111 protein-coding genes, 1 tRNA gene and 1 other annotated feature are annotated in these 114010 nt (G+C 41.3%); of the genes, 32 read left to right on the top strand and 80 right to left on the bottom strand.

The window, feature by feature from the left end:
- Positions 1–463 precede the first annotated feature (463 nt).
- The gene (locus PSI06_RS05075; protein WP_273603015.1) at positions 464–1147 is read left to right on the top strand and encodes a hypothetical protein; all 684 of its coding nucleotides are present in this window, start codon (positions 464–466) and stop codon (positions 1145–1147) included.
- Between the two features lie 79 nt (positions 1148–1226).
- On the top strand, positions 1227–1463 hold the full coding sequence (locus PSI06_RS05070) for a hypothetical protein (protein WP_273603016.1): 237 nt from the start codon (positions 1227–1229) through the stop codon (positions 1461–1463).
- Between the two features lie 308 nt (positions 1464–1771).
- On the opposite strand, the gene PSI06_RS05065 is transcribed toward PSI06_RS05070, so the two are convergent.
- The 8 genes from PSI06_RS05065 to PSI06_RS05030 form a co-directional block, all read right to left on the bottom strand.
- Positions 1772–2143: a hypothetical protein gene (locus PSI06_RS05065; RefSeq protein ID WP_273603017.1), complete on the bottom strand. Its 372-nt coding sequence runs from the start codon at positions 2141–2143 to the stop codon at positions 1772–1774.
- Positions 2144–2212: 69 nt separating this feature from the next.
- Positions 2213–2812 carry a YagK/YfjJ domain-containing protein gene (locus tag PSI06_RS05060; protein WP_273603018.1) on the bottom strand — a complete coding sequence of 200 codons (600 nt, stop codon included), beginning with the start codon at positions 2810–2812 and terminating at the stop codon, positions 2213–2215.
- Between the two features lie 312 nt (positions 2813–3124).
- Entirely contained in the window at positions 3125–3544 is a 420-nt protein-coding gene (locus PSI06_RS05055; protein WP_273603019.1) for a hypothetical protein, read from the bottom strand.
- A gap of 61 nt (positions 3545–3605) precedes the next feature.
- Complete coding sequence (locus PSI06_RS05050; RefSeq protein ID WP_273603020.1) at positions 3606–4010, bottom strand: hypothetical protein; 405 nt, start codon at positions 4008–4010, stop codon at positions 3606–3608.
- A complete protein-coding gene (locus tag PSI06_RS05045) occupies positions 4010–4210 on the bottom strand; it encodes a helix-turn-helix transcriptional regulator (protein WP_138563035.1) in 201 nt (66 codons plus the stop codon). Before PSI06_RS05045 ends, PSI06_RS05050 begins: the two co-directional genes overlap by 1 nt.
- Before the next feature lie 139 nt (positions 4211–4349).
- Complete coding sequence (locus tag PSI06_RS05040; protein ID WP_273603021.1) at positions 4350–5186, bottom strand: hypothetical protein; 837 nt, start codon at positions 5184–5186, stop codon at positions 4350–4352.
- 10 nt (positions 5187–5196) lie between these two features.
- Positions 5197–6435, bottom strand: a complete 1239-nt coding sequence (locus PSI06_RS05035) for an integrase domain-containing protein (protein ID WP_273603022.1) — start codon at positions 6433–6435, stop codon at positions 5197–5199.
- A gap of 488 nt (positions 6436–6923) precedes the next feature.
- On the bottom strand, positions 6924–7613 hold the full coding sequence (locus PSI06_RS05030; RefSeq protein ID WP_273604989.1) for a hypothetical protein: 690 nt from the start codon (positions 7611–7613) through the stop codon (positions 6924–6926).
- A 155-nt stretch (positions 7614–7768) separates the two neighbouring features.
- Here PSI06_RS05030 and PSI06_RS21650 point away from each other — a divergent pair, with 155 nt between their 5' ends.
- The 5 genes from PSI06_RS21650 (at position 7769) to PSI06_RS05010 (ending at position 13039) form a co-directional block, all read left to right on the top strand.
- Positions 7769–7960, top strand: coding sequence for a helix-turn-helix transcriptional regulator (locus PSI06_RS21650; protein WP_369128025.1), 192 nt, complete (start codon positions 7769–7771; stop codon positions 7958–7960).
- A gap of 161 nt (positions 7961–8121) precedes the next feature.
- The gene (locus tag PSI06_RS05025; protein WP_273603024.1) at positions 8122–8403 is read left to right on the top strand and encodes a hypothetical protein; all 282 of its coding nucleotides are present in this window, start codon (positions 8122–8124) and stop codon (positions 8401–8403) included.
- Complete coding sequence (locus tag PSI06_RS05020; protein WP_273603025.1) at positions 8403–10163, top strand: type IV secretion system DNA-binding domain-containing protein; 1761 nt, start codon at positions 8403–8405, stop codon at positions 10161–10163. Before PSI06_RS05025 ends, PSI06_RS05020 begins: the two co-directional genes overlap by 1 nt.
- On the top strand, positions 10160–12712 hold the full coding sequence (gene mobF / locus PSI06_RS05015) for a MobF family relaxase (RefSeq protein WP_273603026.1): 2553 nt from the start codon (positions 10160–10162) through the stop codon (positions 12710–12712). Before PSI06_RS05020 ends, mobF begins: the two co-directional genes overlap by 4 nt.
- Before the next feature lie 162 nt (positions 12713–12874).
- Positions 12875–13039 carry a DUF4879 domain-containing protein gene (locus PSI06_RS05010; protein WP_273603027.1) on the top strand — a complete coding sequence of 55 codons (165 nt, stop codon included), beginning with the start codon at positions 12875–12877 and terminating at the stop codon, positions 13037–13039.
- 43 nt (positions 13040–13082) lie between these two features.
- Here the strand turns inward: PSI06_RS05010 and PSI06_RS05005 are convergent, their stop codons facing one another.
- The 15 genes from PSI06_RS05005 to rppH form a co-directional block, all read right to left on the bottom strand.
- The gene (locus PSI06_RS05005) at positions 13083–13520 is read right to left on the bottom strand and encodes a hypothetical protein (protein WP_013463093.1); all 438 of its coding nucleotides are present in this window, start codon (positions 13518–13520) and stop codon (positions 13083–13085) included.
- Between the two features lie 534 nt (positions 13521–14054).
- A protein-coding gene (locus PSI06_RS05000; protein ID WP_223230517.1) for an IS3 family transposase occupies positions 14055–15274 on the bottom strand; the annotation gives its coding sequence in 2 pieces (ribosomal slippage) (positions 14055–14986 and positions 14986–15274; 1221 coding nt in all).
- Positions 14880–14996 (bottom strand) — a sequence feature (AL1L pseudoknot). It overlaps the preceding gene by 117 nt.
- The gene (locus PSI06_RS04995; RefSeq protein ID WP_273603028.1) at positions 15237–15968 is read right to left on the bottom strand and encodes a hypothetical protein; all 732 of its coding nucleotides are present in this window, start codon (positions 15966–15968) and stop codon (positions 15237–15239) included. Before PSI06_RS04995 ends, PSI06_RS05000 begins: the two co-directional genes overlap by 38 nt.
- A 235-nt stretch (positions 15969–16203) precedes the next feature.
- Positions 16204–16280 (bottom strand) — tRNA-Arg (locus tag PSI06_RS04990).
- A 210-nt stretch (positions 16281–16490) separates the two neighbouring features.
- The gene (locus PSI06_RS04985) at positions 16491–17168 is read right to left on the bottom strand and encodes a FlgO family outer membrane protein (protein WP_273603029.1); all 678 of its coding nucleotides are present in this window, start codon (positions 17166–17168) and stop codon (positions 16491–16493) included.
- 8 nt (positions 17169–17176) lie between these two features.
- On the bottom strand, positions 17177–17869 hold the full coding sequence (locus PSI06_RS04980) for a FlgO family outer membrane protein (RefSeq protein WP_004586248.1): 693 nt from the start codon (positions 17867–17869) through the stop codon (positions 17177–17179).
- Positions 17870–17882: 13 nt separating this feature from the next.
- Complete coding sequence (locus tag PSI06_RS04975; RefSeq protein WP_273603030.1) at positions 17883–18476, bottom strand: FlgO family outer membrane protein; 594 nt, start codon at positions 18474–18476, stop codon at positions 17883–17885.
- Positions 18477–18635: 159 nt separating this feature from the next.
- Positions 18636–19214, bottom strand: a complete 579-nt coding sequence (locus tag PSI06_RS04970) for an SPOR domain-containing protein (protein WP_273603031.1) — start codon at positions 19212–19214, stop codon at positions 18636–18638.
- Positions 19215–19425: 211 nt separating this feature from the next.
- Positions 19426–20124: an SPOR domain-containing protein gene (locus PSI06_RS04965; RefSeq protein ID WP_273603032.1), complete on the bottom strand. Its 699-nt coding sequence runs from the start codon at positions 20122–20124 to the stop codon at positions 19426–19428.
- Positions 20125–20504: 380 nt separating this feature from the next.
- Positions 20505–21383, bottom strand: coding sequence for a UTP--glucose-1-phosphate uridylyltransferase GalU (gene galU, locus PSI06_RS04960; protein ID WP_004586244.1), 879 nt, complete (start codon positions 21381–21383; stop codon positions 20505–20507).
- Positions 21384–21402: 19 nt separating this feature from the next.
- On the bottom strand, positions 21403–22254 hold the full coding sequence (locus tag PSI06_RS04955; RefSeq protein WP_273603033.1) for a thymidylate synthase: 852 nt from the start codon (positions 22252–22254) through the stop codon (positions 21403–21405).
- Positions 22255–22266: 12 nt separating this feature from the next.
- On the bottom strand, positions 22267–23070 hold the full coding sequence (gene lgt / locus PSI06_RS04950) for a prolipoprotein diacylglyceryl transferase (RefSeq protein ID WP_004586242.1): 804 nt from the start codon (positions 23068–23070) through the stop codon (positions 22267–22269).
- 10 nt (positions 23071–23080) lie between these two features.
- Positions 23081–23890: a sulfite exporter TauE/SafE family protein gene (locus PSI06_RS04945; RefSeq protein WP_273603034.1), complete on the bottom strand. Its 810-nt coding sequence runs from the start codon at positions 23888–23890 to the stop codon at positions 23081–23083.
- A gap of 72 nt (positions 23891–23962) precedes the next feature.
- Positions 23963–26227 carry a phosphoenolpyruvate--protein phosphotransferase gene (ptsP, locus tag PSI06_RS04940; RefSeq protein WP_004586240.1) on the bottom strand — a complete coding sequence of 755 codons (2265 nt, stop codon included), beginning with the start codon at positions 26225–26227 and terminating at the stop codon, positions 23963–23965.
- A gap of 29 nt (positions 26228–26256) precedes the next feature.
- Positions 26257–26775: an RNA pyrophosphohydrolase gene (gene rppH / locus PSI06_RS04935; RefSeq protein WP_004586239.1), complete on the bottom strand. Its 519-nt coding sequence runs from the start codon at positions 26773–26775 to the stop codon at positions 26257–26259.
- Between the two features lie 577 nt (positions 26776–27352).
- Here rppH and mutH point away from each other — a divergent pair.
- Positions 27353–28024 carry a DNA mismatch repair endonuclease MutH gene (mutH, locus tag PSI06_RS04930; protein ID WP_273603035.1) on the top strand — a complete coding sequence of 224 codons (672 nt, stop codon included), beginning with the start codon at positions 27353–27355 and terminating at the stop codon, positions 28022–28024.
- A 291-nt stretch (positions 28025–28315) separates the two neighbouring features.
- On the opposite strand, the gene eno is transcribed toward mutH, so the two are convergent.
- From eno to rlmD, 5 genes are all read right to left on the bottom strand, one after another.
- Positions 28316–29614, bottom strand: a complete 1299-nt coding sequence (eno, locus tag PSI06_RS04925) for a phosphopyruvate hydratase (protein WP_029771921.1) — start codon at positions 29612–29614, stop codon at positions 28316–28318.
- 113 nt (positions 29615–29727) lie between these two features.
- Positions 29728–31362 (bottom strand): CTP synthase, encoded by a 1635-nt coding sequence (locus PSI06_RS04920; protein ID WP_004586236.1) that lies wholly within the window; start codon positions 31360–31362, stop codon positions 29728–29730.
- 177 nt (positions 31363–31539) lie between these two features.
- The gene (mazG, locus tag PSI06_RS04915; RefSeq protein ID WP_273603068.1) at positions 31540–32337 is read right to left on the bottom strand and encodes a nucleoside triphosphate pyrophosphohydrolase; all 798 of its coding nucleotides are present in this window, start codon (positions 32335–32337) and stop codon (positions 31540–31542) included.
- 1 nt (position 32338) lies between these two features.
- Positions 32339–34495 carry a GTP diphosphokinase gene (gene relA / locus PSI06_RS04910; RefSeq protein WP_273603036.1) on the bottom strand — a complete coding sequence of 719 codons (2157 nt, stop codon included), beginning with the start codon at positions 34493–34495 and terminating at the stop codon, positions 32339–32341.
- An 8-nt stretch (positions 34496–34503) separates the two neighbouring features.
- Complete coding sequence (gene rlmD, locus PSI06_RS04905; RefSeq protein ID WP_273603037.1) at positions 34504–35829, bottom strand: 23S rRNA (uracil(1939)-C(5))-methyltransferase RlmD; 1326 nt, start codon at positions 35827–35829, stop codon at positions 34504–34506.
- 111 nt (positions 35830–35940) lie between these two features.
- Here rlmD and barA point away from each other — a divergent pair, with 111 nt between their 5' ends.
- Positions 35941–38715, top strand: coding sequence for a two-component sensor histidine kinase BarA (barA, locus tag PSI06_RS04900; protein WP_273603038.1), 2775 nt, complete (start codon positions 35941–35943; stop codon positions 38713–38715).
- A gap of 103 nt (positions 38716–38818) precedes the next feature.
- Here the strand turns inward: barA and pdxJ are convergent, their stop codons facing one another.
- From pdxJ to rpoE, 10 genes are all read right to left on the bottom strand, one after another.
- Positions 38819–39550, bottom strand: a complete 732-nt coding sequence (gene pdxJ / locus PSI06_RS04895) for a pyridoxine 5'-phosphate synthase (protein ID WP_064385222.1) — start codon at positions 39548–39550, stop codon at positions 38819–38821.
- Positions 39551–39571: 21 nt separating this feature from the next.
- Complete coding sequence (gene recO / locus PSI06_RS04890) at positions 39572–40264, bottom strand: DNA repair protein RecO (RefSeq protein ID WP_273604988.1); 693 nt, start codon at positions 40262–40264, stop codon at positions 39572–39574.
- 20 nt (positions 40265–40284) lie between these two features.
- On the bottom strand, positions 40285–41217 hold the full coding sequence (era, locus tag PSI06_RS04885; RefSeq protein WP_004586229.1) for a GTPase Era: 933 nt from the start codon (positions 41215–41217) through the stop codon (positions 40285–40287).
- Positions 41207–41884, bottom strand: coding sequence for a ribonuclease III (gene rnc, locus PSI06_RS04880; protein WP_004586228.1), 678 nt, complete (start codon positions 41882–41884; stop codon positions 41207–41209). Before rnc ends, era begins: the two co-directional genes overlap by 11 nt.
- 2 nt (positions 41885–41886) lie before the next feature.
- Positions 41887–42822, bottom strand: a complete 936-nt coding sequence (lepB, locus tag PSI06_RS04875; RefSeq protein WP_004586227.1) for a signal peptidase I — start codon at positions 42820–42822, stop codon at positions 41887–41889.
- Between the two features lie 16 nt (positions 42823–42838).
- Entirely contained in the window at positions 42839–44626 is a 1788-nt protein-coding gene (gene lepA, locus PSI06_RS04870; protein ID WP_029771928.1) for a translation elongation factor 4, read from the bottom strand.
- A 188-nt stretch (positions 44627–44814) separates the two neighbouring features.
- Positions 44815–45264 carry a SoxR reducing system RseC family protein gene (locus tag PSI06_RS04865; RefSeq protein WP_273603039.1) on the bottom strand — a complete coding sequence of 150 codons (450 nt, stop codon included), beginning with the start codon at positions 45262–45264 and terminating at the stop codon, positions 44815–44817.
- Between the two features lie 19 nt (positions 45265–45283).
- A complete protein-coding gene (locus PSI06_RS04860; RefSeq protein ID WP_273603040.1) occupies positions 45284–46234 on the bottom strand; it encodes a MucB/RseB C-terminal domain-containing protein in 951 nt (316 codons plus the stop codon).
- A 4-nt stretch (positions 46235–46238) separates the two neighbouring features.
- On the bottom strand, positions 46239–46865 hold the full coding sequence (locus PSI06_RS04855) for a sigma-E factor negative regulatory protein (RefSeq protein ID WP_024033083.1): 627 nt from the start codon (positions 46863–46865) through the stop codon (positions 46239–46241).
- 1 nt (position 46866) lies between these two features.
- Positions 46867–47448 (bottom strand): RNA polymerase sigma factor RpoE, encoded by a 582-nt coding sequence (rpoE, locus tag PSI06_RS04850; protein ID WP_004586222.1) that lies wholly within the window; start codon positions 47446–47448, stop codon positions 46867–46869.
- Positions 47449–47693: 245 nt separating this feature from the next.
- Here rpoE and nadB point away from each other — a divergent pair, with 245 nt between their 5' ends.
- Positions 47694–49304 carry an L-aspartate oxidase gene (gene nadB / locus PSI06_RS04845; RefSeq protein WP_273603041.1) on the top strand — a complete coding sequence of 537 codons (1611 nt, stop codon included), beginning with the start codon at positions 47694–47696 and terminating at the stop codon, positions 49302–49304.
- Here the strand turns inward: nadB and PSI06_RS04840 are convergent.
- Positions 49279–49698, bottom strand: coding sequence for a hypothetical protein (locus PSI06_RS04840; protein ID WP_128581551.1), 420 nt, complete (start codon positions 49696–49698; stop codon positions 49279–49281). The two genes, nadB and PSI06_RS04840, sit on opposite strands and share 26 nt — an antisense overlap.
- A complete protein-coding gene (locus PSI06_RS04835; protein WP_004586219.1) occupies positions 49691–49942 on the bottom strand; it encodes an FAD assembly factor SdhE in 252 nt (83 codons plus the stop codon). The genes PSI06_RS04840 and PSI06_RS04835 overlap by 8 nt, the downstream gene beginning before the upstream one ends.
- Positions 49943–50104: 162 nt before the next feature.
- On the opposite strand from PSI06_RS04835, the gene ygfZ reads away from it, so the two are divergent.
- Positions 50105–51016: a CAF17-like 4Fe-4S cluster assembly/insertion protein YgfZ gene (gene ygfZ, locus PSI06_RS04830; protein ID WP_273603042.1), complete on the top strand. Its 912-nt coding sequence runs from the start codon at positions 50105–50107 to the stop codon at positions 51014–51016.
- Positions 51017–51028: 12 nt separating this feature from the next.
- Positions 51029–51514, top strand: a complete 486-nt coding sequence (locus PSI06_RS04825) for an FKBP-type peptidyl-prolyl cis-trans isomerase (protein ID WP_004586217.1) — start codon at positions 51029–51031, stop codon at positions 51512–51514.
- 41 nt (positions 51515–51555) lie between these two features.
- On the opposite strand, the gene PSI06_RS04820 is transcribed toward PSI06_RS04825, so the two are convergent.
- The 3 genes from PSI06_RS04820 to PSI06_RS04810 all read right to left on the bottom strand — a co-directional run bounded on the left by PSI06_RS04820 (position 51556) and on the right by PSI06_RS04810 (position 53236).
- The gene (locus PSI06_RS04820) at positions 51556–52044 is read right to left on the bottom strand and encodes a hypothetical protein (protein WP_273603043.1); all 489 of its coding nucleotides are present in this window, start codon (positions 52042–52044) and stop codon (positions 51556–51558) included.
- Positions 52045–52060: 16 nt separating this feature from the next.
- Positions 52061–52840, bottom strand: a complete 780-nt coding sequence (locus PSI06_RS04815) for a DUF481 domain-containing protein (protein ID WP_276537847.1) — start codon at positions 52838–52840, stop codon at positions 52061–52063.
- A 66-nt stretch (positions 52841–52906) separates the two neighbouring features.
- Entirely contained in the window at positions 52907–53236 is a 330-nt protein-coding gene (locus PSI06_RS04810) for an HI1450 family dsDNA-mimic protein (RefSeq protein ID WP_004586214.1), read from the bottom strand.
- Positions 53237–53485: 249 nt separating this feature from the next.
- Here PSI06_RS04810 and PSI06_RS04805 point away from each other — a divergent pair, with 249 nt between their 5' ends.
- The 4 genes from PSI06_RS04805 (at position 53486) to PSI06_RS04790 (ending at position 56286) form a co-directional block, all read left to right on the top strand.
- Entirely contained in the window at positions 53486–54277 is a 792-nt protein-coding gene (locus PSI06_RS04805; protein WP_004586212.1) for a crotonase/enoyl-CoA hydratase family protein, read from the top strand.
- Between the two features lie 72 nt (positions 54278–54349).
- On the top strand, positions 54350–54703 hold the full coding sequence (locus PSI06_RS04800) for a CidA/LrgA family protein (RefSeq protein ID WP_004586211.1): 354 nt from the start codon (positions 54350–54352) through the stop codon (positions 54701–54703).
- Positions 54696–55415, top strand: a complete 720-nt coding sequence (locus PSI06_RS04795; RefSeq protein WP_004586210.1) for an LrgB family protein — start codon at positions 54696–54698, stop codon at positions 55413–55415. The genes PSI06_RS04800 and PSI06_RS04795 overlap by 8 nt, the downstream gene beginning before the upstream one ends.
- 37 nt (positions 55416–55452) lie before the next feature.
- Positions 55453–56286 carry a mechanosensitive ion channel family protein gene (locus PSI06_RS04790; RefSeq protein WP_004586209.1) on the top strand — a complete coding sequence of 278 codons (834 nt, stop codon included), beginning with the start codon at positions 55453–55455 and terminating at the stop codon, positions 56284–56286.
- A gap of 42 nt (positions 56287–56328) precedes the next feature.
- Here PSI06_RS04790 and PSI06_RS04785 read toward each other — a convergent pair whose 3' ends face one another.
- From PSI06_RS04785 to PSI06_RS04770, 4 genes are all read right to left on the bottom strand, one after another.
- Positions 56329–57681, bottom strand: a complete 1353-nt coding sequence (locus PSI06_RS04785) for a magnesium transporter (RefSeq protein WP_024033089.1) — start codon at positions 57679–57681, stop codon at positions 56329–56331.
- 268 nt (positions 57682–57949) lie between these two features.
- Positions 57950–58699 carry a serine/threonine protein kinase gene (locus PSI06_RS04780; RefSeq protein WP_273603044.1) on the bottom strand — a complete coding sequence of 250 codons (750 nt, stop codon included), beginning with the start codon at positions 58697–58699 and terminating at the stop codon, positions 57950–57952.
- A gap of 146 nt (positions 58700–58845) precedes the next feature.
- Positions 58846–59307 (bottom strand): MarR family winged helix-turn-helix transcriptional regulator, encoded by a 462-nt coding sequence (locus PSI06_RS04775; protein ID WP_024033092.1) that lies wholly within the window; start codon positions 59305–59307, stop codon positions 58846–58848.
- Between the two features lie 327 nt (positions 59308–59634).
- Entirely contained in the window at positions 59635–61302 is a 1668-nt protein-coding gene (locus PSI06_RS04770) for a methyl-accepting chemotaxis protein (protein ID WP_273603045.1), read from the bottom strand.
- 379 nt (positions 61303–61681) lie between these two features.
- On the opposite strand from PSI06_RS04770, the gene PSI06_RS04765 reads away from it, so the two are divergent.
- Positions 61682–61984: a hypothetical protein gene (locus PSI06_RS04765; protein ID WP_273603046.1), complete on the top strand. Its 303-nt coding sequence runs from the start codon at positions 61682–61684 to the stop codon at positions 61982–61984.
- A gap of 129 nt (positions 61985–62113) precedes the next feature.
- On the opposite strand, the gene PSI06_RS04760 is transcribed toward PSI06_RS04765, so the two are convergent.
- The 3 genes from PSI06_RS04760 to PSI06_RS04750 form a co-directional block, all read right to left on the bottom strand.
- Positions 62114–63115 (bottom strand): D-Ala-D-Ala carboxypeptidase family metallohydrolase, encoded by a 1002-nt coding sequence (locus PSI06_RS04760; RefSeq protein ID WP_273603047.1) that lies wholly within the window; start codon positions 63113–63115, stop codon positions 62114–62116.
- A 15-nt stretch (positions 63116–63130) separates the two neighbouring features.
- Positions 63131–64399 (bottom strand): L,D-transpeptidase family protein, encoded by a 1269-nt coding sequence (locus tag PSI06_RS04755; protein WP_273603048.1) that lies wholly within the window; start codon positions 64397–64399, stop codon positions 63131–63133.
- Between the two features lie 260 nt (positions 64400–64659).
- Entirely contained in the window at positions 64660–65637 is a 978-nt protein-coding gene (locus PSI06_RS04750) for a DNA topoisomerase IB (RefSeq protein ID WP_273603049.1), read from the bottom strand.
- Between the two features lie 344 nt (positions 65638–65981).
- Here PSI06_RS04750 and PSI06_RS04745 point away from each other — a divergent pair, with 344 nt between their 5' ends.
- Entirely contained in the window at positions 65982–67868 is a 1887-nt protein-coding gene (locus PSI06_RS04745) for a hypothetical protein (protein WP_273603050.1), read from the top strand.
- A 297-nt stretch (positions 67869–68165) separates the two neighbouring features.
- Positions 68166–68996, top strand: a complete 831-nt coding sequence (gene purU / locus PSI06_RS04740; RefSeq protein WP_024033106.1) for a formyltetrahydrofolate deformylase — start codon at positions 68166–68168, stop codon at positions 68994–68996.
- A gap of 309 nt (positions 68997–69305) precedes the next feature.
- On the opposite strand, the gene PSI06_RS04735 is transcribed toward purU, so the two are convergent.
- From PSI06_RS04735 to acs, 3 genes are all read right to left on the bottom strand, one after another.
- Positions 69306–70901 (bottom strand): AbgT family transporter, encoded by a 1596-nt coding sequence (locus PSI06_RS04735; RefSeq protein ID WP_273603051.1) that lies wholly within the window; start codon positions 70899–70901, stop codon positions 69306–69308.
- A gap of 275 nt (positions 70902–71176) precedes the next feature.
- Positions 71177–71827, bottom strand: a complete 651-nt coding sequence (locus PSI06_RS04730) for a response regulator transcription factor (RefSeq protein WP_004586197.1) — start codon at positions 71825–71827, stop codon at positions 71177–71179.
- Positions 71828–71931: 104 nt separating this feature from the next.
- Complete coding sequence (gene acs / locus PSI06_RS04725) at positions 71932–73872, bottom strand: acetate--CoA ligase (RefSeq protein WP_273603052.1); 1941 nt, start codon at positions 73870–73872, stop codon at positions 71932–71934.
- Between the two features lie 418 nt (positions 73873–74290).
- Here acs and PSI06_RS04720 point away from each other — a divergent pair, with 418 nt between their 5' ends.
- Positions 74291–75460, top strand: a complete 1170-nt coding sequence (locus PSI06_RS04720; protein WP_004586195.1) for a DcaP family trimeric outer membrane transporter — start codon at positions 74291–74293, stop codon at positions 75458–75460.
- Positions 75461–75866: 406 nt separating this feature from the next.
- A complete protein-coding gene (locus PSI06_RS04715) occupies positions 75867–77993 on the top strand; it encodes a TonB-dependent siderophore receptor (protein ID WP_004586194.1) in 2127 nt (708 codons plus the stop codon).
- Between the two features lie 336 nt (positions 77994–78329).
- On the opposite strand, the gene recA is transcribed toward PSI06_RS04715, so the two are convergent.
- Complete coding sequence (gene recA / locus PSI06_RS04710; RefSeq protein ID WP_004586193.1) at positions 78330–79373, bottom strand: recombinase RecA; 1044 nt, start codon at positions 79371–79373, stop codon at positions 78330–78332.
- A 65-nt stretch (positions 79374–79438) separates the two neighbouring features.
- Positions 79439–79930 carry a CinA family protein gene (locus tag PSI06_RS04705; RefSeq protein ID WP_004586192.1) on the bottom strand — a complete coding sequence of 164 codons (492 nt, stop codon included), beginning with the start codon at positions 79928–79930 and terminating at the stop codon, positions 79439–79441.
- Between the two features lie 21 nt (positions 79931–79951).
- Here PSI06_RS04705 and mutS point away from each other — a divergent pair, with 21 nt between their 5' ends.
- Positions 79952–82537, top strand: coding sequence for a DNA mismatch repair protein MutS (mutS, locus tag PSI06_RS04700; protein ID WP_004586191.1), 2586 nt, complete (start codon positions 79952–79954; stop codon positions 82535–82537).
- 134 nt (positions 82538–82671) lie between these two features.
- Here mutS and rpoS read toward each other — a convergent pair whose 3' ends face one another.
- The 11 genes from rpoS to PSI06_RS04645 all read right to left on the bottom strand — a co-directional run bounded on the left by rpoS (position 82672) and on the right by PSI06_RS04645 (position 90239).
- Complete coding sequence (gene rpoS / locus PSI06_RS04695) at positions 82672–83643, bottom strand: RNA polymerase sigma factor RpoS (RefSeq protein ID WP_273603053.1); 972 nt, start codon at positions 83641–83643, stop codon at positions 82672–82674.
- A 35-nt stretch (positions 83644–83678) separates the two neighbouring features.
- The gene (locus tag PSI06_RS04690; RefSeq protein WP_273603054.1) at positions 83679–84503 is read right to left on the bottom strand and encodes a peptidoglycan DD-metalloendopeptidase family protein; all 825 of its coding nucleotides are present in this window, start codon (positions 84501–84503) and stop codon (positions 83679–83681) included.
- Positions 84504–84544: 41 nt separating this feature from the next.
- The gene (locus tag PSI06_RS04685; RefSeq protein WP_004586188.1) at positions 84545–85123 is read right to left on the bottom strand and encodes a YqaA family protein; all 579 of its coding nucleotides are present in this window, start codon (positions 85121–85123) and stop codon (positions 84545–84547) included.
- Positions 85124–85132: 9 nt separating this feature from the next.
- On the bottom strand, positions 85133–85771 hold the full coding sequence (locus PSI06_RS04680; RefSeq protein WP_004586187.1) for a protein-L-isoaspartate(D-aspartate) O-methyltransferase: 639 nt from the start codon (positions 85769–85771) through the stop codon (positions 85133–85135).
- The gene (gene surE / locus PSI06_RS04675) at positions 85761–86525 is read right to left on the bottom strand and encodes a 5'/3'-nucleotidase SurE (RefSeq protein WP_004586186.1); all 765 of its coding nucleotides are present in this window, start codon (positions 86523–86525) and stop codon (positions 85761–85763) included. The genes PSI06_RS04680 and surE overlap by 11 nt, the downstream gene beginning before the upstream one ends.
- On the bottom strand, positions 86506–87555 hold the full coding sequence (gene truD / locus PSI06_RS04670) for a tRNA pseudouridine(13) synthase TruD (RefSeq protein ID WP_004586185.1): 1050 nt from the start codon (positions 87553–87555) through the stop codon (positions 86506–86508). Before truD ends, surE begins: the two co-directional genes overlap by 20 nt.
- On the bottom strand, positions 87552–88049 hold the full coding sequence (gene ispF / locus PSI06_RS04665; protein ID WP_004586184.1) for a 2-C-methyl-D-erythritol 2,4-cyclodiphosphate synthase: 498 nt from the start codon (positions 88047–88049) through the stop codon (positions 87552–87554). Before ispF ends, truD begins: the two co-directional genes overlap by 4 nt.
- Positions 88046–88747, bottom strand: a complete 702-nt coding sequence (gene ispD / locus PSI06_RS04660) for a 2-C-methyl-D-erythritol 4-phosphate cytidylyltransferase (protein WP_273604987.1) — start codon at positions 88745–88747, stop codon at positions 88046–88048. Before ispD ends, ispF begins: the two co-directional genes overlap by 4 nt.
- On the bottom strand, positions 88737–89024 hold the full coding sequence (gene ftsB / locus PSI06_RS04655) for a cell division protein FtsB (RefSeq protein ID WP_004586182.1): 288 nt from the start codon (positions 89022–89024) through the stop codon (positions 88737–88739). Before ftsB ends, ispD begins: the two co-directional genes overlap by 11 nt.
- A 30-nt stretch (positions 89025–89054) precedes the next feature.
- On the bottom strand, positions 89055–89684 hold the full coding sequence (locus tag PSI06_RS04650) for a hypothetical protein (protein WP_273603056.1): 630 nt from the start codon (positions 89682–89684) through the stop codon (positions 89055–89057).
- Between the two features lie 75 nt (positions 89685–89759).
- Positions 89760–90239: a DUF2947 domain-containing protein gene (locus PSI06_RS04645; RefSeq protein ID WP_273603057.1), complete on the bottom strand. Its 480-nt coding sequence runs from the start codon at positions 90237–90239 to the stop codon at positions 89760–89762.
- 60 nt (positions 90240–90299) lie between these two features.
- On the opposite strand from PSI06_RS04645, the gene PSI06_RS04640 reads away from it, so the two are divergent.
- The 3 genes from PSI06_RS04640 to PSI06_RS04630 are packed head-to-tail and all read left to right on the top strand — an operon-like array spanning position 90300 to position 92629.
- On the top strand, positions 90300–90539 hold the full coding sequence (locus tag PSI06_RS04640; protein ID WP_273603058.1) for a DUF1653 domain-containing protein: 240 nt from the start codon (positions 90300–90302) through the stop codon (positions 90537–90539).
- A gap of 52 nt (positions 90540–90591) precedes the next feature.
- On the top strand, positions 90592–91440 hold the full coding sequence (locus PSI06_RS04635; protein ID WP_004586178.1) for an AAA family ATPase: 849 nt from the start codon (positions 90592–90594) through the stop codon (positions 91438–91440).
- A gap of 1 nt (position 91441) precedes the next feature.
- A complete protein-coding gene (locus PSI06_RS04630) occupies positions 91442–92629 on the top strand; it encodes a vWA domain-containing protein (RefSeq protein WP_273603059.1) in 1188 nt (395 codons plus the stop codon).
- Between the two features lie 692 nt (positions 92630–93321).
- Here the strand turns inward: PSI06_RS04630 and PSI06_RS04625 are convergent.
- From PSI06_RS04625 to tkt, 7 genes are all read right to left on the bottom strand, one after another.
- Positions 93322–93636, bottom strand: coding sequence for a helix-turn-helix domain-containing protein (locus PSI06_RS04625; RefSeq protein WP_004586175.1), 315 nt, complete (start codon positions 93634–93636; stop codon positions 93322–93324).
- On the bottom strand, positions 93623–93955 hold the full coding sequence (locus PSI06_RS04620; RefSeq protein ID WP_273603060.1) for a type II toxin-antitoxin system RelE/ParE family toxin: 333 nt from the start codon (positions 93953–93955) through the stop codon (positions 93623–93625). The genes PSI06_RS04625 and PSI06_RS04620 overlap by 14 nt, the downstream gene beginning before the upstream one ends.
- A gap of 78 nt (positions 93956–94033) precedes the next feature.
- Positions 94034–94489, bottom strand: coding sequence for a GNAT family N-acetyltransferase (locus PSI06_RS04615; RefSeq protein WP_273603061.1), 456 nt, complete (start codon positions 94487–94489; stop codon positions 94034–94036).
- Positions 94490–94560: 71 nt separating this feature from the next.
- On the bottom strand, positions 94561–95796 hold the full coding sequence (locus PSI06_RS04610) for an NRAMP family divalent metal transporter (RefSeq protein WP_273603062.1): 1236 nt from the start codon (positions 95794–95796) through the stop codon (positions 94561–94563).
- Between the two features lie 142 nt (positions 95797–95938).
- Complete coding sequence (hpf, locus tag PSI06_RS04605; protein WP_024033129.1) at positions 95939–96295, bottom strand: ribosome hibernation-promoting factor, HPF/YfiA family; 357 nt, start codon at positions 96293–96295, stop codon at positions 95939–95941.
- Positions 96296–96473: 178 nt separating this feature from the next.
- Positions 96474–96788 (bottom strand): pyrimidine/purine nucleoside phosphorylase, encoded by a 315-nt coding sequence (gene ppnP / locus PSI06_RS04600; RefSeq protein WP_004586170.1) that lies wholly within the window; start codon positions 96786–96788, stop codon positions 96474–96476.
- A gap of 256 nt (positions 96789–97044) precedes the next feature.
- Positions 97045–99036: a transketolase gene (tkt, locus tag PSI06_RS04595; RefSeq protein ID WP_004586169.1), complete on the bottom strand. Its 1992-nt coding sequence runs from the start codon at positions 99034–99036 to the stop codon at positions 97045–97047.
- Between the two features lie 304 nt (positions 99037–99340).
- On the opposite strand from tkt, the gene metK reads away from it, so the two are divergent.
- The 5 genes from metK to serA all read left to right on the top strand — a co-directional run bounded on the left by metK (position 99341) and on the right by serA (position 103890).
- Positions 99341–100492, top strand: coding sequence for a methionine adenosyltransferase (gene metK, locus PSI06_RS04590; protein ID WP_004586168.1), 1152 nt, complete (start codon positions 99341–99343; stop codon positions 100490–100492).
- Positions 100493–100801: 309 nt separating this feature from the next.
- A complete protein-coding gene (locus PSI06_RS04585; protein ID WP_004586167.1) occupies positions 100802–101344 on the top strand; it encodes a hypothetical protein in 543 nt (180 codons plus the stop codon).
- 19 nt (positions 101345–101363) lie between these two features.
- Positions 101364–101960 carry a 5-formyltetrahydrofolate cyclo-ligase gene (locus PSI06_RS04580; RefSeq protein ID WP_004586166.1) on the top strand — a complete coding sequence of 199 codons (597 nt, stop codon included), beginning with the start codon at positions 101364–101366 and terminating at the stop codon, positions 101958–101960.
- A gap of 37 nt (positions 101961–101997) precedes the next feature.
- Positions 101998–102651 carry a ribose-5-phosphate isomerase RpiA gene (gene rpiA / locus PSI06_RS04575; protein ID WP_273603063.1) on the top strand — a complete coding sequence of 218 codons (654 nt, stop codon included), beginning with the start codon at positions 101998–102000 and terminating at the stop codon, positions 102649–102651.
- Positions 102652–102660: 9 nt separating this feature from the next.
- Positions 102661–103890 carry a phosphoglycerate dehydrogenase gene (gene serA / locus PSI06_RS04570; protein ID WP_004586164.1) on the top strand — a complete coding sequence of 410 codons (1230 nt, stop codon included), beginning with the start codon at positions 102661–102663 and terminating at the stop codon, positions 103888–103890.
- Positions 103891–104008: 118 nt separating this feature from the next.
- Here serA and PSI06_RS04565 read toward each other — a convergent pair whose 3' ends face one another.
- The 3 genes from PSI06_RS04565 to radA form a co-directional block, all read right to left on the bottom strand.
- Entirely contained in the window at positions 104009–104860 is an 852-nt protein-coding gene (locus tag PSI06_RS04565) for a tetratricopeptide repeat protein (protein WP_121637871.1), read from the bottom strand.
- Positions 104861–105051: 191 nt separating this feature from the next.
- Entirely contained in the window at positions 105052–105984 is a 933-nt protein-coding gene (locus PSI06_RS04560; protein ID WP_273603064.1) for a hypothetical protein, read from the bottom strand.
- 75 nt (positions 105985–106059) lie between these two features.
- Positions 106060–107445, bottom strand: a complete 1386-nt coding sequence (radA, locus tag PSI06_RS04555; RefSeq protein WP_004586161.1) for a DNA repair protein RadA — start codon at positions 107443–107445, stop codon at positions 106060–106062.
- Between the two features lie 359 nt (positions 107446–107804).
- On the opposite strand from radA, the gene PSI06_RS04550 reads away from it, so the two are divergent.
- Complete coding sequence (locus tag PSI06_RS04550) at positions 107805–110282, top strand: PilZ domain-containing protein (RefSeq protein ID WP_273603065.1); 2478 nt, start codon at positions 107805–107807, stop codon at positions 110280–110282.
- A 190-nt stretch (positions 110283–110472) separates the two neighbouring features.
- Here PSI06_RS04550 and serB read toward each other — a convergent pair whose 3' ends face one another.
- Complete coding sequence (gene serB, locus PSI06_RS04545; protein WP_096739181.1) at positions 110473–111489, bottom strand: phosphoserine phosphatase SerB; 1017 nt, start codon at positions 111487–111489, stop codon at positions 110473–110475.
- A 151-nt stretch (positions 111490–111640) separates the two neighbouring features.
- Here serB and PSI06_RS04540 point away from each other — a divergent pair, with 151 nt between their 5' ends.
- Complete coding sequence (locus tag PSI06_RS04540) at positions 111641–112261, top strand: AhpA/YtjB family protein (protein ID WP_004586158.1); 621 nt, start codon at positions 111641–111643, stop codon at positions 112259–112261.
- Here the strand turns inward: PSI06_RS04540 and PSI06_RS04535 are convergent.
- The 3 genes from PSI06_RS04535 to PSI06_RS04525 all read right to left on the bottom strand — a co-directional run.
- Positions 112228–112995 carry a TatD family hydrolase gene (locus tag PSI06_RS04535; RefSeq protein ID WP_273603066.1) on the bottom strand — a complete coding sequence of 256 codons (768 nt, stop codon included), beginning with the start codon at positions 112993–112995 and terminating at the stop codon, positions 112228–112230. The genes PSI06_RS04540 and PSI06_RS04535 overlap by 34 nt on opposite strands.
- Before the next feature lie 12 nt (positions 112996–113007).
- On the bottom strand, positions 113008–113646 hold the full coding sequence (gene pdxH / locus PSI06_RS04530) for a pyridoxamine 5'-phosphate oxidase (protein ID WP_273603067.1): 639 nt from the start codon (positions 113644–113646) through the stop codon (positions 113008–113010).
- A 186-nt stretch (positions 113647–113832) separates the two neighbouring features.
- A partial coding sequence (locus PSI06_RS04525) for an IS3 family transposase (RefSeq protein WP_273603069.1) occupies positions 113833–114010 on the bottom strand: 178 nt, incomplete at its 5' end.

Below are 114010 nucleotides of genomic sequence, written 5' to 3'. Positions count from 1 at the left end.
GTAGCGTTGCCATAGCAGTTTCGCTCGCGCGGAGAAAATTGCGATACTGAGAAAAAATCGATCGCAACCATCTTAAATGGTTTCAAACTAAGAACATACCCAAGACAATTTATTAAAAATTAGTTTTCACACAGTCTGGGCACTACCCAGCCACTCGACAGCATAAAATATTGATAATAATTGGTAAGGTATTTTACTGTGTCGGATGGCGCTTCGCTTATCCGACCTACGCAGGCACAAAAGAGTTACTAATATTGCATTAGGTTTTGATTTAATTGGTAGCCCCTGCAAACACCAAATCAAACCAGCAAGCATATGAAAATTAACAACTTAATAAAAACAAAAGGCTGCCGATGTAACTACCAGTGTAACTAAAACTTTTTGTCACCACTTTGCTAATATTATTTACACCTCACATTAGAAGTGGAATTATTGAGCCACCAATAAAAAAGGACAATTATTCATGGAACGAATTAAATTAATATTTAAGATAGCCGCCTACTCATCATTTCTAATACTGGTCATTTGGTACTCATCAGGCAGCATCCTAAAAAGTTATGACCTGGCACAAAACGGGAAAGTAACCACAGCTAGAGTAATAGCATATCAATACAGTGAATCAAGCGGACGCAAAGGCCGTACTAATAGGCACTATGACCACCTCATAGCTTTTAGTGGACACAAAGGGCTAATAGACTTCGGTGAAGAAGTAAAGGTTGGCACCCAGCTATACATCGTTTATAGCGAAACCAACCCCACAAACTTTGTAGCTGGCAAAAGCAAGCTTTCTGTATTCGAATATCTTAAACAAGAGCATGGTGTAGTTGGGTTAATTGTCGGAGCGTTTATAGTCGCGTTCTTACCTTTGGAGATATTTGCTTTAACTAAGCAATTCCTATACCCACCGTATAAAGCTAAGCCTACACAGGCCGAAATCAAGCTAGAACAAATTGAAATTAATAATTCTCGCGAAAGACTGAAAAAACCGTTAAAAAGATCATTATCAATTGGCCTAGCCTCATTTGTTTTATTCATCATTATAGGAGACCAAGAAAGTGAGTATATTGACCTTGCAATCAAATCACTCCCTTTCTCTGTCGCAATATTTGTAATCGCATACACAGCGATGTATAAGCCAAAGAAGTGATGATGCTATCAAATTGCATAATATCCATACATCAGTAAACTACCTCTTAAATATCACTCAATATTATCGAGGCTGACTTATGAGCTATTCAATTATGCAAGCGGGGCAAAGCACTAAGAACAAAGCGACAGGAACATTAAAAACCCTTTCAGATTTAGAGCAAAACCGTGAAATGACAAATAATAATTTAGAGCAGCAGCAGAAAAGCGCTCAACTTAGTGGCGCTGGTTCAGGTGCCATGATTGGCACTCAAATAATGCCAGGCTGGGGAACAGCTATTGGGGCAGCAGTTGGCTTTGTTGCTGGCTCACTTTAAAGCTGCGCATTAAATCGTAAATTGACGTAGTTATCACCCAGCTTAAACAACAAATAGCCTAGGGGATCATGTGGTTAATAATTTATGAGTGCGCACTTAAGCTCTACTCATTACCAAAAGAGCAAATCGTTTATTTACACCCTCATTTGTTCCGAATTAAATAACTACCAAATAAAAAACAACCACTTAAAATTTTAATTGTTCCGCCATTTGTTCCGCACTGTTCCGCTTTAAATTAGTTAAAAGCAACAAAAAACGCCCTTAAATTAATTAAGGGCGCCAAAGTATTATTGCATGCTCAGCTTTTCCTACTCTCTGTACTTTATGGCTATACCCGTTGCTTTAACTTTCTGTTGAGATGGGCCTGTAACAAAACCAACAGCACCCGCCTCACTTATGCCACTTAACACAATCGCGTCAGCTCCTTGCAAGCAAGCGCACTTTTGTAATTCTCTTATAGCATCCGGTGTATTATCAGATATTATTCCGCCTCCAGGTGCCGATGCCATACAAATACCTAGCTCTTGGTATTGCTTACCTCTTGGTGGGGCCCTAAATATTGTTACACCGCAATCTTCATTCTTAGCTGTATAATTTTGACTCTCGCCTGTTTTTATAAACTCATGACCCGCACAAGCTGAAAGAGCCAAACTAAGCAACACAACACTTAATTTTTTCATTTTATTAATTCCATTTAATTGTAGTAACAGCTAAATATAGCTTAATTATTCTTAACGTAGCAAAGCATTTCAAAACTCATTAGCCCTTGGCTTTATCCTACTAGCACCGTAATTTTTAGCCTGAGTAGCTTTGTAGCCCTTCCCACGCGCTTTAGCTAAATAAGATATACGGTAAATAGCCTCTTGCTGTGACTCCAAGCAATCGCGCTTCATGATGTAATAACAATTTTTTGGTACATAAGCCGAACCGTTAAGCTCGCCCCATATCTGTAAAACCTTCTTGGTTATGCTGTTTGGATAGTTAACTTTTGACGCATCTAGCATAAGCGCATAGTGGTAATGCTGACGTTTTGCCCTCTCAAGCTCTCTACACCATACAAAACCAATGCGACTAACCCCATACTGAGCCTTAACCCATTTAAACAGCCTACGGTTAAATACAGTGATGATTTTGTTATCTGGCGTGTACGACTCCATACGCAAATCAAAACGAATTAACATTACACGGCTATGGCTACTCAACATGGCCTCAATTTGGTCTAGCATAGCTCGCATAGGCTTGACCATTAACCCGCTTTTTCCAGCGTTTACCCACCAGCCTTTTTCACCGTGGACAAAAATGTGTTCATACCCTTTATCATTGTTATTTATGGTTAGTTGGTTAGTCATTCATGAGCCGTAGATATTATTAAATACCCAGTTAATTGTTAGTAGCTACTATCCATAGCTATAACGCCTCTACTGGGGCGCATCTTCAAAAATAGCCTTTTTTCGAGGGTAAAAAACCGACTTTGAGTGTTCATATTGTTTCACCAACAAAAAGCCATAAACGACAAAGTACACAGCGATAGTGTTCGCTTACATAAAAATACTGGTACATAGGTTTTTTAGGCTATTTTCTTAGGTGGGTTTCCCTTGGCCACGATCACTACCAAGGGATAATTCAAAGTTGATTTAATATGCTGGTGGCGCATATTTCTATTAAGCGGCCTGTTCATCAGAACGAGTAGACATTTTGCCTAATTCTTTTATGGCATCTTCAAGCAAGCCTTCCGCCAGCCAAATTACATTACTCAGATGATCTCCAAGCAACCCACCAAACCCTTCGCTATTTCGCAAAGCGTCCAGCACTGTTTTAGCCTGAATTAATAGCTGCTCAAACTTCAATTGCTCTCTTGGGATTTCACCAAAATACATGTCAACACTATCCGACAATACTTCGCCTATGCGATCACTAACCGTCCAAAGTAAGTTTGACAATGTGACTTCTGTCATTGATTTATAACCATCATTAGCAATAATAAACACTGTTAGGCTATGTACCTGACTTACTACTCTGTCAAGATAGTCAAAGTTATCCGCCGAAATGCTCGCATCCTGTTTCATATTGTTTGTAGTCATTATCCTGTTCCTTATTAATTAAATTTTTAATAGCCAGTAGTGGCAATACTTTAGTAATTACTTATGGCAAACGATTAAAAGGCGCGAGCAACTCCGCCTCTTGCTCCTTGCTTAATACTGCTGCTTTTCGCCTTATTAGGCTCGCGTTAATCTCTTTCAAAATTGCCGCTGCTATTTTTGGTGATGAAAAGCTATATCTAAGGTGAGTACCTATACCGTCTGGGTTCTCATCATTAACTCGCGTTAACTCAAAACCATGCAAGCGCTCTAGTTGGGTAAAATAGTTTCTACCACTGGATAGGCCAACGTTACGCAAAATATCGTTTTCTGTAGCGCCTGAGGGGTGCTGTAGAATATAAATAAATGCTCGCTCTTTCTTTGACTGCGCCTTCGGCTTTTTTGGGCTATTATCATTAGCTGCTAAATTGGTTTGGGTGGCGGCTTTTTTGCCGTTGCCCCCTTTCATTAGGCCGCCTCCTCGTCATGCTCCACACAAGGTAGGCTCTCCATCCAAGCCTTAATCTCGCTTTCCAGCCAACCCACCGAACGAGCGCCTAAGTCGCGTCTAGCAGGAAATAGCCCCAACTTTTCTTTACGCCAAATTGTAGGGCGGCTCATACCAGTAATTTTTACTACTTCGCGTTGCTTTAAAATTCTATCAATCATTTTATTTCACCTTGTAAATTGCTGTAACAAATAAGCAAGGCAAATGTTAGGGCTTATGATTTCATATTGCGCAGTAGCTAACTTAGTTACTCACAGAGTTAAGCTTAGCTGCGCGATAATTAAACCTATTCAACTGAATTTATTGATAATCTTTTATCTTTTTTTTCGGATCGTCACTTAGTGCTTTATTTACATAATCAAGTATTGTGCGTTCCACTACAGGTAATTTAGTGTCACCGTCTCCATCCAACTTCGTCCAGAATTGTCCTGCGTGATTGACAATCGCCCCTTTTAACCTCTCACCCACAACCTTCCCTGTGCTTTTTTTCACACACTCCCCTCTGTTATTAGCCAAAATCCACAAAGCAACTTCAAGCACCTCTATTCTTTTCAAAGCGTGATTTAGCTTGCTGCCTAGTCGCTCTCCACTTTCTGAAACTGAAAGTTGTTGAGGCTTAGAAGCTTGCGCCAAAACTGCTACTTGATCAGCCTTAATTAATAAGTCATCAACTTGAGGGTGTATAGGGTAAGTATGATGTACTTCAATTCCTTTATATTCTGCTGGCTCTTGATCCTTTAACTTCCAAACTTGCCCTTCCATATCTTCCACCAACCCAATACTAAAGCTCTCATAGAACTGGTGATGATCGTAGGGGTCAATAACATTACTACTCGCTTCAACATCATTATCTTTGAACTCTACACCTAAATGTAAAAGCAATAATTCATGGAAATACTCGTCACACTCCTCTCTATTTAACTTAAAGAAACCCTCTAATTTTTCTATACTTTCAGGGCTTTTCTGTTGATTTTCGCGCACTCCATAACGACTATGTCGACCAAATAATTCAGTATAAAAATCAATTTTCCCTCTGTTATAATGCTGAAATAAACGCTTTATTTTATTGCTATAGCTCATATCAGCTTTATCAAAAAGCACCTCTAACGCTTCATCTACACTAATAAATTCATCCATTAGCTAATCCTTAAACTACTTTTAAATGCTGATTACCAGTGACCGAGTAATCACCCTTACTAGCCGCTTCAATATGAGCAGACCACCAGCACATCATTTTACGTCTGCGCTCTAAATAGTCGGTTCGGTTGTAAGCTGCGCGTACTTGGTTTTTATCTACATGCGCTAGTGCTGCCTCAATTAAATCAGAGTCAAAACCTTGTGCGTTTAAAGTGGTACTAGCTAGTGCGCGTAAGCCGTGGGCTGTCTGCTTGCCTTGTAAGCCCATACGCCTGAGCGCTGCGCCTAATGTTTCTCGGCTTAGGTGGGTACGTGGGTTGTTATCAGAAGGGAATATAAAATCACGGTGACCGCTAATAGGTTTTAAATACTCTAATAGGGCTAATACCTGCGGAGTTAAAGGGATTGCTTGCGGTTTGCGCTTTTTCATACGCTCAGCAGGTATATTCCACACTCGATTATCAAAATCAATTTCATTCCACATTGCCCCCGCTGCCTCTGACGGCCTAGCCATTGTATGTAACTGCCACTCAAATAAGCATTTAGTAATAAGCTTTAAACGAGCATCGTTAACGGTTGCTAAAAGCATTGGCAGCTGTTCAGGGGCTACCGTAGGCATATTAGTATGCTTAACAGTATCAAACGCTTTAGCGATACTGTGAAGATGATTGATCGGCATACGCCCAGTATTAACCGCATAATCCATCACTTCATTAATACGCTGGCATAAGCGGCCTAGCATATCGAGCTTATTCGCTGCCTCTAAAGGGCGCAGCGTTTCAATGGTTAACTGTGCGGATAATTTACTTATCGGCACTTTACCAAGCGCGGGATAAACATGTATTTCAAATCCTCGTAAAATATTAAATGAGTGCCGCTCACTTACTTTTACTGTTTTTAGCTTTAGCCATTCAGTTGCTACTGCTTCAAAGGTATTCTTTGCCTCAGTTGCTTTAGTGCTTTGAATTTCTTCCCTGTACTCTTTAGGATCAATATCATCAGCAAGTAACGCCCTTGCCTCGTCACGTTTTTTTCTAGCCGCTGCTAATGGTACCGCAGGGTAAACACCAAAACTTATTTGCGCTCGCTTTTTGATGTGCGGACGGTAGTAATTAAACAGCCACGTTTTAGAGCCATTCTTTTTTATACGCAAGCCTAACCCGCCACCATCCGACAACAGGTATTCACTTGCTTTTGGTTTCGCATTTTTTATCTGCGTATCATTCAAAGGGGTTGTTAATCTAGGCACGTTTTCACTCCACTATCGAACAGGTAGCCAACCCTTAAAATGGGATACTAAAATCACGATCCGCATTCTTCCTTTAATTTTCATCCGCTTAACTGAATTACAGCGGTTTTAGTTACATCAAAATCGGCAAAACGATTCGGTGTAACTATGAGTGTAACTAAAAATATGAAATGTAGCGATACCAAATTTTACGACTTGAAACGTGGAGGGCTTGTTTACAGTGGGGTATATAACGATTTTAAATTTATTGCTGCGATATTTTTATGTATGAAACGTGTAATTGGTAGCCCCTGCAGGAATCGAACCTGCAACTGCCCCTTAGGAGAGGGAATTTGAGCTATTGAAAAATAAGTAAAAACTAACCTAGAGCCTTTATATAGTGGAATTAAGGGACACCGACTATAACCGTGAATAACTACACGTAACTCTAATACTGTCTCAAATTTGTCTCATATTCAATATATAAAACAAATTTAAATACATAAAAATTACTCTTTTGTAACGAGGAACTGTTCTTGAAAGTCTTCTACTGATTTAAGGTTTTTAGGTAACTTATTTAGTTCGTTCAAAGTAGTTTTTAAACTAAAAACTGTATCTAGTCTTGCGGTTTGTACAGCAACTTTTATCGATTCGCAAATATCAATATCAAAATTCCATGAGTGTGCTGGAATCTCATATTTTCTCTCAAAATAAGAAAGACAATCTATCACGTAGTCTTTCATAGCATCTTCAATACCCAACATTCTAGATTCAATATGACCAAATGCAAAAGCAATAGGAATAATATCCTCACCTATCTGTGGCAGTAACCGAGAATCAAATAGCTTTTTCCCTCTACCAAGTACCCAAGCAATTCTATCTTTATAACACTCGAACACTTCAGCGGTTTCTGTTATGACTGGTAAGCCTCTTTCTGCATAAAAAGCATCTAGTTCTGTAGTTAAAATATTAAGAGCATCATTTAGCCTAAGTTCTTCCATGACAGAAAAAATTTTCATTGGACCGTCTACAAACTCTTGCTCTGTCACACCTAGTTTTGACTCTGCAATGCTTAAATATGTATCAGGAACAGTGTCACCATTCTTATACCTATTCCATTGAGTCGAAGTATTTGAGTCTTTTCCTGAAAAAAACTCTGCAAGCTGCTTTATATTATTTTTACCTGAAACAATAAACACACTATGAAACCAATATCTGGTCCTCAATAAGTTAAGTCCTGTTTTTTTGTACTTTGGCATTGTTGAATCGTTTCCTTTCAATTTAGTTCATTTATTTTTCTGCACATCAATCTGAAAATGCACATATCGAAATTTAACATAAACAGATTATTAAAATGAAAATTAAATTACTCAAAACTACTGAGCTTGCTCAAATCTTAAGGACTAGCCCCGGATACATTCGTAATCAAATTCACTTAGGAAAAGAAGGCAAAACAATCCCACCAAGTATACAGCTTGGTCGAAGAAGAATGTGGCTTGAATCTGATCTTTTAATTTGGCTTAAATCAAAAAATTCAAATGTATGAGCACAAACCCCACTCACCTTTGATGGTCGCGCTGGCGCGACGTCATCACTCGCAAACTTCCGTTTCTAGTATTGCCGGGATGATTTCGCTCTGTGCACCGCTGCCACATTACGCAAAGCCTGAACCCATTAACTTTATTCACGCAATCGGAGATTTCCCCTATGAATAAAATTTTAAATAAGGCCGTCACGGCCCGATTCTCAGGTGAAGATTACCTTCGCCTTCAAACCGAAGCGGAGCGCCGTGGTTGCACGGTGGCCGACGTCATTCGAAGCTCATGGTCACATTATCAGGAGCAACAACAATTGCAACAGCTTTTACTCAAACTCGAGCAGCGCCAGCGCAAAGTTCAGTTTGAAATGCTGTGCACGACCTTGGACTTGGCCGATGAGGATCGCAAACAAGCCCTAAGCCAATTACACGAGAAGGGAGTGAAATTCTAATGAACAATCATCCCACCTCGTATCTTCGTCAGAATTGGGCAAGCATCCTGTCCGTTGGCATCACTATCTGGCTCATCACATTTGTTGGTCTGCTGATCTGGTCGTGGTCATGGCTCACGCCATGGTCAGCGTTAAACGTGCATCTGGGCTATTGGCTGGATAGCGTATCAGGATTGGTCTTTGATTACTCTTTACGCCCTTGGCTTGGCTACTGGAGCGCGTTAGCCCAAAAGAGCTGGCAGTTGGCATTTGTCCTGCACCTTGTCGTGCCAGCACTGATTGCAAGCATACTCGCGTTTTTCAGTGCACGGCACTTTTATGTGACAGGCGGACAAGACGGTTACCGTCATATCTCTGGTGCGCGTTTGCACCAAGGCCGAACGGCGCTAAATCATGCTAAGCACATGGCCAAACATGAAGCCAAGCAAGGTAATGAGGCCAAGGGCTTAAAGCTGCATCCACAAGTGCAAATCAGCAAAGCCCGTGAGCCGGGCAATATACTCGTAGTAGGTAATCAAGGTACAGGTAAGACAGTGTTCATTGCGCCATTGATTGACCAAGTTATCGACCGGGGAGAACGCGCCTTTATTTATGACGAGAAGCGCGAGTTCACCGCCTTGTTTTATAAGCAGGAGTCCTCTGTGCTGCTGGCTCCGTGGGATGCTCGCGGCACCGCATGGGATATTCAATCGGATGTTCACAATGCGACACAGGCGCATCTCATTGCCGAGCGGCTAATTCCTGAATCCCATGAGCCACTGTGGTCAAACGGGGCACGGATGCTGTTTACCGGCATGATTGAGATACTGAACCACACCCAAAGGCGCTGGGGCTGGTCAGAACTTGCCGACATACTGAGCTGCGACGAACCAACACTTCAAAGCCAGTTAAGCCAATACTACCCGCGAGCCGCTCGCTTTATCGTCGAAGGCAGCAAGACGACCCAATCATTCTTTGCGCAGCTGGTTGGCTCTCTGGGCTGGATTTATACCCTCGCTGACGCATGGCCAAAAGCGTATGAAGATGGCTTTTGTGTGCGTGATTGGGTGAGTGACCCAGAGACGAAAAAGCCCATCATTATCGTACAAGCTGACAAAAGATATAAAGATATCGGTGCACCGCTGGCCAATACGGTCATTGCTTTGATGACCAGTCATATACTGGCGCAGACTAATAGCGCTGACAGGGAGTTATGGTTATTCATTGATGAGTTGGGCAACCTGCCCAAGAACCCGGCACTAGCTGAGTGGATGAGTCTTGGCCGCTCAAAAGGCTGTCGTATTTGCGGTGGCACACAGTCGATATCCCAGCTCAAGCACATCTACGGTGAGCAGGAAGCCAACACGCTTTTGAACATGTTTACCCTTTTTGCCTCCATGCGGGTCGGAGCGGCTGGTGAAACTGCAAGCTATACCGCCAAAGTGTTTGGGGAGCGAGTGGTGGAGCGTCCCACCTCAAGCGCCGGTCAAAGCGATGGCATCACACAAAACTGGCACAGAGAAACTCTGCCGCTAGTCAGTGCATCGAATCTTGTGCAGCTTCCGCAACCGAATAAAAACGGCGTGGTCGGTTACCTCTTGATACCGGGCTACATGGCCGTGTACCGCCTTCGCTGGCCTTTTAGCAAGCTAAGCCCTGTCAGTGATGAACATTGCCCGGCACAGTGGCTGACGGCAAAGCCTGCTCCCGTTAACTCTAACGAGCCAACAGACAAACCCAGCCGCCGTGAGCAGCTAAAAAAACGGAGGCAAGCTGAATGAATTCGTTAAACGCCATTAACAGCATTGCGTATTATGAGGAACTGGCCAAGGAAGATTATTACCAAGGTGGCGGTGAGCCACCGGGTAAGTGGATAGGTTTAGGCGCACGAACAATGGGCCTGACCAACCAGTTAAACACCACCTCTTACCGGCGAGTTTTTAACGGTTTCAGCCCGGAAGGTGAACCACTTTGTGAAAATGCTGGGGACAATCACCGGGCTGGCTGGGACTTAACCTTCTCTGCACCCAAGAGCGTATCCATGCTGTGGGCACGCGCCGATGAAGTAACCCGAAAAGCTATCCAACAGGCCCAGCAAAAAGCAGTGGAAGAAGCGTTTACTTTTATTGAGCAGCACGCCAGTTTTACCCGCAGAGGTAAAGGCGGGCATATTCAGGAGCGCGTGATAGGATTGATTGGGGCAACCTTTGAGCACTCAACATCAAGAGCACAAGATCCCCAACTCCATACCCACTGTCTCATTGCCAATCTTGCGCCACGCGCAGATGGCAAATGGGGCACACTGGAATCAAAACACTTTTTCTTTTGGCAAATGGCCTCTGGGGCGATTTATCGCAGTGCCTTGGCTAACGGCTTGCGTGAACTTAGCTTTGAAGTCGAAGCCGTGGACGATCACAAGCACTTTGAGGTCAAAGGCGTTGACCAAGGTATCTGCCAGTTTTTCTCAAAGCGAGCCGAAGCCATTCGCGCACAGATGGAGGCCATGGGCGTTCACAAAGCAGCATCCAAAGTTGGCGATACCATCACCCTTAACTCCCGCGATTATAAGAAAGCGGTGGACAGACCAAAGCTGTTCGCGGCATGGCAAGCGGACATGGACAGACTCGGCTTTATGCAAACCGATATAGATAAGATACGTAAGCCAAATCTCACACATTTCCCAGAGCCATTACCACTGCAACATATCTTGGATAAATTGATTGAATCCCAAGCGGTGTTCCGCTTGCAGGATATCTATGCGGCGGTAGGCGGCGAAGCTCAGTTTAATCATGTAAGCCGTTTGGAAATTGAAGATACCGTTCGGGAGTTGCTCGCTGATAATAGTATGGTGAACATCGGTAAAGATCTCAGCAACAATCAGATTTACACCACCAAGGGCATGCTCGCCATTGAGCAGGACTTGCTTAACCATGCCGATAGTATGCACGCAAGCAAGCATTACCAGTTGGATGACAGCATCATCCAACAAGCAATTGACCAACAAGGACAGCAGCAAGGCTTTGCACTATCTGATGAGCAAATCGAAGCCGTGTTTTCGGTCTGTCAGTCGAGTCTTGATATCATCCAAGGTCGTGCCGGGGCCGGTAAATCTACCTCGATGCAGGCCATGCGTTTGGCGTATGAGTCACAAGGCTTTACCGTCAGAGGGGCTACCGTGGCACGACAAGCCGCCCAGCAGCTTGAGAAAGATACGGGGATTAAAAGCACGACGTTAGCGAGTTTGCTCAATGAATTAGGTAAAGGCAACAGTCAAGCCAAATTTAAAAATACGGTGATTTTGCAGGACGAAGCCGGACAGCTTACCACGCCTGACTTACTGAAATTGATGCGAGCCGCACACACAGCCAAAGCTAAGCTGGTATTGGTAGGCGAGCAGCAGCAAATGGATGCGATAACCCATGGCGGCTGCTTACGCTATTTAAGTCAGCGCCAAGGCTGTGCGCGAATTAATACCATTCGTAGACAGCGCGAAGCTTGGGCACGAAAGGCCGTCAATGACCTGCGCAGTGGTAATGCCAAAGCCGTATTGGACAGCTTTCAGGGTAAAGGTTTGCTGCATATCGAGGATGACAGCCAAACGGCCCGTGAGCAGCTGGTGAAACAATGGCAAGCTTACACCGAGGCCTATCCCGACAAGTCAACCATGATAATGGCGCAGCGCTGGAAAGAAGTAAAACCGCTTAATGACTTGGTACGCAAAGTCTATCAGGAGCGAGGAAAACTCGGCATAGAAAACTTCCAAACCGAGTGTGTGGTTTCCAATCAAAGCCTGTATTTTGCGTTTTCAAAAGGTGAGCGGGTTCGATTCACCAAAAACGATTACCAAAGGGATTTTACCAATGGCGAACAAGGTACGATTACCCAAATACTGCAACAAGGGGAGGATATCCGTTTTACCGTTAAACTCGACTCGGGCCGTACAGTCAGCTTTTATAGGTCGGATTATTCAGATGAACAAGGCAGACTGCAATTGGCGCAAGCCTATGCATGTACGGTTTACAGCAGCCAAGGCGCGACCATCGACGGCGATACCTTTGTGTTGTACACAACGGCAATGGACAGAGCCGCATCCTATGTGGCCGGAAGCCGCCACAAGGATAAGTGCCACTGGTTCGTCAATGGCCAAGAGCTGGATGCGCGAAGTGGACAAGCCGATATCGGCAAGACTCCTGACATAGGCACCCGAATTAAAACCTTAGTAGATTGTATGAAGACCAATAAACACAAGTATATGGCTTCTGAATATATACTAGAAAAAGAAATTGACCTACAGCTAGAAAGTCTAAATGAGAACGAATTGATAGTATAAAATGTAGTAATTCATATCTTATGAAAAATACACTTTAACTACATCTTACAGACAGCTATCAGCTTGAAAAAGACGGGAGCTTTGGCTTGTTTCTGGACAGAAACGTGTCAGGGACTTTTCTAAATTAGCAACGCACAGATAGCAATACGTACGCCTGTTTGTGTGACTGGTAGTAATTACACATGGCCTTGTACCGCTGGGCAAACTGTCGTGGGTTTCCTCAATGAATACAATGTCGATGGTCATCAAAACGGATTATTCAAATACCAAAATACTTCGACTAATTCGCCATGGAATACTATGTCAGTCCAGATCAGTATTCTTTGATTTATTAATGATGTAGGCCAGACATTCTGGCCTTTTTATATTTCTAAATACGAATGTTAACACCAGTACTTTTGTCTTGCATGATAGACATAGCTGATTCTAACATCTTCAAAGTAGTCTCGTCATTGCGTGACAGTGCGCCTTGGATGCCATCACGCGTTTTTTGAATGAAGTTATATCGTGTTTCATCACTGTGTGCACCTGCCAGTTCGCCTCCATTTACGGGTATTTTCATAGTCATAGCCATGAAAGGCCTGCCGTCATCGAGAGACATTTCTCCATTGCGGATTTGAGTGTTGGCCCAGTCCCGCATTTCTTGCCGGGTCATACTAGTGAAATCCGCCTGTTTTGTGCTGCTGTCAGTCTTATCATTGTCTGTTTGTGCTGCTGTTAATGCAGCCGAAAATGACGTTGAGGCCTCTGTTGAAGGCTTGGTACGCTGGTTCCCATTAAAATAATGTACGTTTGCATCAACTCGCATAGGTTCTTTTCCTTAGTATGATCGTATGAGTGATATTAACTGCAAAACCTGCGCCATAATTATACACTTATAGTCTTTTGAAAACGCCTTTAAAAAGTTTATTTAAATTAAGTTGTTGAAGGTAATTCATCGTAAAGTGAAAAGCTTAATACAGAGGTGTTGGACGGCAAAGGCTTTCCGGTAACTGGAATATTTACTAATAGGCTTGGCTCATAGGCCTTAAATTATTCAGGATAAAGCCTAATAAAAGAAGGTTTTGAAATAAGCAATATTAAAGTGAAATATTGGGATCGAGATTGATACAAAGATGAGGGATATAGAAATCAATATCCATTTCAATTTTTTGATTTCTTTTAAGTGATTTGCATTTTTAAGCGATTCATTTAGCCGCTGAATATTTAGTTCAACTTCGTGTACAGTCTCCTGAGAGACGAGCGCTAAATCTTTAATACTATCAACAGAGCTTTTTAAGTTTTTCTCTGTTGCTAGTATATGTGAATCGCCCCGAGTTCATCGGAGACCAGTTTGTTTAAGTCAGGCCACTTTACCTGACTCGTTTAAATTATCATAGTAGTCTGTTTCATATTGAGCTGGTGAAATATACCCAATTGAAGATAATAAGCGTTGATTATTAAACCAATTGACCCACTCTAACGTTGCGTATTCAACAGCATCAACATTCTTCCACGGGCCATTTCTGCGAATAATCTCTGTTTTAAATAATCCATTTATTGTTTCAGCCAATGCATTGTCATAAGAGTCACCCACACTGCCTACAGACGCTTGAATTCCAGCTTCAGCAAGTCGCTCAGTGTATCGTATAGACAAATATTGGCTGCCTCTGTCGCTGTGGTGAATTAACCCTTCGGGGTTGCCACGATGCCAAATAGCTTGCTCTAACGCATCAAGAATAAGCTCTGTGTGCATTGTCGTTGATACACGCCAACCTACAATGTATCGTGAAAAAACATCTATCACGAAAGCGACATAAACAAACCCACTCCATGTGGCAACATAGGTGATGTCAGCTACCCAAAGTTGATTTGGCTGCTCAGCAGTAAATTGACGATTAACTAAATCAAGTGGCTTATCTTGTTGCTCGTCAGGTATCGTTGTCTTATGTGCTTTACCCCGACGAACACCTTGAATTCCCATAACTCGCATCAATCGTTCGACTGTACAGCGGGCGACTTGATGGTCGTCAAGCTGTAGCTGCTTCCATATTTTTCTTGCACCATAAACTGACATATTATCCTCCCACACTTCGCGAATGAGTATTATCAGCTCAGCATCACGCTTTTTGCGGTTAGACAGTCGCTCAGGCTCTCTTTGTATCTGTTTATGAGAATAATACGTTGATGGTGCAATCGGCAATTCCTTGCAAATTGACTCGACACCGTAATGCTCTCTGCAAGCATCAATAAAATCCACTATTACTTCTGTTTGCGGTCGAGCTCCGCTTGGGCGAAAAAAGCGGCAGCTTGCCTCAGGATATCATTCGTTCGCTTGAGCTCTTTATTCTCGCGCTCTAAGACGGCAAGGCGTTCTTCAGTTGATTGCGTATTAGAAGAGGGTTTAGACGGTTGAGCTTGAGATTTCTTGACCCATGCTCTAAGTGTTTCTGGGGTACATCCCAGTTTATCTGAAATCGATACTAGCGCAGCCCAAAGAGAAGGGTATTCATGCTGTTGTGTGGTAACAAGCCTAATTGCACGTTCACGAAATTCTGATGTATAGCGATTTGATTTTTTCATAGTTCCAGTTTCTCAAGTTATTGAGTCTCTGGCAAACACGGGGCGATTCAGATTCTTTAAAGTTGATATTTTGCCAACATAAGCGCTGGATTTCACCACGCCGTGCTGCCGTCTCAATTGCTATACGAATTATTGGTTCAATGACGCCATCGTATTCCTTTGCGGTTTTTAATAATATTTCCTCTTCATCACACATTAACCTGCGATTTCTAGATTTACCCTTAGGTGGAAGTTTCACCGCATTTACAGGATTACCAAATGGTAAATGTACGTCCCATTCTGTAATAGCATGCTTAATTACCCTTCCCAAAAGTGAAATATTTTTCCTGACGGTGTCCCCTTTGACGTAATCAAGCCGTTTATCCCTATACTCTCTAATAAGAGCTGGGGTTAAAGCATTTAAAGCTAAATGACCAAAGTAATCATCTAATAACTTTATATTGCTTTTATGTGAAGAAAACGACTTCATTTTAGGAACTTCTTCAATGAGGTAACGGGTTAAAAACTCTTTAACTAACCTAGTCTCAGCGTCAGATTTAGAAACAAACAAGCCTTTATCAATTTCAAGTTCGATTTCACTTGCCCACTGTTGTGCAGCAGCTTTAGTCTTGAATGTCTTTGATAGTGGTGCATAACCTTTTTTCCGTATTCTTGCTTGCCACTGCTTGTCTTTTCTTTTAACGAAAGTAGCCATATTTATACCTCCCGAGCTTGAGGTAAAAAATATACAAAGTAAACGCATTCATTTTTTTCTCCCGATTAATTTAATATGGGAGAGTTTGACTTTTAATTTTGGAAGGTTCGATGAACTGTTTTTGGTAAAAGCAGTACAACTATTAAAAAGATAACTTGTTTGGAGCATTTTATAACCTCAATTTTAATTAAAAATAAGGTGTCCCAAAAATGTCCCACGTATATAGTGGTGGAGGTGGCCCGCCCCAGAGGATTCGAACCTCTGACCTCAGCCTTAGGAGGGCCGCGCTCTATCCAGCTGAGCTAGGGGCGGATGTTTTGAGGTTAGCTTTTACTAACCTTAAATTTGCGTTTTATAATAAGTTACACAAAATCAAGTATTCAATTTTTCACATTACCTTTTCCTTAGGAGGGGGCCGTTATATCCATTTAACTAAGAGGCCGCACCGAGCTTACAGCTTACAGCTTACAGCTTACAAAAATTATAACGGCATCTTGTTTTTCATATCAAGCTAAAATTAACTTAATTGCTTGATAAATATATATCTTCTTTGTTTAACACGTACAGCGGTATGAGTTTACGGCTGCTTGCTACAATATGCTTGCTGTGAACATTTATAACGCGGGTGTTTACTGCTACGCCATTTGGGCGGTAAATTAACGTACCTGCTAATACATAGTTAGCCATGCTGCTTTCGCTTAGCTTTTCTATATCGCGAGATAACACGAAGTCGCCTCTGTTTGATACATCAATGTTGTCCATGGTTTTAAAATCTACCACGCCGTAGCCAAATTTTTGCAGCTGATGAATAAACGTCTCTGCTAATTGATTACCCAACTGATTACTTTTATTAAGCGATGCGTCTAAATCTACAATGGTGGTAACCGCTATGTTGATGCTGTTGTTATCGGACGCTTCGGCTTCAAGCGTATCGACTAAATCCAGCGCCATTTGCTCTACATAGTTTGCCAGCGTTTTGTGGTGTTTAAGCGGTGTAAACTGCCTTGCTGTGTCGTACTCACTTTGCTGCTGCACAGATTGGTTGGCATATACTGGCGTGGGTTGGCTACTTTGCGTTACCACGGTGTAATCTGAGCGCGTGTTTATGCTTTCGTTATGCTCATTATTTTGCGTTATTGAACAGCCAGTTAATGCTAACGTTGCCGTTAGCCCCGCTATAGCAGATAGTTTGTAAATCATGGTCAACCTCACTCGCTGGCTTGTTTAAGCATAATTCCGTCGGTGCGATAGCTACTGTTTAGCGCATCAACCACTGATTGAGGGATAAACCCTTGCGCACTGCCCACTACCGCTTTACTTTTAATGCCCACTATTCGTGCATTTACCAGTACGCCACCTTGGTGGCTCACAAGTGTTCCTGCTAATACGTAATTAAAGTTTTGATCTTGGTTTAGCTCTAGGTAATCGCGACTAAATACAAAGTCGCCTGCGGGTGTTACTCGCATATAATCGGTGGTTTTAAAATCGATAACCGGTACTCCAAAACTATGCAGTTCGTGCATAAAGCTTTCGGCTATTTGGTTACCTAACAGGCTTCCATCGCTGTAGTCATCATCTAAAAATACAAAGCTAGAAACGGCAAGTGGCGTTTTGTCGTTTACGTATTGCAGGTTTTCGACCATGTCTTGCATTATACCGCGCACATAATGGTTTATATTTTTGCGTTTTGCAGGGGCACTTTTGGTGTAGTTACTTTGCTTGTTTAAATTAGACTGAAATAACGCTTCATTTGGTGCAGGTGCTTTTACCGCACGTTGCTCTGAAACAAGCTGGGCTGCATTATCTTGCTCAACCTGCTCCGGCTCTGAATGTAGCGAATTTAACATTTGCGAACAGCCAAAGCCTAATGGCAAACATAGGGTAATTAATAGGTTTCTCATGGTGTGCTCCTGATTAATATTCGCTGCGGTACAAAGAGCCGTCACGCTGCTGAATTTTTTCGTTTCCCCACATTACATTTATAGGGATCTCTGTGCTGCCTGCCGACAGTACTTGCTTGTTTTCAATATTAACGAGTCGTGCATTAACTATGTAAGCATGCTGTTGGCGCGTTACAGTGCCGGTGATGACTAAGTCAATATTTTGGCGATTGCGTAATTTACTTAAGTCGCGGCTTAATATGCTGTCTGCGTTTTGCGCTAATATAAGGTTATTGCCAAGGCGGTACTCAACGGTATGATAGCCAAGCTGGGTAAATTGCGTTAATAAGCTTTCTTGAATTTGTAAGCTCAAACCCGAGGCCTGCCCTGCTACTAGCTTAGTATCTAAAGCATCGGCATAAAAAAAACTACTCACACCAATGCGCGCATTGGCATTTAAAGCGCTATTTACATGGTTAAGCTGCGAGGTTAGATTTGCTACATACTCGTTAACAGTATAGGGTGCCATTGCTGCTTTTGGCGCGTCAGTAGGCACACTCGGCTCTGGGGGCGGAACCAAATTGCAAGCAGTTAAATTTAACAATACTAAAGGCAGTAAAAGGCGCATAGTTGCCGTCCTCTTTAAAACATACCGAGGATAAAGCAATTATTATGCCTAATTAACCTAAACTCTGGATAATAAACCTATCTCTAGCCAGAGATAATAAATTTAAGTATCAAGATAGTTCAATATGCTAGTAAGGCTCTTAACCAGAGTTCAGGTTAATTAACTTTGAGGCGTTTTGACGTAGTAGGTTACAAAGCAAGTATTATTGTTTATTAATAACTTACATGCATCGTTTGCTGCTTCTTTTGTTTTAAACGCACCAAGCTTTAATCTATAAAAGATGTGCTGGTCAATCAGTACTTGCTCGGTATTTACTTCAAGCTTATTTGAGGCCGATTGAAATTGCTTTATAGCCGCTTCAAGTACCGCTTTATTTTTATATGCACCCACTTGCACAGCAAACAGCGCATTTGTATTTACAACAGCTAAGTGGTTAGTTTGCTGTGGTTTTGGCTGCGCGTTAAGTTGTTTTAATTTATCTACTGTGCGCTGTAATTCACTTTCTAGCTTTAACAGTCTTTCTAGTTGAGGCTTGGTTTGTTGCCACTGCTGCGCTGACTCTTTGAGTACGGCTAAATCATCTTTTTTAATGAGCACCGCCTGCTTTTGGGCCGTTGCTAGTGCGTGAGCACTGTTTGCTAATGCAAAGCCTAAAACTAATGTGGCTAAAAAATCCTTGTAGTGCAGCATAAGTATGTTGTTAATATGGGTAAGAGTGGGCGCTATTTTAACAGCCAATCAACGCTTAGCAAGTCACGCGTGCTAGGATCTATTGCGCTTTTATACCAATTAGCTTAATTAAGTAATCTATTTTGAGGATAGTAAAACGTATTGATAGCTAGGCAAAAAAATTCGCTATTTAGTTGTTCTAAACGAGATTTATTAACGCAGAACGCAACACGATTAGCCCCGTAAAATAATTATTTATTATTGCGGGTTAGTATCACTATTAAAGTTTAATTGGCCTATCGGTGTAGTTACTTACAATGCAGTCGAGCTTATACATTTTAAATACTTCACAGTCGGCTTTGGCATTTTTAAGGTTTTTATAGGAGCCAAGCTTTAAGCGATAAAAGGTTTTATCATTTATTTTTGCGGTTTCTACGTTGGTTAATATTTTATCTCTAAATAGTGGCGCTGCTTTGGTATTTAGTTCTTGCCAGGCTTTGGCTACATCCTGCTTAGAATCAACCGAGGCAACTTGTAATGCAAATACATGTTTAGGGGTATTAAGCTTTATAGTTTGCTTTTGGTTATTCTTAGCAGCTTTGTAAGTTTGCTGACGACGTGGCTTGTTACTGGCTGTACGCGAAGGCGTGCGAGTGTAACGGCTGCTGTAGGCAGGGCTTGCATTAGATTGTGCAATAGCTTTAGAGTTTATTATATCTATGTGATTAACCAGGTAAGTAATTTCTTTTTCAAGCTTTAAAATACGCTCTATACCGGCGCGTGCTTGCTGCCATTGCATTGCGGCATCTTTTAATTGCGCAAGCTCTAGTGCAGTTATCAATACGTAATCGGGCGTGGTGTTAGGTATTTCATTATCAACAGCAGGTTTAACGGTAGGCGTAATAGAGCACGCCGTGCCAAACGTAAGCGTAAAAAGGCATACAAAAAAGTGTTTATAGTATTTTTTTAATTTAAGCATGTACCCGTTATCCTGAAAGCAGTGCCTGTGCACTTACATTTCAGTTAAACATTCTCACAAGAAAGCGTTTAACTTAGCAATTTAAAAAATGAGCGATTTTTGCTCCCGCACGCTAATTTACCTGCATAGATAAAATTAACATGACCCTTCCGTGAGTTTGGCTTTTAATACAACCTTGATGCCAATTAACATAAAATTTACAATATAAATTACGTTATGTTGCTATATAACGCAAGTCAAATTCAGAACATAATTAAGCGTAGACCATCTTTATTACTGGCGGCGTTAAAATTAAGTAAAGCCTTACCTATTTTGGTATTAATAATTTAGCACTAAAAAAGGCGCCTAAACAGGCGCCTTGGTTGGTAATTTAATAAAAACTAAATTAACGATTTAATAAATGTTTTTAAATCATCTGCAAACTCGTCGCGGCGCAGAGCAAACTCTATCGTTGCTTTTAAGTAGCCTATTTTGCTACCGCAATCGTGGCTGCGGCCTTTCATTGCGTACGCGTCTACTTTTTCTTGCTGCATTAGCATGGCAATTGCATCTGTAAGTTGAATTTCGTTGCCAGCCCCTTGCGGCGTTTTAGCAAGAAGTGGCCAAATGTTTTCGCTCAATACATAACGCCCTACTACAGATAGGTTTGAAGGTGCTTCATCTACTGGCGGTTTTTCTACCATGTTTATAATTGGCGAGCTTTCACCTTGGTGAAGCTCTACGTCACCTAAATCAACAACACCAAATTTGTCTACTTCGTCCATTGGTACTGGCTCAACCATAATTTGGCTGTGCTTAGTTTCTTCAAAACGGGCGATCATCTCTGCTAGGTTGTCTTTTTTAAGGTCGCTCTCTACGTCATCAACAATTACATCTGGCAAAATAACCACAAAAGGTTCGTTGCCAATAATTGGCGCTGCACAGTTAATTGCATGACCTAAGCCTTTGGCTTCGCCTTGGCGTACGTGAATAATGGTCACATCTTTAGGGCAAATTGCCTGTACTTCGGCAAGTAATTGCCGCTTTACGCGTTTTTCAAGCGTGGCTTCTAGCTCAAAGCTGGTATCAAAATGGTTTTCGATAGAGTTTTTACTTGAGTGCGTTACAAGTACAATCTCTTTAACGCCTGCTGCTACCGCTTCATTTACTACATATTGAATAAGCGGGCGGTCTACCACTGGGAGCATCTCTTTAGGGATAGCTTTTGTGGCAGGTAACATACGCGTTCCAAGGCCTGCTACTGGGATCACTGCTTTCATCTTGTTCTCCTTAATCTTATTATACTGAAAACGGATATTGGATTGGTTCGTGGCATTGATAGCCTACTACTTCAAAATCGTCTCGTGTTACCCATGTTTCTATATCTTCTAGTGATTTTATGTTTGGGTTAATATTTAATTGCGGTGAGTCAAACGGCTCACGTGTTAGCTGTACATCGCGCATTAACGGTAACTGGTTTTCGTAAATATGCGCATTAGCAATTTTATGATACGCCTTACCTGCTTTATGGCCGGTAATTTGCGCTACCAATGCCAGTAATACAAAACACTGAATTTGATTAAAATTAAGGCCCAGCGGCACATCGCAACTGCGCTGATACGATGTTAAATACAGCGTGTCGCCAAGCAGCGAAAACGTATGCGTGTGCATACATGGGCGCAAGCAACCAAGCTCAAACTCACCAGGATTATAAAAGGTAATTATTTCACCTCTGTCATCAATCCCGTTTTTTAAGTTATTTATTACTTTAGCAAGCTGATCGAGCGTTGAGCCATCTGGGCGCTGCCAATTACGCCCTTGCACGCCATAAACGCGGCCCATGTCGTCCTCGCCTTTGCGGTTAGGGTTATTTAGCCATGCGTTATTATCGTTTGCGTTTGCATCCCAAGTTTTACAGCCTATATCGCGAAATTGCGCTGCGCTATCGTACCCTCGTAAATAACCTAAAAGCTCTGCTATAGCGGCTTTGTAGTAACTTTTACGAGTGGTGATCATAGGAAATTTATTATTACCTACATCGTATTCTAAGTCGGCATTAATAACGGTTAAGCAGCGCGTGCCTGTGCGTTTGTTTTCTACCCATACACCTTCGTCAACGATGCGCTCACATAATTTTAAATATTGTTTCATGATCTGTTCTTACTATGCCTTTGCTGCGGTTACAGGTTGCGGTTTTTTGTACGCCCAAATTAATAGCCCTAGGCCACCAATTATCATAGGTAACGAGAGTATTTGACCCATTGAGATAAAATCGGCAAATAGGCCAAGCTGCGCATCTGGTTGGCGGAAGTATTCAATACAAAATCTAAATACGCCGTATCCTAATAAAAACACACCGGCTACACTGCCTGCAGGGCGAGGCTTTTTAATAAACCATAATAAAATTAAAAACAGGACTAGCCCTTCAAAAAAGGCTTCGTATAACTGCGATGGGTGACGCGCAAGCGGCCCACCCGTTGGAAATACCATTGCCCATGGCACATCGCTTACACGGCCCCATAACTCGCCATTTATAAAGTTACCAATACGCCCTGCTAATAAGCCAACCGGAACCAGCGGCACCACAAAATCTCCCACTGCAAATAGTGATTTTTTGCGGGTTTTTGCAAATAGTATAATAGCGGTAATAACCCCTAATGTTCCGCCGTGGAACGACATACCGCCTTGGTCAATTCTAAATAAATATAATGGATTTTCTAAAAAGTAACTAAACTGATAAAACAATACATAGCCAATTCTGCCGCCTAAAATAACCCCTAGCATGCCGTAAAAAAGCAAGTCGCTAACTTGCTCTTTAGTCCAACCAGAGTTTGGTTTTTCGGCTTGACGATTAGCAAACCACATCGCAAACGCAAAACCAATTAAATACATTAAACCGTACCAACGTACGCTTAGCGGTCCAACAGAAAAAATTATTGGATCGATTTGAGGAAACTCAAGTGCCATAAATAAACCTTTAGCTAAAAACCATTTTAAGTGCGATGAGCACAAGCAACACCGCGAAAATTTTCTTTATTATATTAACAGGTAAATAATGAGTTGCTTTAGCCCCTAAGGGCGCCACAAACCACGATGTTATTACAATACCAAATAATGCAGGTAAGTATACAAACCCTGCGAACCCATGGGCTAAATCGGTTACCTGCCAGCCTGCGCTTATATAACCAATAGAGCCAAATAGCGCGATAACAATGCCGCTCGCTGATGCACAGCCTATCGCTTTTTTCATATCAACTGAAAAGTAATTAAGCATAGGGGCAATAAGTGCGCCGCCACCAATACCTATTAAACCAGAAAGCGCGCCCATAAGGGCAGAAATGCTCCCTAAAATAATCCCTTTTGGTAGCGGTTTTTCTTTAAGCGATTTACTACGTGATGCCAACACCATTCTGCCTGCAATAAATACAACACTTATTGCAAACACGCTGCGTAATGCTTGTTCGGGTATTAAACTTGCGGCAAAGCCACTTATTAACGCGCCTAAGCCTACACCCGACATAACCCACGGTGCAATTTGCCACGGCACATTATCATTTTTATGATGAGCCAAGACTGAAGAAGTAGAAGTGAATAAAATAGAGGCAAGCGATGTTGCAATAGAAATAACTAATACGTGATCAGGTGAAGTAACGTCAAACATCAGTAATAAGCCACTTAAAACAGGCACAATAATTAAACCGCCGCCTATCCCTAATAGCCCAGCTAAAAAGCCAACTACACAGCCAAGTAGCGCACAACTGGCCACGAGTAAAGCTAAGTCATACATAGTGTTCTCAAATACCTTTTCGTGCGCCTATATTAAAGGATTATAAAGTTAATAGCATCTTTAAGCGCTGCATTATTTGGCGGTATAAAACAGATCGCCTAATTGGTGTTCAATCATAAAATTGCGCGTTAAGCGCAGTACCTGTTTAGCGTTCGATTGCACTAAGCACTCTGCGAGTAATTGCTGCATATCGTTAATATTTAAGCGCCTTAAAATCCACTTCACTTTAGTTAACGACGACATGTTCATACTTAAATGCCTATAGCCCATGGCAATGAGTAAAATAGCGCCCTCTGGCTCGCCGCCTAGCTCGCCACATAAACTAAAGGGTAAACGGTGTTTATTACATTCATTCGCTACTTTATTTAATACCCTTAACACACCGGGGTGATATGGGTTAAATAGCTGAGCCACGCGCGCATTTGCTCTATCGACAGCAAGTAAGTATTGCGTTAAATCGTTACTGCCTACTGAGCAAAAATCTACTTTTTTAGCCCACTCGTCGAGCATAAATATACTTGAGGGTACTTCAAGCATAATGCCCACTTCTGGGCGCTCCAAGTTTTGCTCTGGGTGTTTTTCTGCCAGTTCAAAATAAGCTTGTTCAAATAACGCGAGCGCTTCGTCTACCTCTTCTGTGCCGCTGATCATAGGCAGCATTATTTTTAAATTACCTAAGCCCATGTTTGCTTTTAACATAGCTTTGAGCTGATCTAAAAATAGCTCTGGATGGTCAAGGCTTATGCGTATGCCGCGCCACCCTAAAAAGGGATTTTCTTCGGTGATATTAAAGTAATCTAAAACTTTATCGCCACCAATATCTAGGGTTCGCATAACCACTGGCGCTGGGTGGTAACTTTTTAGCACCTCCCTATACCAGTTTTCTTGCTCAGCTTGCGATGGAAATTGCCCCTTTTGCATAAACCATGCTTCGGTACGATAAAGCCCTACCCCATCGCAAATATGCGCACTGCTTTGCTCGGTATTAAGCTCAAGCCCTGCATTTAGCATTAAATTTATTTGCTCACCATCTAAGGTAACCGACTGTGCACTTTGTTCTGCTAAAAAGCGATTATTGAGTAGTTTATCTTGGTGCTTTAACTGTGCGTATTCATCGAGTAACACTTGCGAAGGAGAAATATATAAACGCCCAGCAAAGGCATCTAAAATCATTGGTTTAGCATCAAATTGCAATAAAGGTAAATCTTCAATCCCCCAAATAGCCGGTATTCCCATCGCTCGGGTTAATATAGAGGCATGGCTATTGGCTGAGCCATTCACACTCACTACACCGGCTAAATGCCCGTTGGGTACTTCAGCCAGCATGGCGGGCGTTAAGGTATTCGCAATTAATATGGTATTGGGTGGGTAATCTTTTACTGCGTGCTCTGTGTTTACAAGGTGGTGTAATACCCTTAAACCAATGTCTTTTACATCAACTGCGCGCTCTTTAATGTAGGGGTCTTGCATGGCATTAAACTGCGAAATAAGCCGCTCAATAACAATTTTTAAGGCGCTTTTTGCACACCAGCCCTCTTGTAACTGTACCTCAACGTTGTGGCCTAAACTTTTCGCATCAAGTAATTGTTGGTATACATCAAATACCGCGAGTGCTTCACGCGGGATTGAGTCACTCAAGGTCATAGACAGGGTATTAAATTCTTTGCGGGTGGCAGCAACGGCTTGTGTAAACAAACGGCGCTGCTCGGCGCTATCGGGATCTTTTTTTAGCTCTATAGATTTAAAATCAAGCTTGGGCAGTACCACAAAGGCTTGGCCAATCCCAATACCTGGGGCACTCGACACCCCTTTGAGCACTGAGGTTTGGTGTGATGATTCGTCTTGGCGTAAAAGCTCTTTTATTTCGGCATGCGCAAGTTGCGAGGCTAGCTGCGCTGAAAGGGTAATTAAAAACGACTCTTCGTCTTGGCTAAAAACCCGCGCCATTTTTTGTTGTACAACAATAACGCCCAATACCTTTTTTTGATGCACCACAGGCACAGACAAAAAGGCATTGTAACCTTCTTCGTTTACTTCGGGGGAGAGCTTAAAACGCGGATGGGATTTTGCAAAAGCTATATTAATGGGCTCTTCACGCTGGGCTACTAAACCTACAAGCCCTTCGGTAAAGCCAATTCTAAACTTACCTACGGCGTCGGGGTTAAGGCCTTCGGTTGCCATAAGTACAAAGTTATCTTGGCTGTAGTCGGCAAAATAAATAGAGCAGCACTGGGTTTTCATGGCCTCTTTAACCATTTTCACAAAGCACACTAAGGCACTGTCTAAATTCGCTTGTTGCGAAACAGACTCAGCAATAGTTCTAAGTGTTGCCAGCATTACCTGCTCCTTATTTTATAATTATGCTACTACCTTTTGTGTCGCCACTGTTCTTTATGATGTTCTCTTTTATTAAAAGGCATTGCAAACGGTGCAAACTCTTTCATCACCCGTCTGTATACATCGCGCTTAAACGATACCACTTGCCTTACTGGGTACCAATAACTCACCCAGCGCCAATCATCAAACTCGGGATGATGTGTTTTAAGCAAGTTTACATCTTCATCTTTGCAACGCAGTTTTAATAAAAACCATTTTTGTTTTTGCCCAATACACACCGGACTAGAGTCGCGGCGAATTAATCGCTTGGGTAATTTATAGCGTAACCAATGTTTTGAGCTTGCAACTATTTCTACATCTTCTGGTCGCAAACCTACTTCTTCGTGTAATTCACGGTACATGGTTTGTTCGGGTGTTTCTCCGTCATCAACACCGCCTTGGGGAAATTGCCAAGAATGTTGACCGTAACGTCTAGCCCAAAAAACCTGCCCCTGATTATTGCAAATTACAATTCCGACATTGGCACGAAAACCTTCGGCATCAATCACCTTAGTGCCTCATTTGTAAGTCGATTTTTAATGATTGTTCCACATTAGCTGCAATTCGGCAAACACTATTATCCCCAAAGTCATCACGCCCTAATCGCACGTTTACTATTTACACTGTGCATAACGACTTAACGTTAAATGAGCACTGAGTAATTACAAGGATAAAATAACCCTTAATTCACGCAACTTTTAGCAAAAAAAGCTAAGCTATGCCTTGATTATTATGTTTAGTGCTATTTACTCACAGCTTGTGTATAACTTTTAATAAACAAGGCTATTTTGCAAACAAGTCCACAATAGCAGATCTAAAAACTCGCTTTCTCCACAGATTCTGTGGATAAACATGTTTATATAGTTGTATTTATCCCATATAGAATTTGCTAACTTAATTAAAGCTGAATGAGTTAATTGAAAATATTAAAGCTAGTCAGTCACTTACAGTTAAACTGTGACTTTTTGGGGTGTGCAAAATTACGCCAAACACAGTGCGTATAAAAAACAACCAAAAGCAAAGATATCCACCTTACGGGGGTTTTGCTATCATGGCACTGTTAATTATTCAAGGTAAATGAGTAGCATGCGACCAACAAAACCCCATTCAATTAATGACTTAATGCAACGCGTAAACGCTATTGCTGGTTTAACATTAGGGCAATTAGCCTCTCAATACAGCTTTAAAACCCCTGACGACCTATTACGCGAAAAAGGCTGGACCGGGCAACTTATTGAATACGTGTTAGGCGCTACTGCAGGCTCAAAACCCCTCCCCGACTTTGAAGATTTAGGCGTTGAATTAAAAACACTGCCTATTTCGTATAAAGGAAAACCCTTAGAAACCACTTTTGTGTCGGTTACCCCCCTTATAAACGTAACCGGCATGACGTGGCATACAAGCGCTGTGCGTAAAAAACTCAATCATGTTTTATGGCTGCCTATATTGAGTGAGCGCGATATTACGCCTTTTGATAGAACCATAGGCAGTGGTTTTTTATGGCAGCCTACGCCTGAGCAAGATGCGTTGCTACAACGAGACTGGGAAGAACAAATGGAGTTAATAGCGCTTGGGCGAGTTGATGAAATATCGGGCCATTTAGGTGATGCCATTCAAATTAGGCCTAAAGCCGCTAATAGCAAAGTGGTTACCGATGCTATTGGCCCAAATGGGCAAACAATAAAAACCTTACCGCGTGGTTTTTATTTAAAAACCAGTTTTACAGGGGCTATTTTAAAGCAGCAGTTTCAGCTCTGAGCTGTGCAGAAAATATTATGAGTTAAGCAAATCCTGTTTCGCACTACTTGCGCGAGTCAGCGAGCTTAACGCCTACAAGATATTTCGCCTTTTTTAATAAAACAATTTGAGGTTTAAATAAAGAGTTTTCGCTTTTCTTGTACCCTCTTTTCGCACTGCGTGCGCGCGTCAGCAAGCTTAACGCCTACAAAGCATTCTCATCTCTTTAATAAATTATCAGGCATAAAAAACCCCCGCATTAGCGAGGATTTTATTATCTAAAATTAAATTAAGATTCTATATAGAATAGAATTACTGACCTTTAACTTCTTTAAGACCGTTGTAAGGTGCTTTAGAACCTAGCGCTTCTTCAATACGAAGAAGTTGGTTGTACTTAGCAACACGGTCAGAACGGCTCAATGAACCTGTTTTAATTTGGCCTGCAGCAGTACCTACCGCTAAATCAGCAATAGTTGCATCTTCTGTTTCGCCAGAACGGTGCGAAATAACAACTGTAAAGCCTGCATCTTTAGCCATTTTGATTGCTGCTAACGTTTCAGTTAGTGAACCAATTTGGTTAAATTTAATTAGGATTGAGTTAGCAATACCGTTATCAATACCGCGTTTTAAAATCTTTGTGTTAGTTACGAATAAATCATCGCCTACTAATTGGATTTTATCGCCCATTAATTTAGTTTGGTGTGCAAAGCCATCCCAATCTGACTCATCTAAGCCATCTTCAATAGATACAATTGGGTATTGCTCAGTTAAATCTTTTAAGAAGTAGTTAAACTCTTCTGAAGTGAACTTTTTGCCTTCACCTTTTAGATCGTAAATGTTTGCTTCTTTGTCGTAAAACTCAGATGCTGCACAGTCCATAGCCAGTGTAATATCTTTACCTAGCTCGTAACCTGCGTTTGCTACAGCTGTTTTAATAGCAGCAAGTGCCGCTTCGTTTGATGCAAGGTTTGGTGCAAAACCACCTTCATCACCTACCGCTGTAGAGTGGCCGTCTGCTTTTAATACTTTAGCAAGGCTGTGGAATACTTCAGCGCCCATACGTAGGCCTTCGCGGAAGTTTTCAGCGCCAACAGGTTGGATCATAAATTCTTGAATATCTACAGAGTTATCTGCATGCTCACCACCGTTGATGATGTTCATCATAGGTAACGGCATTGAGTAAACACCTGGTGTACCGTTTAAGTCTGCGATATGCTCGTAAAGCTCAACTTTTTTAAATTGTGCAGCGGCTTTTGCAGTTGCTAGTGATACCGCTAAGATAGCATTTGCACCTAGTTTTTCTTTATTTTCGGTGCCATCTAAATCTAGCATTACTTTATCTACAGCACTTTGCTCTAATGCATTTTGGCCTTTTAGCGCATCCGCAATTTCGTTGTTAATAAAACCAACTGCGTTTAATACGCCTTTACCTAAGTAACGGGCTTTGTCACCATCACGTAGCTCTAGTGCTTCGCGAGTACCTGTTGATGCACCTGAAGGAGCGGCAGCGCGGCCCCAAGAACCATCAGCTAAATATACATCAGCTTCAACAGTAGGGTTACCACGCGAGTCCATAATTTCGCGACCAATTACTTTTACGATTTCTGACATCTTGATTCCTCTATATTCCCAAAATGGTGAGTTCAGCTAACTTTACTACGTTTTATATCTTTTAGTCAGCCCTTTAGACAAAAAAGCCGTGCAATATGCACGGCTTTTTTTAATTACGAAGACGTTTTTTGATGAGTATGAGCAGCTGCTACAAACCCTTCAAATAACGGGTGACCATCACGTGGTGTTGACGTAAATTCCGGGTGGAATTGCGCGGCAATAAACCATGGGTGATCTTTGTTTTCGATGATCTCTACTAGTTTTTTATCTTCTGATAAACCGGTAAAGCTTAAGCCTGCTTGCTCTAATTGCTCTACAAAGTTGTTGTTTACTTCGTAGCGATGACGGTGACGTTCAATAATTTCTGTATTGCCATACACTTCGTGCACCTTAGAACCCGGCGTTAAGTGACATTTTTGTGCGCCTAAACGCATGGTGCCACCTAAATCAGATTTTTCATCACGTATTTCAATGTTACCCTCAGCATCTAACCACTCGGTAATTAAGCCCACTACTGGCGCTTTTGAGTGAATATTAAACTCAGTTGAGTTAGCGTCGGTTAAACCTGCAACATTACGTGCATATTCAATAAGCGCTACTTGCATACCTAAACAAATGCCTAGGTAAGGTACTTTGTTTTCACGGGCATACTTAGCTGCTAAAATTTTACCTTCAACACCACGGCCGCCAAAACCACCTGGTACTAAAATAGCGTCTAGATGAGAAAGCAGTTCTACCCCTTTGCTTTCTAAGTCTTGCGAGTCAACGTATTCAATATTAATGGTTAAACGGTTTTTAAGACCTGCATGTTTTAGTGCTTCGTTAACTGACTTGTATGCATCTGGTAGTTCAATGTACTTACCAACCATACCAATCGTTACTTCGCCAGTCGGGTTAGACTCTTGATAAAGTACTTGTTCCCATTCAACTAAATCAGCTTCTGGTGCGTCAAGGTGGAAACGACGACACACAAAGTTATCTAGCTCTTGTGATTTTAATAGCGCAGGAATTTTGTAAATGCTGTCTACGTCAGGAAGCGAAATAACCGCTTTTTCTTCAACGTTTGTGAACAATGCAATTTTTGCACGTTCATTGTTAGGCAATTTACGGTCTGAGCGACAAATAAGAATATCTGGCTGAATACCTACAGAGCGTAACTCTTTAACTGAGTGCTGTGTTGGTTTTGTTTTCACTTCGCCTGCAGGGCCTAAGAATGGCACTAGCGTTAGGTGAATAAATAGCGCACGTTCGCGGCCAATTTCTGTACCTAACTGACGAATTGCTTCAATAAATGGTTGTGATTCAATATCACCTACTGTGCCACCAATTTCTACAATCGCAATATCATGACCTTCAGCACCGTCGTATACACGTTGCTTAATGTCATTTGTGATGTGTGGAATAACCTGAATGGTTGCACCTAAGTATTCACCACGGCGCTCACGACGTAGTACATCTTCGTACACTCGCCCTTGTGTGAAGTTATTGCGGCTGGTCATTTTGGTGCGAATAAAACGCTCGTAGTGACCTAAATCAAGATCCGTTTCGGCGCCGTCTTCTGTAACGTATACTTCACCGTGTTGAATTGGGCTCATTGTGCCTGGGTCAACGTTTATGTAAGGATCCAGCTTTAAAATGGTAACATCTAAACCGCGGGCCTCTAAAATAGCTGCCAATGACGCTGCTGCAATACCTTTACCCAACGAAGAAACAACCCCGCCAGTAACGAAGATAAATTTTGTACTCATGCGAACCCTAGAATATCAGGAATTAAAAGGAATATAACACCCGAGAAAGAGACTCTGGGTATATCATCAAGACGGGGCGAAATTGTACCAAAACAGCGTTGAGCAATCCAGCTAAAAATAGCGTTTAGACGCACAAAAAATGTTCGTTGATTAACATTAGGTTGTACTGAGCTAATCTTATTTCGCTTTTTTAATGGCTTCCCATGCTTCTTCCATTTCGTCAAGCGTTGCGCTGTCTAAACTTTTACCTTTTGCAATTAAATAACCTTGCACTTTTTCAAAGCGCGCCGAGAACTTATCGTTGGCTTGTCTGAGTAGTTGCTCTGGGTCGCGTTTAACATGGCGAGCCACATTTACTGTGGCAAATAATAAGTCGCCTATTTCTTCTGCGGTATGATCGGATGAAGGGTCGTGCTCAAGCGCTTCTTTTACTTCAAGTACTTCTTCACTTACTTTATCAAGTGCCCCGTGGTAGCTTGGCCAATCAAAACCAAGTGCGGCAACACGCTGCTGAATTTTTTTAGCTTTAGTTAGGCTTGGCATATTGATGGGTATATCTTGCCAAAGTGAGGCTTTGCTTGGCTGTACTTTTGCTGCACGCTCTTGTGCTTTAATTGCTTGCCATTGCTTTGCTAATTGCTCGTCGGTTAATACTTGCTTAGTGTTAAAAACATGAGGGTGACGGCGGGTAAGTTTACTATTTAGCTCACTAACCACGTCGTTAAAATCAAATAGCTCCTGCTCTTTAGCAAGTTGTGCGTAAAAAACTATTTGAAACAGTAAATCACCCAGCTCATTTTTAAGCTCGTTTAAATTACCCGACTCTATGCAATCGGCCACTTCAAAGGCTTCTTCTAGCGTGTGCGGTACAATCGATTTAAAATTTTGCTTGCGATCCCACGGGCAACCGTCGGTAGGATCGCGAAGCAACGCCATAATATCGAGTAGTTGCTCAAGGGCGTTACTGTTTGCCATTTTATTGGTTTCGCTTGGCACTGTGCACACCTTCAATTTGATGCAGCTTTGACAAAACCCGGTTTGTGCCCGATAGGTCATGCACTTCTATTTGCATAGTAAATACCGCTAACTGATCGGCCCCAACAGTATTGACGTTCATGTTGATCACATTTACTTTTTCGTTAGCCAGTACAGAGCTAATATCGCGAATTAAACCTGAGCGATCGCTTGCTTCTATTTTTATACTTAGCGCATAAGAGCCGTTTATTTCATCTGACCAACTAACCGATATAACACGCTCTGGGTGCTGCTCTTTTAAGTTGTTAAATGAATCGCAATCTTCGCGGTGTACCCCAATGCCACGGCCTTGTGTAATATAGCCAATTATTTTATCGCCAGGTACTGGGCGACAACACTTAGCAACGTGGCTCATTAAGCTGCCTACACCATCAACCACAATGCCGTTTTTATCGCCAGTTACTTTACTTGGCGCTTTAAAACGAATAACGGGTTCTTCTTCAGTACGATCACTGACAAAGTTAAGCATTTGGTTTAAGCGAACATCGCCGGCACCTATGGCAACCATTAAGTCATCTAGTTCTTTAAAATTAAAGCGCTTAATGGCTGGGTCTAAATCTTTGTAGGTTAAATCTAGCTTTTGTAGTTCGTTATCTAGAATCTCTTTACCGGCGCTTAAGTTTTTATCGCGGTCGAGCTGTTTAAACCAATGATGGATTTTAGCCCTTGCACGCGACGATTTAATGTAACCAAGCGATGGATTTAGCCAATCGCGGCTTGGATTAGGCTGCTTTTGCGTGAGAATTTCTACCTGATCGCCCGTTGATAGCTGATGTGTAAACGGCACTATTTTGCCAAATACTTTAGCCCCTATACAGCGGTGCCCTACATTTGAGTGAATGTAGTAAGCAAAATCAAGCGGTGTAGCGCCAACAGGTAAATCGATGATATCGCCACTTGGGGTAAATATATAAACGCGGTCTTCTACAACTTGGTTTTTAAGCTCTTCGGCTAAATCGCCCCCATCAACCACTTCTTCTTGCCATTGCAGTAATTTGCGCAACCAGCTAATTTTTTGCTCATAGCCTGAGCCACGCCCAGGTAAAGCGCCTTCTTTGTACATCCAGTGCGCGGCTACGCCTAGCTCTGCATCTTGGTGCATTTCGCTGGTGCGTATTTGTATTTCAACGGTTTTCCCTTCAGGGCCAAATACCACGGTATGAATTGATTGATAGCCATTTTGCTTAGGTGTAGCAACGTAGTCGTCAAACTCTTTATTAAGGTGGCGCCAATTAGTGTGCACAATACCTAGCGCGCCGTAACAATCTTGCAGGCGCTCTACAACAATTCGCATGGCTCTAATATCAAACAGCTGATCAAACTCGTAGTTTTTTTGCTGCATTTTTTTATAAATGCTGTAAATGTGCTTAGGGCGGCCATACACTTGCGCCTCAATACCGGCTTCGTTTAAGCGAGCTTTTACTTGCGCAACCATATCTTCCATATAGGCTTCGCGGGCAAGACGTTTGTCATCAAGTTGTTTAGCAATGCTTTTATAGGTGTCGGGGTGTAAATACCTAAACGATAAATCTTCTAGTTCCCACTTAAGCTGGCCTATACCTAACCTGTTTGCTAACGGGGCAAAAATATCGGCGGTTTCTTTAGCGGCAATAACACGCTCTTCTTCATCGCCATTTTTTACATTGCGTAAATGGCACACTTGCTCAGCAAGTTTAATCACCACAGCGCGCACATCTTCAACCATGGTAAGTAACATTTTACGAATGTTATCTACCTGCATAGTGCCTTTACCTTGGTGCGATAAAGTACTAATAGCAGCCATTTGCGCAACCCCTGTTAAAAGCATGGCTACATTTTTGCCAAGTTGTGCTTCTACGGTTTCAAGGTCTACTAAGTCGTTTAAGTAGTAATGCGTGAGATACGCGGTTGCGAGAGATTCTGCATCTAAATTTAGCTCGGCTAAAATCTCGACCATTTCTATGGCCGTGTTTTGCCGTGCTTGGTTGTCACATGTAACACACAATGCTTGCGCTTTGTTTAGCAGCGTTATTTTCTCTTGCGATAACGCTAACTGTTTTAGGCTAGTAGCAAAGTCACCTGTGTCGTCCTGCTGATGTGATTGACGTGTAGCGACCATAAAACGCTTTACCTCCGTTGAAATAACGCCATTGTTTCTATGTGTCCTGTATGTGGAAACATATTCATTAGCCCAATTTTAGTAACTTCAAAGCCTGCTTGCGAAATAATTGCACTGTCACGGGCTAAAGTAACAGGATCGCAAGAGACGTATAAAATGGTTTTAAACTGCTTTAAAGGTAGTTGCTCTAAAACAGCCATAGCACCTGTGCGAGAAGGGTCTAAAACTAATACGTCTAGCGCCTTATTAAACCATTGTGCTGTTTCAATTTTTTGCGTTAAATCAAAACAATGAAAGTGCGCATTAGTGATAGAGTTAGTTTGCGCATTTTGCGTCGCCATTGCAACCGCCGATGCAACCCCTTCTACTCCAATAACCGATTTAGCATGCTGGGCTAGCACTAATGAAAAGTTACCAATACCACAAAATAAATCCAATACTTGCTCGTTTCCTTGCAAGTTAAGCCAATTTACCGACTGAGCTAACATAGCTTGGTTAACTTCATCATTTACTTGAATAAAATTACCAAGGCCAAATTCAAACTTTAAATTAAACTTTTCTAAAAAATAATACGGCGTAGGCAAATGAGCTTGCTCTATAACATCGCTGTTGTCTTGCCAAGTAATTAACCATTGCTGTGCGTTTGCTGCTTCTTGTATATAGCTTTTGGCTTCATCTGGTATCGCTTTAGTATGGCGAATAACAATAAAGTTCCCAGCCTCGTTTTGGCACAACTGCAAATGACTTATACTGTGTAGCGCTTTATAGTGATTAATAAGCGTTTCAAAAATACTAAATACGTTAGTAAATGCCTTACTAAGCACATCACATTGCTCAATACTAATCACATTTTTAGAGCTAGGCGCACGATACCCAACTCGCATTTTTTTAGCGGCTTTATCATACATTACGGCAATACGGGCACTGCGTCTGTAATGAGTGGGCTTACTTAAAAGAGGCGCTTGCCAATTTAAGTCGCTTAATTTGGCAAATTTTTGAAACAGTTGCGTCACTGCATTTTGCTTTTCAACCACTTGCTGATTTATTTCTAGGTGCTGCAACTGGCAACCACCACAGTGATTATAATGCTGACAAAAAGGCTGCGTGCGCGCACCGCTTGGATTAATAACCTTAACCAGCTTTGCGCTACTGTACTTGGCTTTATCTTCTATTAGGCTTGCCGTTACTTTTTCATTCATTAAAGCGCCGCTTACAAAGCACACTTTATTATTGTGTTTGGCAACGCCCCGCCCTTGATGATCCATGGCCGTAATATTAAGTGTGAGTGTTTGCTGTTTAAGTGGTTTTTTCTTTGCTTTAAAAATTTGCGCCATGCGGCATTACCTTAAATTTTGTATTACGTATAAGCAAATCAGATGCTTTGAGAATAGCCGATGAACCGTATATACTCGATCCATACTAATAATGATAATAACGCTTCCATTATGACCAAATTAGGCTTACGTGATTCTGTTTTAACCTTAACCTTGATCCCCACAGTGATCATTGGTTTGTTACTTGGCGGCTATTTTACAATAAATCGTTACATTGAGCTTGATGAAATTTTATATCAGCAAGGCAGCTCAATATCTGAACCCTTAGCAATTGCTTTGGAGCAGCCTTTACTTGAAAAAAATAAAAAGCTGCTTAACCGTCTGATTAGTTACACACACAATAAGCACTCCCCAACCATTAAATCGATTGCTATTTTTGATACCAGCAATCAGCTTATTATGACCAGCAACTATCATCGCTCGTTTGATGAACTAACTCAAAAAGAACAAATTGAAAATCTTCACACAACAAAAATTAATAAATCAGAAGAGTTAATCACGTTCTACACCCCAATTTTTAATCATTCTGCGCCGGTATCAAAATGGGATATTAATGATTTTCAAACCCCACTTGGCACCGTTATTTTACAACTTAATAAAGACCAAGCGATTATAGGCCAGCAGCGAGCGGTTTTAATTAGCGGTATTGTTATTTTATTTTCAATAATATTGGCATCTATTTTAGCGCTTAAGCTTAGCCGTATGTTTATGAACCCGCTTAATAAGTTAGTACTTGCCACCGATAAACTAGTTGAAGGTAAAAGAGACACGGGTTTAAACGACACCATGATGGGAGAGTTTGAACTTTTGCGTGAAGGGCTTAATACCATTGCCCACACTATGGTTATGCAAAAAGACGAAATGCAGAAAAATATTGATCAGGCCACGAGTGATTACCGCGAAACCCTAGAGCAATACGAAACTTCAAATATTCAGCTAACCATGGCCAAAAAAGAGGCGCAAGATGCTAACCGCGTTAAGTCCGACTTTTTAGCTAAAATGAGTCACGAGTTACGCACCCCGCTTAATGGGGTTATTGGCTTTACGCGCCAATTGTATAAAACACCTTTAAATAAACATCAAAAAGATTACCTCGATACCATAGAGCTTTCTGCCAATAGTTTATTGACAATTATTAGCGACATTTTAGATTTTTCTAAACTTGAAGCAGGCGCTATGGAGCTTGAATCAATCCAGTTTCAACTGCGCGATAGCGTAAACGAGGTTATGACATTATTAGCTCCGTCGGCGCATGAAAAACAACTTGAGCTATCTATTTATATCAACCCACAAGTGCCTGATGATTTAACCGGTGACCCCACTCGCCTTAAACAAGTACTCATTAACTTGTTAAGTAATGCCATTAAGTTTACTGAAAAAGGCTCTATAAAAGTTGATATAAGCTACCGCTTATTAGATGAAGACCGCGCCTCTATTTTAGTATCAGTAACCGATACCGGTGTGGGTATTCCAATGAATAAGCAAGATGCGTTATTTACTGCATTTGGCCAAGCAGATTCCTCCATTACCCGTAAATTTGGCGGCACTGGTTTAGGTCTCATTATTACTAAACATATCGTAGAGGCTATGAATGGCCGAATAACGCTAAATTCAGCCCCGGGAAGCGGCACCTGTTTTACCTTTAATGGTGTGTTTAGGTTGCCTGATCATACCTTTAGTAACGACTTACCTTCTAAATCACTTATTGGTAAACGCATATTATACCTAGAGCCACACGAACATACGCACCACTCAGTGCTTTCTGTATTAAACGAGTGGGAAGCGGTTGTAACCGCCTGTTTTAATGAAGCAGCGTTTTTAGACGCCATCAAACATAAAGTTCTTAAGTACGATATTTGTATTATTGGTGATATGGCATCGGTAGATGATATGCAGCGACTTAAGAGCTATGTGAATATGGTTCGCGACTCGTGCGATTATTTATACCTTATGCTCAATACTGTTTCGCATAATATGCGCGAAGCGTTTATTGGCAGCGGCGCCGATGCGTGCTTAAGTAAGCCGCTTAATCATCGTAAATTATGTGAAGTACTGGCTGCGCCTTATCGCCTTGATCATCCAACCTTAAATATTGAGCCAAGCGATCAAACATTATTGCCATTAAAAGTACTGGTGGTAGATGACAACGATGCAAACTTAAAACTTATTTGCACCTTGTTAAAAGAGCAAGTTGAATTTATAGATACGGCCTACAATGGCTCACAAGCCTACAGTTTAAGTAAAAGCCATAAGTACGATGTTATATTTATGGACATACAAATGCCGATTATGGATGGCATTACCGCGTGTAAACTTATTAAGGAATCTTCTTTAAACGAAGACACACCTATTATTGCGGTAACCGCGCATGCACTGCACAGCGAAAAAGAGCAGCTATTAAAAGATGGCTTTAAAGGCTATTTAACTAAGCCTATTGATGAGGACATGCTGAGCCAAATTATTTGCGATCATAGTCCGCAATCGCCCGTAAGCCGCGACAAAATTAAAAGTGTAACGTCACAAAGCCCAGCTCCATTTGAAAGTAACTGCTTAGATTGGTCGCTTGCGCTACAACGTGCAGGGGGCAAAGGTGAGCTGGCGCTGGAAATGCTCAATATGCTATTACAAAGTGTGCCAGAGACACTCTCGCAGCTCAACGAAGCTATTGAGCAAAACGATTGCCAAACGGTATTAAGTGTTATCCACAAATTCCATGGCGCGTGCTGTTATACCGGTGTGCCTAAGCTTAAATCACTGGCAGAAACCATAGAAACCTCACTTAAAAGTGATTGCGTGCTAGATAACGTTGAGCCTGAACTATTTGAGCTACAGGATGAGCTGGAAAACCTCATGGCAGATGCAAGTGCTACCGAGCATCAACGCTAAAAAACACTTAACAAAAAAGCGCAGACAATGCGCTTTTAACAGGTTTTAATACCATTTTACTTAATTAAGTATTTCTATGAACTGGTGCCACCATGGGGTTAAATTATAACCTTGCCTCAATCATGAGGCGTTTCATGTCGCGTACTGCTTTTTCAAGGCCATCAATAGCTGCGCGCGCAATAATAGCGTGGCCAATGTTAAGCTCATAAATTTCAGGCATTGCAGCAATTGGTTTTACGTTATGATAATGAAGGCCATGCCCTGCATTTACAATTAAGCCTAAGCTCGCCGCGTATTTTACACCCTCTCGTATGTGCTCAAGCTCTTTGTGTAAATCTTCATCATTAGTGGCATCTGCATACGCGCCGGTATGAATTTCTACATACGGTGCACCACACGCTTTAGCTGCATCTAACTGTGCTTTATCGGCATCAATAAATAATGACACTTTAATACCCGCATCAGTCAGTGTTTTAGTGGCCGCTTTAATTTTATCTACGTTAGCGGCAACATCTAGGCCGCCTTCGGTCGTAAGCTCTTCACGTTTTTCAGGTACTAAACATACGTACTCAGGCTTTACTTCAAGGGCAATATTAATCATTTCATCTGTAACCGCTGTTTCAAGATTCATACGCGTTTGAATCGTTTTAGCCATTACGTATACATCGCGGTCTTGAATATGGCGACGGTCTTCACGCAAATGAATAGTAATACCATCTGCACCGGCGTGCTCTGCCACACTGGCTGCATGTGCTGGGTCTGGATATGATGTACCACGCGCTTGGCGAAGCGTTGCAATATGATCAACGTTTACGCCTAAAAGAATGTCTTTCATTTTGTTACCTGTAAAATATGTTTATTGAGAGGCCATAAATAATTCACGGCTTTTTAATGGTTTATTACCCAGTAAAGGTTTTAGTAAATAACGGCTTAATTGTTTTGCCATATAGAGTACATCGCTTTGGCTAAAATCATGATTAGCAATCGCTTTGAGCTGCGCGCCGCTAAAACCTGAGCGCGTATCTTGTTGCATCAAAAAACCCAACTCAGGAAAGTAACTATACGTTTGCCTTTCATCAATTGGCTCACCACTGGCATCAAAGCTAAAGTCGACGCCATAACCCAACAACTCTAATAATTGAAATTCGTATGAGCGCAGCACCGATTGTAAATCGACATCGCTATTTAAGTTCTCTAGGTGAGTTTTGTAGAGCTCAAACACTTGTTCAAGTGGCTCGTTTACCGGCACAATGCGGTTAGTCAGCTCATTTAAATAAAAGCCACAGTAAAGCTTATCCTTTGTTAAATATAAAGGATTACCATGTAGCTCAAATTTATTAATGTATTTTAAATCGTACTTGCCACTGTAATGAACAAGCAGTGCCTGAAAAGGCTGTAATTGTGCTTTGTGTTTAGTGGCCTGGCGACCACCCACTCTGGCTAGCATTCTAAGCTGGCCTACGCCTTCTACCAGCATATCGAGCATTACTTGGGAGTCGCTATAAGGACGCCGATGTAATAGGTACGCTGTGTAGAAGTCGCTATCCATATTAGTTGGTTAAATGCAGGTTAATCTTCGCCATAGCCTAAACTTCTTAAGGCACGCTCATCATCTGCCCAACCCGATTTAACTTTAACCCAAAGCTCTAAAAACACTTTGTTATCGAGCATTTCTTCAAGGTCTTTACGGGCTTCACGGCCAATCACTTTAAGCTTTTCGCCTTTGTTACCTATTACCATGCGTTTTTGGGTTTCACGCTCAACAAGAATTAACCCGTTGATATGCCAAACACCGTTTTCTTGCCATTTAAACTGCTCAATTTCTACAGTAACAGAATACGGCAGCTCTTCGCCCATAAAGCGCATTAGCTTTTCACGAATAACTTCTGCCGCCATAAAACGCATTGAGCGGTCGGTTACATAGTCATCAGGAAAGTAAAATTCGCACGGTGGTAAGCGTTTAGTCACTTCGGCTTTAATTAAATCAACGTTTTTGCCTTGTGTTGCCGATACCGGCATAATGCCCACAAAATCAAATTTGTCGCCAAGCATCTTCATATGCGGTAATACTAAATCGCGGTCTTTTACTTGGTCTATTTTATTAATAACAAGTAAAACAGGCTTACCACTTTGCGATACTTTATTAAGTACCATTTCGTCATCGGCATTCCAGTGAGTGCCCTCAACAACAAAAATAATAAGCTCTACATCACCAATTGAACTCGATGCAGCACGGTTCATTAAGCGGTTAATAGCGCGCTTTTCTTCAACGTGTAAGCCCGGCGTATCAATATAAACAGCTTGGTGTTGCCCTTCTGTATGAATCCCCATAATACGGTGGCGAGTTGTTTGTGGCTTGCGCGAGGTAATACTTACTTTTTGCTCAATGATTTCATTAAGCAATGTTGATTTACCTACATTAGGGCGGCCAACAATGGCAACCATGCCACAAAACGTATCAATATCACCTTCATGAGGCTGTATTAAGGTATCAAGATTCATTTTTTAGTATCTTCAATGCTTTTTCGGCAGCTTTTTGTTCGGCTTTACGGCGCGAGCTACCAACAGAAATAATGCTATCCATACCTTCAACTATACATTCAACCGTGAACGTTTGATTGTGCGCTTGACCTTTGGTATCAACAACGGTGTAGCCCGGTAAAGATAACTTACGCGCTTGTAGATACTCTTGCAGCAAGGTCTTAGGATCTTTTTGATTAAGCCCTGGTGAAATAGCATCAAGTCGAGATTCGTACCACGCTAAAATCAGCTCGCCACAGCGGTCTATGTTTGAGTCTAAAAACACAGCCCCTATAATGGCTTCTACAGCATCAGCTAATGTTGATTCACGACGAAAACCACCGCTTTTTAACTCACCCGGCCCAAGGCGCAAGTAGTCACCTAAACCAAACTCTAGCCCAAATTCAGCAAGTGTTTGGCCACGCACAAGCGTAGAGCGCATACGGCTTAAATCGCCTTCACGCGCTTTTGGAAATTTGTCGTACAAAGCATTGGCAATAACAAAGCTCAAAATTGAATCGCCTAAAAACTCTAAGCGTTCGTTGTGTTGACCTTTATGACTGCGGTGCGTCATTGCCTGCTCAAGTAAACCTTGATCAGCAAATTCGTAGCCAATTCGTTTATATAATTCTGTTACATTTTTTTTCATTGTTACTGAATATTACCTAGGCGTTCAAAACGAACACCAGTTGGAACCCATCCTGGTAAAACATCATCTGGGCCATTCTCAAATTCAAAACTCATCCATATAAAGACAGCTTTACCCACCAAGTTTTCTTTTGGTACAAAGCCCCAAAAGCGACTATCTTGGCTGTTGTCGCGGTTATCACCCATCATAAAATAATGATCAGCTGGTACAGTCCATTCATCCGAAGGAGTCCCAGGTTGCTGATAGTAACGCCCTTTACGTTCAGGTGCGCGTGGGTTGATTAAAATGTCGTGCTTGAGTGTCGTTAAATCTTCATTTACTCGGGCAAGCGACATTTGGCCTTGTTTAAACTCATTATCGTTAATTAATTTAAAATCAATTTTATTAAACTCATTACAAAGTAGGTCACCCTGCTGGGTCTCGCCTTCTTTACAATTAGGTTGAATATATAAACGCTTATCACGATAAACAATTTTATCGCCCGGTAAACCAATAGCACGTTTTATATAATCTACTCGCTCATCTAACGGGTATTTAAAAACAACAATATCGCCGCGTTCAGGCTCGCCTACATCTACAAGCTGGCTACGCCATACCGGGTCTTTAATCCCGTACGAGTACTTTTGTACTAAAATAAAGTCGCCCACCAACAAGGTTGGCATCATTGAACCTGACGGTATTTGAAAAGGCTCAAAAATAAACGACCTAAAAATAGTAATAGCTGCAATCATCGGAAAAATCGATTTTGCAGTTTCTGTAATTGCCGGCTCAGGTGCTATTAACGCCGCTGTTTCTTCATCAAGCTGGCCACCGGCAGATGTTTGGGCAAGCGCCAAACGCTCTTGCCTTTTTGGCGCATACATTAGGTGGTCAATTAACCATATTAAACCTGAGCCTAACGTTAATAACACCAATAAAACTGAGAAATAACCAGCCATCTATAATCCTTTGTTTTTATTTACCAACTTTCAAAATAGCTAGAAACGCTTCTTGCGGTACTTCTACGTTACCCAATTGCTTCATTCGTTTTTTACCATCTTTTTGCTTTTGCAGTAGCTTTTTCTTACGGCTCACATCACCACCGTAACACTTAGCGATTACATTTTTACGTAATTGCTTAACCGTGGTACGCGCAATAACATGTTGTCCTATTGCAGCTTGAATCGCAATATCAAACATTTGACGCGGAATAAGCTCTTTTAACGCATCAGCAAGTTGGCGGCCGCGTGATTGTGCACTGTCGCGGTGAACAATTATAGCGAGCGCATCAACACGTTCACCATTGATAAGTATATCAACACGTACCATGTCTGATGTTTGAAAGTGCTTAAAGTTGTAATCAAGCGATGCAAAACCACGACTGGTTGACTTTAATTTATCAAAAAAGTCCATAACCACTTCAGCCATAGGTAGCTCATAAGTTACAGCGACTTGCTTGCCGTGATAACTCATTTTAGTTTGCATACCACGTTTTTCTACACACAAAGTAATAACGCTACCTAAAAACTCTTGCGGTACAAGTATGTTTGCCTCTACTACTGGTTCGCGGATTTCAACAATATCATTAACCGCCGGTAAGTCAGACGGGTTATCAATTTGACTCGTACCTTCTTTGGTTACTACTTCGTAGATTACAGTAGGTGCCGTGGTAATTAAATCAATATCGTATTCACGCTCTAAACGCTCTTGAATAATTTCCATGTGTAGCATACCTAAAAAGCCACAGCGGAAACCAAAACCCAGTGCTGTTGAATTTTCAGGTTCAAAAAATAACGACGCATCATTTAAACTTAGTTTATTAAGTGCATCGCGAAACGATTCATAATCATCAGAGGCAATTGGGAACATACCTGCATATACTTGCGGCTTAATTTTTTGAAAGCCTGGTAAACGCACTGGTGCCGCATTTTTTTGATGCGTAATCGTATCGCCAACTGGGGCGCCGTGTATTTCTTTAATACCGGCAATAACAAACCCTACTTCGCCGGTACGTAAAATACCCGTGTTGGTTTGTTTAGGGGTAAAAATACCCACGTGATCAGCTGTATGTACTTGCTCGTTCGACATTATTTTTATTTTGTCGCCGGCACGTAGTTCACCGTGCTTAATACGTACTAGTGATACAACACCTTGGTATGGGTCAAACCACGAGTCAATAATAAGCGCCTGTAAAGGTTGATCTTTTTCACCTACCGGTGGTGGGATATCCTTTACAATCATTTCAAGTACTTCAGCAATACCAACACCTGTTTTTGCACTACATTGCACAGCGTCTAGGGCATCAATACCAATAATGTCTTCAATTTCTTCTGCTACACGAAGCGGATCGGCTTGCGGTAAATCTATTTTATTTAAAACAGGGATTACTTCTAAATCCATTTCGATGGCGGTATAACAGTTTGCCAGCGTTTGTGCTTCAACACCTTGTCCGGCATCAACAACTAAAAGCGCACCTTCACATGCCGCTAAAGAGCGAGAAACTTCATAAGTAAAGTCAACGTGCCCTGGTGTATCGATAAAGTTAAGTTGGTAGGTTTCGCCATCGTTAGCTGTGTAGTTAAGCGTTACACTTTGCGCTTTAATGGTAATACCGCGCTCACGCTCGATGTCCATTGAATCTAACACTTGCTTTTGCATTTCGCGGTCTGTTAAGCCACCACAAACCTGGATCAAACGATCTGAAAGGGTCGATTTACCATGGTCAATATGGGCGATGATCGAAAAATTACGGATATGCTTCATAAACTGGATTCTAAACTTCTATTTTAATAGGCTAAGTACGAACACCTGAGTGACTTGAAAATACTTATTGGGTATAAGTGCTATATAAGTGGCTAAATGCGCTTTAGATAATCAAATTTTGATTGCCTTTTTACCCTGTATTTCCAAGTTACTCTGGTATAAAACGGCAATTTTACATTTAATTGGCCTTAATCACCATCTATTTGCGTTAAAGGAAGGCTAATTGGATGAATTTTTATCACTTTTACATCATGCCTGAGTGTTTTTACTTTGCTTTTAGCTAAAAAGTAACCTCCTACACCGCCCAAAGCGGCGAATAATATTTGCCATCCCTGCGCTAAAAGTAGTAATTCGGCACTAATAAATGCAAGCGTTAATCCTAAAAATAAAGGCAGCATGTATACGGCAAAAGCATGTTTGACTAGATGCGAATCATCTAATGAGAGCGTTACTTTTTGGCCCACTTCTACAGGAGTATCAAATTGATATGGAAAGGTTTTTTTATCGCTACCAAAGAGTTTGGCAAAGACTTGCGAGCCACAGCGACCATTACACCCTTCGCAGGCTTTTTTTTGCTGGACTTCTAAGTGGGCAGTGGTGCCATCTAGGGCAACCACTGTAAGTGTTTGTTCAATCATAACAACCCTTACGAATTGTTTATAATGCGCGAGTCACTGACTCAGCAATTGCCTTTGCGGTTTGGCTTGGCACATTACCAACAACGGATACATCAAAGTTTCCGCCATTATGCACATAAATTGTCGTTGCGCCAGAAGTTAATGATCCGCTTAAGCGGCGACCTGGTAAGGGGCGCTGTACAAAAACAGAAATTTCCACAAACCCATCGGAATATAAATAATAGTCAGTAAGTTCGTTATTTAAATCAAGTTTATGGCGGTCTGATTTTAGTAATTTAAAGCCATTAGGTAACCAACCAATGCGCCAGTTTGTGGCATTACTTTTTTCACCTTCCAGTGCGTTACCTGGTAACGGCGTTGGAAAATTACGGTTGAGCACTTCTAAAATCATCGGTGCTGGCTGCTCTGTTACGCTAATATGGGTTAACTGTAGCTGCTCTAACCCTTCACCTTGGTGGTTAACATAAGCGGCTTTTAATAACAGCGATGACTCTGTATCAAGCCAAATCCAATAGTTATATTTGTATTCATCTTTTGATTCTATTCTCACCAGTTGCGCCGCTCGCCCTGCAATACGGCCTTTACCACCTAGCACAAAATCATATTGGCTGCTTAGCGCTTCAATATCTTTAAATAATACTTCAGGTATTGGCCCAGCAATGGAGTCTGTATTTATAGAATATGGCTGCGATTGCGGTTCAAAGTAGGTTACTTGGTCGTTAATTCTCACCATTTCTAAACCCGCGCCATTAAGTAAACTTAAATGCTCAAGCTCTGTTTCACCTTGCTTTGCATGCACCCAACGGTAAGGTTCCATGGCTTTACCCTTTACCACCACAAAAGAGGCGTCAAAATTACGGGTATGCACTGCGTTCGCCATGTTTAGTAATAAATCTTTGGCGGGATTTGTGTCGTTAGCAAAAACATTAAAGCTTAATACTAACGACAGAACAAAAGTGATTACTTTCATTTAATTAGTTTTTTTCCTCTTGCGCTTTGTCACTATTTTGCGCTGTTTGCAAAGAGTGTGCAACACGTGCTTGACGTTGATGCTCTAAAACTAACGCGCCAATGCGTTGTTGCTGTAATTCGCGTAAACCTTGCTCAGCGTTTTCAAGAGCAGGTTCTGAAGAATAACTCACCGGCGACGCCATACCTGTTAATGGGGTAGTTTGTAAAAGCGGAATTTCGCTTTCTTGCTCGCCCGCACCTTGCGGCAAGGTATTTACGCCAACAATGGCAAACATAGCTACGCTTGCAGCAATAGCAAGTTGTGCAACCGGCTTACGCCAATTAAACGCCACTACTTTGTTGTCTTGCTGCGCTTCACTGTGCTCGGTATCTGGAGCTTTGTTTGCTGTCGATTGGGTGAAATCGGCATACACAGGCTCACTTTCAAGTGCTAAGGCGATGTTATCGCTTATATCGATGTGTATGTCGTTGTTATTTTTTTGAGCACGCATCGCATCACCAATTAGCGCATATCGACCAAACGTAGCAACATCCTGATCAGAAATTTTACCCTCTGCAAGGTGTTGTTCGCCGTCAAGTAATGCTGATAACGTTTCGCTATCCAACTTGTTAACGTGTGCTTTTGTCATACTAAGACTCGCCTATTAATGGGTTTAATTTATTATCTATTGCTTCTCGGGCTCTAAAAATACGCGAACGTACTGTCCCAACAGGGCAATCCATTACCACGGCTATTTCTTCATAGCTCATCCCTTCGATTTCTCTTAGGGTAATCGCGGTTTTAAGGTCTTCAGGCAAACTATCAATCGTATTAAAAATAACAGCGCGTACTTCGTCGCTTAACAGTAAGTTTTCAGGCGATGCGTTTGAACGCATCGAATCCGCACCGTCATAAAACTCGGCATCTTCAGCGTCTATATCGTTTGCTGGCGGTTTACGGCCCTGAGCTACTAAATAATTTTTAGCACAATTAACGGCAATACGGTATAACCACGTATAAAAGGCACTATCACCTCTAAAGTTTGGAAGTGCACGGTAGGCCTTAATAAATGCCTCTTGTGCTACATCTGCAATATCGCCTTGGTTAGACACATAACGTGAAATTAACCCTGCAATTTTGTTCTGATACTTCTTTACTAATAGGTTGAAGGCGTTTTTATCTCCTTGCTGGACCCTTTTTACAAGCGCTAAATCTAATTCCTGCTCGCTCATTCGAGCCGGTACTCCTCTGTTTGATTCTTGCTGGTTATTCATAGTGTCGCCATTGTTCACAAATACTCTGACCTCTTTATGAATAAAAAGTTCTGCTTAATATTATTTTTTTATAAAATAGTCGTAAATAACGGCGCTAAGCCATTAAAATCACTACGTAGTAATATGACAAATATGATACAACTACATTATTAAAAACAAATATTGCTCTAATTTGAGCATTGTAACCGCAAAGTACCTCTGACATGAACCAAAATAAACATCATATTGCTGATGTCGCTATTATCGGTAGCGGCGCGGCGGGCTTATCTCTTGCATTGTCTTTAGCTAACTATTGTAATGTTACTGTGATCAGTAAAGGGGCCCTCACCGAAGGCTCTACACTGTATGCACAAGGCGGGATTGCCGCAGTATTTGATAAAAAAAACGACAGCATAGAATCACATGTTGAAGATACCCTTGATGCCGGCGGTGGTTTATGTGACCGAGAAGCTGTGCATTATACTGCAAGTAATGCGCATCAGTGTTTACAATGGCTCATTGAGCAAGGCGTTCCTTTTGATGTGGAGTTTGATAGCAAAGGAAAAGAACGCTTTCATTTAACCCGTGAAGGCGGACACAGCCATCGCCGTATTTTACATGCAGCCGATGCCACAGGTAAGGCCGTACAAACCACGTTAATTAGCCAAGTTAAAGCGCATAAAAACATTACCCTGCTCGAGCAGTACAACGCCATCGATTTAATTAGCGATAAAAGCTTAGGTAAGCCGGGTTCGCATATTCATGGCATGTACGTGTGGAATAAAAAAGCAAAAAAAGTAGAAACTATTTCCGCTAAATTTGTAGCGCTCGCAACAGGGGGGGCAAGCAAGGTGTATTTGTACACTTCAAACCCTGATGTATCTAGCGGTGACGGTATTGCCATGGCGTGGCGTGCAGGCTGTAGGGTAGCCAATATGGAGTTTAACCAATTTCACCCCACTAGCCTTTATCATCCAGAGCTACAAAACTTCTTAATTACCGAAGCTATGCGCGGTGAAGGAGCGTATTTAAAGCGCCCCGACGGCACTCGCTTTATGAAAGACTTTGACGATAGAGAAGAGCTGGCACCGCGCGACATAGTAGCCCGTGCTATCGACTTTGAAATGAAGCGTTTAGGTGCAAATTGTGTATACCTAGATATTAGCCACAAAGATAAAGACTTTATTATTGAGCACTTTCCTACTATTTACGCAAAGTGTTTAAGTGTAGGGCTGGATATAACCAAAGAAGCCATCCCAGTTGTTCCTGCCGCGCATTATACGTGTGGCGGTGTAATGAGCGACTTTAACGGTAAAACCGATTTAGATAACCTATATGCTGTAGGCGAAGTAGCCTACACGGGTTTGCACGGCGCTAACCGTATGGCGAGCAATTCATTATTAGAGTGCATTGTATTTGCTCACGCTGCCGCAAAAGATATTTTAAGTAAACTTGAGCATGCGCCAGCACCACTTGCGCTGCCAAGCTGGGATGAAAGCCGAGTCAGTAATTCTGATGAAGAAATTGTTATTACCCATAACTGGCATGAACTGCGGTTATTTATGTGGGATTATGTAGGCATTGTGCGCTCAACTAAACGCCTAGAACGAGCACTGCACCGTGTTGAGTTATTACAACAAGAAATACATGATTATTACGCAAACTTTAGAGTAAGTAATAACTTATTGGAGCTTCGTAATTTAGTACAAGTAGCCGAGCTGATAATTAGAAGTGCAATGCAGCGTAAAGAAAGCCGTGGCCTTCACTATACGATTGACTACCCTGAGCAAAATGAAAACCCAACACCCACTATTTTGATTCCACCTCGCCATTAATGGCAATCAATGCTGCGCGCTTTAAACGTGCGTAGCTTTGCTTATCTACGCCACTAGCTGAAATAATAAGCCATTGGCGTTTATTAAAACCTTTAATGTTTAACCAAACAGTAGTATTTAATATTTTTGTTTTAGGGGTTATTTGCCCCTGAACCTTTAAATTTTCGTTTTCAAAGCGTATTTGCTTAGGCTCTAAAATAATAACGCCACTTTCAGGGTGAATAGCCACTATTTTTTGCCATACCCAGTAAAACGCAATTGTATTTACAGTTATACAAACAACAATGCTAAAAAAAGAGCTTAAATAAAGCCCTAATACCACACTTAATAAGCAGAAAAACAGCACCACAGGCCGCTGTTCTGCTTTATTATTTACTACCGTAAACCTATACACGAACTCGGTCTAAAATTAGCGATACCATGGTATTAAGCTCAGCATCTTTACACTCTTCATGGCCCATAAACCATGCAAATAAATCAGGGTCTTCTTGGGTTAGCAAACGCTGAAATACAGCCTGTTGCTGTGCATTTAACGAATCATACGCCTGCTCTACAAATGGCATAAACAAAACATCTAACTCTAACATGCCGCGGCGACAAGCCCAGCGTATACGTGCTTTACTATGAATTTCAGTCATTTTAAACCTCATACTTAATTGCCCCGAGTTTAACAAATACCCGCCTAATTAGCAGCTATTAATCTGTGTTCAAATAATAAAAAACTGCCCGCCTTCGTTGCTGTACCCTAGGTTATAACTGCGTTATTATGTCTACTCATTTGTATTGCACAGAAGGTTTTTATGTCGAGCGTTTATGCATGTCCGTTATCTCACCAACTTATTAGCCTAACCGGTGCGGATAAATTGTCTTATCTTCACGGACAAATCACTCAAGATCTCAATAAACTATCTAACAGCAATTATTTATGGGCTGGTCACTGCAGCGCCAAAGGCAAGTTGTGGGGTGTATTTAAATTATTTTCTCACCAAGATAGCTACTACTTAGCAGGTTCACAGCCTGAGGTAGAGAAGTCGCTCAGTGAGCTAAAAAAATACGCTGTGTTTGCCAAAGTAGATATTGATGTTTCTACGAACAGATTAATCGGGTTGATCAGTGACGATTTAACCCCAATACTAGAAAAACTTGATATTCGTTTTTCTGATAACCAAACGGCCTGTGATTTCCCAAGCGGTAAAGCCCTTAAGTTAGCGCCAAATCGCGTTTTACTAATGGTTGATAGCCAATTTAGTATGCCAGATGATGTGTCTACATTAGATAACTGCGCACTATGGCAAGAAGCCGCTATAAAAGCGGGCGAACCACAATTAAATAGTGACGCCATTGGCGAATACGTACCACAAATGGTAAACCTTCAAGCGATTAACGGCATTAGTTTTAAAAAAGGCTGTTACACCGGCCAAGAAACGGTTGCCCGTATGAAGTACCTAGGTAAAAACAAACGCGCTATGTATATTGTTACAGGTAAAAGCGATGGCCTACTTGAAGAGCCAGAGCTTGAAACCCAAGTGGGCGAAAACTGGCGCCGCGCTGGTAAACTAATTGCCCAAAGCTATAACGAAAATAGCCAAACCTTATTTGGCCTTGTTGTGCTGCCAAACGATACACCAAGTACACACGTACTTCGTGCAAAGCACACCCCTCAGGTAGAGCTAAGCATTCTGCCTCTACCTTACTCTCTTGAAGATGAATAAATAGGAATGACTATGATCGTTGCACCAAACACAGTAGTAAAAATGCATTATTCAGTACTGGATAACGATGGCAATACCATTGATAACTCTTTTGATGGCGAGCCACTGGTTTTTATTATTGGCACAGGCTACTTAATCCCAGGGCTTGAAAATGCACTCCAAGGCAAGCAAGCCGGTGATACATTAAATGTAAAAGTAGAACCTGAAGAAGGCTACGGCGAACGTCACGATAACCTAATGCAAGCGGTGCCTAAGTCGATGTTTGATGGCATGGAGATTGAAGTGGGTATGCAATTTAGAGCGTCAACTGATGATGGTGATCAATCTGTGATGATTATCGAGATTCAAGATGAAGACGTTATAGTTGATGGCAACCACCCGCTTTCGGGTATTACCCTTAATTTTGATGTAGAAATTTTAGAGGTGCGCGAAGCAACCGAAGAAGAGCTTGCGCACGGCCACGTGCACGGTGAAGGCGGTTGTGGTCACGATCACTAATCATACCGCCGTTTATAAAAAAAGCGCCTAAGGCGCTTTTTTTATAACATATTGTTGTAGGTCGCGGCTTTTATTGGCGCCGGTTCCTCTAAAGGGGTTTCACTGGGTGTTATTTTACCCTCAAGCGCACGTAATAAGCCTTGCTGATCGTTTGTTCCCACTCGGTACTTAGTACCGTCTTTTAAGGTTAACTGTAGCGCACTAAACCCGGATACAGAATACACCCACCCATCATGCGTAATACGAATACCAATACCGTGGCGGTAAGAGTTTTGCACCGCTTTAGCCTCTACTATGTCAGCTAGTGCTAATCGTTGCCCCGCAACGCCAGGGCCAAAAGCCCAACTAATTGTTTGCTCGTCAACTTTTACAGTTAAACCATGAAACAAAAAACCGACTAAAACCAATACACCGGCAAATACCATTAATGGCACATCGGCGCCCATTAAGTTCCAGGCTAAGGCTACAAAGCCGCCTATCCATGCTAAAACAAAAAATATAAACACCGCATATTGTTTATGCTGATACATAACGCTCTCTTTATTATTAAAAACTGTACACCAACGTGGCGCTTAATTCTGAGTCGTATTTAAGGTTATCGTCTTCAGGTTTTGAATTATAACGATACATGTAGGCAAACTTTAACGATACCGCACCTATGACTTGGCTAATCAAAGCGGTTTCTGACTTCAAACGCGAATTTAGCCCCGACAAAGACTGCTCAATACTCACATCTTGATTAAAGCGCGTGCGCTTTGATACCAAACGCTCCCACTGCATTGCAATACGTACTAAATAACCAGTTTTGTTTTCATCTTCTTCGCTTACCTCTGATTCATCATCAGCGACAGAGCGATATAAGCCTGGGCCAATATCAATATCTACTTTATTTTTTACACCTTGGTAAACTCTGGCACCATAGCCGGTAGCCACCGTACTTTTGTAGTCTAGGCCACTAAATTTATCTTCTTCGTAGTCACCGTAAATAAAAAATGAAGAGTTTTTAACGCCCACTTTGTAGTTACCCTGTGCAGAGACAAAAATACGGTCTGCCGTTACATCGGTTTGCCCTGTATCTTCGTTTTGATCTCGTTTATACAAGGTGTCTAATTTAAATTGGTTACGCCAATTTTCGAAGTCTTGGTATAAATTCCCTCTAAACTTAAAGCTGGTAGAGTTAGTATTACCCTTACTTAAAATCAAGCCAAACTCAGTATCGCCATAGAGCATTTCGCCTTTATGTAGCTCGTGAATTTCTTCATCAGAGAGTTGTCCATATTCATGAAAGTCTTCAAATGGATCAACAGCCCAACAGCGGCTGCTCATTATTAAAAACACGAATAGTAAATACTTATGCACGGTAAACTCTCTTGCACATACAAACAAAACGGCTTACTCAGCGTGCTCTGTTTCTTTCCACAAAATATGACAAAACGGCGCGTCTTTATCACGGCTAATTAAAATTTTTGCAAATAACACATCTTCGTTTTCAAACTCTAACCCCACTAGCACTTGCACAAATAACTCCGGCTCTATTTCAAGTGCTACAAAGTCTTGCCATTGCTCATCAGGCTCGCCCTCTTCAATAAACCCAAGTTCTTCTCGGTATTCGTTAAAGTCTTCAACATCTTGTTCGCTAAGATTATTTGGCGCCAGCTCTAAAAAAATATCGTACGCTTGATGGGTAACTTCTTCTTCGCTATATAAACGTGGGCCTGACATGGGTAAAACCTCAATGCATTTTAAGTGCGCACATAATATCAAAACTCATCTGTGTTTTGAGAAAAAACAGCTAAAAATAATGACTTTTTTGTTACCAGCTCATGCGCAGTTAAGCTTAAATAAGATTCAAAGTGCTTTGACTAAAAAAGTTAAAAATAATTCAATTTATTTTTTATTATAAAACAAACCGCTACTTTACTTAGTAAGGCGTACATCATAAGCTCAAACACATAATAATAGGAGAGCGCAATGATAAAACTAGAAATACAACAAGGCATTGCTAACGTTATTTTAAGCCGCGCAGAAAAACAAAATGCACTTAGCTTTGATATGTTCATGCAATTAAACAGCACTATTAAACGTATAAAAAAAGATAATAGTGTTCGCGCCGTAGTAATAAAAGGTGATGGTGAGCATTTTTGCTCAGGGCTTGATGTGGCTGCAGTGATGGCCTCACCATTAAACATTGTTAGGCTGTTGCTAAAATGGCTACCTGGCAATCAAAACCTAGCGCAAAAAGTGGTACTGGGCTGGCAATCGTTAAGCGTACCTGTGATTGCGCAAATAAACGGAAATTGTTTAGGGGGTGGGCTACAAATAGCATTGGGCGCCGACTACAGAATTGTTGATACCCACGCAAAACTGGCCATTATGGAAGCGCGTTGGGGGTTATGCCCCGATATGGGCGCTAATGTAGTGCTTGCTGGTTTATTAAAGCGCGACCAAGCACTGTGGCTGGCAAGCCACGCCAATCCTATTAGTGCACACACGGCCTACGAGCTGGGGTTAGTCACAGAGCTTACAGACAATACCGAACAGGCCACGCAGCGCATGTTAAATATATTACGTGAACGCTCCCCCGATACACTGGCAGCGATAAAGCGCGTTACTCAAAAAAGCTACACAACAAACCAACGACAAATTTTAGCTAAAGAAACGTTTAGCCAAATTCGCTTGTTACTCAATCCTAATACTAAAAAAGCAATTGCCAAAGCAAAAGGGAAAACAGATATAAGCTATGCAAATTCAAAGCGCTGGTAAGACTAAATTAGCATTTAATAATAGTGCGTATTTGCTAACGTTAATTTCTTTCTATATTAATGAGCCATTATCATGAAGTACTTGCTTAGCAGTGCAATTATTTTACTGTGCTTAGGGTGTGCTAAATTAATAATGCACTTAATTGGTGGCAGCTTCCCTGCACCGCTCCTTGGCATGGTTATTTTACTGAGTTTATTACTGTTAGGTGTAGTGAAAGAGCACCATATTAAACCCTCGGCCTCTCCTATTTTAAATATTATGCCAATATTTTTTATACCCGCGGGGGTAGGATTTATCGAGCACATTGCACTTATTAAGCTGCATTGGCCCTATTTGGTTTTGGTTATTTTGCTCGTCCCTGCCAGTACGCTTTTACTGGTAAGCAGCGTTGTTGGCTATGTTAAAGGTAAAAATAACAATGACTGAGCTGCACCTTACGCTATGGTACTTAACAACTCCCGCTATTATGTTGCTGTTTTTATTATTAAGAGCGTTTAATAAACACTGGCAGCACAGCATAGTAAAGTCGCTCACCAACCCGGTGTTTTTAAGTATTGCGATTATTGCCTTAGTGCTTGTTAATTTAAAATTACCTTATGCTGATTTTTCTAGGCATAGCCAACTACTTAGTTGGCTATTAGAGCCTGCTATAGTGGCACTGGCCTTACCTTTGTATCAGCAGTTTATACATGTAAGAAAAAATCTACTGTTAATAGTAAGCACCTGTAGCTTAGGTATTATTAACGCCACTGTGGTGGCTTTTATTTTAAGTATTTTATTTGATGTACCCGCCAATTTAAGCGCCTCCGTAGCTGCATTAAGTGTAACTACGCCTATTTCATTAATAGTTACTGAGTCTTTAGGGGGGATTAGCTCTCTTGCCGCAGCATTAGTTATATTTATTGGCTTACTAGGTGCACTCTTTGGGTTAATGCTCATTAAGTGGGTAGGTGTGAATAACCACCAAGCTCAAGGAATAGCAATGGGAACTGCGTGCCATGCTATAGGCACCGCAGCAGCACTGGACGAGCACCCAAAAATAGGCGCGTTTTCCTCGGTTGCTATGGCTTTAAGCGCATTATTAACCGCCATAATAGTCCCCGTGCTATATCCTTTTTTAGTCAACACTTTGCTATAGTTAGCAAAAAATAATTACGCAATATAAAGAGCCCACTATGATCAGTTCTGAAATAGAACAATTTGAAAAATACTACACCATGCTCACTGAGTATTTAGTTACCTACAGCATGCAAATTGTGGGTGCCGTTTTTATTCTTATACTAGGTTTGTGGGTGGCTAAAAAACTCTCAAATTTAGTCGCTAAATTGATGGCTCGTCACAACATCGATATCACGCTTACCAGCTTTGTCAGTAACGTGGTAAAAGTATTGCTTATTGTGATGGTTGTAGTGATAGCGCTTGGCAAAATAGGCATTAGTGTTACCCCCTTTGTAGCGGCTATAGGTGCAGCCTCTCTAGGTGCGGGTTTAGCCTTACAAGGAATGCTTTCAAACTATGGCGCTGGCCTTGCTATTATTGCCACGCGCCCTTTTGTGGTAGGCGATACCATTGAAGTAAAAGGGGTCAGCGGCCAAGTAAAAACAATTGAGCTGGGTTACACCATTTTAATTGATGAAGAAAAAGTAGAAATCACTATTCCTAACAAGCACATAGTGGGTGAAATTATTCACAACTCGTTTAGTTACTCGTTAGTTAAAGGAGAAATAGACATAGCCTATACTGCCTGCGCTGATACCGCTGTTAGCCTTATTGAAGAAGTGTTAAAGGCTCATGATCAGGTGGCTCAAAACCCTATTTCTCAAGTAGGCATAGAGCGCTTTGCCGATAGCGGCGTAACCATTAGTTATCGCTATTGGGTGCCTACAACCAAAATAATAGAAACCAAGCTTGCTATTAACGCAGGCGTTTATAAAGCCATTAATAGCGCTGAGATAGAAATACCCTTTCCGCAGCGGGTGGTTACTATTAAAGAACGCGACCTTTCTTAATAAAAAACAAAGCCGCTTAATGCGGCTTTGTTGTTTTATAGCTTAAAGCAGTAATAAACTGCCTAACCCTAAAAAGGTCACAAACCCAACTATATCGGTAACCGTGGTTAATATTACCGAGCCAGAAAGCGCAGGGTCTATTTTCATTTTGTCTAAAATAGACGGTATAACAACCCCAGCTAACGACGCAGCCACTAAGTTAAGCAATATAGCAACGGTAATTGTAATGCTTAGCATTATGTCGCTAAACCAAACAAAGGTGAGCGCGCCAATCACTAATGCCCACACTAAGCCGTTCACCGCACCCACCCGTAGCTCCTTTTTTAAAAGTGCATTGCGGTTAGAGTCGGTTACCTGGCCAAGCGCTAAACCGCGCACTATTACCGTTAAAGTTTGACTCCCGGCGATTCCGCCCATAGAGGCCACCACAGGCATAAGTACCGCCAGTGCCACAACTTGCTCTATTGTTGCGCCAAATAAGCCAATAAACCACGATGCTAAAAACGCAGTGGCTAAATTTATACCCAGCCAAATTCCCCGGTTTTTAGCACTTTTTCTTACACTGGCAAACAGGTCTTCGTCTTCGCGTAAACCACCAGCTTTGGCAGCAGCTTCGTCGGCAATTTCTTGGCGTAGTTCGTATGCCGAGCTAATGGTTAAACGCCCGACTAATTTGTTATCGGTATTAACCACCGGCATGGCCATTTTTTCACTGTGAATAACCACTTCTGCCGCTTCGTATAAATCGTCATCAGCATGTAATGATGAAAAATCATAGTTTGCCAGCGCCAATAGGTTATCGCCTTCATCGGCTTTTATTAAATCATTTACTGCAAGTTCACCTATTAGGCTGCCTTGGCGGCTAACTAAATACACAACTTCGCTGTATTGCGGCAAACCTTTGTGCAGTAATTTTTTAACGCCTGCAATTGTTGCTTTTTCAGTTATTTTTAGAAAGTCGAAACCAACCCAGTGACCTAATTGCTCAGGCGGATACTGCTGAGCAAGATCGTATTGTTTCGTTTGTGCTTCATCGAGTTGCTTTTTAGCATAATCAACAAAGCGCTCAGGAATAACCTCTTCAAGCTCAAGTAATTCTTCAACATTCACTTCATCTAATAGCGCGTATGCCTCGCTATCATCTAAGGTTTGTAGTAACCATAAGCAGCTGTCATCGCTCAGGGTGACAAATATTTCATGCTGCGTATCTTTATCTAATAGCTGCCAAATTTCTAGACGCTGTTCTTTTGGGATGGCCTCAAAAAGTAGCGATAGGTGCTCAGTAGATAAATTAAGCTGTGCATCGGCTAAAAGCTGGCTTTTTTGCGTGTGTGTTTCGCATTGTAATAAATCGTTTATTAGCTGCGGTAGTTGGTCGACTGGATACTCAATCATCTTGAAACCTTAAATTTAAAAATGCACATTGCTTATAGTTTACTTGAACAATAAAAAATTGCAGAAAAAACCTAAACTTATTAAGACGCTTTAAGCTTTGATGGTTGAAACTGCGCTCATTATTTTTGCGCATTGTAGGGGCAAAAACACCAGCGATACTACTGTTTATTTTAAAAATTAAAAAAGAAATTATTGGCCTTATTTTTAGCCAAAAAAAACCCATAACGCTAAGCTGTTATGGGCAAAGTCACACAATGAAAAAGGGGAATTAAAATCTATCGGTTAAGTTACGTATTAGGTCAGAGTCCACAAACTGCGTGACCATTGCAGTACCCCATGCATATGCACGTTGTATTGGGTAGCCTTTAAATATCCAGCGTTTACGAACATGGTTAAAACGCTGCAAATACTGCTGCTTAGCACGCGGCAAAGGTGTACTACTTAGCTTATCCCACGCTTTATATACGCCCGACATGTCAGAACCGCGCATAAAACGTTGCAACCAACGCGAAAAGCGCGAAAAGCTAATGGTTGACTGAAAATCAATGATATAAGGCTTGCCATCGCTACCACATAATATATTGCCCATATTACGTAAATCTAAATGCACAATGCCTAGGCGGTGCATTTTTGCAACTTGGCGTTCAAGCTCAATAAAAAATTCAACAGGCAACGTCTCACCCTGGTGTATTAAGCTTCTAAGCGGCGTGCCTTCTATGTAGTCATACGCCACCGCTATCGGCGATAAACGGCTAAACCGATTAGCAACTGCATCAAGCGGTGCTAAGCGGCTCAACCCTTTAAATTCTTGATTTACAGAAAGCTTGGCAAAGGTTTTACGAATAAACCACGGGCTTTGGCTAAAGTCTTTTACTATTAAGTCAAACCTATCATCTTTGTACCTGTATACAATTGCGTTCGCAAAACGCCCTTTATGAACAACACTTAAATACTGTTGCATAAATACATATTCAGGAAACTGCTGCTGTAATTGTGATAACAACTTATTTTCAATCATAACAAACCTAACAAGATGATAACTTTAATTGCCTAGGCAACTATATTAGCAAAGTTGGATTTGCCGCACAATTAGATCTAGTACTTAGCAGGCTAAGTTTTTATTGAAACAGTATCGCTAAAATGTTGATAATCTTTTTTAGAGATTTATGAAGGTGTATCTAGGTTGTTTATTGCTCGGTTTAGTAAGTCCATAACGCTGTGTTTTTCATTTTCAGAAAAACCGCTAAGTGCTTTTTCGTACACTTGATTTACTAAGGGCATTATTTGCGGATAAAGCGCTTTACCTTTATCACTTAAACTTAAAAGTGTAGAGCGCTTATCAAACTCACATTGTGTTTTTTCAATTAAGTCTTTTTCTTCTAAACGCTTTAACAAACGGCTCATCGCGCCTTTATCGTACACCATATGATCGCTCAGTCCGGCTAATGTGTTTACTGAGCCACGCGCTAATAGCACCACCACAATATATTGCGCAGAGGTTAAGTCCATACAATCGAGTTGGGCATCAATGTGTGTAGCAATTTTTGAACGTAAAAACGATATCAACCGGCCTAGGTCTTGCTCTGCTACGAGCGTTTCGGGGTCGGCGTTTTGTACTGAAGGCATACTTTGTTGCATATAAGGGTTACTCTGTTTATTCAAAATGCGTGTAATAGACTACACATAATTAATAAAATTCCCTAGGGTTAGCGTACTTTCAAAAATAAAAATTTGTTCTACCCATAGGGTCTGGCATGTTTGGCGTTAATACTGCGTTATCGCCTATGCCTCTGCAACAACCTTAAAATATAAGCACTGCTTTACCAAATAAAAGTACGTTGCTAAAAATTCAACCTCAAAAAGCAAACAGCCTCTAAACCATTTTGTATTTAAAATAAAAAGCCGCAACATAAGTTGCGGCTAGTAGTGGTTTATGTAATGCCGTTTTAAATTTTAAACCTTAAACTGCCCTATTAACTGTCCTAAGTTTTCACCGCGCCCTGCTAAATGCTGGCTAACCTCAGAGGTGGTCTTACTTGCTTGGGTTAGTTCATTAACAATTTCTTGAATGGCAAACACATTACGGTTTATCTCTTCTGTCACTGAGCTTTGCTCTGTTGCAGCGGTTGCAATTTGCGTACTCATGTCGTTAATGGTGGTAACCGACGTAGTCACAGCGCCTAAACTTTGCGATATATCGCGCGATGACTCAACTGAGCGATTACAACTTGCTTGGCTCGCCTGCATGGCATTTACCGCGGCGCCCACTAAGTTATGTAATTCACTTAGCATTTCACTAATTTCATGGGTACTAAGTTGTGTACGACTCGCTAAGCTTCTTACTTCATCAGCCACCACGGCAAAACCCCGGCCTTGCTCGCCGGCACGTGCGGCTTCTATGGCGGCGTTAAGTGCAAGCAAATTAGTTTGCTCGGCAATGCCACCTATTACACTAAGTACACTGTCTATTTTTTTAGATTGCTCACTTAAAGAGTTTACCTGATCAGCAGCTAGGTTAATTTCGCCCATAAGGTTGGAAACTTCACTTAATGAAATATCTACGCACTCTTGCGCTTTTGCCACTTCTAGCGTTGCCGTATGAGTAGACTCAGCAACTTGCGTGGTATTTTTAGCCACTTCGTGAGAAGTAGCCGACATTTCGGTAATCGCTGTGGCAACTAAATCTGTTTCGTGGTTATGATTGAGCAGTTTATTTTCAAACAGTTTTGTTTGCGAATTAATATCGCTTGAGGCATTTTTTACATCATTAGTAACATCAGCCACATTACTTATAATGCTTTGCAGCTTGCTAACAAACACATTAAACGATTCGCCCAACTGCCCTATTTCATCGTGCGTATGTATAGCTAGGCGTTTTGTTAAGTCGCCTTCACCTTTAGCAATATCATCTAAGCTTTGGCCCATTATTTGAATAGGTTTAACCATAGCGTTAGACGCTAAAAGTGCGCCCACTACGCTAACCACAACCCAAAATAAGGCAATCAATAACAAGGTAGTTATTTTTTCGCGAGTATGCGATTGCATAGTTTGTTTATAATTTGCAAGCTCTGTTTGTATATCATCCATATAGGCACCCGTACCAATCATCCAATCGGTACCTGGTATCATTACGGCATACCCTATTTTCTCTACTAACCCGTTGGTATTTGGCTTTTGAAAATGGTAATTAAATGCCCCGCCACCTTTGCGTGCTTGCTCTAATAATCCAACAATTATTTTTTTACCATTTGGGTCTGTCATCCCTATTTTATTTTGCCCTTCAATAGCACTTCCTAACAGGGCATGGAACACGCTAACGCCACGTGTGTCGTAAATAAAAAAGTAACCGTCGTCACCAAAAGTAAGCTCCCTAAGGACATTTTTAACACTTTGTGTTGATCCGTTATCTAACTGATGGCGTACCAACTTGCTTGCTATTTCCACTTCGGTGGCAAGTAGCGTGTGTTTGTCTTTAATGAGTTTAGATTTAATTGTTTCAAAATTTTGTTGCTGGTTTTGCGATTCTAAATAGTACGAGCTGGCCATTAAGCTAATCAATAACAAGCTCAACGGTAAAATAGCCAGTAGTAAAAGTTTATTTCTCAAGCTTAAGTTACTCATTAACTCTCCGGTGTAAATGCGTAAAGCATTAAATTTAGTAACTTTAATAAATACTTATAGAACAGGTTTAATAAGGTTAAACCCACTATATGGATATAATATTAACGCCCACATATAGTTTTGATAGAAGTGAAGTGTTACCAAGTTAATGGCATTATAAGATATATTATAATTTTTATATAAATCTTTGAACATACAAATGATGCGCTACATTAGTCTAATGCTAACTATTTTTATCTATAAAATCAGATTTAATAACCTAGGGTTTTATCAAAACAATTTGAAGAGCTTGAGTACGAAACTTTTATGCTGCAGTAGCATAACGGTTTTCGTATAAAATTAGCCTGATATTCCACGCTTTTTATAATAGGATCTATGAATGAGAAAGTCGTTTGAATTCACGGTCAAATCAAACAAAATTAAAATAATTAATTATTGGTTTGGTGGCATTAAGTTATATGTAAATGGTGACTTGCGCGAGTGTAATAAAACGCTTTTTGCCTTTGGCAACAAAGCTTTGTTATCTGCAAACCTTGAGGATATTGGCACACTAGAAATAAAACCATTATCAGGACTGATTTCTGTAGAAATTGATGCATACCTTGTTAAAGCCGCTGATATACATCATGTTTATAGCTCACATAAGCGCCTCAGCCTTAAACAAAAAAGGCTAGCGCAGTAAGTATATAAAATACTGCTAAAACAAAGAGTATAAAAAGCCAAGTAAACTCCCCTTACTTGGCTTAGCTAATCTTTAGCATAGTTAAACATAACTAGTTTAGCTTTATACTAAATGATGATGCAGCTGCAATTATTTACTCACCCAGCGCGCTTTAAAACCACGCGTATCAACATGTATAAATGCACCGCGATGCGATTTTGGCCCGTAAACACCTAAACCGCCAAGTAAGCCTTTAAATGACTCTCGCTTAGCGAGCGACTCCACTATACCAGCCATAGCTTGTGCATCGCCAATAGAGTGCTTGCCGTCGTTGTTTATATCATCCATACGGTAGTCGCCGTCGTTATCTATAAATATATCGGCAGCGTCGCCAAACACATGGCGGCTAAGCTTTACGTTACCAATGGCTTTGTTGTAATAAGGGGTGCGGTAGCCGCTCATTACCACCATATTTTTAACCGGTATGTTTTCTAAAATCAGCTCTTTGCGTATTTTTTCAAGTTTAAGTAACAACTTGGTTTGTAAAAATAAGTATTTAGGGTGCTTACTTCGTTGCTTACTCACAAATTCTTTTAGAGAAAAATGCGGTGATATTTTTATATTTTCGTTCTCTGGGGTCACCTTTACAAAACCATCGGGCACTATGTAATGCTTACTATCCTTAATTTGTGAGGGCGTTGGGTAATGGCCAATGTGGTAATATTTAAGCTTTCCACCTTGTACTTCATCTGCAGATACTTTAACAAACACATTAATTGTCATACGTTGCTTTTTGTCGGGGGATTCAATAATTACCCGGGTTAAGCCAGGCTTTTTAGGCGCCTGCCACTGCCAGCGGTTTGTATCCGTTAAGGTGGCGTTGCTATGGTTATTAATAAATGAATAGGATCGTTTTGATTGTGCGTAAAGCACTTCAAATTCAACTGCCTCATTAGGCATCACAAATACAGAAAACACCGAATACGGCATTACTATGTCGTTAATTTTTAGGCTAAACTCTGCATCTTCAAAATTTGCTTTATTTTGAATATCAACGCTTGGGTGTGCTTTTTTCACGGGCTCGGCGGCATAACTACCTACGCTTACGCAAAGCGCTAATATGCAGCCTAAAATACTCGGTATAAACGGCATAAATCCTCTCATAGTCTATTTAATCAATGCAGCAATGACTGATTGATCTTCGTTTTTAAGTAATGCTTTTGCGTCGTGTTGATAAATATCGTCTCTAAAATTAACGAGCATGTCTTCATCAACCCACGCCGTCCAATACACTAAATGAATAGGTAAGGGCTCATTTAAATAAAAAGTTTGAGTGGTATCGGTATCTCTGGCTTTATCCACTTGCTTAAGGGTGCGCTCTTCACCTTGGTGTTTAATTATTTCACGCGCCAATGAAAATGGCTCTTCAACCCTTATACAGCCATGTGATAACGCACGCTGCGCTTGGTTAAAACGCTGCTTTGCTGGAGTGTCGTGAACATAAATGGCTTCAGGATTTGGAAACAAATATTTCACTTCGCCAAGTGGGTTTTCATCCCCTGCACGCTTAACTAAAAAGTGATCAAATTGATAGGGGTTAATAGCCTGCCAATCAATATTACTGGGGTTAACTGTTTTAGAATCTAGGTAGCTGTTTTTTCTAACTTCGATATTATTTTTAGCAAGGTACTGGGGATCTTTTGCCACCTTTGGTGCTATTTCTTTGGTTGCAATAGAGGTTGGTATGCGCCACTCAGGGTTTACTACAAATTTTTCGATTTCGTCACTAAAGGCAGGTGTTTCCCAACTCGGCTTACCCACAATAACGTTATTTTGTAGTTTTACTTCGCCTGCTTTTACATAGCGCAAGGTGTACTCAGGTATGTTTACGTACACATACTGCGAATCACTTGAGCCTGCGAAGTTAGTTATGCGGTAAAAGTTAAGCTTTAATTTAGCCAATTTTTTCTTAGCGGGTACATTAAGCTTAGCTAAGGTGCGCTTGCCTACTCGCCCATCAACCTTTAAACCGTGGCGACGCTGAAACTGTTGCACAGCCTGCTCAATGTTTTTATCAAATGTGCACATTGCGCTGTCACATACATTGCTGGTTAAGTCACGCTCTTGATATAAACGCAGTGCTAACTGACTCACCGCCTTGCTGGTGCTGCCAAGTTCAAGCAACTCATTGGTGTATAAAGGGGTAAACCCGCCACTGTTAACTATTTCTGTGTACCAGTTAATTGCTTTTTCGGTACGCGCTATTAACTGTGCTGCATTTTGATCAAAATAATAATCGCCATTTTGCAATTGTTGTTGCGAGTTGTAAGTGGTTAATGAAGAGTTGGCAAGTGCCACACTTTCAAGATCTGCACTGCCTAGCGCTTGCCCTGTTAGCATGGTGCTAACGCAACCTGCGAGCGTAGCCTGTAACATAATGTTTTTTACCTTTGTAGACAATACCTTTGAAAATAACCCCTTCACTTTGTACCTCCTCGCTAAATATCATTGATAAATGCTTTTGTACTTACTACTTAACAGTAATTTGAAGGTGCAATGCAGGTGCCAAAATAAAATAAAAACACAACACACTGAAATTTAATAACTTTTTAAACTTTTACATGGTAAATTAAAAAACACTTCAACTACGCAATTATGTAATTTGGTTGCTGTAGTGTGTAAAGTTGCTATAGCAATTAGTCTTTTAAAAAGGCTAAAAAGCCACGCTCATAACGACTCAAGTATTTTGTTTTTCGCGGTAAAGAAAGCGACTCTCGCCACGCTGTTTGGGTTTGTTCATCCTCTTTACACAAGGCAATTAAATCTGGGTGAACATACGATTTACGGGCAATAGCGGGCGTATTACCTAGCTGCTCAGACACACTCTCGAGCATACTCTTTAAACTAAGTGCGCCTTTTGCTTTTACAAGTTGCTTAAAGGCAATAACACTGGCTCGCCAGGTTCTAAAGTGCTTAGCGCTAAAGTCCTCACCCATTATTTGTTGAATATACTGGTTAATTTCACTAGAGGTTACGTTTGTGCGCTCTCCATCGCTTATATATTGAAACAAATGCTGACCGGGTAAATCTTGTAGGTCTTTAATTACATGGCTAAGCACTCTGTCGGTTATGTTTACCTCGCGCTCTTTGCCCGATTTAGCCCGATACCGTAGCTGTATATTTTTACCCGTAAGCTTAGCATGGCGATTGCGCAGGGTTGTGGCGCCAAAACTTTTGTTTTGCTTTACATTTCGCTCGTTACCTACCCGCAATGCACCTAAGTCCATAAGCCTAACTACCGCAGCTAATGTGCGCTCTACGCTGAGCTCATCCCCTTGTAAATCGTTTTCTAAACGGGCGCGCAGTAATGGCAGCTTATTGCCAAACACTCCACAGGCTTGGTATTTTTTCGCCTCTTGTTGGGCTCTAAAATCTTCATGGTAGCGGTATTGCTTACGGCCTTTACTATCTATCCCCGTTGCTAAAATATGGCCATTTTCTTCAGGGCAAAACCAAGCATTTTTGTAGGCGGGAGGAAACGCTAACGCATTTAAACGATCAATCACTTTTTGATCGGTAATTTGCTTTCCTATTGGGTCAAAGTACAGCCACGTTTTGTTTTTACGCTTACGGGTTATACCGGGTAAATTATCATCGATGTAGATTAGTTTCATTTATGCTCCTAGCAACTTAAACCACCATCAATAAATGTATCACTGTAAAATAACCTTAAACTGAACAACGTTATTGATATATAATCAAAAATTGAACAATAATATAAAAATCCGTTTAGTTTAATTACCTGCTTAAGTATATAAACTGCACCTTTTGGTACCGTTTAGCTATGCTCATTTTGGCCAAAATATACACGGATAATAATACCAACTCGCTTAATTAATTAGTCTATTTGAGCCCGGAAAAACATAGCTAACACTAGGTTTGGGCCCGCAAATGATTAAGTATTATTGCAAAACTGGTAACCCCCCTTAAATAATGTGCTGTTTACAAGGAGCATACAATGGCATTTGATTATGGTTCTATTGATCTTGGGTTAAAAAACCCCTTTAAGTTGGAAGGTAAAGTAACCGCGCTAAGAGGTATTATTGAGTCGGTAGCAGGCGTAAGTTTACTTGTTATAGCTGCAAGCTCGGTGAAAGAAAGTACCACCGCAGGCTGGATTTTAATGCTATTTGGCATGTTTATTTTAGCGCTGGGTATTCGCTCTTTATCGTCAGGTATTTATGCCACCTTAAAATACTTTGTAGGCAGAAACCACCCTACATCGCTTGCGTATAATTTTAGTAAGTCTGAGAGCTCTACCGCGCAAGAAGAAAAAAAAGAAGTAGCCTATAACGCCCAATCACTCGAAGAAATGCTGGTTGGTCGTAAAAACAGTACCTTTAAAGAGCCTAACGGATTTTTATCTCGTTTGTTACACAGCTTAATTCCCAAACTGTTATTTTTACCTTACCCAATTCGAAATGTTGCGCAGCGATTATTTGGCTCATGGGTGAGCACGCTTGTTGCCTTAATTGCTTATGGGCTTGTAGCGTTTGTTTCGCTGTCGGGCTTTACTGGGGAAGCTGGCGAATTAGCCTTTCCGGTTTACAGTGCTATTTTAATGTTTTATGTGCTTTTTTCTTGGCGCTCAAGTAGCAAACCTATCTCTCGCAATGCTGAAAGAAACATTGAAGCGCTGGGAGGCGGTACATTAGCTAAAATTATTTCGTTGTCGTTTATTTTGCCTATTGTTATTGGCCTTTCTATGTCGTGGCTAATGCAAGAGCAACATATCAGCAAACAAGAAATAGACGCGTGGCTGGCACAACTGCCAAACTTGCATGCTGGCATATACCTCATTGCCATTATTATATTAGCAACGTTAAGCTGCGCATTAGTATTTACAATGATCAAAGCACGCTTAAACGCAGTGACCCCTACCGCCGAAGTGTCAGAATTACGTGAAAACTGGCAAGAGTCTGTTCACCCTGATGAAGTATTTATAAACCTTGATAATCTTGTCATGGCAAATAGACGCTACAAAGAAGTGCCTAATAGAGTTTACCGCGAGCTAGACCCAAAACTGCAAGAGCAAATAGAGGGTAAAGGCGGTTTTAAAGGCGAAATGATTCAAGAGGTTCAGCCTAAACTGCATGCTATGGAGCTAGGTAAAAACTTTACCCTAGCCAGATTAATTGCGCTAATCAGTGCTAATTTACTTTATATTGTGGCGTTAGCATTAACGGTGTGGTTAGCCTATTCATTAATAGATATTTATTACTACATAGATAGCGCTAATATTAATAATTTACAGCAAGCGTTTAATAATCAAAACGTTATACAGTTTAGTAGCTTACTAATGAGCAGTGTTCATATTTTAATAATAGCAGTGATTATTAAAGCCTTTGCTCGTTTATTGGCTAACTGTGCTCATTTATTTTTTGCCGAAATGCAGTTTGAATCATTACTTGTGTACTTTAAGTGCGAAGGTACATTTACCGAATCTAAAATTTCAACGGGGACAGGTATTCACGACAGCACTCGCTCAGAAAACACCTTAGTGCGCAGCAGTATCACGCCATGGGTCATTGTCTCTCGTGTTATTACGAGCACGTTTGCTGCCACCGGTATGAAAAACCTTGAGCATCCTCGCCATATAATGGAAATGCACAAAGATGAAGGTCAATTACAAGCCATTAAAAATGATGTAATTGCCTTTCTAAAAGACCGCGAATCGATTGCTTCAATTACCAGTGAGCGCGATTTAGGTAATGCATCGCAAATACATCAATTAAACCAACAAACCCGTGCAATACCTACTCAGCAAGCAATAACAAAAGAGGATGAAGAGGCCGCAGGTTACCTAAGGCAAGAAGAGAACTTAACACCAGAGCCTAAAGCTTAATAATCGCTTTGCTATATTTGTAAAAGCTAAACTGCGCCGCGGTTTGTAATCTAGGCAACTAGGTTACAAACCGTGCGCGCACTAAATACTTACCACTAAACCTTTTTTAAATACCAGCTTGTTAAAATTTATGGTGTTTATCTGCCTTATTATTAACGTATTTTTAATTGTCCTTCACTTTATTGAATCATTTATACCTATTTGACCGATTAATTCTAAATTTACGCATAAACCCCTTGCTTTATGCGTTAAAAACCAAATAATGAAGCAATTATAAACTGGGTAAGAATGAGGAAAATGAGCTATATACTAACCACCCAATGTGCCGACGATGTAGGCCTAATTGCCAAAATTACAGGGCTTTGCCACGCGCACAATTTAAATATTACACGTAATAACGAATTTGTAGATAAAGACGCCAAGCGCTTTTTTATGCGCACTGAACTAACCGGCGAGCCACAAAGTGACTTTTTATCGCAATTACGCGCTTTATTACCTGAGGGTGCACAACTTGCTCTACATGATGATACAAAAACTAAAGTGGTACTGCTTGCAACAAAAGAAGCACATTGCTTAGGGTCTGTATTACTTAAACAGTTTGAGCAAGCGTTAAATATTGAAGTATTAGCTGTGATTGCCAACTACCCAGATTTAGAGCCATTAGCAAAAGGCTTTGATGTGCCTTTTCATGTTGTTTCGCACGTAGGCCTAAGTCGCGCCGAGCATGATGAAAAAGTAGGTGATTTAATTGCCTCTTATAACCCTGACATTATTGGCTTAGCAAAATACATGCGCATACTAAGCCCTGAATTTGTGGGTCGCTTTGAGAACAAAATTATTAATATTCACCACTCGTTTTTACCGGCATTTATTGGCGCTAAACCGTATCATCAAGCATTTGAGCGCGGCGTAAAAATTATTGGTGCTACGGCTCACTTTGTAAATAATGAGCTAGATGAAGGCCCTATTATTTTACAAGACGTCACCAGCGTAACGCACGCTAACACCGCTGAAATGATGGCTAAAATGGGTAAAGACGTAGAAAAAACCGTGTTTAGTAAAGCCTTACAACTAGCTTCTGAACACAAACTATTTATTAACGGTAATAAAACCGTGGTATTTAGCTAATACCATTCCGCATAATTAAGTGATCTATTTTGAGGATGGATAAACGTGTTGATAGCAAGGCAAAAAATTCGCTATTTAGTTGCTCTAAATGAGAATTTTTTTACGCAGATAGCGACACGTTTAGCCCCTGAAAATGATTAAGTATTATTGCGGATTGGTATAAGACCCCTTTTTACATACTATAAAGCCAGCAACAGGGCTCTCCCCTTATGCTGGCTTTTTTATGCCTAACAGCTTAATTAGAGTCAGATATTAGCTGTAGCTGTGTTTTATCCGACACCGTAATTAATTGTAAATTGGCATCCACCATTAAGGTGTGTAATAAATAGGTGACTCAGGTCCTACTGGCAAGCCTAAAGCAAACACCCATACGTAAAATAAAATGACCCAACCGATAAAAAACACAATACTGTATGGCAGCATGGTGGCCACTAACGTTCCTATACCCATGTCTTTTTTATATTTAACTGCCACCGCTAAAATTAAGCCAAAATAGCTCATCATTGGGGTGATTAAGTTAGTCACAGAGTCACCAATACGATACGCCGCTTGAATGGTTTCTGGCGCGTAACCAATAAGCATAAGCATAGGCACAAAAATAGGGGCTGTAATCGCCCACTGCGCCGATGACGAGCCTAAACTCAAGTTAACCATTGCACACATTAATATAAACAATACAAACACTTCTGGGCCAGTAAGGTTTAACGCTTGTAATAGTGCTGCACCATTAATTGCCAAAATAGTGCCTAAATTAGTCCATTTAAAAAAGGCCACAAACTGGGCTGCAAAAAATACTAATACTATATATAAACCCATTGAGCTCATGCTTTTGCTCATTGCGTTAATAATGTCTTTATCGTTTTTCATGCTGCCAACAACACGCCCGTAAACAAAGCCTGGCACACTAAAAGTTACAAATATAATTGCGACTATTCCTTTTAAAAAAGGCGAGCCTGCCACTTGGCCTGTTTCTGGGTGGCGTAAAATACCATCGGCAGGAATAATCGTCCAAGCAAATAACGACAGCACCACTAATAGAGCAACACCCGCCCATTTTAGACCGGTTTTTTCTAACGCGGTAAGTGTATCAATATTATTTTGTGACAAGTCGATACTGGCTTCATCGGGGTTATATTTACCTAAACGCGGCTCTACTATTTTTTCGGTTACGAGTGTACCCAGTGCGGCAATAAGTAATACTGATATCATCATGAAATACCAGTTAGCCTCGGCGCCAACCTCGTACGTTGGGTCAATCATTTGCGCTGCAGGCGTAGTTATACCTGCTAATAATGGGTCTATTGTGCCAAGTAGTAAATTAGCGCTATAGCCGCCAGAAACACCGGCAAAAGCAGCCGCTAAGCCAGCTAAAGGGTGGCGCCCCAAACTATGAAATATCATGGCTGCAAGCGGAATTAACACCACATAGCCAAGCTCAGAAGCTGTGTTAGACATTATGGCCGCAAACACCACCATAAAGGTAACTAAACGCTTTGACGCGCCCATAACCATGCCTCGCATAGCAGCAGAGAGTAGCCCTGAATGCTCTGCAACACTTACCCCAAGTAGTGCCACTAAAACAGTGCCTAAAGGCGCAAAACCGGTAAAGTTAGTAACCAAGCCAGTCATAATACGCTGTAGCCCCTCAGCACTGAGTAAACTAACAACTTCAATTACTCCATCAGGCGCACGCCCTGCTGCCCCAATCGGTCTTGGGTCAATTGCGCTTAGCCCAAACCAATCGGCAATACCACTTATTAGCACAATTGAAACTGCAAATATCGCAAATAAAGTAATGGGATGAGGAAGCATATTTCCTAAGAACTCAACGGTTGCTAAAAAGCGATTAAATAAGCCGTTATTGTCTTTAGGTTGATTATTAGGTGAGTGTGTGGAGTCTGTCATACTTGGCTCTATAAATTACAAAATTGCGCTAACCTAGCATTGTTTGCAAAAGAGATCATGTATAAAAGGTAAATAACGTGTAGGTTTTAAGTTTAAAAAGCGCTGCTTGAGTGTATTGGCTTTTGTGGATTGAAGTTTATTCAGTCTTGCCATATCACCCAGAGCAGCGAATATCTGGTATTTGTAAGCGCTTATCACCTATAAACAGGCAATAAGCACATTAGCTAGACACTGCTTTGCCTAAACGATAAACAAATTTTAGCGCTTTTAATATTTTAAGCTTGCTCTATTGGTTCTAGTTGTAGTTTAGCTGCAATAAGAACGGCTTGAGTACGGTTATAAACGCCAAGTTTTCTAAAAATTGCGGTAATGTGTGCTTTGACTGTTGCCTCAGAAATATGTAGTTCGTACGCTATTTGTTTGTTTAGTAACCCTTCATGAAGGTATTGCAATACACGATATTGCTGCGGCGTTAACGATGCAACCTGCGCGGCAATTTCTCTGTCTTCTCCTTCTATTTCGGCTACTTTATTCTTTAACTCTTTTGGAAGCCACGTATCGCCTTCTAGTATTTGGTTTATAGCATTAGCAATATCATCTGAAGATGATGACTTAGGAATAAAGCCCATTGCGCCATAACCCATTACCTTAGACACTATGTTTATGTCTTCACTTCCTGAGACAACCGCTATGGGTAAGCTTGGGTAGTCTTCGCGAATGCGGATCAGGCCATATAAATCGCCATTACCTGGCATATGTAAATCTAGCAGTAATATATCAAGATCTTCTTGTTCGCTAAGCACTTGCAGTGTGCTGTCAAAATCTGATGATTCAAATACCTCTAAATCGTCAAACTTAGCACTTAATGCTCCTTTTAGTGCCTCGCGAAATAACGGATGATCATCCGCTATTAAAAACTGACTCATGGTTCGCTCCTAATAAATTCGGCTGCCAATAAGGTATAAAGTACTTACTGACAGCCGATATACTACGTTTAGAATCAACTTGTAATCAAGTTTTTAACGCGCATTTAACGATTTAATCGGTTTTCTATGAGCTCATCTACCACGGTTGGGTCTGCAAGTGTTGATGTATCCCCTAGCTGTTGGTGTTCATTTGCGGCTATTTTACGTAAAATTCGACGCATAATCTTACCTGAACGCGTTTTTGGTAGGCCAGGCGACCATTGAATCATATCAGGGGAAGCTATTGGGCTTAGCTCTTTACGTACCCAATTACGGACTTGAGTTGTCAGCTCATCACTTACAGTAACGCCTTCATTTGGCGTAATGTAAACATAAATACCTTGGCCTTTAATATCATGCGGATAACCGACTACGGCGGCCTCTGCTACAGCTTCGTGAGCAACCAGCGCGCTTTCTATTTCAGCGGTACCTAAGCGATGCCCTGATACATTAAGCACGTCATCAACACGCCCTGTGATCCAGTAATAGCCATCTTCATCACGACGACAGCCGTCACCTGTAAAGTAAACACCGGGGTAAGCACTAAAATAGGTTTGTTCAAAACGTTCGTGGTCGCCATAAACAGTACGCGCTTGTGAAGGCCAACTATCTAATATCACTAAATTACCGTCAACGGCACCTTCTAGTGTATTACCCTCTGCATCAAATAGAGCCGGCGCAATACCAAAAAACGGATGCGTTGCTGAACCTGGCTTAGTTTGAGTGGCACCAGGCAGTGGGGTGATCATAATGCCGCCCGTTTCGGTTTGCCACCACGTATCTACGATTGGGCAGTTAGCATTACCAATATTTTCGTAATACCACGTCCACGCTTCAGGGTTGATGGGTTCACCCACCGAGCCTAAAATGCGTAAACTTTGACGATTAGATGACGCGGTTGGCTCATCGCCTTTAGCCATTAACGCTCGAATAGCGGTTGGTGCAGTGTATAAAATGGTTACGCCGTGCTTATCAATCACCTCTCCCATGCGCCCTGCGGTTGGGTAAGTAGGCACGCCTTCAAATACCACTTGCGTACAGCCATTAACCAATGGGCCATAAGCAATATAGCTGTGGCCGGTGATCCAACCTACATCGGCGCTACACCAATATACGTCGTCCTCTTGTAAATCAAATACGTATTCGTGGGTCATTGATGAGTAAACTAAGTAACCCCCTGTAGTATGCACAACCCCTTTAGGTTGGCCAGTAGAGCCCGAAGTATATAAAATAAAGAGTGGATCTTCTGCATTCATTGGCTCCGGTTCGCACTGCGCCGGTTGGTCGGCAACAAGCTCATGCCACCAAATATCGTGCTCGTTCCAATCAACTTCGCCACCGGTTAGCTGATGTACAATAACGTGTTCAATGCTTGTCACCGACTCTTGTGCTACGGCTTCATCAACATTCGCTTTCAAAGGAACACAATTACCAGCTCGGCGGCCTTCATCGGATGTGATCACCACTTTAGCGCCAGAGTCTTTAATTCGATCTGCAATGGCAGAGGGAGAAAAACCACCAAATACAACCGAGTGAATAGCACCTATACGTGCACAGGCCTGCATGGCGTAAATGGCTTGCGGCGTCATCGGCATATAAATAGCAACTCGGTCACCTTTTTGTACGCCCAGTTTTTTTAAACCATTGGCAAAGCGCGCCACTTCATCATGTAATTGTTGGTAGGTAATGTTTTCACTTTGGTTTGGGTTGTCTCCTTCCCAAATAAGCGCAACTTTATCGGCTTTGGTTTTTAAATGGCGGTCAATACAGTTATAAGAGGCATTTAAAACGCCATCTTCGTACCATTTTATATCGATATGGCCTTTATCAAATGAGGTGTTTTTTACTTTAGTATACGGAGTAAACCAATCTAAGCGCTGGCCATGTTCACGCCAAAACCCTTGTGGGTCATCAATCGACTGTTTGTAGAGTGTATTATATTTTTCGTTATTAACTAACGTCGTTTTTTCAATATGTGCAGGAACAGGATAGATACTTTGTGACATCTCAGTCTCCATTTTTATAACTTGCCATGATTAAAGGATTACTCAGCAGTACTTTATTAAGTATTAGACCTTAGTTGTACAACCCTTCTAATTAACATTTTGTGGTTTATAATCTCGCCGCTCATGACTTTTTTACATAGAAATACAATATGTTAAATATAAGTAAGTGGCCATTAAATTACTCTTAAACCTTCGTCTTATAGACCAATAGGTAATTGAGTAAATTTTGCACATATTTAAAAGTGGTTTTCGGACATTAAAATAATGATGCAGCCATGCAAGTTAAACACTTATTTAACGAACTCGTAGCGTGATGCAAGATAAATAAATTTTTATTCGTAAGTAATACCTGTAGCAAGTAATACATTTGAACGTTTAAAAAGCAACAAACAACAAGTAGCCTTTAAAGGACACCACAATGAAATTTACCCCATTAAAAACTCTTGCAGCGAGTGCTGTATTATGTGCTTTAACAAGCACGGCTTATGCGGCAACTGCAGCTAAAGTAGGTAACACCGAATTTACTTACGGCGGATACATTAAGCTAGATACAATGTGGAGTGATTACTCTGCAGGCGCTCCTGATGGCTCAAATGTAGGGCGTGATTTTTACGTACCAAGCACACTGCCAGTAGGCGATGACGATGATTCGGATGCCGTATTTGATATGCATGCACGTGAGTCACGTTTTAACTTTGGTACGTCAACGTTAATGGATAACGGTAAAACAGTTAAAACTAAAATAGAGTTAGACTTTTTAGCATCGGCACCTGGCGGTAACGAGCGCGTATCAAACTCATATGCACCACGTATTCGCCATGCATTTGTAACTTACGATGGCTGGTTATTTGGTCAAACATGGTCAAACTTTCAAAACGTGGGTGCACTTGCAGAAACACTTGATTTTGTAGGCCCTGCTGAAGGCACTGTTTTTGTTCGCCAAACGCAAATTAAGTACACAACCGGTGCTTGGTCGTTCTCACTAGAAAACCCAGAAAGCACAATTACCACTCAAGGTGGCGCACGTGTAGAAACAGATGATGCGTCACTTCCTGATTTTACTGCGCGCTACACACACAATGCCGATTGGGGTAACTTTGTAGTTGCAGCACTTGCTCGCCAACTTACTTATAAAGTAGGCGATGTTGACGCTGATGAAACCTCGTTTGGTATTAGCGCTTCGGGCCGTGTAAATTTTGGCGAAGACTACCTTAAATTTATGCTTACTCAAGGTAAAGGCCTTGGCCGTTACGTGGGCTTAAATGTTGCCCATGGTGCTGTGCTTAATGGCGATGAGCTTGATGCAATAGACTCAACATCTGGTTTTGTTGCTTATCAACATAAATGGACAAGCCAGTGGCGCTCAACCTTCTTATATTCTTTCTTTAGTGCTGACAACAACACCGATCTATTAACAATATCAGGCGACCCTGTTGAATCAAGCCAAAGCTTTAGTGCAAACATTTTATACTCACCGGTTAAGCGTTTAACATTTGGTGCAGAGTTTAAACATGCCGAGCGCGAAACAGAAAGTGGTATTGACGGTGATTTAGAGCGCTTACAATTTTCTGTAAAATACAATTTTTAATTAAACATAGTGTTCACAATAAAGCGGTTTAGGCCGCTTTTTTTTAGCTATACAACTTGAACTCTGCTTAAAAGGTTTAATAGTACTGTGGTAGTAATGGTATTTAAGAATGCTTTTTTGTCTGAGATTTTCAGTAAATTAAACACGGTTAGCGCTTAAACAAGCTTAAATAGCAGCATTTGGAAGAGCTCAGATAAAAGTTTGTACAGAAATAACACTCTCTTTGCGATTAAGGAATATTACCTTAGCGCTAAACTAAGCGGCTATTTAGTTGCTAAAATCCACTAAATCCCCACAATTTCGGATAACTACTAATTATTTTGCACAAACAACAAACATGTTATTGAAAATCACTCTCATTTAGATTATGTTATGCACTTCTTTTTTGAACCTATTGGAAAAACACATGTCGTCCCAACAAATTTTGCGTTTATCTAAGCTAAGCCTTATTACTTCACTTGTTTTATCTGGTCATGCATTTGCACAAGAAACTACAACAAATACAGATGACTCATTAGAAAAAATAGCAGTGTATGGCCAGCATCATAAAAACTACATCACAGAAGATGCGCAATCTGCTACAAAATTAGGCCTAACAATCAAAGAAACCCCACAAAGTATTTCTGTTGTTTCTCGCGCTTTAATGGATGATTTTTCACTAGATGATATTAACTCAGTGCTAGAGAGCACCCCCGGTGTAACTGTAGAACAAATAGAAACTGACCGTACTTATTTTAAAGCCCGTGGCTTTGAAATAACAAACTTTCAGGTTGATGGTTTAGGCATCCCACAAAGCTCAGGCTCTATTCAGGGCACTTTAGATACGTCTATTTACGACCGTGTAGAAATTGTACGTGGTGCAAACGGCCTTATGACTGGCGCAGGTAACCCATCTGCAACCGTAAATATGGTATTAAAAAAACCAACTTACATAACTCAAGCGCATGCATCTGCATCGTATGGTTCATGGAACAACAAGCGTTTAGAAGTAGATGTTTCAACGCCAATTAACGACGACCAAGCTGTGCGCGCCGTATTTACCAAGCAAAAAGCGGAGTCATACCTAGATCGTTACGAAACAGATAAAACAATTGCTTATCTTGCTTACGAAGGCAAGCTAACCGACGACACGACATTAAGCATCAACTATGTTAACCAACAAAAAGATGCCGATAGCCCACTTTGGGGCGCACTCCCTCTTTATTACACCGATGGCACAGCAACAAACTACGACGCCTCTACAAGTACGGCATCTGATTGGTCTTACTGGGACAACAGCGCAGAGCAAGTATATGTAACACTTGAGCAAAACCTATCGGCTACGTGGGTTGCAACAGCGCGTTACGCACACATAGAAAACGAGCAAGACTCAGAACTATTTTACGTATATGGCACACCAGATAGCGAAACTGGCCTTGGTTTAACAGGTTACGCAAGCCGTTACGACTACGAAGATAAGCACGATTTATTTGATTTATACGCCAGCGGTAAATTTGATTTATTTGGCCAAGAACACGACCTGTCATTTGGTGTTAGTCAAGCAAAAATGGATTACAACGAGCAGTCGCTTTACGATTACACCACGGGCAACGGCTTCCCAGCAATGCCTTCGCTTGATACGTGGGATGGCGTAGTACCTGAAGCAACCCTTGCTGATGGCTTAAATGGCAGTGACATAGAAAACAAACAGCAATCAGCTTATATGTCTACTCGCATTAAATTAAGCGCTCCGCTAAGTGTGTTAGCAGGTGTACGTTACACTGATTGGGAAACATCGGGCACTGCTTATGGTGTTGAACAAACACGTAACGACAGCGAAGTTATCCCGTATGTGGGGGCTGTGTATGACTTTAATGAATCGCTTTCAGCCTACGCAAGTTACACAGAGACCTTTGTGCCACAAAAAGAGCTTGATATTAATGCTGAGCAATTGGCGCCAATTACAGGTAAAAGTAGCGAAATTGGTTTAAAAGCACAGCTTTTAGACGATCAAGTATTTGTAACCTTTGCTTACTTTGATGCAAAACAAGAAAACCTAGCTGTTGCATTACCTGATTCATTACCAAGCGATACTCGTTATTATGGTGCTGATGGAATCACCAGCGACGGTTTTGAAATTGAATTAAGTGGTAAAGTGACCGAAGATTTAAGTGCAAGCATCAGCTTTAGTAATTTAAGTATTGATGGTGATGATTTAGTTGAAGATTACACGCCAGAGAATCAGCTAAAACTGGCTGCAACTTACCAAGTACCATTTGTTGAAGGCTTAACATTTGGTGCAAATTATCGTTGGCAAGACTCGGTTAGCCGCGTACAAGTTGAAGATGCAACCGGCGCTGCACTTATAACCACGAACCAAGATGCTTACGGTATTCTTGATTTAATGGCTAACTACAAAATTACAGAAAACGTTGGGGTTACTTTTAACGTCAATAACACCACAGATGAAAAATACCTACACAGCCTATACTGGGCTCAAGGTTATTACGGTGCGCCGCGTAACTACGCGCTATCTGTAAACTGGCAGCTATAAGTCGCTTTTTTAAAGTACGGCTTTTAAAATTAAACGGCACTTTTTAGTGCCGTTTTTGTTTTAAGCCCCTTTAAGTTAAAACGCATATCCCCCCTCCTTGCGCTATCTACCTTATGCAAAGTAATTGCAATAGCATGCTTTTATTACGCGCCTCAATTAAAAAGCGAACTTGTTAGCCAGCCTCACTGAAAATATGGCTAAGTGCTATTTAAACTGCATCTATTAAAGCCTGTAAGGTTATAGTTTTAGCGTGCTTTAAACACAAAAAGGCGCTAACCATTGCTGATTAGCGCCTTTTAAAGCTCGGGTCAAATCAAGCTTAGAGAACGTTTACACTTAAAGGTCAGACTCAGCGCCTAATACGTCTTCGCCATCTTCTGGCTCAACCGTTGCTTTTAATAGCAACATATCACGTAACTTACCTTCAATTTCATCTGCAATTTCTACGTTTTCTTTCAAAAACTTAATAGAGTTTGATTTACCTTGGCCTACTTTATTGCCGTTGTAGCTGTACCAAGCACCTGCTTTTTCAACAATTTTGTGCTTAACACCTAAATCAATTAACTCACCTTGTTTAGAAATACCTTCACCATACATAATGATGAATTCAGCTTGTTTAAACGGTGGTGCAACTTTGTTTTTAACTACTTTAACGCGGGTTTCGTTACCGACTACCTCATCGCCTTCTTTAACAGAGCCAATACGACGAATATCAATACGCACTGATGCGTAAAACTTAAGTGCATTACCACCTGTTGTTGTTTCAGGGTTACCAAACATTACACCAATTTTCATACGAATTTGGTTGATGAAAATACATAGCGTATTTGAGCGTTTAATATTACCTGTAAGTTTACGTAGTGCTTGCGACATTAAACGTGCTTGTAAGCCCATATGCGAGTCGCCCATGTCACCTTCAATTTCAGCTTTTGGTGTAAGCGCTGCAACAGAATCGACAATAACAACATCTACAGCACTTGAACGTACTAACATGTCACAAATTTCTAGTGCTTGCTCACCGGTATCTGGCTGAGAAACTAACAGCTCATCAATGTTAACACCTAGCTTTTGTGCGTATACCGGATCAAGAGCATGCTCAGCATCAACAAAGGCACATGTTTTGCCTTCTTTTTGAGCCTGCGCGATAACTTGCAAAGTAAGCGTTGTTTTACCTGAAGACTCTGGGCCATACACTTCAACAATACGCCCCATAGGCAAACCGCCTATGCCTAAAGCAATATCAATCCCAAGTGAACCTGTAGATACAGCATCAATATTTAGGGCTTTGTTATCGCCCAGTTTCATAATTGATCCTTTACCAAATTGACGCTCAATTTGTGATAGTGCAGCGTCCAGCGCTTTTTGTTTATTATCGTTCATTCTGTTCTCCAAATCCGGCTAATGCGAACAAGTATACTGTATGTAATCACAGTATCAAGTGAAATTTATAATTTTATCTTCTCGATAGTACTTTTCAATGCAAATTCAATAGCTTGCATTCTAACTTGTGCTCTATCGCCGTTAAATATTTGCTTAAACGTAAATTGTTCATTGGCAATTTGTATGCAAAACCACACAAAGCCAACTGGTTTGTCGGACGTAGCACCACCTGGCCCTGCAATGCCCGAAATTGCCACTGCAACATCAGCTTTGGCAACGCTTGCGGCACCAAAAGCCATCTCTTTTACTGTTTGCTCACTCACCGCACCAAATTGCTCTAGCGTAGTATTGGCCACATTAAGCAGTTCATGCTTAGCTTCATTACTATAAGTAACAAATGCGCGGCCCAAATAACCTGAACTACCTGGCGTATCTGTAAGCGCATAACTCACTCCGCCACCAGTACATGATTCAGCGGTAGTGATCCATAAGCGTTTATCCGTTAAAATAACGCCCAATTGCGCAGCAAGTGTTTTAATCTCTTGATGTAATTCCATATTCAGCCTTTGGGTAAATACATGTCGTTTGATCTTTATGCACCGCACACTATAAAACAACAAACCCCTATGATGCAGCAGTATCTAAAAATAAAATCAGAGCATCGCGATATTTTATTGTTTTATCGTATGGGGGATTTTTATGAACTCTTTTTTGACGACGCTAAACGCGCGGCCCAACTACTCGATATTTCGCAAACGCATCGCGGTAAAGCCGGCGGCGATCCTATCCCTATGGCGGGTGTCCCTTATCATGCAGTAGAAAACTATTTAGCTCGTTTAGTGCAAATGGGCGAATCGGTTGCTATATGTGAGCAAGTTGGCGATCCTGCAACCAGTAAAGGGCCAGTAGAGCGCAAAGTCGTACGTATCGTTACACCGGGTACTATTTCAGATGAAGCGCTATTGCAAGAACGCCAAGATAACTTACTCACTAGCGTATGGCAAAATAAAAAAGGGCTATACGGTATTGCCTACCTTGATATAAATTCAGGGCGTTTCAACGTAGTTGAAGTTAACACCGACGAAGCATTTACTTCAACCTTACAGCGCTTAGCACCTGCGGAGCTTTTATACTGTGAAAGTTTTGAAAACACACATTTAATTGAGCATATAAAAGGGGCACGGCGACGCCCTGAGTGGGAGTTTGACCTAGACACCGCTCAACACTTACTGTGCGAGCAGTTTGGCACCAAAGATTTAGTTGGTTTTGGTGTAGATAAAGCGCATGCTGCTTTGGTCGCTGCGGGCTGTTTAATGCAATACGTAAAAGATACACAACGTATTGCGCTCCCTCACATTCGCGCTATTACGCTTGAGCATAACGAGCACGCAGTTATATTAGATGCGGCAACGCGCAAAAATTTAGAACTAACCGTTAATTTATCGGGCGGCTTTGAAAACACCTTAGCGCAGGTACTTGATAAAACCGCCACGGCCATGGGGTCGCGTTTACTTAAACGCCGCATTCATACACCTGTGCGTAATAAAAATGAGCTTAACTCACGTTTAAATGCCATTAGCGCTATTTTAGATGTGCAATTATATGGCGAGTTACACGATTCATTAAAAGAAATTGGTGATATAGAGCGCGTAATAGCACGACTTGCTTTATGCACTGCACGCCCGCGCGATTTAACCCGACTGCGCAGTGCCCTACAAGCACTCGCACCACTGCACGCATTATTAAACGATGCTAATGATGAGCGTATCGCTAGCATTGTTCGCCATTCTCCAGAGCTGCCTGAACTACAAGCTTTACTTGAGCGTGCTGTTATTGATAACCCACCAGTACTAATTCGCGATGGGGGCGTTATTGCACCAGGCTACAACAGCGAACTCGATGAATGGCGAAACTTGAGTAAAGGCGCTACCGATATACTTGAGCAACTAGAGCTTAGAGAGCGCGAGCGCACCGGGATCAGCACATTAAAAATTGGCTATAACAAGGTACATGGCTTTTTTATCGAGGTAAGTCGTGCAAACTCACACTTAGTACCTGCTGATTATATTCGCCGCCAAACGCTTAAAAATAATGAACGCTACATAATACCTGAATTAAAAGAGCACGAAGACAAAGTGCTTGGCAGCCAATCAAAAGCTCTTGCGCTTGAAAAACAATTATATGAAGAGCTATTTGAGTTTATAGCCCCGCATATTGAACAGCTTCAAATGATGGCTGGCGCATTAGCTGATTTAGATGTATTGAATAACTTAGCAGAGCGAGCGCACACGCTTAATTATGCTAAACCCCAGCTATGCGATGATGACAATATAAGTATTAAACAAGGTCGCCACCCCGTGGTAGAGCAAGTAATGAAAGAACCTTTTATTGCCAACCCTGTGGAGCTAAATAGCCAGCGTAAAATGTTGATTATCACCGGTCCAAACATGGGTGGTAAATCAACCTATATGCGCCAAACAGCACTTATCGTATTGATGGCGCAAATTGGCTGTTATGTCCCTGCTGATAGTGCAAAAATTGGTAATATTGACCGTATATTTACTCGCATTGGTGCAAGCGACGATTTAGCCTCTGGTCGCTCTACTTTCATGGTAGAAATGACCGAAACTGCCACAATTTTAAATAATGCAACTGCGCAATCTTTGGTATTAATGGATGAAATAGGCAGAGGCACCAGTACCTACGATGGCTTGTCACTTGCTTATGCAACGGCTGATCATCTGGCACAAAAAATATCTGCTAAAACATTATTTGCTACGCACTACTTTGAATTAACGGAACTTGCCGAGCAAAAAACTGGGCTGGTGAATGTGCACTTAGATGCCATAGAGCACAACGACACCATTGCATTTATGCATACTGTGCTTGATGGTGCAGCAAGTAAAAGCTTTGGCTTACAGGTCGCAGCGCTTGCCGGCGTGCCTAAAGCCGTGATATCCCAAGCAAAGCAAAAGCTTAAACTGCTCGAAAACCACCAAAGTGTAACAGCGCCTAATGCTGAGCAGCAGGCGTTTTCATTTGCTAATGAGTTACCTGCCCCTGAGCCTTCAGAGGTTGAGGAGCAGCTCAGTGCCATTGACCCTGATAATCTATCGCCGCGTCAAGCACACGAACTTCTTTATAAATTAAAAGCACTACTTTAAATATAGATAACTTGAGCGATGGTTAAGAGGCTGATAGTACTGTAAATAGTATTTCTTGGGGGTCATAAGACATAAAAAAGCTGAAGGTTTTATCCTTCAGCTTTTAAACACATAGACAGTATAAAAGGGAGTTACTAGAACTGGTCAAACAAACTTTCTGTTCTTAACCCTTCTTGTTGTAAAATATCTTTTAAACGACGTAATGCTTCTACCTGAATTTGTCTTACGCGCTCTCGCGTTAAACCAATTTCACGGCCAACATCTTCAAGTGTTGATGGCTCATAGCCAAGTAAACCAAAGCGACGCGCTAATACTTCACGTTGTTTAGGGTTTAACTCACCTAACCAATCGACAATATGTTTGTTGATATCGTTGTTTTGAACTTCGCCCTCAGGGCCTGCGCTTTTTTCATCGGCAATAATGTCTAACAGTGCGCTGTCGTTCTCACCGCCAATTGGCATATCAACTGAGGCAATTTTTTCGTTTAAGCGTAGCATTTTAGTTACGTCTTCTACGGGTCTACCTAAGCTTTCAGCAATTTCTTCAGCAGTTGGCTCATGGTCTAGCTTTTGTGTCAGCTCGCGTGCTGTACGCAAGTAAACATTTAATTCTTTAACTACATGTATTGGCAGGCGAATGGTGCGCGTTTGATTCATAATGGCGCGTTCAATTGTTTGGCGTATCCACCACGTTGCATAAGTCGAAAATCTAAAACCGCGCTCTGGGTCAAACTTTTCAACAGCGCGAATTAAACCTAGGTTACCTTCTTCAATTAAATCTAGAAGTGCTAATCCTCGGTTGTTATAACGGCGGGCAATTTTTACAACTAAACGTAGGTTACTTTCAATCATACGCTTGCGAGATGCTTCACATCCACGTAGCGATTTGCGGGCAAAAAAGACTTCTTCTTCAGCGCTAAGTAGGGGAGAAAAACCAATTTCTCCTAAATAAAGTTGGGTTGCATCAAGGTTTTTAGTTACTTCCTCTTTTGCAAATATCTCTTCTTCGTTATCAACCTCTTCAAGTAATGCTGCAGTTTCTGCTACTGCGGTGTCATCAAATTTTTCGTCGGTGGTGTTTTTGTCAAGTTTTGCTGCGTTAGCCATAAGCCTTCTCCCGAGCAATTATCAATACCTAAAAATTAGGGAAGGTATTTAGCAGGACTGACAGCTTGCCCACGGTAGCGAATTTCAAAACGAAGCGCAGTGACCGAAGATTCTGACTTGCCCATTTCTGCTATTTTTTGTCCTGCCTTAACTTTCTGCTTTTCTCTAACAAGTAGTTTCGAGTTATGTGCATATGCACTTAGGTAATCATCATTATGTTTCAAAATGATTAAATTACCGTACCCTCGAAGCGCATTACCCGCATACACCACCGTTCCTTGTGCTGCGGCTAAAACTGAAGCCCCTGTACGGTTAGCAATCTGTAAACCCTTGTAACCGTTTTCCTTATTAGAAAAGCGTTTAGTCACTTTGCCCTTTGCAGGCCAAAACCACTTTACTTTACTGCTCGACGAAGATTTAGCATTACTAACTATTTTATTGGCTTGTTTTTGAACATACTCTCGTTGTTTCGGCTGTTCAAGATTTTTCTTTAATTTTTTGTTAGTTTTTTGTTTTATTTTAGTGCGGCTATTTTTTTTATTCTTAACTGTATTAGCTATAGCCATTGTATTACCGGGCTTTACTAATAAAATAATCTGTCCAGGATAAATTATATAAGGTGATGGAATTGAGTTGTTTTTTGCAAGTGTTCTAAAATCTTTGCCTGCACTAAAGGCAATGGAATATAAAGTATCACCCTTTTGTACTGTGTATTTATTGCCATTAATGTTAATGCCTTTTTGGAAATCATTAACACTAGTATTGAGGCTGCTAACAGGAGCAGGATTATGGCGAGATGAACACCCCGAAAGCAAAACAACAATAAATACAATTACATATAATGCGTACTGACTTTTCAAGGTGTTTTGCTCCGAAATTTAAAAAGTACTACTTTTGTTTTTTAGCGTAATAAAAAGTAAGCAACCGCTATTAATATAACTAAACCCCAGCCAAGTACTTCAACATATTGACGTAATTTTTGCTCCATTTTAACCCCACCCCACTTCATTAAAGCAGAAACTAAAAAGAAACGCGCACCACGGCCAACGGCAGACGCTATTAAAAATGGTAAAAATGCCATTTGTAATACCCCTGCACCAATAGTAAATACCTTATAAGGGATAGGTGAAAAGCCCGCTAAAAATACCACCCACACGCCATACTCTTTAAACCATGTAAGCGCTGTTTCAAACTTTTCTTGCCAGTGCATCTGCTCAATAAAGGGCTGTACAACAGGCTCAAATAACCAGTAACCTAAAAAGTAACCTACAATCCCCCCAAGTACTGAAGCAACTGTTGCAAAGCTTGCAAAGCGCCACGCTTTACTTGGCTGAGCAAGCGACATAGGGGCAAGCATTACATCTGGTGGTACCGGAAAAAAAACGGACTCAGCAAAGCTCATGGCTGCTAAATAGCGCTCAGCAAAGCGGTGTTTTGCCCACACTAGGGCCATATCGTATAACTTAGTAAACAATTTCAACGTGAATTCCTATTCAATATCACCAGGGACGAGAGGGACAAACCGAACTGGTGCAATAACATGCTCTGTGAAGCTATCGCCTTGGCGAATAACCATGGTTAATTTTTGTTCTTGCTCTCCAATGGGGGCGAGGAGTACACCGCCATCAGCTAGTTGTGCAAGTAAGTCTTGAGGTACTTTTGATGCGGCCGCGGTAACTATAATACCATTAAACGGGGCCTGCGATTGCCAGCCTTGCCAGCCATCTGCGTGTTTCATGGTTACATTGTATAAATCAAGTTGATGTAAACGGCGTTTAGCCTGCCATTGCAGTGCTTTTATACGCTCGACCGAATACACCTTATTAAAACACTTGGCTAACACTGCGGTTTGATAACCAGAGCCTGTGCCAATTTCTAACACTTTGTCGCGTACGCCAGCCAAATGAAGCAGCTCGGTCATACGCGCCACAATATAAGGCTGCGAAATAGTTTGCCCTTGCCCTATCGGCAACGCCGTGTTTTCGTACGCCTTATGTTTTAGTACATCATCAATAAAGGCATGACGTGGTATATCAGCAATGGCTTTTAATACCTGTTTGTCTTCTACCCCTTCTTGCTCTAATAGCTTAGAAAGCGCAATAGCACTGCGCGAGTAATTAGCCAGCACGGTTTATCTCCATTTCAGCTAACCACTGCCCAACCGCTTCAATACTTTCTTTTGCTGTCATATCAACGCTTAACGGTGTAACTGAAGCATAGCCATTATTAACAGCGTAAAAATCAGTGCCCTCACCGGCATCGCTTTCAATACCAAGCGAGCCATACCAAAAAATATCACGCCCCCATGGGTCAGTTTGTTTGGTCATGGTTTCGGCTTTATGTCGGGCACCTAAACGCGTAACTTGCACCCCTTTTAGCTCACTTAGAGGAATATCGGGTACATTTACGTTGATAATTTGATCTTTAGGCAGTGGGTGCGATGCTAGCCCTTTAATTATATTAACGGTCACAGCTGCTGCGGTTTCAAAGTGCTCACCATGGTGTGAGCAAAGCGACACGGCAATAGCAGGCAAGCCTAAATGGCGCCCTTCGGTCGCCGCTGCCACAGTGCCTGAATACAATGTATCGTCGCCCAAATTAGCGCCGTGGTTAATACCTGCTACGACTAAATCAGGCGTTTCATCTACTAACTGATTAACCCCTAAATGAACACAATCAGTAGGCGTGCCATTAACCGATATAAAGCCGTTTTCAAGCGTGGTAGAGCGCAGTGGATTTATTAACGTTAACGAGTTACTGGCACCACTACAGTTACGATCAGGGGCTACAAGGGTTACATCGGCAATTTGCGTAAGAGCCTGGTATAGAACAGCAATCCCTTTAGCATTTACACCGTCGTCGTTACTTAGCAGTATCTTCATTTTGACTGTCCTTTTCTTTTCGCTCATTAGGGCTTGCATCGGTGTAATCCACCAGCTCACGTAAAAGTGCGGTAGCAAAACACCCTTTAGGCAATCCAAAGCTTAATTTTAAAGTCGTTTCGTCTAGTGTTTCTATGGTTAAATCTTGCGGAATGAGGCGCAGCATACGGCGCTCATTTTTAAGGCCTAATTCGCCTAAGCCCTCACACCATGCTTGGTATGGTTTTAGCCATAATTTTTCTTGTTCAGTTAAGCCCTTTTCGCTTTTACCAACCATAGGAGCCGACATCATAATATCGCCAGAGACTAAACGTGCTATGTTTTCATCGCTTATTGCATCTTCAAAAAATGCGTTACTACCGCTTAGCATAAATACTTCACGGTGCATGGTTTTAGCTAACCCATGCTCTTTAACACGTAAGCTCACTATTTGATTAAATACATGTGAACGGGCAGCGGAGATAATAATACCGCGTAGTTTTTTATCGCGAATGCGCTCGCCGGCAAACATTTTTTCGGCCATAACTAAATTATGCCCATCGCGGCCAAAGCGCTGCTCGCCAAAGTAGTTAGGCACACCCGCACGTACGGCATTAATGCGGCATAAAATATCAAGTGGCTGGGTTACATTACGAAGCGTAATAGTGAATCGGTTTCCTTTGTGGCAACCAGTGCGTAATTTACGCTCGTGGCGCTGTTGCGAAACCACAAAAATGCTGTCGCTATTGAGTTCACTAAAATCAATATGCTTTTTAATGGGTACTTTTACACTAAACCATTGGCTACACACGCCGTGGCGGTCTTTCATGCCAGCATAGCTTACTTCGCGCGGTGACACTCCAGCCTTTTGTGCAATTAACTTGGCCACATATTGCGTGTTTTCACCTTTTTTAACGACCTGTAAGCATACATGCTCACCACCGCCGGTAAATTCTATGCCGAGGTCTTCATCAACCATAAAATCTTCAGCAACGGTTTTAAAGTCTGCTTTTGAAAGCGGTGCACCGTATAGGTAATTTAAATCGCTCATGCGCTTGCTGTACTCTCAGGCGCTTTGCTCATAATAACCACCGCATGGCTAGAAATACCTTCTTTACGCCCTTCAAAGCCGAGCTTTTCGGTGGTGGTCGCTTTAACATTTATTTGTGAAAGCTCGCAATTTAAATCGCTGGCTAAATTAGAGCGCATAGCTTGGATGTGTGGCAACATTTTAGGAGCCTGCGCCACAATAGTGACATCGCCATTGCCCAGTACATAACCTTGCTCTTTGGCAAGGCCTACAACATGGCGAAGTAAAATACGGCTATCTATATTTTCATACTCGCTCGCCGTATCCGGAAAATGCTTACCAATATCGCCCATTGCCAACGCGCCTAAAATAGCATCGCATAATGCATGAATAGCAACATCGCCATCTGAGTGTGCTAAAAAGCCCTGCGGGTAATCTATTTTTTCGCCGCAAATTGTTATTGGGCCTTCGCCACCAAATTTGTGTACGTCAAAACCATGGCCAATTCGAATCATAATGCTTGCTCGTTTTGTTGTTTGTTTAATAAAAACCCCGCTAGGTCTAAATCCTCCGGCGTGGTTATTTTAATATTGTCGCTGCGCCCTGCAATTAGCTTAACGGGTTTATTTGCCCACTCAATGGCACTGGCTTCATCGGTAATAGTTACGCCTTCACAAAGCGCACGTTGCAACGCACTTTTAAGCTCGTCATATTTAAAAAACTGCGGTGTAAGCGCTTGCCATAAATCATCACGAGGCACGGTTTGCTCGCTATGCGTGTTACCACGCTTTATGGTGTCTTTTACCTTGCTTGCTAAAATACCGCCTTCGTCGTCGGCTATACAATGCGCTATTAAGGTTTCAATATCGTTAATAGTAACTAAGGGGCGGGCTGCGTCGTGCACCAGCACCCATTCAGGAGGGTTATTTTCTAAAAATAATAGGCTATTAAGCACTGAGTCTGCTCGCTCTTGCCCGCCGCTGGCGCGTAAAATTCGCGAGTCTATGTGCGCAAGCGAGTCAAAATAAGGGTCGGTTTGACTAACGGCTACAACTACTTGGCTTAAGCTTTGTAATTGCGAAAGCTTACAGAGCGTGTGCTCTAAAATAGTTTTTCCTGCCAATTTAATATACTGCTTAGGTGCACTGTGCTGCATTCTGCTGCCTACGCCGGCAGCGGGTACAATGGCAGCTATTGAATTATTATTTTTCATGTTGTTTGCCCGGTAAAACACGTATAAATGTTTCATCCGGTTTAATCATTCCTAATTCGTTACGAGCGCGCTCTTCTATACCTTCTTGACCAAGCTTTAAATCTTCTATGTCGGCGGTAAGTACTTTATTGCGCTTAATTAGTTTTTCGTTAGTTTGTTGATGAGAAGCCACGGCTGCTTTTAAACGCGTATAGTCTTGCACACCGTTATGACCAAACCAAAGTCGGTATTGTATAAACAGTGCTAAGCACAACAGGCCAAGCTGAAAAAACCGCATTTAACACTCCCTATTCGTTTTTAAATAAAATTAGGCTCGTGGGCGTTTTATATTACGCCAATTAATATTACCCGCTAATAGCATTTCTCTAAGTGAAAGCAACCTAGGTGCGCAGCGTTTTGAAAATTGCCACTGATGCCCGCAACACGCCGCTGTTAAACTCATTTTACTGGGTTTTACCAACTGCGCATTTGCTTGCTCTAGGCCCTTGCCAAAAAAATCAAACCAGCCTAGTTCATTACAGTGCAGTTTATTGTCGCTTACTTGATCTATGCTGTCTATTCTTAGCCTCACTTGGTCATGGCTATTTATTAACACCGGCACTATTAGCCCCACTTGGGCATATTTTTTATAAAAAAGTTCATTTGCCTGAGCGTTAACCTCTGGCGGTGTAGGCTTTTGTTTTTCAAGCCAAGAGCCATTTTGTGAGTCGAGCATAAACGGCGAACTCCCATTGGCAACCAAAGTTGCCGTCCGTTCTATATAATACGGTAAGCTTTTTAATTGGCGGCGTAGTTTATCGGCATTAGGCTCAGCAACTAAGCGCTGTACCTCTCGCTGATAAAACGCATTGCACAATTGTGCATACAGCACTTTTTGCGCATCACTTTGCCATATTTCTTGCTGCTGAGCTGCAAGTGGCTGACTCTTCGCTACCAATAGTTATACTCAAAAAACAATTAGGTAGCTGTTTTATAGCACAATAACGGCTATTTTTTAAGCGCACTAGGCAATTTAAGCGCTTGGCTTTTCACCTAATTTAGCAATGCCGCTTTCTAAAAATTGCACCACGGTATTACGCTTTTTACCAATTAATAAACTGCCATCAGCTAAAAACATAAAGTTTTGCCAATTACGTTTAAATACATCAAAGGTGGCTTCTATAACGTTATCGCGTGCCATACAAAAATAAACAGTGGTATTAGCCTGCCAATCTAAATGATCCAAAATAGCTTGCGGTAAGCTTTCGTCGCCATTTTCCCACGCATCTTCCCAATTTACTTCATCGCTAAAGCTTTCTTCTTTACCGCACCAATCGGTTTTATCAAAAAAATCGGGGTGGTCGAATTCGCGGCTCACCATAGTGCTCCAAAGCACCGCAGCACGTTCGCTGGTCATTGGCTTAATACGCGCAGCGTCTTCTTCAGATACAGGGAGGTCTTTATGACGAAAAACCCAGGCTTTTTTGTGATCATCGAGCGAAATATAATTCATAGTGTTGGTGTATTCTTTGGCATAATAAAAAGCAAACGCAATTATACAAGAGATCAAAACATGACTACAGCAATAAAACCGCTTTCCCTCAAACCAGGCATATATCAACACTACAAAGGCCCACAATACAAAGTATTTTACGTAGCAACACACAGTGAAACCGACGAGCAACTAGTTATATACCAAGCCCTGTATGGCGAGTACGGCATGTGGGCACGCCCACTAAGTATGTTTTTAGAAACCATTGAAAAAGATGGACACACTATTCCACGCTTTGCCTACCTTGGAGCTGCAGATTAACTATGGCATTATAATCACATACAACACTGATCAGACCAGGCGAGGGGAACCCGTGCAATTTAATTCTACCGACAACTACATCGCTAGCAGCTCGCTTAAACAGGCTGTAAATGCCGCTATTATGCTTGAAAAGCCCTTATTAATTAAAGGTGAGCCAGGTACAGGTAAAACCATGCTGGCTGAAGAGCTTGCTAAAAGCTTAGATACCGAGCTTATTCAGTGGCACATTAAATCAACCACCAAAGCGCAGCAAGGTTTGTACGAATACGATGCCGTATCGCGCCTACGCGACAGCCAATTAGGCGATGAGCGCGTACATAATATTGGCAACTACATTGTTAAAGGTAAGCTGTGGCAAGCGTTTAACTACGCTGAACTTAACGGCAAACGCCCAGTGCTTTTAATCGACGAAATAGACAAAGCCGACATCGAGTTCCCAAACGACTTACTACTAGAACTTGATAAAATGGAGTTTCACGTTTACGAAACTAACGAGCGCATTGTAGCGAAAGAACGCCCTATTGTGATCATCACCTCAAACAACGAAAAAGAACTACCAGATGCCTTTTTACGCCGCTGTTTTTTTCACTATATTGATTTTCCAAGCAGCGAAGAAATGCAGCAAATCGTTGATGTGCACTACCCTAACGTTAAACAAGATTTAGTTCGCCAAGCACTCGAAGTATTTTTTAACTTACGTGAAGCCAACGGTCTTAAAAAGAAACCTTCCACCAGCGAATTGCTGGATTGGTTAAAGCTTTTAATGGCCGAAGATATAGACGCTAAAACACTGCACGATAAAGCCCAAAAAGGCGGCTTAATGCCGATGTTTGGCGCACTGCTTAAAAATGAGCAAGACATAAGCCTCATCGAAAAACTTGCGTTTATGAGTCGTCGCTAACATGCTAGTACAGTTTTTCTTCACGCTGCGCAAATACCGCTTACCGGTAAGCTTGCGCGAGCTACTCGATTTAATAAACGCCTTAAAAAAAGGCGTTATATTTGCCGATGTAGATGGCTTTTACCATTTAGCCCGCACCATAATGGTAAAAGACGAAACCCATTTTGACCGGTTCGACAAAGCGTTCAGCGACTACTTTAGCGGTATTGCCGACCTTGATTTGCTTGAAAGTTTAAAGCAACAGCACAACTTACCTAAAGACTGGTTGCGCAAAGAGTTTGAAAAACACCTAAGCGATGAAGAAAAAGCCCAGCTAAAAGCCATGGGCGGGCTCGACGAGCTAATGAAAACCCTAAAAGAGCGTTTACAAGAGCAACAAAAACGCCACGCAGGCGGCAATAAATGGGTGGGCACTGGTGGTACATCACCTTTTGGTGCATACGGCTATAACCCAGAAGGCGTGCGTATAGGGCAAGAGGGTAACCGTAATCGCCAAGCGGTAAAAGTGTGGGATAAGCGCGAATACCGCAATTTAGACTCTGATCGCGAAATTGGCTCTCGTACTATTAAACTCGCCCTTAAAAAATTACGTAAATTTGCCCGCACAGGCGCAAGTGACACCCTTGATTTAAACGAGACCATTCGCGCTACCGCCAAACAAGGCGGCATGCTGGATGTAAAAATGGCACCCGAGCGCCACAATGCCGTTAAAGTATTAATGCTGTTTGATATTGGCGGCTCAATGGATGACTACATTCATACCTGCGAAGAGCTATTTGGCGCAGCCCACAGCGAGTTTAAACATTTAGAGTTTTACTACTTTCATAACTGTTTATACGAGCACGTTTGGCAAGACAATGCGCGTCGCCATTCAAACATCATCGACACCATGACGCTGATTAATAAATTTACCAGCGACTACAAAGTGATATTTGTTGGCGATGCCACTATGGGTCCATACGAAATAGCCTACCCCGGCGGCTCAGTAGAGCACTACAATGAAGAGCCCGGCAGTGCATGGTTGCAACGTATAACAAACCACTTTGATAAAGTCGCCTGGCTCAACCCACAACCGGTTGAACACTGGCCTTACTATCAATCAATTGATTTTATTAAGCAGCTGATGGATAACAGAATGTACCCGCTGAGTTTAGATGGAATAAGTAACGCGATAAAAGAGCTGAGTTAGAATATTAATTTACGAAGGCTTAGAACTAGCAGCGGGGCTCCAGGCGTGAACCTATAACTTTGTTGGGTGACGCCTTTGGCTTAACCAACCTACCTTTAGACGTAGGTCGGATAAGTGGCGAAGCCACGCCATCCGACAAAAATGATGTATTTACCAGAAACAACCCGACTTACTGCGCTAAATATGATCTGTTGAAATTTTAAGCAAGGAAAGGCTGAATAATGATACCTACCCTTATCCTATAAATTATTATTTGTACTCATCTATATAAGGTTATAATATAAGTATATAACCAAAAGGAATATGGTTGTAACAAAAAAGCCTAAGCGATTATAAATCAACTTAGGCTTTCTTTAGGTATTGACCATTTGTAAATTGCTAATGCCATACCCTTTTGCGTGAGAACTAAAGGTTAGCATTAGCACGGTAAAATGGTCAATTAATTTAAACCATTTGACCGAGAGGTGCATCATGCAAATCACGATTAAAATTAGTGAGAAGTTTTTAGCTGATTTAGTAAGGTTAGTTACTTCAGTTTCTCCAATCTTGTTAATCATCAATAACTTTATGTGACAATTAATTAACTGATAAAAAGAAAGGACTCTTTTTATATTTCTACATTATACCTTGTAGCTCAACTGCGCTTTATTCATTTTAAAACATAATAAAAATCGTATTACAGAGTCAAAGCCCTACAACTCAGCTATATGATTCAATGTTTCAGGATGTCGCTGCACAAGCTTTAACAAGGTAATTGCTTGCCCATTCGGTGCACTTCGCCCTTGCTCCCAGTTTTCGAGTGTTCTTGCTGATGTATGTAGAATGTTTGCAAATACACCGCGCGACATATTAAATGTTTCTCGAATATTTACTATTTCATCGGGTGAAATAGCAAGATCGTTAATATCATTTACCGCATGAGTACGTAACGTAAGCTTTCCTTGTGAATGCGCTTTAGCATCATCAAGTGCTGTCGTTAATTCTGAAAATAAATCACGTTTGCTCATTGCGCCATACCTCTAAGAATTCTTTTAATTGCTTTTTCTGATCTGCTGTTAAATCGGTTACTTCGTTTTTACTGTAAATAGTGAGTAGATAAAAACGTCTTTTGTCGTCCAAGTAATAATATATAACTCTTGAACCGCCACGCTTACCTTTTCTTTTGCTCGCAACTCGAACTTTACGTAAGCCGCCTGTTCCTTGAATCACATCGCCCTGTTTTGGGTTAACCATGAGGTCTGCTTGAAATAAACGATATTCGTCATCACTCAAGTACAGCTCTCGGTACTTTTCAAATATGCTTGATTCAACAAATAGGCTTTTCATACATAGAAGTATACGCAGATTGCGTACAAACTCAATTAAAGATTTTAAATGGGCGGCAGCTGGTATCTTTTGCTTTAGCTAAAGCGCTTTACTCATAAACAAACTATACGGTTCTAGCTGATAATCACCGAACGGCTCGCACTCTTTAAAACCAAATTGAGTGTAAAGCTTTTGCGCAGGTAAAAATGCTTTTGCTGTTCCAGTTTCTAGGCTTAACTTTTTATAACCTCGCAGTGTTGCTTGCTCAATAATATGCGTGAGTAACTTAGCGGCTATGCCTTGGCGTAAATAGTTGCTTGAGGTGCGCATTGATTTAATTTCGCCATGCGTTGTATTTAGTGCTTTTAAAGCACCAACACCCGCTAAATTATTATCAATCCATAAGCTATAAAAAATTATATCGGGCTGAGTGAGTTTAGTTACATCCAGCGCATGTACGCTTTCAAGAGGTGAGTGTTTTAGCATATCGTTATGATGCGCTTGTAGTAACTTTATAATGTGTGGGTTTGAAAGCTCGCCTGTTCTAATATCCATTTACACCCCATTTAATCTTTGAATTTAATGCTTTAGGGCTTTAATTAAAGCCCTAAAATAAACAGCTATTTTTAGGCTGCTAGCTTCCACACCACAAACGCAACAGCAAAACCAACTAAGTACACTAAGCCTAACCACGTTAAGCTGCGCAATAGTACGCTGTGTTTAATGGCCGGCTCTGAGCGCACTAAACTAAAGTTAAGCCATGCAAAAACGGGGGTGGTTACAAAAGCAAGTGTCATGGCAAAGGTAAGCATTGGTCCCAGGGCTGATTTAAAAAATAAAATAACGGCCATACCGGCAAAGGCCTGCAGTACTAACCAAATATTTAAACTGTGTTTAGATTGCTTAAAACCAAGTAATTTATGTGACTCGTTAAGTGTACGGGCGTAGCCATCAAGCACGGTGAGTGTAGTGCCAAACATACATAAAAAAGCAATGGCTGATACAAGTGGCCTTGCCCACTCGCCAATAGTCAGTGCGTACATATCAATAAGCTGTTTAGCAAAGGCAACACCGCCAAGCTCAATACTGCTGCTTTGGCCGTATTGCACCAGCACACCTAAGCTAAAAAATACCAATGCTAAACAGGCTGTTAGCCAATAGCCTACGTTAAAATCGAATAAGCCTTGGCTTTTAGTAACCGTTTGCTGAGTTTGTTTTTCTTTGAGCCAAAGCGAACTAAGCGCTGATATTTCTATGGGTGCTGGCATCCAGCCCATTAACGCGACCATAAAGCTCAGCATAGCCAACTCGTAAGGTGATGGGCCAATATAGTCAGCAGGAGCCATTGGGCCGTTACTAAACGCGATAACCAGTGCAATAACAGTAGCAAGCGTTAATAGCCCCATAATGCCTTTAGCAACGCTGTCGAGCGCTTTAAAGTGCCCGAGTAATAAAATAGCTAAACACACGGCCAATAATATCCAACACAGTAGCGTGACTTCTATCACTATTGGCAGTGCATAATGCAGCAAGCTTGCAGTCAGTAATAACACCCCTGCAGTATTAACTATGGCGGCCAGTATATTTAAGCCAATAAAACTATAAAAATAGACAGGGCCTTTATTTTTATAGCCTTCTACTAAACTGTTTTTGGTTGCTAGGGTGTATTCCATACCAAAGCGAAAAAACGGGTACTTTAATACGTTAACAACGAGAATTAGCCAAAACAGTTGCCATCCTAATAGCGCGCCAGCTTGAGTAGATGCAACTAAGTGAGAGCCGCCAATTGCTGCGGTTGCCATTAAAATACCAGGGCCTAATGCGCCCAATCGAGATTTCCAAGAGGTGTGTGTTTGCTGCATTAATTTCTCAAATTATGTGTGTTATTCGCTCTGGTTATTAATTTTCATAATTAATAACACCGAAGGCTGCATAACTTACCTAAATTAAAGGCAATAAAAAAGAGCCGTAAGGCTCTTTTTTATAGTACTTTGGGACTAAATCTTATTTTAGTTCCATCTCTTGGATGATTTCGTGCGCTATTTCTGGCGTTGTGCTTACAGGCTTTTCGTGTAAATTTGCTTTTATTTGCCCTTTTCGATGTTTTAGTGCTGCATCGAGTTTTTTAGCTGCGCTTGCAATCGCCGGGTACATAACTTCGTTTTCCCCTTTTACCGATATACGCGCACCTTCGTAATTTGTGCTAATTTCTGCTTGGATTTTGTGATGCTCTTTAGACAATATAATGTCGAGTGCGATAAGTGATGGAAAGTGGCTCTCGATTTTTGAAAACTTTTCGTTGATATGCTCTCTAATAGAGTTAGTAACGTCTACATGGTGACCAGAAAGATTAATTTTCATAGGGTATCCTTTTATTTGTTACCTCATAAATAGTATTGGGGGCTATTTAGATTAACACAAGGAAAAAGCACTGATTTTTGAAATTAATTTATTACTTAAACTGTTTTAAATTATAAGTTGTGCAAAGTTTATGCAAAGCCCATGAGGTATGGGCTTTCAGACGTCTAGCCTTTAGCGTTTAGTCTGTGTACGAACAGCAATAGTCAGCAAAATCACTCACTTTTACTTTAAAGCTAACATTGGCATCAACGTTAAATGATTCGCCCGCGGTAAATGTTTTCCACTGCGTTTCACCAGGTAATAAAATGTCCCACTGGCCGCCTAACAGCTCCATTAATTCTTTTTTACTGGTATCAAATACAAATTCGCCTGGTTGCATAAAACCTAGCGTTTTGGTTGTGCCATCGTTAAATACCACGGTACGGCTTGATACTTTACCGTCAAAATACACGTTCGCTTTTTTAATTACGCTTACATTTTCAAACTGAGACATCCTCACTCCTGTTGTATTATTTTATTTAATCGGCCACCACCTTGCCTGATAGGTCATAGCCTTGCAAGAAAAGCGCTGTGAAAATTACTCATCTGAAATTAAAACTCAAAAGGCTTTAAACTAAGAAAGTACTACGTATTACAAGCAGTGTGATGCAGTATCTTAAGGCTACTACACCGCTTTATAACTCAGTCAGCAAACAAAAAAGCCCGCCCTGTTTTACACAGGGCGGGCTTTTAAATATTAAAGCTAACGATTAAAACAACTCGTTTGCTTTATTTACAATGTTCTCTACTGTAAAGCCAAAGTACTCAAACAGCTCGCCAGCAGGTGCCGACTCACCAAAGGTAGTCATACCTACTACTGCACCGTTTAGGCCAACGTACTTGTACCAGTAATCAGCAATACCAGCTTCTACTGCTACGCGGCGTGTAACAGCTGCCGGTAGTACGCTTTCTTTGTACTGTGCGCTTTGCTCTTCAAATACATCAGTACATGGCATAGATACAACACGTACCTTTTTACCTTGGCTGCGTAGCTCTGTTGCAGAGTCTTGTGCTAGTTGCACCTCAGAACCTGTTGCAATAATAATTAGCTCCGGTTCGCCGTCACAGCTAAGGATGTAACCACCCTTTTTAACATCTGCTAATTGCTGAGCGTCACGCGCTTGTTGCTCAAGACCTTGGCGAGTAAAGATAAGTGATGTAGGACCATCTTTACGCTCAATAGCTTGTTGCCATGCAATTGCCGACTCAACTTGGTCACACGGGCGCCAGTTGTATAAGTTTGGCGTTAGACGCATGCTAGCAATTTGCTCTACCGGTTGGTGAGTTGGACCGTCTTCACCTAGGCCGATTGAATCGTGCGTGTATACAAAAATGCTTGGTTGCTTCATTAGCGCAGCCATACGTACCGCATTTTTTGCGTATTCAACAAACATTAAGAACGTTGCCCCGTAAGGAATAAAACCTTTATGAAGGGCAATACCATTCATAATTGCCGACATACCAAACTCACGTACACCGTAGTAAACGTAGTTACCGCTTGCATCGTCTGCAGTTAGCCCTTTAGAGCCATCCCAAATTGTTAAGTTTGATCCAGCTAAATCGGCTGAGCCACCCATGAATTCTGGTAATAACGGGCCAAATGCATTTAATGCATTTTGCGACGCTTTACGAGATGCAGGGTTTGCAGGGTTTGCTTGTAGTTGCTCTATGTACGCTTGAGATTTTTCAGCCCAATCGCCTGGAAGTTCGTTATTAATACGGCGCTTATATTCAGCTGCAAGCTCTGGGAATGCCTTTGCGTATGCTGCAAATTTTTCGTCCCAGCTAGATTCAAGCTGTTGACCTTTTTCTTTGCTATCCCACTGTGCGTAAATATCATCAGGGATTTCAAATGCACCGCCAGACCAGCCTAAAAATTCGCGAGACGCTGTAATTTCGTCATCACCTAATGGCGCGCCGTGACAATCGTGGCTACCAGATTTGTTAGGTGAACCGTAACCAATCACTGTTTTACAACAAATTAGTGATGGTTTGTCGGTAACACTTTGAGCCTCTGCTATTGCAGCACTAACAGCATCGCTGTCGTGACCATCAACGTCACTTATTACATGCCAGCCGTACGCTTTAAATCGTGCTGGTGTATCGTCGCTAAACCAACCTTCAACTTCACCATCGATTGAAATACCGTTGTCATCCCAAAAAGCCACTAACTTGCCAAGGCCTAATGTGCCAGCAAGTGAACATGCTTCATGAGAAATACCTTCCATTAAACAACCGTCACCCATAAATGCATATGTGTAGTGATCAACAATGTCGTGGCCTTCACGGTTAAATTGTGCAGCAAGCGCTTTTTCAGCAATCGCCATACCTACCGCATTTGTGATCCCCTGACCTAGTGGGCCCGTAGTAGTTTCAATTCCTGGTGCATAACCGTACTCAGGGTGGCCTGGCGTTTTAGAATGCATTTGACGGAAGTTTTTAATTTCATCAAGTGGTAAGTCGTAACCAGTTAGGTGCAATAGAGAATAGATAAGCATTGAACCGTGGCCGTTTGAAAGAATAAATCTGTCACGGTCAGCCCACTCTGGATTAGTTGGATTATGCTTTAGATAATCGCGCCATAATACTTCTGCGATGTCGGCCATGCCCATTGGGGCTCCAGGGTGGCCAGATTTGGCCTTTTGTACTGCGTCCATTGACAAGACGCGAATAGCATTTGCAAGTTCTTTGCGAGATGGCATGAATTCTCCTACCTTTATGTGTATTTGCGCGGGTACTTATGTGTTCGTTAATACCCTTAAGTAACTTAAGAGCTGTTATAGCAACCATTCTTACTTAATGTGGGTGCACTGTGCAATTAAAAACCCCATAAAAATGGGCTATTATGAATATTTTTTAAGACCAAAAAGTTATTACTCATTTTATTTAGACGTCTAGGCGTAAAAACACTATGCAAGGAGTTTTGTTTTAGATAAAATACGCCCCTTAATTTTTTAGCGCTAATACCGACGTTTGTGAAGCGCAATATTTGTGAGCAGAAATACAATGGCAAAACATTTATTTACTTCTGAATCTGTTTCTGAAGGTCATCCGGATAAAATCGCCGATCAAATCTCTGATGCGGTACTTGATGCTATCCTAGAGCAAGACTCTCATGCCCGTGTTGCGTGCGAAACTTACGTAAAAACCGGTATGGTTATGGTTGGTGGTGAAATTACCACTAGCGCATGGGTTGATATTGAAGAAATTACACGTAAAACAGTACGTGAAATTGGCTACACGCATTCAGACATGGGTTTCGATGCAGACTCGTGTGCAATTTTAAACACTATTGGTAAGCAGTCTCCTGATATTAACCAAGGTGTTGACCGTACTAGCCCAGAAGAACAAGGTGCTGGCGACCAAGGCCTTATGTTTGGTTATGCATGTAACGAAACAGAAGTACTAATGCCTGCGCCAATTACTTACTCACACCGTTTAGTACAGCGCCAAGCGCAAGTACGTAAAAGCGGCGAGCTTAACTGGTTACGCCCAGATGCAAAATCTCAAGTAACTTTTGCATACGAAAACGGCAAGCCAGTAGGTATTGATGCAGTTGTACTTTCTACTCAGCACGCTGAAGAAATTTCGCAAAATGACTTAGTTGAAGCCGTGATGGAAACCATCATTAAGCCGGTACTTCCTGCCGAGCTTATTACTAGCGCGACTAAATTTTTCATTAACCCAACGGGTCGTTTTGTAATTGGTGGACCTATGGGCGACTGTGGTTTAACGGGTCGTAAAATCATCGTAGATACATACGGTGGTATGGCACGTCACGGTGGCGGTGCTTTCTCAGGTAAAGATCCATCAAAAGTTGACCGCTCAGCTGCATACGCTGCACGTTACGTAGCTAAAAACGTAGTGGCTGCAGGCCTTGCTGATAAGTGTGAGCTACAAGTATCTTACGCAATTGGTGTAGCAGAGCCTACCTCTATCAGCGTTGAAACTTTTGGTACAAGCAAGCTTGAAGAAGGTCGTTTAATTGAGCTTATTCGTGAGCACTTTGACCTACGCCCTTACGGCTTAATTCAAATGCTTGATTTAGAGCGCCCTATCTACCAACCAACAGCGGCATACGGTCACTTTGGTCGTGACGAATTCCCATGGGAACGTACAGATAAAGCAGACGCACTTCGCGCAGCGGCTGGCCTATAAGCCAAAATGCATTAAATAATAAACGGCCCTTTTAAGGGCCGTTTTTATATCTAAAGCAAAGGCTAATTATGCGCTTTATATCAATTGCATTAATTTAGTTGTTTATCATAGCACCCAAAAAATAGTGCAATAACAAAGTGAATTTACGGCGTACAGTTATTTTATATAAATAATTTTAACGCAGTCAGTGCGCTATTTAATACGCTAAACTAATCGTGTTTTGAATTAAATTGGTATTAGCTAGCCCTCGAATTTCGCACGGTTTTAGGTATATACTCTTTGTATAATAAAAGCTTAAGGGATAAGTAAATGGCCAATAATTTTCGCGTTATGTTTGTAGGACTCGCCGAGGGCACTGAGGCTAAAACGGCCTGCGTAAATTTAGCAAGTAAGCTAAAAACGTCTGAAGATAAAGTAACTCAGTTTTTTAATGGCAAAGCACTCTTTGCACCTAGCAATAAAGACAAAGCCCTAAAGCAGGCCAAATTACTAGCAAGCCTAGGCATTAAAAGTAAGTTACAAGCCACAGGTGAGCTACCCACTCAAAGTCCTAGCGCAGCTAGTCAGCGCGATGAACGGATTTTTGATGCCCTTGATTACATAACAAGCAGCCTGATCCGCCTAGAAGAAAAGCTAGAAGAGCTAGAACAAAGGCTTCCAACCAATGAGCTAAAAAGCCCTACAGATGAAAACGATGAGTGGCAAGAAGATGATCTTATGCTTGACGAGCAGCTCGATGAACCCGTTAAAACGCGTAGCAATACTTTGTTATATTCACTGATTGCCACTGCCGTTTTACTACTTATTGTGCTTGCTGTTTACTTAGCTTTTCCTGATTTAGTGTCTATTTAATCAAAGGTGCGTAATTACAATGAGCAATAAACGTACACACATACGCCAATCTATTCGCCAATTACGCAATAATCTATCAAAAAAACAGCAAGAAAAAGCCGCGGCACAGTTAAAGTTGAATTTTACTCAACAGCTAAATAGCGATAAAACAGCCTCAAAAAAACATATAGCCATTTACTTTAGTAACGATGGAGAATTAGATACATCATTGTTAATTAATGAGTTATGGCAACAAGGCCATACCCTTTACTTACCCGTTATACACCCATTTAATGGGGCTACTTTGCTGTTTCAACGCTATGAAAAAAACTCACCCATGAGGGCAAATCGCTATGGTATCTTGGAGCCTAAGCTGAACTGCTCTCAAATATGCCCATTAACTGATTTAGATTACTTACTGATGCCACTTGTAGCATTTGATAATCAAGGTAACAGATTAGGAATGGGGGGTGGATTTTACGATAAAACACTGGCGCAATTACACGCTTACAATTGGCAAAAACCGCAACTTATAGGCTTAGCACATAGCTGCCAAAAAGTAGATGCACTGCCAATTGAATCGTGGGATGTTCCACTTAAAACCATTATTACTCCCGATAAAATTTATCACTGGTAATAAACACCCACTACACATTTGAAATATGAGCATAACAATGACGCAAGACGAATTAAAAAAAGCAGCTGCGTGGGCTGCACTCGAGTTTGTAAAAGAAAACACCATTGTTGGTGTGGGGACAGGCTCTACCGTAAATCATTTTATTGATGCCCTAGGCACAGTAAAAGACACCATAACGGGTGCGGTATCTAGCTCTGAGGCTTCAACAGCGCGTTTACACGCATTAGGTATTGAAGTGTTTGAGCTAAACGATGTAGATGCTCTTGATGTATACGTAGACGGCGCAGATGAAATTAATGCCCAAAACGAAATGATCAAAGGCGGCGGCGCAGCACTTACCCGCGAAAAAATAGTTGCAGCCGTTGCAAAACAATTTGTTTGTATTGTTGATGACACAAAATTAGTAGATACATTGGGTGATTTTCCGCTTCCGGTAGAAGTTATACCCATGGCACGCAGCTACGTAGCGCGTGAATTATTAAAACTTGGTGGCGACCCTGTGTACCGCCAAGGCGTAGTAACCGATAACGGTAACGTTATTTTAGATGCACACAATTTAAGTATTAGTAATGCCAAACAACTTGAAACACAAATTAATTCAATTGTTGGCGTAGTTACCAACGGCCTATTTGCGATGCGCGGCGCTGATAAAGTGATTATCGGCACTAAAAATGGGCCACAAATTAAATAGGATGAGGTTATGAGTAAGGTATCGTTAGCAAAAGACAAAATTAAAATTCTCTTGCTTGAAGGTGTTCACCAAAGCGCAGTAGAAACGCTTAAACGTAATGGTTACAGCAACATCGACTACGTAAAAACATCGCTACCTGAGGACGAACTTAAAGAGCGTATTAAAGATGTGCACTTTGTAGGGCTTCGTTCTCGTACTCATATTAACCAAGCAGTTTTAGACTCAGCTGAAAAGCTAGTAGCCATTGGTTGTTTTTGTATTGGTACTAACCAAGTTGACTTAAACTCAGCTCGCGAGCGCGGTATTGCGGTATTTAATGCACCGTTTTCAAACACTCGTTCAGTGGCTGAACTTGTACTTGGCGAAATACTATTACTATTACGTGGTATTCCAGAGCGTAATGCAGCAGCGCACCGTGGCGGCTGGTTAAAAACAGCAACCGGCTCGTTTGAAGCGCGCGGTAAAACGCTCGGGATTATTGGTTACGGCCACATAGGTACACAGCTTGGTATTATGGCTGAAAACATAGGTATGAACGTAGAGTATTACGACATTGAAGATAAGCTCTCTTTAGGTAATGCAACACAAATTCATAACCTAACACAGCTTTTACAGCGCGCTGATATTATTAGTTTACACGTACCAGAAACACCGCAAACTAAAAACCTAATTGGCACAGCAGAACTTGCCGTAATGAAGCAAGGCTCAATACTAATTAACGCTTCACGCGGTACTGTAGTGGATATTGATGCACTTGCCGAAGCACTTAGCGAGAAAAAGCTAAGCGGCGCAGCTATTGATGTATTCCCCGTTGAGCCAAAATCTAACGAAGAAGAATTTGTATCGCCACTGCGTGAATTCGACAACGTTATTTTAACGCCGCACATTGGTGGCTCTACCCAAGAAGCGCAAGAAAACATTGGTATTGAAGTAGCCGGTAAATTAGCTAAATACTCAGATAATGGTTCAACTATTACAGCGGTTAACTTCCCTGAGGTTTCGCTTCCAGAGCTTGCTAACCGTAGCCGCTTATTGCACGTACACCACAACCGCCCTGGCGTACTTACACAAATTAACCAAGCGTTTGCCCAGCACGGTATTAACATTGCCGCTCAGTACTTACAAACTGATGAATCAATTGGTTATGTAGTTATTGACGTAGATACCGATCAGTCAGAAGTTGCACTTAAAGAGTTAAGCGCAGTAGAAGGTACAATTAGAGCGCGTATTCTTCACTAAAAGATGAAGTGTAAAAAATAATTAAATAAACACCGTGTTTAAAATAAATACGGTGTTTTTTATTTTAAAGCTAACTTAACTTTAAGCTCTCATTTCAACGCATTTACCTAGGTGCCCATTATAAACCTTGAGTAGCTCCTTGCTTAAACAGTTTCAAGTTTTCATAGCCACTTATACTTTCACAGCTGATGCTATCCTCGCATTTACCTCCTTTAATACGACTCGATACGGCGGTTCGCATACTAGGCATATTTTTTATATTAGTGATAAAATTACCCATTGTTTGCTTTTCTCTAACAACGGTTATACGCTCAATATCTTTATTTTCAGGCTCTCTTGGTAAATCAATGCCTAAAGCGGCAAGCTTTAGTTTTGCCCTTGGGTCTTTTATAGCCGCCTTTTTATAATGCTTAATTGCTTTTTCTTTATTGGATTGACCTAAAATTGCTGATTCATACACTTTAGCTAGTAAAAAATTTGCCCTCACATAGCCCTTATTTGCTGCCAGTTCTAGCTTTTCTTTTGCTTCTAAAGCATCATCTTTTGTCGGGTTATTAGTTAGCATATATGCTGCAATATAATAATTTGCTTTTGGTAACTTTTTAGCGGCATGTCGTAAGTTTGTAAAGCCAAGGCTTTTATTAACTTCACCACCTTGGCCTTCAATCATCATTATGCCAAGTTTAAACTGGCTATTAGGCAGCCCCCAACGAGCGGCTTCATAAAAGTACCTTCTTGCTTTTTTTAAATCTTGCTCTACACCATAACCATTATAATAAAAAGTGCCCAACATCTCTTGAGCAAGTGGGATCTGTTGACGTGAGTATCGCTTTAGTTTTTTAAACTCTTCCTTACATTTTTCTGAAGAGCATGACTCCACCTTGATATTGTGCTCAAAATTAGTTTTTGCTGATAAGGCAGGCGAAAGCGATAAGATTATTACTTGGGTAAGAATTAAAAATAAGCGCATAATTAGGTCCATTTCCGTATGTATAACTAATACACTAGCCAAACAGAGACTAAAAAACAAGCAGTTCAACCAATGAAAAAGCACTTAAAACAGATTATTATATTGCACAAAAAAGCGTGAGATATACCCACGCTCTAACAACTTCATTGTTTGCAGCCAACCATGTAGGTAACTACAAAGCTAAAACGACTTTACTCGCCTTTAACTTCTAAATTAACGAATTTAACTAGCTCTTCTGGCTGGCCAGCTAACATCATTATTTGCTGGTTAACTTCCATCATAGTTTTACCTTCAGGCAATTTTGCCGATATGCTTAATGAGTTTAAACCTTTGGCAAAATCAGTCAGCGCCTGTGCTATTTCTTCAGTTACGGGAGCTTGCTGTAACTGTTGCTGTAGCGTCATTTGCATTTGCTCAAGCGTCATACCTTGTTTTTCAAGCTCGCTCACAAATAGCTCTTTTAATTTGCCTTGGTTATTAAGTACTAAATTAATATTACGTGGCTCAAGCTTGCTCATAGCTTGCATAACTAAGGTTTGCTGTTGTAACTCTTGCTCGTACGTAAGTGGCGTGTCACCTGCTTCTTGCTGCGCTTTGCTTATAGCAAGGGATGCGTCCATTAATGCTTTAGTATTAGCAAGGCCTACATCCATATTAAAACTAGCAATATCTTTTGCATCTAGTTTTAAAACTACGTCACTGTCGCCAGATTGTTCATCGTAATCGAGCGATGAGCTTAAGTTGTAACTTGCAGAGGCAAGCATTTCGTTTGTATCAGCAGGTAGTTTTGCTACAAAGTCTTTATCGAACTGAAAGCTTTTTACTATAAACGATGTATGTGGCGATATTTTATCGGTTTCGTAACCGGTTACTTCAATACTTTGAATATGCGCTACGTTATCACCTTCAGGGCTAATTACTTCCATGTTAGTAATTTCAACACTTTGAGAAATAACACTTGCCGATAAACCCGCGTATTTAAATGTTGCACCGGTTTGATCGCTCACTAAAGCAAGCTGCTTGTCTACTTCGGTACGTACTTCTTGAGTTGCTACATAGTTTGCGTAGCTAACACCGCCTACGCCGGCTGCAACGATGGCTATGGCTATTACGAGTTTTTTCATGCTATTTCCTTATTCTGTTCTGTATATAAATTGTGTTTGCTCAAGAGTAACATTGCACAGCAGCCGCTGTAAGCGTTAATTAATTAAACTCAGTAACTCGTGCACGGTTTTTACTGGCGTAATTTTAGCCCCTAGTCCTTCCATCGATTTATGGTAATTACGAAACGGAATAAATATTTCAGTAAACCCATGCTGAGCCGCTTCTTTAACCCGTGGTACACCGCTGTCGATTGGGCGCACATCGCCGTTTAAACTAAGCTCTCCCATAATGCAGGTTGTACGCGGTACAACAAACTCGTTTAAGCTGCTTAAAAGCGCGGTTACTAACGCTAAATCAATACAGGTTTCGGTTTCATCGATTCGTAAGCCGCCCACAATATTAAAAAACGTATCGTGAAATATTTTAGTTTTGGTGTGTTTGCGTAAAATACCAGTGAGCATTTTTATTCGGTTCATGTTTAAACCCACGCACACACGCTGCGGAAATTCGGCTTCGGTTTCGGTGGTTAAACATTGAATTTCGAGCAATAAGTTACGGTTACCTTTTCGGATACACGTAATAGTAGAGCCTGGTGATTCAGTACTTGATCCCGATAAAAAAATCTCGCTGGGGTTATCAACACTTAGCATGCCGCGTTCGCACATTTTAAAAATGCCTACGGTATCAATATCACCAAAACGGTTTTTGTTAGCTCTAAGCGTACGTACCTGTCCATCATTCGTGTCAATGTGCAATAAGGCATCCACTATATGCACTAATGTTTGCGGCCCTGCAATTTCGTTATTTTTATTAACATGGGCAATAATAAACATAGTGACATCGTTTTGCTTACAATACTGAGTAAGCGCTTGTGCGGCACTTTTTACTTGCGAAGGCGAACCAGGGCTGCCATTTGCAGTGTCGGTTACAACCGCCTGAATAGAGTCGATAACAGCAAACTTAATTTTATTTTTATCAAGCTCTTCAATAATGGTTTCTACGCTAGTTTCAGAAAGTAAATAAAGCTCATCAGCGTTATAGTTAAGCTTTAAGCGGTTTACACGGTTTTTAAACTGCGACAACGACTCCTCAGCGGTACAATAAAGTGATGGCATACGCTGCGACATTCTGGCTACTAAATCAGATAATAGCGTTGTTTTACCTGCCCCTGGGTCGCCCGATATAATATTAACCGAGCCCGTGGTTACGCCGCCGCTTAGTACACGGTCAAGCTCGCCTATTTCTGTTAGCTGCTTTTCGGCCTCGGTGGTGGCTACATCATCAATTTTTTTAGAGCCGCCACCAATGCCACCTGCATAACCACCAACGGTTGCTCGCGCAGCGGCTTTTTTACTTTGCCCTGCAGAGGGTTTAAATTCTGCCAACGTGTTCCACGCACCACAGCGACACTGACCTTGCCAACGTTGGTAGTTCATACCACACTCTGTACAAACAAATTCTACTTTTGCCGCCTTAGCCATTTATAACCTTACCTACTATTCTTTAATTTAAAATGCATACATTTAGTTGTTTATTTTATCATGGGGAGAACGACATAGCAGCGCTACATTGCTAAAGCCACTCAAGGATCTATATTAGAAACAAACACATGTAATTTTCTCTTTTACTTTAAGTTAGGGCATACTTATTGCTTTTAAATACTTTAAAGTAACTTGCCAACAAATTGGCATTTAACACATAATAACAAGAGTTAAACTGTACTTACACGAAAAATCGTATCTATATTAATAACATAGCACGATGTTACGTTTATTGAATTTTTCAAATAAATGGACTTTACAGTATACCTACTTTTCAATTAGACGGTGACGATTTATAAATGGCTGAAGACATACTGCTCAAACACGAAGACCTCGTAAATGAGCTAAAAACCTATTTAGGTAACGCAAAGTTCGACCTAATTTTCAAATCTAAAACGGCAGGTTTAACAAAGCCTGAGCAGTTTTTAATGAAAATGGAAATGTCGCGCCTATCTCAGCCAGTTGCCCGTTTTGTTGACCTGCGAGGCTTAGTAACAGGCCAAGTTCGCCCGTATGAGCACAATGGTAAACAACACTTTATGGATGACACCGCCATAGAAGTATTTGAGGCAGCCTTAAAACAACACGGCGGCTATACTTTAGCGGTATACGAAGCGGTAATGAATACCGAAAACAACCATCGCGTATTACAAAAACAAGCACAAGAGCAAAGTGATACACAAGTTGAAAACGACACTCTGACTACCAGCGTAATAAAATTTGCCTCTTATGAAAGCCGCTCTGAGGAGCGAATGAACTACTCGATTAAAGTTAAAATTGAGTACAACGATAAGAAAAACATTGCCGCGAGTACCTCAGATATCTCTTTGAGTGGTTGTAAAATTAAGTTTCCTACCCGCCAAATTATAAAAAAAGGGCAGCTAATTGCCATGCGGCTAGTAGGGCTTGAGCAAGATTTTGAGCTAGGCCTTAAAAATGGCATTCAATATGAAGTAGTTGCAGTAGAAAACATATCTCGTGAATATAACCACATTCGTTTAAAGCGTACTTTTATAGAAAAAAATGAAGCATTCGATAATTTTTTAGATAGCTTTATAAACGGTAATAAACGCCGCTATAAAGTGAACCTAGATAACACCCTAGATGCTGTGGTTTCAAAGGGTTATGAGCAATATTATATTCCGCGCGTTACCTCTTTATACGTGTTTTTAAGTAAAAAAAGCGAACAAATTGTTCCTAGTTTAAGCCTAACAACTGAAAACAATATTTTTATTCAGCGCTATTTTACTGATGAACGAAAAGTGCCCTGCTTATATAGCATTTTAAATAATCAACGTATTAGCCAAATGCTTACCCAAGTAAACGCAGTAAAAGAAGATTACTTATATACGTTTACTCATGTTTCTGCAGGAAAAATTTATTACTACTCAGCCACGCGTACAGAGCTTAATAACAACCCTAAATTAAGAAACCTGTTTTTAGGGTTTGGTAGCCAAAAAGACAGCTGGCAATGCTTTAAGTTACAAGTTATGCCAAGCCACCCAGATGATTCGTTTATTCCATTATCGTTGCCTAATTCGGCGGGTAAAAACATAGAAAAGCTAAATAAGCCACCTTCTCCAAGAGTGGCAGGCCTTATAAAAGATGTAAAATACATTGCGGTTTTAACCGCCATTGGCAACAGTGAAGAACAAGCGCATTATAAGAAGCAGCCCTACGATAAGGCGTTAGTTAACCAGCTTAAACATTTTGGCCACGCTAAGCATAATAAGCCTCCTTATTTAGATATTGTGCCACTAGAGTATGTAAACTTACGCTCTCACAAACGTTACTTGTATAAAACACCTGCCGAGCTTACGTTTGAGGATAAGCAGTATCAGGCTCATACTCGGGATTTTTCGGTTATGGGTTTGCAATTAGAGTCAGCCTCGCCGGTTAGCTTTAAAAAAGGTGATATTGTTTTACTGTCTTTCCCCGATTTACAAAAAATAACTAAAAAGCATAATTTAAGTGAGCTTAAATACGAAGTGATGGCAATTAGTAAGTCGTTAACGACCATTAATTTAAAAGCCAACAGAGTTGCTGACTTACCACATGCAGGGGTTAACTTTTTTACCCAATTAATTCAAAGTAATAAAGATAAATTAAAAGTGTCTGAAGAAGCCCCTAAAATAGAAGGCCTTTCTACCGCACTGAGAAATATGGTGACCAAAAGTGTGTGCCAATTCCCGCTTTATTTACATAAAGAAGCAAACCACTTTATTCCAGGAGCCATAGGTTTTGGTTTATATGCCAGCCCAATTCACGTGATTTTACAAAATTTTGGCTTATTAAATAATAAAACTGACCTAAGCCATATTTTAACGCAGCAACAAATTATTGATGTGATCACTCCAAGCATTAAAGATCGTAGCCGACAAGACCCTCCTTTGCCGTTTACACTCGCAATTAATTTTGACCCTAAACAAGATAACATTGAAAAGGCTGTGACGAGCCAATGCGTACTAGGCGAAAACTATTCAAGCTTTAGTGAGCAAATTAGCGCAGGCGTTAAATCTGAGCTGGTATTTGTTATGCGCTTGTACTTATCGCGAACGGGTCGCCCGGATACAGACTACCTATCAAACGAACTTAAATATGTAAGCCAATATGCAATGCACAAAGCAAAAGACATAGAAGAAGCGCTGTGGGCAGTATCTGGGGTGGGTGATATTGTAGATATAACCGACGAAGCGCTTAGCCATTTAGAGTTAGATCAAAAGCAGGTCGCTCAAATGGGCCGCAGAAAGCTATTATGGTTAAACCGCTTGCGCTAAGCGGCTTAATACCAATCGACTTAAAAGTTTATAGCGTGCTAAATAAAGCGTTAGCGGCGTTATAAACTTCTCAAATAGAACAACTACATGTCGAAATTTATGCCTTGTTATCACGCTATTTATCTGTCGCTATAAATATCTAAATAACTTAACCCGATTGGTATAACTTATTTTGGTGGTTATTCTCAGGTTACTTCTTTAAGGGAATAGCCAACATATACAACAATTGCAGTAACGAGCCCTGACATATAGCCGCTTGAGCTTGCTCCACCACTTTTGGTTTACCATGTACGGCAACACCTAACCCTGCTTTTTCCATCATGAGCAAATCGTTTGCACCATCGCCAATGGCTACCGTTTGCGTATTTGCTAAGCCCAGCTTTTGCTGCAGTGTTTCTAAAACAACCGCTTTTTGCTGCGCATCAACAATGGCACCAGAGACTTTTCCTGTGAGTTTATTGTTTGCAAATTCAAGCACATTAGCGTGTACTTCATCTAAATTAATCAGCTGCTGCACACGCTCGGCAAAGGGTACAAACCCACCTGATGCTATAGCAAGATACCAATTATGCTGCTTTAAAATTTGGCATAACGCTTTAATACCTGGCATTAATGGTAAGGTGTTTTTTAAGTCTTCAATTAAGCTTTGCTCTATGCCGGCTAACTTTGCTACACGCTGATTTAAACTTTCGCTAAAATCTAGTTTGCCCGCCATTGCAAGCGCGGTCACCGAAGCCACATCGTCATATACATCTGCTAAACGTGCAATTTCATCAATACACTCTATGGTGATGGCGGTAGAGTCCATATCCATAACCAGCAGCCCTGGCTCATATAGGTTGGGTGGCGTTGTAACTTGCACTAGCTGAAAATCAAGCGTGTTTGCAAACTCTCTTAGCGCAAGCGGGTTAATTTTTTGCTCTGCCTCTGGGCTATAAAAACACAGAGCTGGGGCTAACCCTAAGTCGGGCTGATATTGACATACAGCGGTTACTTTAAGCGCGTGCGTTTTTAAAAAGTCGATAATACTCGTTACATGCTTTAGTTCAAAATCGCCCGCAAACGCAATACTAAATAACCCAACGGTTTTATCTGGTATTGTTTGAGCAGGAGTAAAACTCCCTTCTTTGTAATCAAACCATGTGTTTAGCGTTAAAGAATGTAATGCTTGCTCAGCAGCTGGCTGTGCCATGTTCATTTGCGACATGGGTTCTCCGTGTTTGTTATTTATTTTTCTAATTTGGCGTATCAATTAGGGTATTCATAACGCTAAATTCGCCATCGGGGTAGATTTAAGGTTATAGTTAGCGTAGTTGTAACATCAAATCAAAATGCTGTCAGTAGCATATACGGTGACTATGAAAAATAACCATATAAAAAGCCCTTTGTCTGCATCACAAAGAAAGCGAATCGTTCGCTTGTTATTGGCTGCGGGCTGTTTTGTATTACTGAGTTTTGTAGGTGTTAACAGTAGCTTTGAAAGCCACCAACTACTTTATAATAGTGCCGATAATACTGCCAAAAGCTTAACCTCATTTATGGCACTTAATGCTAAAGAGCCATTGCTTGCTAAAAATAAGCCACAGCTTAGAGCTTTGTGTAATGATATAAGCAAAGACGAGTTTGTACTTTCAGCCACAATTTACGATCAGCAAGGCGTACTTATAGCCAGCAGCGATCACTGGCAATCGCACCACATATTTGGCCAATTGCCAGAGTCTACCCCAGGAATTAGTAAACTAAAAACCCCATTTGTTGAGCCTGTTGTAAGCGACATAGATAAGCCTTTAGGCTTTGTATCTATTACTTATTTAACCCGCGCGGCGATATCTGACAGCCATAATCACTTTCATGATTTAGGCAGGCAAGTTTTATTAATGCTAGTAATAGCCTGTATTTTTACATGGCAGCTAGGGCGAGGCCTAAAACGTTGGCAGGTAAATCGCTATATGCAAAAAACCTCAGAGCAAGAGTCGTAAAGCTGCTGAGCAAGCTCGGCTTTATTGCTATTTGGCTTTAAGCTACATAAAACTTCAAATACAGCAGGAATATGCGCAGGGGTGTTAATTTCTCCCTGATGGCCACTTAATGGCATTGAGGGCGCATCCGTCTCAAGTACTAAATGCTGCGGTTCTATTTGAGCAATTACATCACGGGTTTTAGCTGCCCGTGCATAGGTAATAACGCCACCTACGCCTAATTTAAAACCCTGTTTAATATAATACTGTGCTTGTTGCATAGAGCCTGAGTATGCATGTATCACGCCGCCATATTTTGGCTTGCAGCGCTTAAATGCATGCGCAATTAAATCATGGCTTTGTCTGTGATGCACAATAAGCGGCAGCTTGAGCTCATTAGCAAGGGTAATGTGTTGCTCAAATAGGCTGGTTTGTTTTTCAAGGTCACCAATACTTCTATCAAGCCCGCACTCCCCTATTGCCACTAGCTGCTTTTTATTGGTTTTTGCAAAATCGAATAACTGCGCTAAGTGAGCATCTTTATGCTCATCTAAAAAGTAAGGATGAAGCCCTGCGGCAATATGTACTTGTGGGTATTTAGCTTTAAATTCAATTAGCTGCTGAGATTGCGCCAAGCTAATACCTGGCACAACAAAGCGCTCAACACCTTTAGCCATACACTCTTTTATGAGTGATCCGCGGTTTGCGTCAAACTCAGTAAAATCGAGGTGGCAGTGGGAATCTATAAACTTCACAGCGTAAACCGGTTAAGGGTTTAAACGTGTTATTTGCCAGCTATTATCGGTTTGGCGCTGATATATAAAGCGGTCGTGTAAACGGTGTGCGCCGCCTTGCCAAAACTCTATTTTAGAAGGGACTACGCAGTAACCGCCCCAAAAATCAGGCAATGGAATTTCACCATTAGCAAATTTACTCTTCATATTGGCAAAGGTTTTCATAAGCACTTTACGCGATGAGACTGGCCTGCTTTGCGCTGAGGCCCATGCTGCTAATTGGCTTTCTTTAGGGCGCGATAAAAAATATTTAGCGACTGCAGCCGTCGGTAATGGTTTTGCCTCGCCGTATACAATCACTTGGCGCTCCATATGGTGCCACGGAAAGTGCAGCGATATTTTGTTATTGCCTTTTAGCTCTTGCGCTTTACGTGAGCCGGTATTAGTAAAAAATACAAACCCGTTATCATCTAAATGTTTTAGCAATACAATACGCTGTGAAGGTTGCCCGGTTTCATCAACCGTTGCCACAACCATGGCCGTTGGGTCTGGAATATTACTGCCCACAGCATGCTCAAGCCAGGTTTCAAATTGTTTGAATGGATCATCTTGCAAGTTATCTTCGCTTAGCGCGTCTTGCAGATATTCACGGCGGATGTCTTCGAGTTTCATAAACAAATCCTTCTCTGTTTATTAAAGCGTATGTGGGTAAGTTAAGGTCAGGTTGTTAATCGTTATAAGAGCAAAAATAAAAATGTTTTGTTTAATGTTAGTTTAGTGTTGGGTTTCGTTTCACTCTACCCAACCTACGGTGCTATCAGCTATCTGATCTGACCCCGATAAAGTAGACACGGGGTTTTAATTCATTGATTCATATTGTATGGGGCTAACATTTCCAATCGTCCCATCCATTCGCACTGAGTTGTAGTAATTCTCAATATAAAAACGACTTTGTATTGTCATTTCGCTACGACTCAGTTCATTTAGATTACTCATCCATTCTTTTTTGTACTGAGCAAAAAAACTTTCTGAACAG

Source organism: Pseudoalteromonas sp. GABNS16E (assembly GCF_028598715.1).
Lineage (GTDB): Bacteria > Pseudomonadota > Gammaproteobacteria > Enterobacterales > Alteromonadaceae > Pseudoalteromonas > Pseudoalteromonas atlantica.
The sequence above is the reverse complement of the archived record's forward strand: the minus strand, read 5'-3'. Positions and strand labels throughout refer to the sequence as shown.

Bases quoted from the DNA above. Each gene is read 5' to 3' on its own strand.
- PSI06_RS05075 (WP_273603015.1), top strand. From the start codon at position 464: ATGGAACGAATTAAATTAATATTTAAGATAGCCGCCTACTCATCATTT.
- PSI06_RS05070 (WP_273603016.1), top strand. From the start codon at position 1,227: ATGAGCTATTCAATTATGCAAGCGGGGCAAAGCACTAAGAACAAAGCG.
- PSI06_RS05065 (WP_273603017.1), bottom strand. From the start codon at position 2,143: ATGAAAAAATTAAGTGTTGTGTTGCTTAGTTTGGCTCTTTCAGCTTGT.
- PSI06_RS05060 (WP_273603018.1), bottom strand. From the start codon at position 2,812: ATGACTAACCAACTAACCATAAATAACAATGATAAAGGGTATGAACAC.
- PSI06_RS05055 (WP_273603019.1), bottom strand. From the start codon at position 3,544: ATGACTACAAACAATATGAAACAGGATGCGAGCATTTCGGCGGATAAC.
- PSI06_RS05050 (WP_273603020.1), bottom strand. From the start codon at position 4,010: ATGAAAGGGGGCAACGGCAAAAAAGCCGCCACCCAAACCAATTTAGCA.
- PSI06_RS05045 (WP_138563035.1), bottom strand. From the start codon at position 4,210: ATGATTGATAGAATTTTAAAGCAACGCGAAGTAGTAAAAATTACTGGT.
- PSI06_RS05040 (WP_273603021.1), bottom strand. From the start codon at position 5,186: ATGGATGAATTTATTAGTGTAGATGAAGCGTTAGAGGTGCTTTTTGAT.
- PSI06_RS21650 (WP_369128025.1), top strand. From the start codon at position 7,769: ATGAAAATTAAATTACTCAAAACTACTGAGCTTGCTCAAATCTTAAGG.
- PSI06_RS05025 (WP_273603024.1), top strand. From the start codon at position 8,122: ATGAATAAAATTTTAAATAAGGCCGTCACGGCCCGATTCTCAGGTGAA.
- PSI06_RS05020 (WP_273603025.1), top strand. From the start codon at position 8,403: ATGAACAATCATCCCACCTCGTATCTTCGTCAGAATTGGGCAAGCATC.
- mobF (WP_273603026.1), top strand. From the start codon at position 10,160: ATGAATTCGTTAAACGCCATTAACAGCATTGCGTATTATGAGGAACTG.
- PSI06_RS05005 (WP_013463093.1), bottom strand. From the start codon at position 13,520: ATGCGAGTTGATGCAAACGTACATTATTTTAATGGGAACCAGCGTACC.
- PSI06_RS04995 (WP_273603028.1), bottom strand. From the start codon at position 15,968: ATGGCTACTTTCGTTAAAAGAAAAGACAAGCAGTGGCAAGCAAGAATA.
- PSI06_RS04985 (WP_273603029.1), bottom strand. From the start codon at position 17,168: ATGATTTACAAACTATCTGCTATAGCGGGGCTAACGGCAACGTTAGCA.
- PSI06_RS04980 (WP_004586248.1), bottom strand. From the start codon at position 17,869: ATGAGAAACCTATTAATTACCCTATGTTTGCCATTAGGCTTTGGCTGT.
- PSI06_RS04975 (WP_273603030.1), bottom strand. From the start codon at position 18,476: ATGCGCCTTTTACTGCCTTTAGTATTGTTAAATTTAACTGCTTGCAAT.
- PSI06_RS04965 (WP_273603032.1), bottom strand. From the start codon at position 20,124: ATGCTTAAATTAAAAAAATACTATAAACACTTTTTTGTATGCCTTTTT.
- galU (WP_004586244.1), bottom strand. From the start codon at position 21,383: ATGAAAGCAGTGATCCCAGTAGCAGGCCTTGGAACGCGTATGTTACCT.
- PSI06_RS04955 (WP_273603033.1), bottom strand. From the start codon at position 22,254: ATGAAACAATATTTAAAATTATGTGAGCGCATCGTTGACGAAGGTGTA.
- lgt (WP_004586242.1), bottom strand. From the start codon at position 23,070: ATGGCACTTGAGTTTCCTCAAATCGATCCAATAATTTTTTCTGTTGGA.
- PSI06_RS04945 (WP_273603034.1), bottom strand. From the start codon at position 23,890: ATGTATGACTTAGCTTTACTCGTGGCCAGTTGTGCGCTACTTGGCTGT.
- ptsP (WP_004586240.1), bottom strand. From the start codon at position 26,227: ATGCTGGCAACACTTAGAACTATTGCTGAGTCTGTTTCGCAACAAGCG.
- mutH (WP_273603035.1), top strand. From the start codon at position 27,353: ATGCGACCAACAAAACCCCATTCAATTAATGACTTAATGCAACGCGTA.
- eno (WP_029771921.1), bottom strand. From the start codon at position 29,614: ATGTCAGAAATCGTAAAAGTAATTGGTCGCGAAATTATGGACTCGCGT.
- PSI06_RS04920 (WP_004586236.1), bottom strand. From the start codon at position 31,362: ATGAGTACAAAATTTATCTTCGTTACTGGCGGGGTTGTTTCTTCGTTG.
- mazG (WP_273603068.1), bottom strand. From the start codon at position 32,337: ATGGCAAACAGTAACGCCCTTGAGCAACTACTCGATATTATGGCGTTG.
- relA (WP_273603036.1), bottom strand. From the start codon at position 34,495: ATGGTCGCTACACGTCAATCACATCAGCAGGACGACACAGGTGACTTT.
- rlmD (WP_273603037.1), bottom strand. From the start codon at position 35,829: ATGGCGCAAATTTTTAAAGCAAAGAAAAAACCACTTAAACAGCAAACA.
- barA (WP_273603038.1), top strand. From the start codon at position 35,941: ATGACCAAATTAGGCTTACGTGATTCTGTTTTAACCTTAACCTTGATC.
- pdxJ (WP_064385222.1), bottom strand. From the start codon at position 39,550: ATGAAAGACATTCTTTTAGGCGTAAACGTTGATCATATTGCAACGCTT.
- recO (WP_273604988.1), bottom strand. From the start codon at position 40,264: ATGGATAGCGACTTCTACACAGCGTACCTATTACATCGGCGTCCTTAT.
- era (WP_004586229.1), bottom strand. From the start codon at position 41,217: ATGAATCTTGATACCTTAATACAGCCTCATGAAGGTGATATTGATACG.
- rnc (WP_004586228.1), bottom strand. From the start codon at position 41,884: ATGAAAAAAAATGTAACAGAATTATATAAACGAATTGGCTACGAATTT.
- lepB (WP_004586227.1), bottom strand. From the start codon at position 42,822: ATGGCTGGTTATTTCTCAGTTTTATTGGTGTTATTAACGTTAGGCTCA.
- lepA (WP_029771928.1), bottom strand. From the start codon at position 44,626: ATGAAGCATATCCGTAATTTTTCGATCATCGCCCATATTGACCATGGT.
- PSI06_RS04865 (WP_273603039.1), bottom strand. From the start codon at position 45,264: ATGATTGAACAAACACTTACAGTGGTTGCCCTAGATGGCACCACTGCC.
- PSI06_RS04860 (WP_273603040.1), bottom strand. From the start codon at position 46,234: ATGAAAGTAATCACTTTTGTTCTGTCGTTAGTATTAAGCTTTAATGTT.
- PSI06_RS04855 (WP_024033083.1), bottom strand. From the start codon at position 46,865: ATGACAAAAGCACACGTTAACAAGTTGGATAGCGAAACGTTATCAGCA.
- rpoE (WP_004586222.1), bottom strand. From the start codon at position 47,448: ATGAGCGAGCAGGAATTAGATTTAGCGCTTGTAAAAAGGGTCCAGCAA.
- nadB (WP_273603041.1), top strand. From the start codon at position 47,694: ATGAACCAAAATAAACATCATATTGCTGATGTCGCTATTATCGGTAGC.
- PSI06_RS04835 (WP_004586219.1), bottom strand. From the start codon at position 49,942: ATGACTGAAATTCATAGTAAAGCACGTATACGCTGGGCTTGTCGCCGC.
- ygfZ (WP_273603042.1), top strand. From the start codon at position 50,105: ATGTCGAGCGTTTATGCATGTCCGTTATCTCACCAACTTATTAGCCTA.
- PSI06_RS04825 (WP_004586217.1), top strand. From the start codon at position 51,029: ATGATCGTTGCACCAAACACAGTAGTAAAAATGCATTATTCAGTACTG.
- PSI06_RS04820 (WP_273603043.1), bottom strand. From the start codon at position 52,044: ATGTATCAGCATAAACAATATGCGGTGTTTATATTTTTTGTTTTAGCA.
- PSI06_RS04815 (WP_276537847.1), bottom strand. From the start codon at position 52,840: ATGAGCAGCCGCTGTTGGGCTGTTGATCCATTTGAAGACTTTCATGAA.
- PSI06_RS04810 (WP_004586214.1), bottom strand. From the start codon at position 53,236: ATGTCAGGCCCACGTTTATATAGCGAAGAAGAAGTTACCCATCAAGCG.
- PSI06_RS04805 (WP_004586212.1), top strand. From the start codon at position 53,486: ATGATAAAACTAGAAATACAACAAGGCATTGCTAACGTTATTTTAAGC.
- PSI06_RS04800 (WP_004586211.1), top strand. From the start codon at position 54,350: ATGAAGTACTTGCTTAGCAGTGCAATTATTTTACTGTGCTTAGGGTGT.
- PSI06_RS04795 (WP_004586210.1), top strand. From the start codon at position 54,696: ATGACTGAGCTGCACCTTACGCTATGGTACTTAACAACTCCCGCTATT.
- PSI06_RS04790 (WP_004586209.1), top strand. From the start codon at position 55,453: ATGATCAGTTCTGAAATAGAACAATTTGAAAAATACTACACCATGCTC.
- PSI06_RS04785 (WP_024033089.1), bottom strand. From the start codon at position 57,681: ATGATTGAGTATCCAGTCGACCAACTACCGCAGCTAATAAACGATTTA.
- PSI06_RS04780 (WP_273603044.1), bottom strand. From the start codon at position 58,699: ATGATTGAAAATAAGTTGTTATCACAATTACAGCAGCAGTTTCCTGAA.
- PSI06_RS04775 (WP_024033092.1), bottom strand. From the start codon at position 59,307: ATGCCTTCAGTACAAAACGCCGACCCCGAAACGCTCGTAGCAGAGCAA.
- PSI06_RS04770 (WP_273603045.1), bottom strand. From the start codon at position 61,302: ATGAGTAACTTAAGCTTGAGAAATAAACTTTTACTACTGGCTATTTTA.
- PSI06_RS04765 (WP_273603046.1), top strand. From the start codon at position 61,682: ATGAGAAAGTCGTTTGAATTCACGGTCAAATCAAACAAAATTAAAATA.
- PSI06_RS04760 (WP_273603047.1), bottom strand. From the start codon at position 63,115: ATGCCGTTTATACCGAGTATTTTAGGCTGCATATTAGCGCTTTGCGTA.
- PSI06_RS04755 (WP_273603048.1), bottom strand. From the start codon at position 64,399: ATGTTACAGGCTACGCTCGCAGGTTGCGTTAGCACCATGCTAACAGGG.
- PSI06_RS04750 (WP_273603049.1), bottom strand. From the start codon at position 65,637: ATGAAACTAATCTACATCGATGATAATTTACCCGGTATAACCCGTAAG.
- PSI06_RS04745 (WP_273603050.1), top strand. From the start codon at position 65,982: ATGGCATTTGATTATGGTTCTATTGATCTTGGGTTAAAAAACCCCTTT.
- purU (WP_024033106.1), top strand. From the start codon at position 68,166: ATGAGCTATATACTAACCACCCAATGTGCCGACGATGTAGGCCTAATT.
- PSI06_RS04735 (WP_273603051.1), bottom strand. From the start codon at position 70,901: ATGACAGACTCCACACACTCACCTAATAATCAACCTAAAGACAATAAC.
- PSI06_RS04730 (WP_004586197.1), bottom strand. From the start codon at position 71,827: ATGAGTCAGTTTTTAATAGCGGATGATCATCCGTTATTTCGCGAGGCA.
- acs (WP_273603052.1), bottom strand. From the start codon at position 73,872: ATGTCACAAAGTATCTATCCTGTTCCTGCACATATTGAAAAAACGACG.
- PSI06_RS04720 (WP_004586195.1), top strand. From the start codon at position 74,291: ATGAAATTTACCCCATTAAAAACTCTTGCAGCGAGTGCTGTATTATGT.
- PSI06_RS04715 (WP_004586194.1), top strand. From the start codon at position 75,867: ATGTCGTCCCAACAAATTTTGCGTTTATCTAAGCTAAGCCTTATTACT.
- recA (WP_004586193.1), bottom strand. From the start codon at position 79,373: ATGAACGATAATAAACAAAAAGCGCTGGACGCTGCACTATCACAAATT.
- PSI06_RS04705 (WP_004586192.1), bottom strand. From the start codon at position 79,930: ATGGAATTACATCAAGAGATTAAAACACTTGCTGCGCAATTGGGCGTT.
- mutS (WP_004586191.1), top strand. From the start codon at position 79,952: ATGTCGTTTGATCTTTATGCACCGCACACTATAAAACAACAAACCCCT.
- rpoS (WP_273603053.1), bottom strand. From the start codon at position 83,643: ATGGCTAACGCAGCAAAACTTGACAAAAACACCACCGACGAAAAATTT.
- surE (WP_004586186.1), bottom strand. From the start codon at position 86,525: ATGAAGATACTGCTAAGTAACGACGACGGTGTAAATGCTAAAGGGATT.
- truD (WP_004586185.1), bottom strand. From the start codon at position 87,555: ATGAGCGATTTAAATTACCTATACGGTGCACCGCTTTCAAAAGCAGAC.
- ispF (WP_004586184.1), bottom strand. From the start codon at position 88,049: ATGATTCGAATTGGCCATGGTTTTGACGTACACAAATTTGGTGGCGAA.
- ispD (WP_273604987.1), bottom strand. From the start codon at position 88,747: ATGAAAAATAATAATTCAATAGCTGCCATTGTACCCGCTGCCGGCGTA.
- ftsB (WP_004586182.1), bottom strand. From the start codon at position 89,024: ATGCGGTTTTTTCAGCTTGGCCTGTTGTGCTTAGCACTGTTTATACAA.
- PSI06_RS04645 (WP_273603057.1), bottom strand. From the start codon at position 90,239: ATGAATTATATTTCGCTCGATGATCACAAAAAAGCCTGGGTTTTTCGT.
- PSI06_RS04640 (WP_273603058.1), top strand. From the start codon at position 90,300: ATGACTACAGCAATAAAACCGCTTTCCCTCAAACCAGGCATATATCAA.
- PSI06_RS04630 (WP_273603059.1), top strand. From the start codon at position 91,442: ATGCTAGTACAGTTTTTCTTCACGCTGCGCAAATACCGCTTACCGGTA.
- PSI06_RS04625 (WP_004586175.1), bottom strand. From the start codon at position 93,636: ATGAGCAAACGTGATTTATTTTCAGAATTAACGACAGCACTTGATGAT.
- PSI06_RS04620 (WP_273603060.1), bottom strand. From the start codon at position 93,955: ATGAAAAGCCTATTTGTTGAATCAAGCATATTTGAAAAGTACCGAGAG.
- PSI06_RS04615 (WP_273603061.1), bottom strand. From the start codon at position 94,489: ATGGATATTAGAACAGGCGAGCTTTCAAACCCACACATTATAAAGTTA.
- PSI06_RS04610 (WP_273603062.1), bottom strand. From the start codon at position 95,796: ATGCAGCAAACACACACCTCTTGGAAATCTCGATTGGGCGCATTAGGC.
- hpf (WP_024033129.1), bottom strand. From the start codon at position 96,295: ATGAAAATTAATCTTTCTGGTCACCATGTAGACGTTACTAACTCTATT.
- ppnP (WP_004586170.1), bottom strand. From the start codon at position 96,788: ATGTCTCAGTTTGAAAATGTAAGCGTAATTAAAAAAGCGAACGTGTAT.
- tkt (WP_004586169.1), bottom strand. From the start codon at position 99,036: ATGCCATCTCGCAAAGAACTTGCAAATGCTATTCGCGTCTTGTCAATG.
- metK (WP_004586168.1), top strand. From the start codon at position 99,341: ATGGCAAAACATTTATTTACTTCTGAATCTGTTTCTGAAGGTCATCCG.
- PSI06_RS04585 (WP_004586167.1), top strand. From the start codon at position 100,802: ATGGCCAATAATTTTCGCGTTATGTTTGTAGGACTCGCCGAGGGCACT.
- PSI06_RS04580 (WP_004586166.1), top strand. From the start codon at position 101,364: ATGAGCAATAAACGTACACACATACGCCAATCTATTCGCCAATTACGC.
- rpiA (WP_273603063.1), top strand. From the start codon at position 101,998: ATGACGCAAGACGAATTAAAAAAAGCAGCTGCGTGGGCTGCACTCGAG.
- serA (WP_004586164.1), top strand. From the start codon at position 102,661: ATGAGTAAGGTATCGTTAGCAAAAGACAAAATTAAAATTCTCTTGCTT.
- PSI06_RS04565 (WP_121637871.1), bottom strand. From the start codon at position 104,860: ATGCGCTTATTTTTAATTCTTACCCAAGTAATAATCTTATCGCTTTCG.
- PSI06_RS04560 (WP_273603064.1), bottom strand. From the start codon at position 105,984: ATGAAAAAACTCGTAATAGCCATAGCCATCGTTGCAGCCGGCGTAGGC.
- radA (WP_004586161.1), bottom strand. From the start codon at position 107,445: ATGGCTAAGGCGGCAAAAGTAGAATTTGTTTGTACAGAGTGTGGTATG.
- PSI06_RS04550 (WP_273603065.1), top strand. From the start codon at position 107,805: ATGGCTGAAGACATACTGCTCAAACACGAAGACCTCGTAAATGAGCTA.
- serB (WP_096739181.1), bottom strand. From the start codon at position 111,489: ATGTCGCAAATGAACATGGCACAGCCAGCTGCTGAGCAAGCATTACAT.
- PSI06_RS04540 (WP_004586158.1), top strand. From the start codon at position 111,641: ATGAAAAATAACCATATAAAAAGCCCTTTGTCTGCATCACAAAGAAAG.
- pdxH (WP_273603067.1), bottom strand. From the start codon at position 113,646: ATGAAACTCGAAGACATCCGCCGTGAATATCTGCAAGACGCGCTAAGC.